Source organism: Actinoplanes regularis, from assembly GCF_900188005.1.
Classification (GTDB): Bacteria; Actinomycetota; Actinomycetes; order Mycobacteriales; family Micromonosporaceae; genus Actinoplanes; species Actinoplanes regularis.
Window position 1 is genome coordinate 230,686 of the sequence record NZ_FZNR01000008.1, and the last position, 109,108, is coordinate 339,793.

The 109,108-nt window shown below is 69.7% G+C and carries 108 protein-coding genes and 4 tRNA genes (1 of these 112 cut by a window edge); 63 read left to right on the plus strand and 49 right to left on the minus strand.

What is annotated here, in order from left to right; all coding sequences use genetic code 11:
• From CHC09_RS22435 to CHC09_RS22445, 4 genes are all read left to right on the plus strand, one after another.
• Window positions 1–1,286, plus strand: partial view of a hypothetical protein gene (locus CHC09_RS22435; RefSeq protein ID WP_143232468.1) — the 3' portion only. Its footprint begins 1,444 nt before the window's first position; only the last 1,286 of its 2,730 coding nucleotides appear in the window; its start codon lies off the left edge, out of view; its stop codon occupies window positions 1,284–1,286.
• A 279-nt stretch (window positions 1,287–1,565) separates the two neighbouring features.
• A complete protein-coding gene (locus CHC09_RS46460) occupies window positions 1,566–2,051 on the plus strand; it encodes a hypothetical protein (protein WP_179277229.1) in 486 nt (161 codons plus the stop codon).
• Between the two features lie 812 nt (window positions 2,052–2,863).
• Complete coding sequence (locus CHC09_RS45340) at window positions 2,864–3,472, plus strand: hypothetical protein (RefSeq protein ID WP_143232470.1); 609 nt, start codon at window positions 2,864–2,866, stop codon at window positions 3,470–3,472.
• A complete protein-coding gene (locus tag CHC09_RS22445; protein ID WP_203833160.1) occupies window positions 3,473–4,180 on the plus strand; it encodes a hypothetical protein in 708 nt (235 codons plus the stop codon).
• A 68-nt stretch (window positions 4,181–4,248) separates the two neighbouring features.
• Here CHC09_RS22445 and CHC09_RS22450 read toward each other — a convergent pair whose 3' ends face one another.
• From CHC09_RS22450 to CHC09_RS22470, 5 genes are all read right to left on the minus strand, one after another.
• Entirely contained in the window at window positions 4,249–4,524 is a 276-nt protein-coding gene (locus CHC09_RS22450; RefSeq protein WP_143232471.1) for a hypothetical protein, read from the minus strand.
• Between the two features lie 150 nt (window positions 4,525–4,674).
• Window positions 4,675–5,202 carry a DUF6036 family nucleotidyltransferase gene (locus CHC09_RS22455; protein WP_089295141.1) on the minus strand — a complete coding sequence of 176 codons (528 nt, stop codon included), beginning with the start codon at window positions 5,200–5,202 and terminating at the stop codon, window positions 4,675–4,677.
• The gene (locus CHC09_RS22460) at window positions 5,199–5,579 is read right to left on the minus strand and encodes a hypothetical protein (RefSeq protein WP_089295142.1); all 381 of its coding nucleotides are present in this window, start codon (window positions 5,577–5,579) and stop codon (window positions 5,199–5,201) included. The genes CHC09_RS22455 and CHC09_RS22460 overlap by 4 nt, the downstream gene beginning before the upstream one ends.
• 156 nt (window positions 5,580–5,735) lie before the next feature.
• Window positions 5,736–5,808, minus strand: a tRNA-Arg gene (locus CHC09_RS22465).
• Between the two features lie 40 nt (window positions 5,809–5,848).
• Window positions 5,849–5,939: transfer RNA gene (locus CHC09_RS22470), tRNA-Ser, on the minus strand.
• Between the two features lie 900 nt (window positions 5,940–6,839).
• Here CHC09_RS22470 and CHC09_RS22475 point away from each other — a divergent pair.
• Window positions 6,840–7,370, plus strand: coding sequence for a hypothetical protein (locus CHC09_RS22475; protein ID WP_089295143.1), 531 nt, complete (start codon window positions 6,840–6,842; stop codon window positions 7,368–7,370).
• On the opposite strand, the gene CHC09_RS22480 is transcribed toward CHC09_RS22475, so the two are convergent.
• Window positions 7,319–8,104 (minus strand): CPBP family intramembrane glutamic endopeptidase, encoded by a 786-nt coding sequence (locus CHC09_RS22480; protein WP_239138407.1) that lies wholly within the window; start codon window positions 8,102–8,104, stop codon window positions 7,319–7,321. The two genes, CHC09_RS22475 and CHC09_RS22480, sit on opposite strands and share 52 nt — an antisense overlap.
• Window positions 8,105–8,221: 117 nt before the next feature.
• Between CHC09_RS22480 and CHC09_RS22485 the strand changes: the two genes are divergently transcribed.
• Window positions 8,222–9,331 (plus strand): globin domain-containing protein, encoded by a 1,110-nt coding sequence (locus CHC09_RS22485; RefSeq protein ID WP_089295144.1) that lies wholly within the window; start codon window positions 8,222–8,224, stop codon window positions 9,329–9,331.
• Window positions 9,332–9,334: 3 nt separating this feature from the next.
• Here CHC09_RS22485 and CHC09_RS22490 read toward each other — a convergent pair whose 3' ends face one another.
• Complete coding sequence (locus CHC09_RS22490) at window positions 9,335–10,864, minus strand: peptide deformylase (RefSeq protein ID WP_089295145.1); 1,530 nt, start codon at window positions 10,862–10,864, stop codon at window positions 9,335–9,337.
• A gap of 316 nt (window positions 10,865–11,180) precedes the next feature.
• Here CHC09_RS22490 and CHC09_RS22495 point away from each other — a divergent pair, with 316 nt between their 5' ends.
• The gene (locus CHC09_RS22495; protein ID WP_179277236.1) at window positions 11,181–11,897 is read left to right on the plus strand and encodes a hypothetical protein; all 717 of its coding nucleotides are present in this window, start codon (window positions 11,181–11,183) and stop codon (window positions 11,895–11,897) included.
• Window positions 11,898–12,186: 289 nt separating this feature from the next.
• Here CHC09_RS22495 and CHC09_RS46465 read toward each other — a convergent pair whose 3' ends face one another.
• Window positions 12,187–12,651 carry a hypothetical protein gene (locus tag CHC09_RS46465; RefSeq protein ID WP_089295146.1) on the minus strand — a complete coding sequence of 155 codons (465 nt, stop codon included), beginning with the start codon at window positions 12,649–12,651 and terminating at the stop codon, window positions 12,187–12,189.
• Window positions 12,652–12,797: 146 nt separating this feature from the next.
• Window positions 12,798–14,783, minus strand: a complete 1,986-nt coding sequence (locus CHC09_RS22505) for a DUF6311 domain-containing protein (RefSeq protein WP_089295147.1) — start codon at window positions 14,781–14,783, stop codon at window positions 12,798–12,800.
• Between the two features lie 279 nt (window positions 14,784–15,062).
• On the opposite strand from CHC09_RS22505, the gene CHC09_RS22510 reads away from it, so the two are divergent.
• Window positions 15,063–15,776 carry a class I SAM-dependent methyltransferase gene (locus CHC09_RS22510; RefSeq protein WP_089295148.1) on the plus strand — a complete coding sequence of 238 codons (714 nt, stop codon included), beginning with the start codon at window positions 15,063–15,065 and terminating at the stop codon, window positions 15,774–15,776.
• A 137-nt stretch (window positions 15,777–15,913) separates the two neighbouring features.
• On the opposite strand, the gene CHC09_RS22515 is transcribed toward CHC09_RS22510, so the two are convergent.
• From CHC09_RS22515 to CHC09_RS22530, 4 genes are all read right to left on the minus strand, one after another.
• Window positions 15,914–16,444, minus strand: a complete 531-nt coding sequence (locus tag CHC09_RS22515; RefSeq protein WP_089295149.1) for a YbhB/YbcL family Raf kinase inhibitor-like protein — start codon at window positions 16,442–16,444, stop codon at window positions 15,914–15,916.
• Between the two features lie 295 nt (window positions 16,445–16,739).
• Entirely contained in the window at window positions 16,740–17,627 is an 888-nt protein-coding gene (locus CHC09_RS47740; RefSeq protein ID WP_239138404.1) for a C40 family peptidase, read from the minus strand.
• Between the two features lie 304 nt (window positions 17,628–17,931).
• On the minus strand, window positions 17,932–18,543 hold the full coding sequence (locus CHC09_RS22525; RefSeq protein ID WP_239138403.1) for a DUF4352 domain-containing protein: 612 nt from the start codon (window positions 18,541–18,543) through the stop codon (window positions 17,932–17,934).
• A gap of 147 nt (window positions 18,544–18,690) precedes the next feature.
• The gene (locus tag CHC09_RS22530; RefSeq protein ID WP_089295151.1) at window positions 18,691–19,653 is read right to left on the minus strand and encodes an NAD(P)H-quinone oxidoreductase; all 963 of its coding nucleotides are present in this window, start codon (window positions 19,651–19,653) and stop codon (window positions 18,691–18,693) included.
• Between the two features lie 76 nt (window positions 19,654–19,729).
• Between CHC09_RS22530 and CHC09_RS22535 the strand changes: the two genes are divergently transcribed.
• Window positions 19,730–19,814, plus strand: a tRNA-Ser gene (locus CHC09_RS22535).
• 132 nt (window positions 19,815–19,946) lie between these two features.
• Here CHC09_RS22535 and CHC09_RS22540 read toward each other — a convergent pair.
• Together CHC09_RS22540 and CHC09_RS22545 are read right to left on the minus strand one after the other, a co-directional pair.
• Window positions 19,947–20,561 (minus strand): tyrosine-type recombinase/integrase, encoded by a 615-nt coding sequence (locus CHC09_RS22540; RefSeq protein WP_239138402.1) that lies wholly within the window; start codon window positions 20,559–20,561, stop codon window positions 19,947–19,949.
• A gap of 283 nt (window positions 20,562–20,844) precedes the next feature.
• Window positions 20,845–21,723 carry a hypothetical protein gene (locus CHC09_RS22545; RefSeq protein WP_218827169.1) on the minus strand — a complete coding sequence of 293 codons (879 nt, stop codon included), beginning with the start codon at window positions 21,721–21,723 and terminating at the stop codon, window positions 20,845–20,847.
• Between the two features lie 479 nt (window positions 21,724–22,202).
• Between CHC09_RS22545 and CHC09_RS46470 the strand changes: the two genes are divergently transcribed.
• Window positions 22,203–22,277, plus strand: a tRNA-Ser gene (locus tag CHC09_RS46470).
• A 175-nt stretch (window positions 22,278–22,452) separates the two neighbouring features.
• Here the strand turns inward: CHC09_RS46470 and CHC09_RS22550 are convergent.
• Complete coding sequence (locus CHC09_RS22550) at window positions 22,453–24,078, minus strand: sensor histidine kinase (RefSeq protein WP_089295153.1); 1,626 nt, start codon at window positions 24,076–24,078, stop codon at window positions 22,453–22,455.
• 238 nt (window positions 24,079–24,316) lie between these two features.
• Entirely contained in the window at window positions 24,317–24,763 is a 447-nt protein-coding gene (gene soxR, locus CHC09_RS22555; protein ID WP_089295154.1) for a redox-sensitive transcriptional activator SoxR, read from the minus strand.
• Window positions 24,764–24,810: 47 nt separating this feature from the next.
• Here soxR and CHC09_RS22560 point away from each other — a divergent pair, with 47 nt between their 5' ends.
• On the plus strand, window positions 24,811–25,497 hold the full coding sequence (locus tag CHC09_RS22560) for a thiamine pyrophosphate-dependent enzyme (RefSeq protein WP_089295155.1): 687 nt from the start codon (window positions 24,811–24,813) through the stop codon (window positions 25,495–25,497).
• Window positions 25,498–25,499: 2 nt separating this feature from the next.
• On the plus strand, window positions 25,500–26,375 hold the full coding sequence (locus tag CHC09_RS22565; RefSeq protein WP_089295264.1) for a transketolase family protein: 876 nt from the start codon (window positions 25,500–25,502) through the stop codon (window positions 26,373–26,375).
• Window positions 26,376–26,392: 17 nt separating this feature from the next.
• Here the strand turns inward: CHC09_RS22565 and CHC09_RS22570 are convergent, their stop codons facing one another.
• The gene (locus CHC09_RS22570) at window positions 26,393–26,812 is read right to left on the minus strand and encodes a hypothetical protein (protein ID WP_089295156.1); all 420 of its coding nucleotides are present in this window, start codon (window positions 26,810–26,812) and stop codon (window positions 26,393–26,395) included.
• An 88-nt stretch (window positions 26,813–26,900) separates the two neighbouring features.
• Here CHC09_RS22570 and CHC09_RS22575 point away from each other — a divergent pair, with 88 nt between their 5' ends.
• Window positions 26,901–27,302, plus strand: coding sequence for a PH domain-containing protein (locus CHC09_RS22575; RefSeq protein ID WP_089295157.1), 402 nt, complete (start codon window positions 26,901–26,903; stop codon window positions 27,300–27,302).
• A 110-nt stretch (window positions 27,303–27,412) separates the two neighbouring features.
• Here the strand turns inward: CHC09_RS22575 and CHC09_RS22580 are convergent, their stop codons facing one another.
• Window positions 27,413–28,300 carry a hypothetical protein gene (locus tag CHC09_RS22580; protein ID WP_143232473.1) on the minus strand — a complete coding sequence of 296 codons (888 nt, stop codon included), beginning with the start codon at window positions 28,298–28,300 and terminating at the stop codon, window positions 27,413–27,415.
• Window positions 28,301–28,413: 113 nt separating this feature from the next.
• Between CHC09_RS22580 and CHC09_RS46475 the strand changes: the two genes are divergently transcribed.
• The gene (locus CHC09_RS46475) at window positions 28,414–28,569 is read left to right on the plus strand and encodes a hypothetical protein (RefSeq protein ID WP_179277231.1); all 156 of its coding nucleotides are present in this window, start codon (window positions 28,414–28,416) and stop codon (window positions 28,567–28,569) included.
• Window positions 28,570–28,572: 3 nt separating this feature from the next.
• Here CHC09_RS46475 and CHC09_RS22585 read toward each other — a convergent pair whose 3' ends face one another.
• Window positions 28,573–29,484, minus strand: coding sequence for a rhomboid family intramembrane serine protease (locus CHC09_RS22585; RefSeq protein ID WP_089295159.1), 912 nt, complete (start codon window positions 29,482–29,484; stop codon window positions 28,573–28,575).
• Between the two features lie 21 nt (window positions 29,485–29,505).
• On the minus strand, window positions 29,506–30,030 hold the full coding sequence (locus CHC09_RS22590) for a peptidylprolyl isomerase (RefSeq protein ID WP_089295160.1): 525 nt from the start codon (window positions 30,028–30,030) through the stop codon (window positions 29,506–29,508).
• A gap of 132 nt (window positions 30,031–30,162) precedes the next feature.
• On the opposite strand from CHC09_RS22590, the gene CHC09_RS22595 reads away from it, so the two are divergent.
• A complete protein-coding gene (locus tag CHC09_RS22595) occupies window positions 30,163–30,762 on the plus strand; it encodes a hypothetical protein (RefSeq protein WP_089295161.1) in 600 nt (199 codons plus the stop codon).
• Window positions 30,763–30,772: 10 nt separating this feature from the next.
• On the opposite strand, the gene eccB is transcribed toward CHC09_RS22595, so the two are convergent.
• The 3 genes from eccB to CHC09_RS22610 all read right to left on the minus strand — a co-directional run bounded on the left by eccB (window position 30,773) and on the right by CHC09_RS22610 (window position 34,472).
• Entirely contained in the window at window positions 30,773–32,053 is a 1,281-nt protein-coding gene (eccB, locus tag CHC09_RS22600) for a type VII secretion protein EccB (RefSeq protein ID WP_089295162.1), read from the minus strand.
• A gap of 29 nt (window positions 32,054–32,082) precedes the next feature.
• Window positions 32,083–33,210 carry a magnesium/cobalt transporter CorA gene (corA, locus tag CHC09_RS22605; RefSeq protein WP_089295163.1) on the minus strand — a complete coding sequence of 376 codons (1,128 nt, stop codon included), beginning with the start codon at window positions 33,208–33,210 and terminating at the stop codon, window positions 32,083–32,085.
• A gap of 167 nt (window positions 33,211–33,377) precedes the next feature.
• Window positions 33,378–34,472 (minus strand): aminotransferase-like domain-containing protein, encoded by a 1,095-nt coding sequence (locus CHC09_RS22610; protein ID WP_089295164.1) that lies wholly within the window; start codon window positions 34,470–34,472, stop codon window positions 33,378–33,380.
• 84 nt (window positions 34,473–34,556) lie between these two features.
• Here CHC09_RS22610 and CHC09_RS22615 point away from each other — a divergent pair, with 84 nt between their 5' ends.
• Genes CHC09_RS22615 through CHC09_RS22625 form a run of 3 tightly spaced genes read left to right on the plus strand, consistent with a single transcriptional unit; the run spans window position 34,557 to window position 37,061 of the window.
• A complete protein-coding gene (locus CHC09_RS22615; protein WP_089295165.1) occupies window positions 34,557–35,288 on the plus strand; it encodes a phosphocholine cytidylyltransferase family protein in 732 nt (243 codons plus the stop codon).
• Window positions 35,276–36,337, plus strand: coding sequence for an iron-containing alcohol dehydrogenase family protein (locus tag CHC09_RS22620; RefSeq protein ID WP_089295166.1), 1,062 nt, complete (start codon window positions 35,276–35,278; stop codon window positions 36,335–36,337). Before CHC09_RS22615 ends, CHC09_RS22620 begins: the two co-directional genes overlap by 13 nt.
• Window positions 36,312–37,061 carry a CDP-alcohol phosphatidyltransferase family protein gene (locus CHC09_RS22625; RefSeq protein WP_089295167.1) on the plus strand — a complete coding sequence of 250 codons (750 nt, stop codon included), beginning with the start codon at window positions 36,312–36,314 and terminating at the stop codon, window positions 37,059–37,061. The genes CHC09_RS22620 and CHC09_RS22625 overlap by 26 nt, the downstream gene beginning before the upstream one ends.
• Here the strand turns inward: CHC09_RS22625 and CHC09_RS22630 are convergent, their stop codons facing one another.
• A complete protein-coding gene (locus CHC09_RS22630) occupies window positions 37,062–38,246 on the minus strand; it encodes a glycosyltransferase (protein WP_089295168.1) in 1,185 nt (394 codons plus the stop codon).
• 24 nt (window positions 38,247–38,270) lie between these two features.
• On the opposite strand from CHC09_RS22630, the gene CHC09_RS22635 reads away from it, so the two are divergent.
• From CHC09_RS22635 to CHC09_RS47745, 10 genes are all read left to right on the plus strand, one after another.
• Window positions 38,271–39,134: an Fpg/Nei family DNA glycosylase gene (locus CHC09_RS22635; RefSeq protein WP_089295169.1), complete on the plus strand. Its 864-nt coding sequence runs from the start codon at window positions 38,271–38,273 to the stop codon at window positions 39,132–39,134.
• Window positions 39,135–39,312: 178 nt separating this feature from the next.
• Entirely contained in the window at window positions 39,313–40,908 is a 1,596-nt protein-coding gene (locus CHC09_RS22640) for a sugar transferase (RefSeq protein WP_089295170.1), read from the plus strand.
• A gap of 105 nt (window positions 40,909–41,013) precedes the next feature.
• On the plus strand, window positions 41,014–42,201 hold the full coding sequence (locus tag CHC09_RS22645) for a sensor histidine kinase (RefSeq protein ID WP_089295171.1): 1,188 nt from the start codon (window positions 41,014–41,016) through the stop codon (window positions 42,199–42,201).
• Window positions 42,202–42,292: 91 nt separating this feature from the next.
• Window positions 42,293–43,030 carry a LytR/AlgR family response regulator transcription factor gene (locus CHC09_RS22650; RefSeq protein ID WP_089295172.1) on the plus strand — a complete coding sequence of 246 codons (738 nt, stop codon included), beginning with the start codon at window positions 42,293–42,295 and terminating at the stop codon, window positions 43,028–43,030.
• A gap of 233 nt (window positions 43,031–43,263) precedes the next feature.
• On the plus strand, window positions 43,264–43,959 hold the full coding sequence (locus CHC09_RS22655) for a response regulator transcription factor (protein ID WP_239138401.1): 696 nt from the start codon (window positions 43,264–43,266) through the stop codon (window positions 43,957–43,959).
• Window positions 43,956–45,008 (plus strand): sensor histidine kinase, encoded by a 1,053-nt coding sequence (locus tag CHC09_RS22660; RefSeq protein ID WP_239138400.1) that lies wholly within the window; start codon window positions 43,956–43,958, stop codon window positions 45,006–45,008. Before CHC09_RS22655 ends, CHC09_RS22660 begins: the two co-directional genes overlap by 4 nt.
• Window positions 45,009–45,079: 71 nt before the next feature.
• A complete protein-coding gene (locus tag CHC09_RS22665) occupies window positions 45,080–46,603 on the plus strand; it encodes a DUF4153 domain-containing protein (RefSeq protein WP_239138399.1) in 1,524 nt (507 codons plus the stop codon).
• A gap of 31 nt (window positions 46,604–46,634) precedes the next feature.
• Window positions 46,635–47,018 carry a DUF485 domain-containing protein gene (locus CHC09_RS22670; RefSeq protein WP_089295175.1) on the plus strand — a complete coding sequence of 128 codons (384 nt, stop codon included), beginning with the start codon at window positions 46,635–46,637 and terminating at the stop codon, window positions 47,016–47,018.
• Window positions 47,015–48,640: a sodium/solute symporter gene (locus CHC09_RS22675; RefSeq protein WP_089295176.1), complete on the plus strand. Its 1,626-nt coding sequence runs from the start codon at window positions 47,015–47,017 to the stop codon at window positions 48,638–48,640. Before CHC09_RS22670 ends, CHC09_RS22675 begins: the two co-directional genes overlap by 4 nt.
• A 64-nt stretch (window positions 48,641–48,704) precedes the next feature.
• Window positions 48,705–49,415 (plus strand): RlpA-like double-psi beta-barrel domain-containing protein, encoded by a 711-nt coding sequence (locus CHC09_RS47745; protein WP_239138398.1) that lies wholly within the window; start codon window positions 48,705–48,707, stop codon window positions 49,413–49,415.
• A 62-nt stretch (window positions 49,416–49,477) separates the two neighbouring features.
• Here the strand turns inward: CHC09_RS47745 and CHC09_RS22690 are convergent, their stop codons facing one another.
• Entirely contained in the window at window positions 49,478–49,705 is a 228-nt protein-coding gene (locus CHC09_RS22690) for a hypothetical protein (protein ID WP_089295179.1), read from the minus strand.
• A 102-nt stretch (window positions 49,706–49,807) separates the two neighbouring features.
• A complete protein-coding gene (locus CHC09_RS22695) occupies window positions 49,808–50,086 on the minus strand; it encodes a hypothetical protein (protein ID WP_089295180.1) in 279 nt (92 codons plus the stop codon).
• Between the two features lie 99 nt (window positions 50,087–50,185).
• Here CHC09_RS22695 and CHC09_RS22700 point away from each other — a divergent pair, with 99 nt between their 5' ends.
• The 8 genes from CHC09_RS22700 to CHC09_RS22735 all read left to right on the plus strand — a co-directional run bounded on the left by CHC09_RS22700 (window position 50,186) and on the right by CHC09_RS22735 (window position 57,532).
• A complete protein-coding gene (locus tag CHC09_RS22700; protein ID WP_089295181.1) occupies window positions 50,186–50,689 on the plus strand; it encodes a flavin reductase family protein in 504 nt (167 codons plus the stop codon).
• Window positions 50,690–50,854: 165 nt separating this feature from the next.
• Entirely contained in the window at window positions 50,855–51,211 is a 357-nt protein-coding gene (locus tag CHC09_RS22705; RefSeq protein ID WP_089295182.1) for a DUF485 domain-containing protein, read from the plus strand.
• Complete coding sequence (locus CHC09_RS22710) at window positions 51,211–52,887, plus strand: solute symporter family protein (RefSeq protein ID WP_089295183.1); 1,677 nt, start codon at window positions 51,211–51,213, stop codon at window positions 52,885–52,887. Before CHC09_RS22705 ends, CHC09_RS22710 begins: the two co-directional genes overlap by 1 nt.
• Before the next feature lie 221 nt (window positions 52,888–53,108).
• Window positions 53,109–54,254, plus strand: a complete 1,146-nt coding sequence (locus tag CHC09_RS22715) for an LCP family protein (protein ID WP_089295184.1) — start codon at window positions 53,109–53,111, stop codon at window positions 54,252–54,254.
• A gap of 27 nt (window positions 54,255–54,281) precedes the next feature.
• Window positions 54,282–54,617 (plus strand): rhodanese-like domain-containing protein, encoded by a 336-nt coding sequence (locus CHC09_RS22720; RefSeq protein ID WP_089295185.1) that lies wholly within the window; start codon window positions 54,282–54,284, stop codon window positions 54,615–54,617.
• Complete coding sequence (locus tag CHC09_RS22725; RefSeq protein ID WP_089295186.1) at window positions 54,614–55,402, plus strand: glycerophosphodiester phosphodiesterase; 789 nt, start codon at window positions 54,614–54,616, stop codon at window positions 55,400–55,402. The genes CHC09_RS22720 and CHC09_RS22725 overlap by 4 nt, the downstream gene beginning before the upstream one ends.
• Window positions 55,403–55,451: 49 nt before the next feature.
• Window positions 55,452–56,597 carry a sensor histidine kinase gene (locus CHC09_RS22730; protein ID WP_089295187.1) on the plus strand — a complete coding sequence of 382 codons (1,146 nt, stop codon included), beginning with the start codon at window positions 55,452–55,454 and terminating at the stop codon, window positions 56,595–56,597.
• Between the two features lie 59 nt (window positions 56,598–56,656).
• The gene (locus tag CHC09_RS22735) at window positions 56,657–57,532 is read left to right on the plus strand and encodes a DUF5926 family protein (protein ID WP_089295188.1); all 876 of its coding nucleotides are present in this window, start codon (window positions 56,657–56,659) and stop codon (window positions 57,530–57,532) included.
• Window positions 57,533–57,570: 38 nt separating this feature from the next.
• On the opposite strand, the gene CHC09_RS22740 is transcribed toward CHC09_RS22735, so the two are convergent.
• Window positions 57,571–58,773: an arginine deiminase gene (locus tag CHC09_RS22740; protein WP_089295266.1), complete on the minus strand. Its 1,203-nt coding sequence runs from the start codon at window positions 58,771–58,773 to the stop codon at window positions 57,571–57,573.
• 290 nt (window positions 58,774–59,063) lie between these two features.
• On the opposite strand from CHC09_RS22740, the gene CHC09_RS22745 reads away from it, so the two are divergent.
• From CHC09_RS22745 to pheA, 5 genes are all read left to right on the plus strand, one after another.
• Entirely contained in the window at window positions 59,064–59,801 is a 738-nt protein-coding gene (locus CHC09_RS22745) for a hypothetical protein (RefSeq protein WP_089295189.1), read from the plus strand.
• 82 nt (window positions 59,802–59,883) lie between these two features.
• Window positions 59,884–60,345, plus strand: a complete 462-nt coding sequence (locus CHC09_RS22750; RefSeq protein WP_089295190.1) for a PAS domain-containing protein — start codon at window positions 59,884–59,886, stop codon at window positions 60,343–60,345.
• 83 nt (window positions 60,346–60,428) lie between these two features.
• The gene (locus CHC09_RS22755; RefSeq protein ID WP_089295191.1) at window positions 60,429–60,815 is read left to right on the plus strand and encodes an ACT domain-containing protein; all 387 of its coding nucleotides are present in this window, start codon (window positions 60,429–60,431) and stop codon (window positions 60,813–60,815) included.
• Between the two features lie 40 nt (window positions 60,816–60,855).
• A complete protein-coding gene (locus CHC09_RS22760; RefSeq protein WP_089295192.1) occupies window positions 60,856–61,446 on the plus strand; it encodes a hypothetical protein in 591 nt (196 codons plus the stop codon).
• 31 nt (window positions 61,447–61,477) lie between these two features.
• The gene (pheA, locus tag CHC09_RS22765) at window positions 61,478–62,425 is read left to right on the plus strand and encodes a prephenate dehydratase (RefSeq protein ID WP_089295193.1); all 948 of its coding nucleotides are present in this window, start codon (window positions 61,478–61,480) and stop codon (window positions 62,423–62,425) included.
• Between the two features lie 10 nt (window positions 62,426–62,435).
• Here pheA and CHC09_RS22770 read toward each other — a convergent pair whose 3' ends face one another.
• Both CHC09_RS22770 and CHC09_RS22775 read right to left on the minus strand, forming a co-directional pair.
• Window positions 62,436–62,780, minus strand: coding sequence for a metallopeptidase family protein (locus CHC09_RS22770; protein WP_179277233.1), 345 nt, complete (start codon window positions 62,778–62,780; stop codon window positions 62,436–62,438).
• 66 nt (window positions 62,781–62,846) lie between these two features.
• Window positions 62,847–63,275 (minus strand): OsmC family protein, encoded by a 429-nt coding sequence (locus tag CHC09_RS22775; RefSeq protein WP_089295194.1) that lies wholly within the window; start codon window positions 63,273–63,275, stop codon window positions 62,847–62,849.
• Between the two features lie 66 nt (window positions 63,276–63,341).
• Here CHC09_RS22775 and CHC09_RS22780 point away from each other — a divergent pair, with 66 nt between their 5' ends.
• The 4 genes from CHC09_RS22780 (at window position 63,342) to CHC09_RS22795 (ending at window position 67,099) form a co-directional block, all read left to right on the plus strand.
• Complete coding sequence (locus tag CHC09_RS22780) at window positions 63,342–64,040, plus strand: hypothetical protein (RefSeq protein ID WP_089295195.1); 699 nt, start codon at window positions 63,342–63,344, stop codon at window positions 64,038–64,040.
• Between the two features lie 52 nt (window positions 64,041–64,092).
• Window positions 64,093–65,352, plus strand: a complete 1,260-nt coding sequence (gene serS, locus CHC09_RS22785; RefSeq protein WP_089295196.1) for a serine--tRNA ligase — start codon at window positions 64,093–64,095, stop codon at window positions 65,350–65,352.
• Window positions 65,353–65,459: 107 nt separating this feature from the next.
• Entirely contained in the window at window positions 65,460–66,272 is an 813-nt protein-coding gene (locus CHC09_RS22790) for an HAD family hydrolase (RefSeq protein WP_089295197.1), read from the plus strand.
• Complete coding sequence (locus CHC09_RS22795) at window positions 66,272–67,099, plus strand: Cof-type HAD-IIB family hydrolase (RefSeq protein ID WP_089295198.1); 828 nt, start codon at window positions 66,272–66,274, stop codon at window positions 67,097–67,099. Before CHC09_RS22790 ends, CHC09_RS22795 begins: the two co-directional genes overlap by 1 nt.
• A 123-nt stretch (window positions 67,100–67,222) precedes the next feature.
• Here CHC09_RS22795 and CHC09_RS22800 read toward each other — a convergent pair whose 3' ends face one another.
• Both CHC09_RS22800 and ddaH read right to left on the minus strand, forming a co-directional pair.
• Entirely contained in the window at window positions 67,223–67,762 is a 540-nt protein-coding gene (locus CHC09_RS22800) for a bacterial proteasome activator family protein (protein WP_089295199.1), read from the minus strand.
• Between the two features lie 42 nt (window positions 67,763–67,804).
• Complete coding sequence (gene ddaH, locus CHC09_RS22805) at window positions 67,805–68,635, minus strand: dimethylargininase (protein WP_373871924.1); 831 nt, start codon at window positions 68,633–68,635, stop codon at window positions 67,805–67,807.
• 68 nt (window positions 68,636–68,703) lie between these two features.
• Between ddaH and CHC09_RS22810 the strand changes: the two genes are divergently transcribed.
• Window positions 68,704–69,156 carry an Lrp/AsnC family transcriptional regulator gene (locus CHC09_RS22810; protein WP_089295201.1) on the plus strand — a complete coding sequence of 151 codons (453 nt, stop codon included), beginning with the start codon at window positions 68,704–68,706 and terminating at the stop codon, window positions 69,154–69,156.
• On the opposite strand, the gene CHC09_RS22815 is transcribed toward CHC09_RS22810, so the two are convergent.
• From CHC09_RS22815 to mobA, 3 genes are all read right to left on the minus strand, one after another.
• Window positions 69,153–70,223 carry a T3SS (YopN, CesT) and YbjN peptide-binding chaperone 1 gene (locus CHC09_RS22815; protein ID WP_089295202.1) on the minus strand — a complete coding sequence of 357 codons (1,071 nt, stop codon included), beginning with the start codon at window positions 70,221–70,223 and terminating at the stop codon, window positions 69,153–69,155. The two genes, CHC09_RS22810 and CHC09_RS22815, sit on opposite strands and share 4 nt — an antisense overlap.
• A gap of 63 nt (window positions 70,224–70,286) precedes the next feature.
• Window positions 70,287–70,544: a DUF6457 domain-containing protein gene (locus tag CHC09_RS22820; RefSeq protein ID WP_089295268.1), complete on the minus strand. Its 258-nt coding sequence runs from the start codon at window positions 70,542–70,544 to the stop codon at window positions 70,287–70,289.
• The gene (mobA, locus tag CHC09_RS22825; protein WP_239138397.1) at window positions 70,541–71,140 is read right to left on the minus strand and encodes a molybdenum cofactor guanylyltransferase; all 600 of its coding nucleotides are present in this window, start codon (window positions 71,138–71,140) and stop codon (window positions 70,541–70,543) included. Before mobA ends, CHC09_RS22820 begins: the two co-directional genes overlap by 4 nt.
• Before the next feature lie 96 nt (window positions 71,141–71,236).
• Between mobA and fdhD the strand changes: the two genes are divergently transcribed.
• Entirely contained in the window at window positions 71,237–72,067 is an 831-nt protein-coding gene (gene fdhD, locus CHC09_RS22830) for a formate dehydrogenase accessory sulfurtransferase FdhD (protein WP_089295204.1), read from the plus strand.
• Window positions 72,068–72,072: 5 nt separating this feature from the next.
• On the opposite strand, the gene CHC09_RS22835 is transcribed toward fdhD, so the two are convergent.
• The gene (locus tag CHC09_RS22835; RefSeq protein ID WP_089295205.1) at window positions 72,073–73,074 is read right to left on the minus strand and encodes a DUF4192 domain-containing protein; all 1,002 of its coding nucleotides are present in this window, start codon (window positions 73,072–73,074) and stop codon (window positions 72,073–72,075) included.
• 81 nt (window positions 73,075–73,155) lie between these two features.
• The gene (locus tag CHC09_RS22840) at window positions 73,156–73,659 is read right to left on the minus strand and encodes a GNAT family N-acetyltransferase (protein ID WP_089295206.1); all 504 of its coding nucleotides are present in this window, start codon (window positions 73,657–73,659) and stop codon (window positions 73,156–73,158) included.
• Window positions 73,660–73,715: 56 nt separating this feature from the next.
• Between CHC09_RS22840 and CHC09_RS22845 the strand changes: the two genes are divergently transcribed.
• The 5 genes from CHC09_RS22845 to CHC09_RS22865 all read left to right on the plus strand — a co-directional run bounded on the left by CHC09_RS22845 (window position 73,716) and on the right by CHC09_RS22865 (window position 80,606).
• Window positions 73,716–74,594 carry a fructosamine kinase family protein gene (locus CHC09_RS22845; RefSeq protein WP_089295207.1) on the plus strand — a complete coding sequence of 293 codons (879 nt, stop codon included), beginning with the start codon at window positions 73,716–73,718 and terminating at the stop codon, window positions 74,592–74,594.
• 127 nt (window positions 74,595–74,721) lie between these two features.
• Complete coding sequence (gene moaA / locus CHC09_RS22850) at window positions 74,722–75,729, plus strand: GTP 3',8-cyclase MoaA (protein ID WP_373871932.1); 1,008 nt, start codon at window positions 74,722–74,724, stop codon at window positions 75,727–75,729.
• A gap of 3 nt (window positions 75,730–75,732) precedes the next feature.
• A complete protein-coding gene (locus CHC09_RS22855) occupies window positions 75,733–75,975 on the plus strand; it encodes a MoaD/ThiS family protein (RefSeq protein WP_089295208.1) in 243 nt (80 codons plus the stop codon).
• A 148-nt stretch (window positions 75,976–76,123) separates the two neighbouring features.
• A complete protein-coding gene (locus CHC09_RS22860) occupies window positions 76,124–77,416 on the plus strand; it encodes a metallophosphoesterase (RefSeq protein ID WP_239138423.1) in 1,293 nt (430 codons plus the stop codon).
• 64 nt (window positions 77,417–77,480) lie between these two features.
• Complete coding sequence (locus CHC09_RS22865; protein ID WP_089295209.1) at window positions 77,481–80,606, plus strand: UvrD-helicase domain-containing protein; 3,126 nt, start codon at window positions 77,481–77,483, stop codon at window positions 80,604–80,606.
• Here the strand turns inward: CHC09_RS22865 and CHC09_RS22870 are convergent.
• Window positions 80,593–81,054, minus strand: a complete 462-nt coding sequence (locus CHC09_RS22870) for a prepilin peptidase (protein ID WP_239138396.1) — start codon at window positions 81,052–81,054, stop codon at window positions 80,593–80,595. The genes CHC09_RS22865 and CHC09_RS22870 overlap by 14 nt on opposite strands.
• Before the next feature lie 128 nt (window positions 81,055–81,182).
• Between CHC09_RS22870 and CHC09_RS22875 the strand changes: the two genes are divergently transcribed.
• The 4 genes from CHC09_RS22875 to CHC09_RS22890 all read left to right on the plus strand — a co-directional run bounded on the left by CHC09_RS22875 (window position 81,183) and on the right by CHC09_RS22890 (window position 85,212).
• Complete coding sequence (locus tag CHC09_RS22875; RefSeq protein ID WP_089295211.1) at window positions 81,183–81,785, plus strand: LppU/SCO3897 family protein; 603 nt, start codon at window positions 81,183–81,185, stop codon at window positions 81,783–81,785.
• 107 nt (window positions 81,786–81,892) lie between these two features.
• Entirely contained in the window at window positions 81,893–83,098 is a 1,206-nt protein-coding gene (locus CHC09_RS22880; RefSeq protein WP_089295212.1) for an ATP-binding protein, read from the plus strand.
• 28 nt (window positions 83,099–83,126) lie between these two features.
• On the plus strand, window positions 83,127–83,705 hold the full coding sequence (locus CHC09_RS22885; RefSeq protein WP_089295213.1) for a DoxX family membrane protein: 579 nt from the start codon (window positions 83,127–83,129) through the stop codon (window positions 83,703–83,705).
• Window positions 83,706–84,036: 331 nt separating this feature from the next.
• On the plus strand, window positions 84,037–85,212 hold the full coding sequence (locus CHC09_RS22890; RefSeq protein ID WP_239138395.1) for a glycosyltransferase family 87 protein: 1,176 nt from the start codon (window positions 84,037–84,039) through the stop codon (window positions 85,210–85,212).
• 5 nt (window positions 85,213–85,217) lie between these two features.
• Here the strand turns inward: CHC09_RS22890 and CHC09_RS22895 are convergent, their stop codons facing one another.
• From CHC09_RS22895 to moaC, 4 genes are read right to left on the minus strand one after another with little or no spacing between them, the layout of a single operon-like run.
• Window positions 85,218–85,664, minus strand: a complete 447-nt coding sequence (locus tag CHC09_RS22895; RefSeq protein ID WP_089295215.1) for a molybdenum cofactor biosynthesis protein MoaE — start codon at window positions 85,662–85,664, stop codon at window positions 85,218–85,220.
• Complete coding sequence (locus CHC09_RS22900; protein ID WP_089295216.1) at window positions 85,661–86,887, minus strand: molybdopterin molybdotransferase MoeA; 1,227 nt, start codon at window positions 86,885–86,887, stop codon at window positions 85,661–85,663. The genes CHC09_RS22895 and CHC09_RS22900 overlap by 4 nt, the downstream gene beginning before the upstream one ends.
• A gap of 9 nt (window positions 86,888–86,896) precedes the next feature.
• Entirely contained in the window at window positions 86,897–87,394 is a 498-nt protein-coding gene (locus CHC09_RS22905) for a MogA/MoaB family molybdenum cofactor biosynthesis protein (RefSeq protein ID WP_179277234.1), read from the minus strand.
• Complete coding sequence (gene moaC, locus CHC09_RS22910) at window positions 87,367–87,858, minus strand: cyclic pyranopterin monophosphate synthase MoaC (RefSeq protein ID WP_089295218.1); 492 nt, start codon at window positions 87,856–87,858, stop codon at window positions 87,367–87,369. Before moaC ends, CHC09_RS22905 begins: the two co-directional genes overlap by 28 nt.
• 487 nt (window positions 87,859–88,345) lie before the next feature.
• On the opposite strand from moaC, the gene CHC09_RS22915 reads away from it, so the two are divergent.
• From CHC09_RS22915 to CHC09_RS22930, 4 genes are all read left to right on the plus strand, one after another.
• Complete coding sequence (locus CHC09_RS22915) at window positions 88,346–90,874, plus strand: putative bifunctional diguanylate cyclase/phosphodiesterase (RefSeq protein WP_089295219.1); 2,529 nt, start codon at window positions 88,346–88,348, stop codon at window positions 90,872–90,874.
• On the plus strand, window positions 90,871–92,130 hold the full coding sequence (locus CHC09_RS22920; protein WP_239138394.1) for a glycosyltransferase 87 family protein: 1,260 nt from the start codon (window positions 90,871–90,873) through the stop codon (window positions 92,128–92,130). Before CHC09_RS22915 ends, CHC09_RS22920 begins: the two co-directional genes overlap by 4 nt.
• A gap of 23 nt (window positions 92,131–92,153) precedes the next feature.
• Window positions 92,154–92,534 carry a TFIIB-type zinc ribbon-containing protein gene (locus CHC09_RS22925; protein WP_089295220.1) on the plus strand — a complete coding sequence of 127 codons (381 nt, stop codon included), beginning with the start codon at window positions 92,154–92,156 and terminating at the stop codon, window positions 92,532–92,534.
• 593 nt (window positions 92,535–93,127) lie between these two features.
• Complete coding sequence (locus CHC09_RS22930) at window positions 93,128–93,469, plus strand: YbaB/EbfC family nucleoid-associated protein (protein WP_089295221.1); 342 nt, start codon at window positions 93,128–93,130, stop codon at window positions 93,467–93,469.
• A 286-nt stretch (window positions 93,470–93,755) separates the two neighbouring features.
• Here CHC09_RS22930 and dnaB read toward each other — a convergent pair whose 3' ends face one another.
• Window positions 93,756–95,189 carry a replicative DNA helicase gene (dnaB, locus tag CHC09_RS22935; RefSeq protein WP_089295222.1) on the minus strand — a complete coding sequence of 478 codons (1,434 nt, stop codon included), beginning with the start codon at window positions 95,187–95,189 and terminating at the stop codon, window positions 93,756–93,758.
• A 508-nt stretch (window positions 95,190–95,697) separates the two neighbouring features.
• On the opposite strand from dnaB, the gene CHC09_RS45355 reads away from it, so the two are divergent.
• On the plus strand, window positions 95,698–100,356 hold the full coding sequence (locus CHC09_RS45355; RefSeq protein WP_143232474.1) for a hypothetical protein: 4,659 nt from the start codon (window positions 95,698–95,700) through the stop codon (window positions 100,354–100,356).
• Between the two features lie 343 nt (window positions 100,357–100,699).
• Here the strand turns inward: CHC09_RS45355 and CHC09_RS22965 are convergent, their stop codons facing one another.
• The 6 genes from CHC09_RS22965 to CHC09_RS22990 all read right to left on the minus strand — a co-directional run bounded on the left by CHC09_RS22965 (window position 100,700) and on the right by CHC09_RS22990 (window position 106,296).
• A complete protein-coding gene (locus tag CHC09_RS22965) occupies window positions 100,700–102,775 on the minus strand; it encodes an ATP-binding protein (RefSeq protein WP_089295272.1) in 2,076 nt (691 codons plus the stop codon).
• 562 nt (window positions 102,776–103,337) lie between these two features.
• Entirely contained in the window at window positions 103,338–103,787 is a 450-nt protein-coding gene (gene rplI / locus CHC09_RS22970) for a 50S ribosomal protein L9 (protein ID WP_089295228.1), read from the minus strand.
• A gap of 14 nt (window positions 103,788–103,801) precedes the next feature.
• Window positions 103,802–104,041, minus strand: a complete 240-nt coding sequence (gene rpsR, locus CHC09_RS22975; RefSeq protein ID WP_007073789.1) for a 30S ribosomal protein S18 — start codon at window positions 104,039–104,041, stop codon at window positions 103,802–103,804.
• A gap of 35 nt (window positions 104,042–104,076) precedes the next feature.
• Window positions 104,077–104,631 carry a single-stranded DNA-binding protein gene (locus CHC09_RS22980; RefSeq protein ID WP_089295229.1) on the minus strand — a complete coding sequence of 185 codons (555 nt, stop codon included), beginning with the start codon at window positions 104,629–104,631 and terminating at the stop codon, window positions 104,077–104,079.
• A gap of 65 nt (window positions 104,632–104,696) precedes the next feature.
• On the minus strand, window positions 104,697–104,987 hold the full coding sequence (gene rpsF, locus CHC09_RS22985) for a 30S ribosomal protein S6 (RefSeq protein ID WP_014448192.1): 291 nt from the start codon (window positions 104,985–104,987) through the stop codon (window positions 104,697–104,699).
• Window positions 104,988–105,306: 319 nt separating this feature from the next.
• Window positions 105,307–106,296 carry a hypothetical protein gene (locus tag CHC09_RS22990; protein WP_143232475.1) on the minus strand — a complete coding sequence of 330 codons (990 nt, stop codon included), beginning with the start codon at window positions 106,294–106,296 and terminating at the stop codon, window positions 105,307–105,309.
• Between the two features lie 130 nt (window positions 106,297–106,426).
• Here CHC09_RS22990 and CHC09_RS22995 point away from each other — a divergent pair, with 130 nt between their 5' ends.
• Window positions 106,427–107,203, plus strand: a complete 777-nt coding sequence (locus CHC09_RS22995) for a deoxyribonuclease IV (RefSeq protein WP_089295231.1) — start codon at window positions 106,427–106,429, stop codon at window positions 107,201–107,203.
• 21 nt (window positions 107,204–107,224) lie between these two features.
• Window positions 107,225–109,108 (plus strand): LapA family protein (locus CHC09_RS46485; protein ID WP_483398208.1); only part of this gene is annotated, 1,884 nt, incomplete at its 3' end.

The following is a 109,108-nucleotide window of genomic DNA, read 5'->3' on the forward strand; positions in this document are numbered from 1 at the left end:
CGGTCCTGAACAACGACGCCACGACCAAGCAGGTCGTCCCCGCGGCCGCGGACGGCACCGCGACATTCCAGTTCACCATGACCAAGGCGCAATACACATCAGTCACCGTGATCGCGCGCAACGCCGCCGGCGTGCACACCGACCAGGGCAGCACCTCCTGGTCGGTCACCGACGGGCCGGCGATCACGTCGACCGACTTCCCGACGCGCGGCTCCGGCCACATCAAACCCGGCACGTTCACGCTGAAGTCCCAGCAGACCGGGGCGACCAAGTTCATCTACTCGATCGACGGCACCGATCGCTACAACGTCGAGGCTCCGATCGCTTCCGACGGCACGGCCACCGTGACGTGGACACCGACGACCTCGGGATACTTCAACCTGCACGCGACGAGCAAGACCGCGAGCGGCGTTCGCTCGTCCGAGACGTACTACAGCTTCTACATCGAAGCCGACCCCGTGACCGTCACCTCGGTGTCGCCCAGCACGGTGCAGACCGGCGGCGTCCGCACGATCACCATCACCGGGTCGGGCTTCAACACGGGCAACTATGTCTACGTCTACCCGTCCGACGGCAGCTACGCGAACGGCACGATCACCGGCGTGTCCGCCGACCGCCTGACCCTCACAGCCACGGTCGACCTGACCGGGGCTGCGGCCGGCCCAGCTTCGGTGGCCGTCCAGCCTGACGGCTACCACTCCGCGGTCCGGCTCGACAACGCCTTCACGATCGTCACCCAGCCGACGCTCAACGTGGTCACCAAGCCTGCCATCACCGGCGTGGCGGCGGTCGGCTCCCAACTCAAGGCATCGACCGGCACGTGGAACCCGACGGGGACGACCTTCACGTACCAGTGGGCGGCGGGCAGCACCCCGATCCGCGGTGCGACCGGAGCGACTTATCGGGTCCAGGCCGCCGATCTCGGCAAGAAGCTGTCCGTCTCGGTGACGGCGACCGAGCCCGGCTACCCGGCGGCTACCGCCAAGTCGACCGCGACGTCACCCGTCGCCAAGGGCGCCGCCCCGAAGGCCACCGTGCTACCGAAGATCACCGGCAAGGCCAAGGCAGGCAAAACAGTCAAAGCCACCACGGGTACGTGGAATCCGAGCGCCAGCTCGTACCGCTACGAGTGGCGGGCGAACGGCAAGCTCCTGAGCACCACGTCGGCGTCGCTCAAGCTGACCACCGCGATGGCCGGGAAGAAGATCACCGTCACGGTGACCTCGGCGAAGCCGGGATACAACAGCGGTCGCGCAACGAGCAAACCGGTCACCGTCCAGAAGTAGGCACGCATGCGGCCGCCTCGGCTTCCCGAGGCGGCCGCGATACGCAATCCTTCGTCACTGTCGCCCTCGATCACTTGGCTCGACTGCGCCGTCGAGGCTGATCATGCTCGTGGCACCACTGCCGATATAAACAGCAGTTGATCAACTCGTAAATCGTGCTAGCGCATCCATCGACAAAGACCTCACACCATGGCAAGACTGCGTCGCGATAACCGCCGGCAACGTGACCACCACGTCGACGCGTACCTGGTACCGCCGCTGAGCTAAAACGCCAGCGGCATGGTTCTCGCCCTCGGCGGGACCAGGCCGCTCGCCGCGCTACGCAGGCTTCTCTGCGGCCTGCGGTGGGCGGCCGTCGACCTCGACCGCGAGCTGTTGTTCGTCGAACGCCAACCCACCACCGCCGGCTACACCGTCGTCAAAGGCGAACCCAAAACCGCCGCCGGCCGCCGGGCCGTCGCCCTCGACAAGCACACCGTCCAGGTCCTGCGGGCACACCGCAGCCGCCAGCTCGCCCATCGCGACAAACGGCACGGCAACGGCCAGGTGTGGATCGACTCCGGCTACGTCTTCACTCGCAAGGACGGCGAACCGATCAACCCGAGCTACGCCACCACCCGATTCCGGATCCTCACCAACCGCTGGCCTCCCCCGCGGCAGAGCCAACCTGCTCAACGCCATCCGCAACCGGGCGACCTCGACCTGGCCACACGCCAGCGCATCGCAAAGCGCGCCGTGTCCGCGCCGGTGCACGTCGGACAGTGACAGCTCGGGCAGCGAGATCACCGGCCCGTCCGCGTACAACATCGCTTCGGTCAACTCGAACAAGCTGTCCGCGTCCGGCGCACTGATCATTACGGCCCTTGAGTGGTTGCCATGTTGGCTTTGGTCGAGAACTTGATCACTCAAGGGCCACCTTCATGATCGACTAGGGTCGATATCAGCCGACGACAGGTTAGAGATCAAGCTAAGAGCGATCGACAATAGGTTCAAGATCTAATCAGGCAGGCACTCGAAGACAGCAAACAGGCACGGGTCCATCAATTGCCGGGATTCTCTACGCTTCAAAACCGATGGCGCCCCTGCCTGCGCTGCCACCATCGTTGCTCGAACCCATCTGGGACCAGTTCGCCTCGCTGCGGTCTGAGCAACCCGAGTTCGACCCGACCGATCCGTTGGCTGCCACCGGTGCAGAATCCCGGACCGGGCGGTGTTCGAGCACTTCATCGCCGCTTGATGCACGGTTCCAGCCATGAACACGACGCGTCGGATGCCGGTTCGGACCGGACGATCCGCCGCCGGTTGCGGGGCTGGGCCGAAGCTGGTCTCGGCGAACAGGTCCACGAACCGACCCTTGATGCCTACGGGGCGTACCCGCCCCAGTCCAAATCGGTAAGCACTGGGCGTTCGAACGCTCGAACAGTGCGGTGACCGAAACCCGACCTATGTCATACCCCACTATTTAGATCTTGCTCAATGGACGTAGATAGATGATCTTTAAGCTTCAAGGCAATCGAGAGATCTGACTCCGAACCTGCCGAAGCATCGCTCTTGTCCATCGAGCAAGGAGCCCCGTTATGAGCCCGCGTAAGCGTACCCAATTACTTGCAGCAGCCTCGGCCGCTGCAGCGGCAAGCGCGCTCGCCTTCGCTGCTCCCGCCCAGGCCGACACCGCTTCCACCGAGGCCGTCATCGTCTGCGACGCCAACGAAACCGCAATGGTGTTCTCCGGAAGATCCACCACGCCGACCATCACTCACGTTCTGGCCGTTACCGTCCCGGCCGGCGGCAGCGCTTCCCGAACCTATTCGACCAGGAAGGTCACCACGATCACGGCGAGCATCACCGTCACCGCAACGACGACGGCGACCGTGAAGGCTGCCGTCATGGGAGAGATGAGCGAGGAATTCGGCGTCACCCTCGCGGCGGCCGGAGAACGCACCAAAGAGACCAGCGAATCGGTCACGGTTACCGTTCCCGGAGGTGATTACGCCTTCTACCACGGCGAGAAGAAGTACAACGCCAGCTGGGCCGCCCACAAGTGCAACAGCAACGGCACCGCGACCTCTAATGCAGGCAAGGGAACGGCCGTGTCCTGGGCTGTCCCGGGCGAGGGTGCGGCAAGTTGCAGTGCGTCGTACAGCACCAATAGCTTCGCATACTATGCAAAGAGGATCGGCTGCTAGATGGCGCTAAGCAGAGCTGCAGGACTCGCGCTGGCCAGCACCCTCGGACTTGCCGCCACTCTCGGGATCGCCGGATGCACCAACACCCCGGGACCGCAGCCATCACCGTCACTGTCACAGGCGACAGCCCTCTGCGCTCAAACCAAGGACACAACCAGCGACGGCATGCTGGAAATGGCAAAGGTGTGGCCGAAGAGCACCAGCGACATGCACGGGTATCAGCTGACAACGTTCGATCAGGCGGCCTGTTCAGCCGACGCCAATCTGACCCGTCCTGCTCCCGCTGACTGCGACGGTTACTTCCCCTGGATCGCCAGCACCCCCCAACAGGTTCAGGCAATCCTTGGTAGCAACGGCGTATCCGCCATGTACCAGGCGGTCGTCAGCGGGGACGACCCGGTCCCTACGGGGCAGACCATCAATCCACAGGAGATCCGCGAGGTGGTTCTGACGATGCGTGGCTCCCACGCCATCGCCGGCCATCCAGTGGCGAAAGCGGGCCAGTTCTGCGGAACGTCGGTAGACGGGCTCGCCTACCCTGCCTATCGATTGACGGTCCATAGCGCCGATACCGGCTCGGACATCACCGGCCTCATGATCATAGCGAAGAGCACTCTCATCTGGCTGGAGTTCGACCAGCCGGGCTGGACGGATCAAGCCCGACTAAGGGCAGCAAAACTCGCCATCGCCGCTCGGCCATTTCTGTAGAACCAGTAACGCCCGGCTCGGCGGGAGCCACAAGGGAGATCCCCGCAGAGCCGGGCGGTTCACGGAGCCTAAAGATAGTCCGGTTCGAGCTCGCTCGTGGCGATGCTGAGTAGTTCCGTAGCCATCGTGCTCCCGTCCACCTTTTCGAGCCAGGCGACGAGTTGGTCACGTGCCTGTGTCACCGTGGCGGCGAGCGCTTTCTCGTTAGTCACGTCGGCGGGCGCGATGACTCGCCGCAGTTCCTCAGATTCGATGGCGGCACCGGTGAGTTTCTGGCCGATCCAGAATCCGGAACGTTCCCGCACGACGAAAGTCAGGTGCACGCTCTCTTCGGTCTGGTTCAACGCGTGGGGATTGTCTCGCCCCGGGTTTGATGGAGACACGCCAACAGCCGCGGCGGACCCGGACGACCCGCGGATTGGTACGGTTCCTGGAACGTAGACCATCCGAGCCAAAGGTCTGCCGCAGTCGCCACTTGCGACGCGGCGCCCTGTTCAATCGGCCCCGAACAGGTCTTCCAGCATCGCCTGTGATCGCGGCGGCAGCGACTCAGTGGGAAAGAACCGATCGCACAGCTTTCGGGCTTCGTCGATCTTTGTGATGCCGATGATCCGCGCAAGGGTACGGAGGTCTTCCTCGTCGCGGGTGCGGGCTGCGAAGGCTTTCATCGCGAACACGTGCTCGGGGGAGGCTGCCAGCACCCGGATGCCGGGATGGTCGAAGACCTCCCGTTTCCCGGTGTCTTGCTGGGTGGAGACATAAGTGCTGGCCTGCTCGTTGAGCCACCACGGCGGCAATCCCAGCGCGGCGGCGACGTTGCGCGCCTCTTCAAGAACCACGCCGTGCGGCACGAAAACAGCGTCGACATCGCGGGTCACCCGCTGCGCGTCGTAGGCCAACGCCATCGCGGCACCACCAACGATGAACAGGTCAGCCGTCACCCGCCGACGGACCAGCCGGTCACCGAGCGCAGTGAAGGCACGCTCCAACTCGGCCCGGCCGAGCAGGCCGTCGTCGCTCACGCCGCCTCGAGATCTCGCGCGGACAGATAAATCCCGTGTTTACGGAACGCGGCCGGCGCAGACACCAGAGCTTCCATCCGCTTGGACGGTAGCGACGACGGGAACCAAGGGGTCGCCAGTACCCGATCTCGCGACCACGACGGCGGAGCAAGATCAAGTCTGGCGGTCAAGTGTTCGGCCATGGCGGCCAGAAGAACGTCCCACTGCCGGTCACCGGTCAACGACGGCTCATCCGCGAGCAACGACGGCTGTTCCTCGACCGGAGCCCACCGGAATTCCTCGAAGAACTCCCACACGTGCTTCCAGCGGACCTTCACGTCGGCCTCACGTGCCAGACGGTCGGCCAGAACTGCCATGGTCATCGGCTGGTAGGTCATGCCCGAGAGCGCATTTCCACTATGGATCGACATCCGAATGGCACGCGATCACCCACCGATCACCCAGCTCCCACAGAGTGGGATTTCATGAGCCGAAAACGGGAAACGAAAAGGCCGTGACCGCTATTTTAGCTGGTCACGGCCTTGATCGTTCTGTGCGCCCGAAGGGACTCGAACCCCTAACCTTCTGATCCGTAGTCAGATGCTCTATCCATTGAGCTACGGGCGCTCTCTCAGTGCTCAGCCAGCATACACACCCGGCTTTCGCGCGGAGACTCCGGGATTCGAACCCGGGAGGGGCTATAAAACCCCAACCGCATTAGCAGTGCGGCGCCATAGACCAGACTAGGCGAAGTCTCCCCGGTGACCTGTGTAAGTCACCGAGGATTGAGGATACCGGACCGCCTCGGCGCTGCACAAAGAGGTCGGCCCGAAACCTTACGAAGATCTGCCACGAACGCTACGAACAGGCGAAACGTTGCGCTTACGACTACGCTGCGCAGGATGGAGGAGAAGCAGACGCCTCGTGCCCGGGATCCCCGTGCGGCCTTCAGCGTGCCGGAGTCAAAGCAGCCGTCCGCGCGGCCATCACGCCGCGGAGCGCCACCCGCGGTGACTTTTCAGCCGCCGCGCCCGGGGGTGAGTGCCGAAGGTCACCCTTCGAAACCTCCTTCGGGTACGACGGATGAGCCCGCCCCCGCGCCGACTCCGCCCACCGACACCCCCGAAAGTGTGGCCGGCACGACAGTGAAGGCCAAGAAGGCCCCGGCGAGGAAGGTCGCCCCGCGCGCCCGTGCAGCCGAGAAGAGCGCTCCCGCGAAGGCAGTGATCTCTCCGACCGACGACGAGCCGGCGAACCCAACCGACGACAAGCCCGCGAACCCACCTGGCGACAAGCCGGCGAAGGCCACCCCTGCCAAACGTGCCCGCAAGGCCGCACCGCTCAAAGCTGTCCCGAAACCCGCCGAACCGGAAACCCGCGCGGCCGAGACAGCACCGGGGAAGGCGGCCGGGACAGCACCGGTGACGGCGGCCGGGACAGCACCGGTGAAAACGGAAGCGGCAAAGGCCGAAGCGGTGGAGACAGCCGCAGTGAAAACCGAAGCAGTAAAGACAGCCGCGGTGAAGACCGACGCGGTCGAGGCAGCCGCAGTGAAGACCGAAGCGGTAGAGACCGAAGCAGTAGAGGTAGAAGCAGTAGAGGTAAAGGTAGGCAGTACAGCGGCGGGCAGGACCACCCCAGCCCTGGACCAGCTGACCTTGGACCTCCTACCCCACCTACTCTCCAACCCCCGCAACGCCCCGAAACTCCTCGCCCGGACCGCTGTCGAGACCCTCGGCCCCCGAGCCGCCGCCTGGGCCGCCCATACCCGGGCCACCTACCCCTCGGCCACCCCGAAGGCCCTGGCCCGGCTGGCCACCGCCCACTTCACCCGCGTCGCAGAACAACGTGGCCTGCTCAGCGCGCTCTCCGGCCCGTACGCCCCGATCGCTCTTGTCGCAACCGCGGCGCTCACGCACGCGGAGCTGGTGTTGCACCTCGCCGCGGCCTACGGTCTCGATCCCAGCGACCCGGAGCGGGCCGCGGAGATCCTGGTCCTGCTGCCGGGCTATCGCGGTGGCGCGGCCTGGGCCGCGCTGCGGCTGGCCGATCGCGTTCTGCCGGGCGCCAGCCTGCTCGGCGCGGTCCTCGGCGGTCGTAACGCGGCCGAGTCGGTGGCCGTGCGGGCGGAGCGGCGTTACGGCTGGTATTTCAGCCAGTCCAGCCAGGAGTCGGGCAGCAGCTCGTAACCGACGAACGCGGTGATGTCGAGCAGGCTGTGCGCGACGATCAGCGGCATCACCCGCTTCGTCTTCAGGTAGAACAGCGCGAAGACGACGCCCATCACGAAGTTCCCGACGAAGCCGCCGAAGCCCTGGTAGAGGTGGTAGGACCCGCGCAGCACGGCGGAGCAGACGATGATCCACGGCATGGAGAGCCGCCCGATCTGCTGGAGCCGGGTGATCAGGTAGCCGACCACCAGCACTTCTTCCAGGATCGCGTTCTGGATCGCGGACATGATCAGCACCGGTACGGTCCACCAGTACGCGTTCAGCCCGGAGGGCACGATCTGGGCGCTCAGTCCGAGCTGAAGCGCGGCGTACACCAGGAGCAGGCCGGGCAGGCCGATGGCGGCCGCCAGACCGGCGCCCCAGCCCAGGTCGAAGCCGGGGCGGCGGTGGTCGATGCCGAGTTCGCGGCCGGGCTGGAGGCCGTCGCGGCGCAGCAGGTACCACGCGAGCAGCACCGGCATCAGGTCGAAGAGGATGCTCAGCACCTGGTTGGTCAGGTCCAGGTACGGCCGGGCGGAGGTGGTGGGGTTCAGTGTGGCGGTCTGGCTGGCCAGTGGCTTCTCGGCGGTGAGTTTGGCGGTCAGCGACACCATCGACCAGATCGCGGACTGCCCGAGGGAGAGCAGCAGAACGATGGCTATCTCGGCCGGGTACGCCGATCGGGTGGACGACTGCTGTCTCTCGAGGGTCACGGGCACAACTTTACGAGGGCACAAAGTCGGTCATTTTGCCTAGCGACACGCGGTAGACCGTGACGGGTCGCACTTTTGGTGCGTCGTGTTCCTGACTGTGCTGACCACCCTGAATGCATGGGAGACCTCGCACGCTTGCTCAAGGAGAGCTGGAGCCTCGTCGAGGAGCATCAGGACAAGGTGGCCGGATACTTCTACGCCCGCATCTTCCTGTCGCACCCGGAAGTGCGTGACCTGTTCCCGGTGCAGATGGACGTGCAGCGTGCCCGGCTGCTGAACGCGGTGGTGACCGCGGTACAGACCCTGGAGGACCCCGAGCGGTTCGACGAATATCTGCGCGCACTCGGCCGGGACCACCGGAAGTTCCACGTGGTGCCGGAACACTACGAGGTGGTGGGCGGGGCTTTGATCGCGTCGATGCGGGCGTTCGCGGGCGAGCAGTGGGGCATCGAGTACGACCAGGCGTGGGCCGACGCGTACGCAGTGATCGCCGCCAAGATGCTGGCCGGCGCGGACGCCGATCAGAACCCGCCGTACTGGTACGGCGAGGTCGTCGCGCACGAGCGCCGGTCCCGGGACATCGCGGTCTTCACCGTGCGGCCGCTGCAGCCTCTGGATTACCGCGCCGGGCAGTACCTGAGCCTGGAGGCCACCGGGTACCAGCCGCGGCTGTGGCGCACCTATTCACCGGCGAACGCTCCGCGCCGGGACAACACGCTGGATTTCCACGTCCGGGCGCTCGGGGCCGGCTGGGTGTCCAGTGCCCTGGTCCGCAGGCTGCAGGTGGGCGACATGATCAAACTGGCCGCTCCGATGGGCTCGATGACGCTGGATCGAAGATCGACCCGGGACGCCGTGTTCGTGGCCGGCGGCACCGGTCTGGCTCCGATCAAGTCTCTGCTGGAGGAGCTGACCCGGTACAACCGGACCCGCTGGGTGCACGTCTTCTTCGGCGCGCGGACCCGCGAGGATCTGTACGACCTGGCCGACCTGAACCGCCTGGCCGCCCGTTACCCGTGGTTGTCGGTGGTGACCGCGTGCAGCGCCGACCCCACGTTCCCCGGCGAGCAGGGGCACATCTCCGATGTCGTCGCCCGTTACGGCCCGTGGAACGAGCACGACTTCTTCGTCTCCGGCTCGGGCGCCATGGTGAAGAGCACCCTGCGGACCCTCGCTGAGCTGCAGGTTCCGTCGGTCCGGATCAAGTACGACGCGTTCAACGAGTGATTCTCAGTAGTCCCAGGGCCGGCCGGCCTGCTGGTACTGCGTGACCGGGACCAGCTTGGCGTCCGGCTCCATCCGATCCACGTACAACCGGCCCTCGAGGTGGTCTATCTCGTGACTGATCAGCCGGGCCAGGGCCCGCTCGAAGACGGTGACCACCCGGGCGCCGTCGAATCGGGCGTGCTCCACCTCGATCCGCAGTGGCCGGGCGACCAGGCCGCGGTAGTCGAAGAAGGAGAGGCACCCCTCGTACTGCTCGTCGCACTCCGGCGATTCGCCGACGACCCGTGGGTTGAGCAGGACCACCGGATCTGTCTGCCGTTCCGGCGGGCGGACCACGGCGGCCGCCACCGGCAGCCCGACCTGTGGCGCGGCCAGGCCCAGCCCTTTGCTGAACTCGTGCAGGTCCTCGAGCTGGGCGAGCGAGGTGAGCAGGCGGGTGACCGTGTCCTGGGCGGCCGGCGACTCGCGGGGCAGCTGGAAGTGCCGGGACCGCTGGCGGAGCAGGTCGGAGCCGCGCTGGACGATGCCGATGCCGCGCATCCGGTGCGAGGCGCGCGGCAGGGTCGGCTCGGACGGCGCGAGTTCGTCGTAGGTCGGCGCGTCAGCGCCCCGGAACCGCCATTCCAGGCGGTACCGCGCGTTCAACAGTGGCTGGTCAGTGGACCATTCAAAAATGGCGCGACCTCCCTCGTGCCGGCGTTCCAGCGGCGTGCGCACCGGGACCTCCGCGTTCAGGGAGACCTCGACGCCCCAGACCTGGGGCTCGAAGCGCTCCGGGAAGTCCAGGCGCACGGTGAGCGAACGTGTGGGCAGCCGGACGGCACGCTGGAACCACTGGCCCCATTTCTCCTCGCCGACCGTGTAGGCGTACTCGATCGTGGTTCGCTCGCCGGGGTAGAGCGGGAACTGGCCACGCTCGTTGGCGAAGAGCAGCCAGAGCTCCTTCGCGGCGTCCCGGTCCAGCTTGATCCGCCACTGCATGGGCTCGGCGGCGTCGCTCTCGCCGGCCATCGCGTGGACTTCCATCTCCTCGAACGTCAGCGGGTTCTCCCGGTGGTGCCGGTTGGAGCCGGTCGGGTCGTTCGGGTACCGGTCGACGGCGATCTTCACGAGGTAGCGGGTGACCGCTTCGACTCCGGCGTTGTAGAGCGATCGGACCACCCGGCAGCGGTAGGTCCCGCCGACGTACGCCAGCTCGGCGATCTCCCGCTCGACCACCAGGCCGGTGCCCGGCGGCAGCCACTGGGCCGGCACCGGCGGGTCCCGGTGCGGCGCCGAGCCGCGGGCGTGCCGGAGCTCGTCGTACTCCCGGAAGCGCTGCCAGATGACGCCTCCGGCGCCGAGCACCGCCTCGGCCCGGCGGGCGAAGTCCTCGGTCGGCTTGTGACGGCGTCCTTCGACGTGGCTGACGTAGGACGGATCGAAGCCCATGCGCGCGGCGAGCTGCTTCTTCGTCATGCCGCGCTCGACCCGCCATTGCGCAAGCGCCGTAACGAACTGATCTGCGGCCCGTTCAATGGGCGAGGTGGTCATCACGGATGTCCCCTTCGCGACGGCAACCTCAGTGTCACCGGCGTCGGGTGTTCGGACGGGGCTAGTAGCGCCTTGCCGACAGGTACCTTGACAAAACCGGCAGCTTCGCCACGCTACGTTAGGTAATCATTGCAGAGGGTATTCGCCCGAAAGATCCCAGTGGAATGTTGGTTAGGCTAGCCTTAACCGGGTACTCTCGGTCGCCTTGGAGCGCCACAGAACGCGGTGAGGTGGAGAAGCTGGTGAGCCGTTGACCATCACGCTGGAACTCGCCGACTCCCGCCCCCTGGCCCCGGTGACCGCCACCCTCCGAGCCATGTTCGGTGGCGGTGAGGCGCCCGCGCTCTTCCCCGGGCTGACCGTCACCGACCAGGCCGGATGGACCCCCGCCACGGATCTGACCGGGCCCGGCCTCAACGCCCTGCTGGAGTCCGCGGGCCGCCGGTGGAACGCGCAGCCGCACGCCGCCGCCGCGCTCGCCTGGAAGTCCTACACCTATTGGCTGGCCCTGCCCGCGGTCCTCGGCTGGGCCTCCGCCCGCCGAGTGCCGTTGATCACCGCCCGTAACGTGGTGACCAGATTCGACAATGCGGGCACGCTGGTCACGATCGGAGTGCTCCCGGGCACCCCGGTCGCGGTCCTGCCGACCGACCCGCTCGCGCTCAGCCACCACCCGGACGCCGTCGTCGTCCCCGACGAGGAGGCGCTGCTCGCCGCGTTCCGCGGGGCCCTCCTCGACGAGCACCTGGCGCCACTGCTGGACACCGTTCACAACCGGGTCCGCCTCGGGAGACGGCCGCTGCTCGGCTCGCTCGCCTCCGGCGTCGCCTACGGCGTCGTCCGTTCCGCCGACGCCGTCCCCGGCTCCTCGGCCGAGTCCATCGACCGCCTGCTCGGCGCGCTGCAGGTCCGCGATCTGATCGACCTGGCCCCCACCGCGAACGGCAAGCTGGACGTCCAGCGCAAGACCTGCTGCCTGGCCTTCACCCTGCCGGCCCCCAAGCTCTGCCCCGGCTGCTGCATCAAACCCTGATCCCGGTCCGGCCCCGACCCCCGATTCGCGATTATCGGATTACCGCCGCGACCGTCCACAATCCGGCATTCCCCAGGGCGCCGCTTCCAGCGAGGGTCCGGACCGCCCGGCCACCGGGCTGACGACGTACCCCCAAAAGACCGACGGCCGCAAGGCCCCCGGGCACCTTGCGGCCGTCGCACATCGCGATTACCAAGATTCAAAATTCGGAGGTACGACCTACGGGTCGCGTCCGAGGGCCTCTCGGCCGAGCACCCTGGCACGCGGCCGGGTCACCGAGTGAGCCGGATCAGCAGTGCAGGTGCGAACGGACGTCGGCGGGAACCCCGGTCTTGCAGTAGTCGCCGGTGCCACCGTCGAGCACCTTCCAGGCTCCACCGGTGAAGTGGTAGACCACGTGGGGGCGCTCGATGTCCGATTTCGGGTTGGTCCGCGCGATCGCGTAGTCCTGGTAGCAGACGATGTCGCTCAGGGTCTCCGTCGGCAGCAGGGCCTTGGCGGTGTCGCTGCCACGGAACGCCTTCAGCAGCGTCGCCTCCGACACCGGGCAGCCCTTGTCCGCCGCTGCCGGCTTGACCGCCGAGGTGGCCTCGCTCGCGACCGGCGTGGCGGAAGCTTCCGCGGTTGCGGCCGCAGTCGTCGGCGTCGCGGCAGCGGCGGTGGTGGGCGCGGCGGTGGTGCTGGTGCTCGAGCACCCGGCGACGGCGAAAGCGGCGGCTGCGGCGGCGAGGACGAGAGAGGTACGGGCGTTCACGATCTGGCTCCTTCGGCGGTGACGCGCATCCCGTGCCGTGATGCGCTGACAGGAGCCAGATTGCCGAACCAGCGATCTTCATGAATCACGGATACGTGCCAATGGATCAATGGCCGGCCGGGAAGCCGGCGCCGCCGGAGCTCGGGTCAGCTGTCGCCGGCGGTGGTGATGACCGCGTCCGGGTCGTCGACCAGGTTGCGGACGTCCCACATCCAGACGCCGCCGGTCCAGGTCGGGCGGAAGCCCAGCAGCTCGGACATGGCGCGCAGCATCTCGATGTCCCGGGTCTGCGGGGTCAGCACCACCACCCCGGCCTTCCAGTACCGCAGGTCGGCGAGGGTCATCTCATGCCGCGCCTCGGTCACCGCGGGACTCGGATTGCCCTGCCGGACCGACGTGATCAGGCCGCTGGTCGGGCGCCACGGCGGCTGGAACGCCGCGGTGCGGTCGGCCGGGTCCAGCGGGTTCTGCGTGGGGAGCAGCGCGTACGCCCCGGCGATCCGCATGTCCTGCCCGGTGTAGGCGCTCCAGCGCAGCGGGTCCGGGTAGCTGCTGTCCGGCAGCGGCAGGGTGACCACGGTGTGGTCGTCGTCGACGTACTGCCGCCAGGCGCCGGAGGTGACGAACTCCGGCACCGGCTTCATCGGGACGGTCGAGAGGTGGATCGGCACGAGCGGCACCAGGGCCATCGCCACGGCGGTGATCATCGCAACGCGGATCGGCCCGCGGGTGTGCGGCTGGGTGCGGACCAGGTCGGCGGCGCGCTGGCAGCCGAGGGCCAGGACGATGCCGACGACCGGGGCGATCGCCATCGCCCACCGGGTCGGCACGGCCGAGTTCAGCACCGGAAGGTGGTGCAGGAAGGCCCAGATGCCCGGCACGCCGGTGTCCACCCCGTTCAGGGTGATGCGCGTTCCCAGCGACATCGCCGCGAACAGCAGCGCCAGGCCGCCCAGGGTCAGCACCGCCGCGCTGCGCCGCAGCCAGAGGACCAGCCCGAAGAAGAGGATCACCAGGCCCCAGCCGAAGAACGCGTTCTGCTCGGACGGGTTCTGCGCCAGGGTGAGGGGGGTGTCGGCACCGGCCACCGAGTGCGACGAGTACGCGGTGAACGACCCGAGATCGGTGCCGAAGCTCCGAACATATTCGGACAGCCCCTGGTACGACTGCGGGCCGAAGAACTGCACGGCGAGCGGGTAGGCCAGCACCGCCACGGCGATCGACGCGGCCACGCTCAGCCCGCGCAGGAAGGCCGGCGCCTCGCCGCGGTGCCGCTTGCGCCGGACCAGCGCCAGCACCACGCAGAAGACGCCGAGGCCGACGGCGGTCATGAAGAGGATCTCGAGGTTGATGAACGCCTGCCAGATCAGCAGGCCGCCGAGGACCAGACCGTTACGGACGGCCCGTCCCGGCACCCGCAGGTCGAGGGTCCGCCAAATGATCAACGGGACCAGGAACTGCGAGACGATGTTCGGGTGCCCGCCGGCGTGCGAGACCATGCTCGGCGCGAAGGTGCAGAAGAGCGCGCCCACCCAGGCGGCGAGCCGCGAGGTCACCAGGCGGCGCGACAGCACCAAATACCACGACGCACCTGTTAATGCCAATGCGGCGGTGAGAAATACGTTGAACGCCACATGCGGACCGAACAGAAGAGTGACCGGCGTCAGTGGCAACGAAACGGCCAACGCCGAGGTGTTGGCCATCATGTTCACCCCATCGGGGTAATTCATGCGATCGGAGAAGAACGGATATACGCCATCCGTGAGCACGCGGGCACCGTGCGCCAACATCCACTCGAAGAAAGCCTGATCCTGCGGATCGTCGCGCAACTCATGATCAAGATTGAGCCACAACGGGGCTGTGACCAAGAACGCAACAACCAGGAAACCGGCTATGACGAGAACGTCCTGCCAGGCCGGCACGCGCCACAGGGGACGGCCCCGGACAGGCTCCGTGGCCTGCTCATCGGCCTTTTCCCTGGCGGGTGCGGGTGAGGTCGGCGCGGTCGCCGCTATGCCGTCCTCAAGCGCGCGCAGCTCGGCGTCCAGGTCCTCGGCAGCGGTCGCTTGGCGGGGCGGCAGAACGTTCTCACCGGCCGTCTGGCCCGTCGACTCAAAACCCGTAATCGTCATAGCATCGGCGAGCCTAACCGAGGCAGCGAAGAGTTCCGCGTTGTGCGCCCGCAGCGTGATAGAGACGATATGTACGCGTGTTTTCCGCGTGTCCTTGGATCAACCTTCGTGCGACCGCGGAGCCTCGGGTAAGCCATCGACATACCCGGCCCGGCTATGTCTCAATCAGGCAAAAAAATCGCCGTGGCCCCGCCGCCAACTTTCGGATAGCGGCGGCAGATGGTTAACTTCTCCGGTCCCGCTGTCAGCTCAGATCGGCAAGATGAGGGAACCTCACCTATGGCAGACATCACTGGAGACCAGCGGATCCAGTCCGAAGTGCTCGAAGGCCTCGCCACGGCTGTGAACCACCGCCGGTGGTTCGTCGAGCTCGCTCTCCCATACCTCGGGGACAACCCCATCGAGATCGGCAGCGGCCTCGGGGACTACGCCGTCGAGTGGGCCGAGCACCTCCCGCGGTTCACCGCGACGGAGGCCGACCCCGACCGACTGGTTCTGCTCAAGGAACGGATGGCCGACCATCCGAACATCGACGTGCGGCAGATGCTGCTGCCCGCGCAGGACGCCGCCGGGGAGTACAGCGCGGCCGTCTCCTACAACGTGCTCGAGCACATCGAGGACCACGTGGGCGCGCTGCGCAGCATGAGCGAACTGGTCCGCCCGGGCGGCCGAGTGATCATCATCGTGCCGGCGTTCATGTTCGCGATGAGCCAGGTCGACATCGCCACCGGCCACATCCGGCGGTACACGAAGAAGACCCTGGGCGCCGCCTTCGCCGAGGCCGGCCTGCAGATGGAGCGGCTCCACTACGCGAACGCCCTGGGCCTGATCGGCTACTACGCCGCGACCAGCATCTTCAAGCTGGCTCCGAAGGAGGGGCCGATGGTGAAGGTGTACGACAGCCTGGTGCTGCCGGTCACCAAGGCTGCGGAGCGGATCGTCCGGCCGCCGTTCGGGCAGTCGGTCTTCGCGGTGGCACGTACGCCCCGCTGACCCACCGAAGCAGATCGAGGCGACGGCCGTTCGGCTGTCGCCTCGCCGCTTTTCAGCTCGTTCAGCTGTTCTCGATCGCCCCCGTGGCCCTCCGGCTCACAACGCTGCTTCCGCTTCGCTGCTTTCGGGTCGCGGGGTCAGCCGTGGACCTGGAAGGTCGGCCGCAAGGTCGCCCGGGCCAGGGTGTGGAAGGCGAGATTGAACCCGACATACGCCGGGGTGGCGTCCGGGGTGACGGCGAGCGCGTCCACGTCGATCGCGTGCACGGCGAACACGTAGCGGTGAGCCCGGTCACCGGGTGGCGGGGCGGAACCACCGTAACCGCGGTCGCCATAGTCGTTGCGGACACAGAAGGCACCACCCGGCAGCGGGTCGGCACCCCGATCGAGAGCGGTCACCGAGACCGGCAGGTTCACCAGCACCCAGTGCCAGAAGCCGCTACCGGTGGGGGCGTCCGGGTCGAAGCAGGTGATCACGAACCCCCGGGTCTCCTCGGGAAACCCCGACCAGGACAACTGGGGCGAGAGGTTCTTCCCGCCGACGCTGGTGTGCGCGTACAACTCGTCGAGCGGCTGCCCGTCCGTCACATCCGTGCTGGTCACCGTGAACTTCGGCACCTGCGGCAGGAGATCGTACGGATCGGGGGCCAGAGCTCGGTCAAGACTCATGAAGTCCTCCAGCGTGGTCGCATAACTGGTCTGGCTTTCCCACGATGAGCCGAGAGTAACCGCCGCAGGTATCGCCCGCCTTTCGCGAGTGTTGCGCGCCGCAGTACCTCGTACGGGTAAACGCACAGGTGGTGCGCACCCTCATCGCGATGGTCGGCGATGCTTCTGTCAGACATCCGACCGGGTACGTACGGCAGAGATCCCCGTGCCCAGTTGCGATCGGTACGCGACAGCGGCCAAGCAAGCCGGCACCCGTCACCACGGCGGGTGTCGGCTGCTGTCGGTGGACAGCAGCTCAGGGACCCGGGATCCGTTTCACCTGCAGACCCCCGTAGAGCTTCCGGTAGACCACCCCCGTATGACGGTTCCCCGCGTCGATCATCATCCCGCGGCCCATGTAGATGCCCACGTGCCCCTGTCCGACCACGAGGTCGCCCGGTCGGGCCTGCCAGCGCGGGATCGTGCGGGCCCGCGCGGCCTGCGCGCTGGACGAGTGCGGCAACCGCATCCCGGCCCGGGCGTACGCCTGCCGGGTCAGTCCCGAGCAGTCGAAACCGGCCCGGCCCTCGCCGCCGGCGACGTACCGCCTGCCGACCTGTGATCGGGCGTACGCGAGAACCGCACCGATCCGTCTGCCGGACGACACCCGTTGCGACCGCACGGCGGTCCGCCTCGCCGTCTTGCGCACCATTCCCCGGTGCGACACGGTGGTCCGCCGCTGGGCGACCGTCACCCGGCGCTGAGACGCCCGCACCGCCATCCGCTGCTGGGACGCCTGAACCGCCGTCCGGCGCTGGGACGCCCGCACCGCCTTCCGAGCCGGCTGAGCCCGGGCCATGCCGCGTTCGAAGCGCGGCTCCCCCGCCCTGGCGAGTGAACGCCGCGCCGACGGCACCGAACGGTGAAGTAGCGGCGCCACAGCCGGGCGGACCTGCAGCGGCACGAGTGAAGCGGGCCGGACCGTTCGGCGTTGCATCGCCCGGGTGGCCCGGGTGGCAGCCGACTGGCGCTCCCGGTACAGGTCTTCGTCGAAGCCGCCCGGGGCAGCGAGGGCGGCAGCCGGCTCACCCTCCCGGTCCAGATCTTCGGCAAGGCTGCCCGGGGCGGCGAGGCTCTCCGCAACGGCCGGAGCCGAGGACTCCGGGATCGCCGGCTGGGCCGGAAGCGCTTGGACAGCCTCCACGGCGTGCTCGGCGGAATCTAGGGCCGGTGCCAGGACGGCCAGCGCAAGAGCGCCCGCGGTCAGCACACGGCGGGTGGACGTACCGTGCAGGGTTGCCTCCGAAATCGGCCCGGGGCACTCACGCGAATCCCATCCACAGCGCGGCCGATAGTGCCTGCCGCCCTATTGCCGCCGGTGAAGGAGCGCAATGGGAACCCGGACAACTCTATGCATTCCGTGAACCATGGCAACACACCTTGAATTGCGGCGTGGGTAAGTTCAGATTATTTTCCCCCCGGATCACCAGAACATAAAGCGGACATCGTCACCGAGCGGACGGCAGCCGCATCCGCACTCCCGGCGCGGACCCGGATACCCGGAACGAGACCTCGCTGAGCTGGGAGTCCTTGGGGACGTCGAACGGCAGGACACCGTTCACCGAGGCGCCCGGGCGGATTTCGTCGAGCAGCGTCGGACTGCCGTCGTTGAGAAATACCTCCGCATCGTCGGCGACCGCGTAGACTCCGCCCTCGGTGTCGTAGACACGCTGTACGGAGCTGTCGAACAGATCCGGCTCCTGACCGTTATTGGTGACCCGCACATCGAGCAGACAGAATTGCCCGTGCGCCCGCTGTTCCAACGCCTCCGGGCCGATCCTGGAGAAACCGCACCGCACGCCCTTGACCCGGAGCCCGAACCCGCCGGGCTCCGCCTCGGTGGCACCGGCCGGCGCCAGCCCGCTGATCACCACCGGCCCGCCGGCCTGACTGTCGGCGGTCGCCACCGCCCAGATCCCGAACATGATCAGGACCAGGACGGCGAGCACGCCACCGCCCACCCAGATCCGGGTGCGCCAGAGCAGCGTCCACTCGTCCAGACCCTCGTCGTCAGGGTCGACCACCCGAACGCGTGGCGCACGGTGTGATGTGTAGGCCACAGGCTCTCCCAGCGAACGGGGCGCGCCCGGGAGTCGGACACGCTGTCCGTCCATGCTGGGTTCGCCACGGCCGCTCACCATCACGACTCGCCGCAAAACCGACTTTATCTGCCATAAGGTCGAAGTGATGTTCCCCTGATCGAGTGGTCAGCGCAGCAGGACGAGCTTTCCAAGGTGATCGCTGGACTCCAGCACACGCTGCGCCTCGGCCGCCTCGGACAGCGGGAAGGTGGCGTGGATGACGGGTTTCACCACACCCGCGGCGACCAGCGGCCACACCTGATCGCGGACCCCGCTCACGATCCTGGCCTTCTCCGCCGGTGGGCGAGCCCGCAGCGAAGTGGACGAGACGCTGCCCCGCTTGGCCATCAGCGCGCCCAGGTCCAGCTCGGTCCGGGTACCGCCCTGGAATCCGATCACCGAGATCCGGCCGTTGGGCGCGAGCGCCTCGATGTTGCGGGCCAGGTACTTCGCGCCGATGATGTCGAGCACCACGTCGGCGCCACGGCCGCCGGTGACGTCGTGCACCACCCGTACGAAATCCTGCTCCTGATAATCGATCGTCACGTCGGCGCCGAGCGCACGCAGCCGCTCATGCTTCGCCGCCCGCGCGGTCACCAGCACCGTCGCCCCCAGCGCCTTGCCCAACTGGACCGCGAACGTGCCGATCCCGCTGCCACCGCCGTGCACCAGGAACGTCTCCCCGGAACGCAACCGGTCGTGGGCCACCACGTTGGACCAGACCGTGCAGGCCACCTCGGGCAGCGCGGTGGCCTCGACCAGCGACAGCCCGACCGGCACCGGCAGCAACTGGCCCACCGGCACCGCGACACGCTCCGCATAGCCCCCACCGGCCAGCAGCGCGCACACCCGCTCACCCACGTGATGCCCGCCGACTCCCGGACCGACCGCGCTGATCACACCGGAGCACTCCAGCCCCGGATAGACCGGAGCACCCGGCGGAGGTGGATAGTGCCCCTGCCGTTGCAGCAGGTCAGCACGGTTGACCGCGGCGGCGGTGACGTCGACGACCACCTCACCCTCACCCGGCTCCGGATCCGGAACCTCGGCCCATCGCAGCTGCTTGTCCTCGATCACGATCGCGCGCATGGAGCCGACTCTGCCCTACGGGTACGACACGAACACAGCGCCGAGCGGGCGTCTGGCAGACTGGAGCCGCAACGCGGGAGGGCTCGCCTAGTGGCCGATGGCGCCGGTCTTGAAAACCGGTATGGGGAAACTCATCGTGGGTTCGAATCCCACGCCCTCCGCTCTCACGAGCAGCAAAAACCGCCGCTGACCAGGGGTAACCCAGGTCAGCGGCGGTCATCGTAGATCACCGGCCGGTCTCGCTCGATCTCGCCGAATCTCACTCGTCGCGGCAAATACGCGGCAACGGAACCTCAGCGTTCGTGCTGGTCACCGTCCAGTTTCAGGGCATCCTCGATCCGGCGACGGGCCGCCGTCCCCTGCCCCTCGATGCACTTCGCGTAGACCCGCAAGACCACTTGCACGCCGTGTCCGGCCCACTCCGCGACCTGCGTCGCCGGTACGCCCGCGTTGAGTTGCAGGGACACGCACGCGTGCCGCAGGTCGTACGGCCGTCCGGCCAGCGGCGATCGGTGCTGTGCCGGGGTGAGCGCGGCCTTCCGTGCCGCGCGCCAGGTCCGCGAGTAGGTCTCTCGGGACAGCGGGCCACCGCCGTGCCGGCGTGGAGCGACGAACAGCCGGCCGTCCGGAGCGCACCCGAATACGGCGATGTGCCATCGCAGGATCCGCACGAGCGGCGGCGACGCGGGCACCGGCCGGACTGCGTTCTTGGCCCGGTGCTTCAACTCTCGGTCTTCCTTGGTGGCGGTCGCGTCGTCGCCCCAACCTTCCCCCACGTGCAGGCTCGATCCCGTGAGGCGTAGTTCGCCCCATCCGTCGTCGTCGGGCACGTCGCAGTCCGTGTCCCGTAGGTGCACCGCCTCGGCGGGTCGCAGGCCGGCGAAGTAGAGGCAGACGAAGAACGCCACGAGCCGCGGCGCGATGTCGCCAGACGCCGAGCAGCTCGCCGGTGCGGTGCGCGAGGGGCTCGCGATACTCCTCAGCGCCGGGGTCGGTCAGCGTGCCGAAGTAGCCGAAGATCACCGCGCGCATGGCCCACACACGGACGCGCCGGAGACCCCCCGTGGTGCGAGGGCCTCCGGCGAGGCGGTTCCGTGCGGTGGATCAGGATCCGCGAAGGATCAGGTTGCCGTTGTCCGCGGCGCCGCTTGTTTCGCTGGCGCGTTTTGCGGCGCCGCATTCCCCGCGGCTTTATCCCGCTGGCGTTTCGTTCAAGCCCAAACCACGCAGGATGTTATCGCGGTTCGCGTTTCCGCGCAGCGCGGTCAAGGAATTCAAGCGGCCCAGCAAAGTCGTGGAAGATGCGGGGCATTTCAAGTCTTGAATCGCCGACAAGGTCTTTTCAAAACGTTGGATGCGGCTTTCGAGGTCCGTTCCACTCGGAAGGTTCGCATTCTTGAGCGCTACCTGCGCGTTCACTTGGGCTTGAGTGGGCGGGCAGCGACCGGGAACGTTTACCCCGGTAGGGCCAACGCGGTCGGCCGTCGCGTTCGGATTGCCCGGGCTGAAACCCAGCGCCGGCACCAAAGCGTTAATGTTACCGGAGCTGGCTCCGGCGTTCCCCGTCGCTCCACTCGCGGCCCCGTCACCGGATCCTGTGGCGGCGGCTTTGTCCGCTGGCGTTTCGTTCAAACCCAAACCACGCAGGATGTTATCGCGGTTCGCGTTTCCGCGCAGCGCGGTCAAGGAATTCAAGCGGCCCAGCAAAGTCGTGGAAGATGCGGGGCATTTCAAGTCTTGAATCGCCGACAAGGTCTTTTCAAAACGTTGGATGCGGCTTTCGAGGTCCGTTCCACTCGGAAGGTTCGCATTCTTGAGCGCTACCTGCGCGTTCACTTGGGCTTGAGTGGGCGGGCAGCGACCGGGAACGTTTACCCCGGTAGGGCCAACGCGGTCGGCCGTCGCGTTCGGATTGCCCGGGCTGAAACCCAGCGCCGGCACCAAAGCGTTGATGTTACCGGAGCTGGCTCCGGCGTTCCCCGTCGCTCCACTCTGGTTCGTGGCGGCGTTGCTCATGCCGGTGCTGACGGCGAACGCGGTGCCGGCCAGAGCCGCAGCGGCAAGTCCCATGGCGATCTTGCGGTTGCGCCCGGTGAGTCCACTGCCCGGCCGCCGGTACGCACTGCTGCGTGATCTCCTCATGCCCGTGTTTACGTGGCTCGTCTTCGAGCGGACGGGGTTCGTACCTTAAATATCCTTAAATGCTTCAACCCCACAGTGACTCGGGTGCGTGCAGGCGCAACATCGTGGTGCCCACGTCGGCGGGCACGCGACCCGCGGTGCACAGGGAGACGCCCACCATGACGACGAACGCCAACGAAACGGTCCAGGCGGCAGGCTGACCGACGAGCACCGCCGAGGAGATCCACGAGACACGGCCTAGGCGGACGTTGCATGAAAGCGGCTTGCCCGCCAGAAACTACTTTTAACGGGCAATCGCGCCATGGCTCCATCACGGCACGCCGCTCCGCTGGAACGCCAAGAGGACTGAAACAGAAGGAGCGGCGGCAACCGGGCGGCAACGCGCGCCCTTGTCTTACTGTTTCAGCAGGTCAGAGACATGCGACCGCCGGTCTTGAAAACCGGTATGGGGTAACTCATCGTGGGTTCGAATCCCACGCCCTCCGCTTCATTGAACAGCAATACCCCCGCTGACCTGCGCGAACGCAGGACAACGGGGGTTCTCTGTGTTAGATCCTCAGTCTCACTCGACCTCACTCCGGACCGCTTGATCTCGCTCGCCGCGATCAATACGCGACAATGAACTGGTCCCGCTGGTCTTGTCGCAGGTGGCGTTGATCAGCGTGCGGTGCGCTGTGGTTCGGCGGCCGGGCTGGTGACCGGCAGGGTGAGGGTGAAGGTCGCCCCTTTGGGTTGGTGTGGCTGGTAGCCGATTTGCAGGTTGCTGGCGGTGGCGAGTCGGTGGGCGAGGTACAGGCCGAGTCCGGTGCCGGGTTTGGTGGTGGCGACACCGGTGTCGGCGCGGGCGAAGCGGTCGAACAGGCGGTCGACGAATTGTGGTGGGACGCCTTCGCCGTGGTCGCTGACCTGGATGTTCAGGTTCTCGTCCGTGCGGGCGACGGTGATGTCGATCGGGGGGCTGCCGTATTTGACGGCGTTGCCGATCAGGTTGCCGAGGATGAGCTGGAGGAAGGCGGGGTCGGCGTAGGCAGTGGCTTCGTCGTCGGTCGCGGTGATGGTGATGCCATGGCCGGGTTCGAGGCCGAGGCCCTCGACTGCTTGCCGGATGGCCCGGTTGATGTTCAGCAGTGCTGGATGCGCGGTGATGGCGCCCGCGTCGAGTCGGGACAGGGTGAGGATCTCCTCGACGATGCGGTCGGCGCGGTGCCCGCCGTTGGTGATGCGCCGGATGTAGCGATGTTTTTCTTTCTCGTCCAGATCGGTCCATTCGTCGAGCAGGATCTCGCCGTAGGAGACGATGGAGCTCAGTGGCTGGCGCACATCGTGGCTGAGCATGGTGATGAAGTCGCCCAGCTGCGTGTTCGCCCGATGCAGGTCCTGGCGGCTGCGTCGCGTACGGGCAACCGCGGCGACCAATAGCAATCCGATGCCAGCAGCGATGGTGACGGCTACGTGGAGACCGATTTCGGCGCCGGCCATCGGTGCGAACAAATAGTCTTCGGTGGCGCTCGCGATGAGCCGCCACGGGGTGTCGCGGATGTCCACGGTGGTGTAGCGCCACCATTGGCCGCCCTGCCGTACCCGGCCTTGTTGATCCACTTGCCGTGTTGCGGCCAGCTCTGCGTCGAGTCGGGTCGACTCGAGCACGCCGGTGCTCTGATTGGCGGCGACGATCGTGCCTGTGTCGTCGACCAAGTTGAGGTGCACCTCCGAGCGGGGAATCACGGCGGACAGGAACCCCGCCAGCGAACCCTTGCCGATCGCGACCGATCCGGCGAACACCCGCCGACCAGTTGCGGCATCGAAGGGCACTGCGATGTTCGCCACCGGCGGACGGTCCGAAGCGAATACGATCGCGGAGGATACGATTGGCTGACCCTGGCGTACCGCAACGTCCAGATGTGGGTACCCCTCGGTCAGATCCTGCCCGAGGGGAAGTGCGCCGGCGGGGGCCACATGCAGCACCCGTCCCTGGGCGTCAAGCAGGACCGCTCCCGACAGGCTCAACCCATCGACCGCCCGCCTGAAGTCGCGTTCCGCGACGACGGAGTCGCCGAGGAACGTCTCCGCCTGCTGGCGCTGCCGGTTGATCTGATCATCGACGAAGCCGGTGATGAAGTTCGCCAACAGCTCGATTCGCTGGTTGAACCGCCGCACCAATCCGTCCTGGCTGGAGTGTTGCAGCGCGGCGACACTACCCACTGCTGCGACGGTCAGAATCAGCCACACAGTCAGCGGCAGCGCAGCGCCACGCCATAGGGTAGAAGACCGCAAAAGACGCATATAGCGCAGAGTAACTAAGATCGGGCTTGTGCCTGGTCCAGAACGGTGGATCGTCGAGCCCGTCTACGGCACTCGGATGCTGCACCGCCTACCAGCGGATCCTCACCGCCTGGGCACCCGCAGGCAGCAAGGCGCGCCCGATCCACGGGCGGCCGGTCTCGAAAACCGGCATGGGGAACTCATCGGGGGTTCGAATCCCACGCCCTCCGCTCCAGACCGACCAGGTGAAACGTTCGGCTCACTCGGGGGCCGGCGGGTTGATTATCATCTGCGGGCCGGTGCCGCGCGCGGCCAGCCGGTCCCGCGGGTTGATCAGGGTGCACCGCTGCAGTGACAGGCACCCGCAGCCGATGCAGCCGGTGAGCTGGTCCCGCAGCCGCACCATCACGGCGATCCGTTCCTCCAGCCGGTGCCGCCAGTGACTGGAGAGCCGGGACCAGTCGGCCTTGGTCGGTGTCCGGTTCTCCGGCAGCTCGGCGAGCGCCTCCCGGATCTCGTCGAGGGAGATCCCGACCTGCTGGGCGATCTTTATGAAGGCGATCCGGCGCAGGTCGGCTCGCTCGTAGCGCCGCTGATTGCCGCCGGTCCGTGCGGCGTGCAGCAGGCCTTCCCGCTCGTAGTAGCGCAGCGCCGAGGCCGCGACACCGCTGCGGGCCGCCATCTCGCCGATGGTGAGGGTCTCCACCCGGTCCCCTTGAATTGAAGTTAACTTCAACTTGCAGTCTAGCCGACATGACCGTCACGACGCTGCGCCGGCTGACCGGCGACGAGAAGCACGCCCCGAGCGCGCACTCCACACTCGATGTTCTCCGGGTGCTTTACGAGCGGGTCCTCCGAGTCACGCCGGAGACCGCCGACGAACCGGACCGGGATCGCTTCCTGCTCTCCAAGGGGCATGGGCCGGCCGCGTACTACGCGGTACTGGCCGACCGGGGGTTCATCCCCGAGGAGTGGCTGGACCGGATGGGGCAGTGGCACAGCCCACTCGGCACCCACCCGGACCGGGTGCTGATCCCCGGCGTGGAGATCGGCACCGGCTCGCTCGGGCACGGCCTGGGCCTGGCCGTCGGGACGGCGCTCGGCCTGCGGGCCCAGGGCCTCGTGCACAGCCGCATGTTCGTGCTGCTCGGCGACGCGGAGCTGGACGAGGGGTCGAACCACGAGGCGATCGCGTACGCCGCGGCGGTCCAATTGCCGATCACCGCGATCGTCATCGACAACCAGTCGGCCACGCACGGCTGGCCGAGCTATCAGCCCGAGACGCTCGCCGGATCCTCGGCGGGGATCCCGGCACGGTTCCCGGGCTGGACGGTCTCCGTGGTCGACGGGCACGACCACGACGAGATCGAGCGCGGGCTGCTGGTCCGCACCGAGCGGCCGCACCTGGTGGTCGCCACCGTCGAAGCCAAGTGGAGCTGAGCATGCGCGAGACCTTCGTCGCCACGACCACGGCCCTGCTCGACGAGGACCCGCGGACCGCGCTGGTGCTCGCCGACATCTCGGCCGACGTGTTCCGCCCGGCGCTGCGCCGGCACCCGGACCGCGCGCTCAACGTGGGCATCCGGGAGCAGCTGATGGTCGGCGTGGGCGGTGGGCTCGCGCTCACCGGGATGCGGCCCTACCTGCACTCGTACGCCCCGTTCCTGATCGACCGGGCGTACGAGCAGATCAAGCTCGACCTCGGGCACCAGGACGCGGGCGCGGTGCTGGTCAGCATCGGCGGCTCGTACGACGCGGCCGCCGCCGGCTACACCCACCAGTCCCCCGGCGACGTGGCGCTCCTCGACACCCTGGACGGCTGGACCGTGCAGGTGCCCGGGCACCGCGACGAGGTGCCCGCCATGCTGCGCGAGGCGGCCCGGCACGACGACCGGGTGTATATCCGGCTCGGCGCGCAGGAGAACACGCGGGCGTACCCGGACGGCGCGAAGCTGCGGGTGCTCAAGCGGGGCGGGCCGCTGGTGCTGGCGGTCGGGCCGATGCTCGACCCGGTGCTGGCGGCGACCCGCGACCTGGATGTCACCGTGGCGTACACCAACACCCCGCGACCGCTGGACACCGAGGGGGTACGGCTGCTCGCCGAGGCCGAGGTGATCGTGGTGGAGCCGTACCTGGCCGGTACGTCGGCCCGCCTGGTCAGCGAGGCGCTGAGCGGGCTGCCGCACCGAGCGCTGCACCTCGGCGTCGCTCGGGCCGAGGTGCGCGACTACGGGACCTGGCAGGACCACGCCCGGGCACACGGCCTGGACGAGGCGGGGCTGCGCCGCTCGCTCGAGAAGTTCCTGGGCGACGCGTAGGAGCGTTGAAGAAGCCCTCAGGCGGTACGCAGGAACACGTCGCGCAGAACCGACTCGAAGCGCCACACCGACTCGGTGTCGGAGAACTTCATCCGGAACCGCTCGCGCACTCCGTCCACCGCTGTCGCGGCGAGTTCCAGTGCCGGGCGGCTCAGGTCGGGGCGCCAGCTGACGTTGCTCAGGTGCCGCAGGTTCACGTTCAGGTGCAGGCGCAGCCGGTGCAGCACCGGCGTCTCCCGGATCACCACGAGCCTGCGGCGGGTGAGCAGGAACAGGTAGTCACCGGCGAGCGGGGCCTCCGGCCGCGTGCAGCGGGTGATCAGTACGGCGTCGTCATCGGCATCGACACAACGCTCCACGATCGGGAGGTGCCGGCTGGGGATGGCCACGCCGGCATCGGTGACGGCGGGGTGGAACGTACGCGAGATCACGTCCATGACATGTTTAACGGACTGTGAACTGGGGAGGCAGCGGCCTTGGCTGCTGAATAAGGAATTACAGCGCATCGGCTGCCATAGTGTCCTCATGCAATGGCGAGTCAAGCCGGTCCTGCCGGTCACCAAGCTGATGGGTGCGGTCGCTCTGATCGTGCTGACCGTCGCGTTCTCCAGCGGCGATTCGATCCGTTGGGCGCTCGCCGCGCTGGTCGGCTGCGGCCTGGTGGTCTGGGCCCTACGCGACCTGCTGGTCCCGGTGCGCCTGGCGGCGGACGCGGATGGCATCACGGTGGTCACCGGATTCGCCGGCCGGCGGCGGTTGCGCTGGTCCGATGTGGAGAGCGTGCGGGTGGAGCAGACCGTGCGCCGGGGCCTGCGCAGCGAATATCTCGAGATCGACACCGGCGACGCGATCTACCTGTTCAGCGCGCACGAGCTGGGCGCCCTGCCGGAGGACGTCGTGACAGAACTGTCCGACCTGCGGGTGTAGGGCGTGCTTCAGGACCGGCACCGTCGTTTGTTGCCAGCGGCCCTGTGATCCTGGCCGGCTGGGCACCCGTCTGAAACACGCCCCGGTAACACCGCTGAAGGTGCTGAGGCCTACTCGGTGAACACCTTCACGGTGTCGGCAAGGCCGTCGTTCCGGTTGATGCCGACGAAGAAGTCGCTCCCGACGTGCGTGATGTCTTCGATTTCGTCGACCAGGCTGTTGCTCGGAATTCCGATGTCACCCTCGACATCGCCTCCGGACCAGTTGTACTGGTAGACCCAGTTCCACCCGGTTTCGGGCGTCGAGTCGTTGATTGACTTGGTGTTCCAGATGTAGTTCGCAGAGCAGTCGATGCCCTGGTCGGAACGATTATCGTGACTCGTCAGGCTGCTGTCCGCCAGCGTCCATCCGCTCGAAAGCGAACCGCTACTGGAATGGGTCCACAGGCTGCCCAGCCGTCGGGCAGCGTATTTGCCGGCGCCATCGGCCGCCGTCGCGCTGTAGCAGAGGCCGCTGATGTTCATCGGCAGGTCGACTTCCTCAGCCGCGCCGATAGCTCCGCTGGAGCTCAGGTGCACGATCGTCACATCGTCGCTCAAGAACGACGACTGACTTCCTTGAGTGGCGATCAGGGCCGGGCCCTGGCCCAGATAGTCCGGGTTGTAGGCGAGGTCGTTACCGTGTTCGAGGGTGGGCATGGAAACCGGTGCCCCGGAGCAGGTCCAGCTGGCGCCGTCCCAGGTCGAGCCGTCGCGCGACCACCTGGACAGGACAGGCTCCGCGCCGGCCGCCTTCGTGAAAACGATGTAGAGCTGGCCGCCCGGCCCCGCCACCATGCCCTGCATGACCGTGCGACCCGCCTTGCACGCACTGTTGTTCGGGATGTTCAGCCGTTCCGCCCCGCTCCTGTCCGTAGCAGCGGAAGCGGCTGCCGCCGGGGCAACAGCAACGCCGATCGAGAGTGCAAGCACGGACGCGACACTTGACAGTTTCTTCACTTCGGTGTCTCTCCTCGGGGATTAAGGAACCGGCAGCGTATCAAGAGGCGTCTACTCCCCTATTGCCGCCTATAAATACGTCGCGCTTCACGCACTGCTCAGCAGCTGACCAAATGTCCGCTGTCGTCCGCCTCGAACCCAGCAACGACTACACCGTGTTTCATAAATGGTCGCCGGGTGTGATGAAAAAATCCAGCGTGACGGTGTTGGATGGAAGAACGCTCTCCGGCAATTCGGTCAGCAACCAAGCAAACCGAAGAATTGCCTGAGCGCTAGCCGAGGATCTGCGCGGTCCGCCAGACAGCGAGCGCGACCAGCACGGCGAAGAGCAGCGCGCAGCCGACCACCTGCTTGATCGTGCGGTGCGGCAGCCGGGCGTGGACCAGGACGACCGCGGCCACCGCGCCGACCGCGAGCCCGCCGAGGTGTCCCGCGATCGAGATCTGCGGAATCGTAAAGGTGAAGATCAAGTTGGTGATCAGCAGCGGCATCAGCGAACTGGTGTCGAGCATCAGCCGCCGGTTCATGATGATGATCCCGATGATCAGGCCGAACGTGGCCGTGGAGGCGCCGGCCGAGGGCTGGTTGGGAGCCTGCACCAGGTAGCACGCGACGTTGCCGCCGAAGCCGGCCAGGAAATAGAGCGCCAGGAACCGGAGCGGGCCGAGGCGGCCCTCCAGGTAGGTCCCGATCTGCAGCAGCAACGACATGTTGAGCAGCAGGTGCACCACGCCGTAGTGCAGGAACATCGCGGTGACCAGCCGGTACCACTCGCCGTGGGCGATGCCGTGCACGGCGCCGTCCGGGTAGATCGCCAGGCCGATCACCTCACCGGCGTCGGTGACCGGGGTGCCCGCGCCGAGCAGGTTGAGGAAACCGCCGGCGCCGGCGATCGCCTTGGGGCCGCCGAGGATCGCCGAAGCGATCATGACCAGCACGTTGATCGCGATCAGCCCTCGGACGGCGTAAGCGGCGCGACCAGCGGCCAGACTCCCGCCGAACGCGGTGAGAGCCCGCCGCTGGTTACGCCGTCCGTCCTTGACGCAGTCGGGGCAGTGGTGGCCGACCACCGCGTCGTTCATGCACGACGTGCAGATCGGCTTGTCACAACGACTGCAGCGGAGCAAGGTCTCCCGCGACGGGTGTCGATAGCACACCGGTGACGTGGAAGGTGCCTCACTCATCCGCCAACGGTACCCCGGAGGTCAGGCGCGCTCGATCTCCACCCGCTCGATCACGACGTCCTCCCGCGGCCGGTCCTGCGGACCGGTCGGGGTGTTCGCGATCGAGTCCACGACCTTCGCCGACTGCTCGTCCGCGACCTGGCCGAAGATGGTGTGCCGGCGGTTCAGGTGCGGGGTCGGGGTGACCGTGATGAAGAACTGCGAGCCGTTGGTGCCCGGGCCGGCGTTCGCCATGGCCAGCAGGTACGGCCGGTCGAAGGAGAGCTCCGGGTGGAACTCGTCGGCGAACTTGTAGCCCGCGTCGCCGCGGCCCGTGCCGGTCCGGTCACCCATCTGGATCATGAATCCGGCGATGACCCGGTGCGAGATGGTGCCGTCGTAGAACGGCCCGCTGCCCGGCTGACCGGTGCGCGGGTCGGTGTACGCCTTGGTGCCCTCGGCCAGTTCCACGAAGTTCCGGACGGTCGCCGGGGCGTGGTCCGGGAACAGCTGAAGCCGGATCGGACCGTGGTTGGTGTGCAGGGTGGCGTAAATCGTCTCGGCCACGGGTACTCCCGTCTGCGTTGAATTGGAACAGTCTCGTCAAGTCGGATCCTCCCCCATGTGTCTGATCCGGCCGCGCGGGGGTACCCGAGAAGGCAACATGAGCTGGGAGAAAACCACAGGAGGTGGGCACTGGTGTTCGCAACGATGCGCCGTAAGCGCCGGAGCGCGCGGATGCGGAACGAGCTCGGTCAGAGCATGGATCACTTCAAGCGGGCCGCTTCGATCGCTGCTCAGGAGACCAGCGCGACCGTCGGTCCCCGGCTCAACGCCGCGGTCGAACGCGTCCACCCGGCCGCCGAGAAGGCCAAGGACGCGGCGACGCAGGGCTGGGACAGCGCGCTCGCGACGCTGACTCCGCTGGTCACCGCCGCGACCGACAACGTCCGGCAGGCCGGGAAGAAGGGTAAGAAGGTCTCCAGACGCCAGCTCGCGATCCAGCGCAAGCAGGCCGAGAAGCTGCGTCGCAGGGCCGACAAGGCGCTCGGCCGCAAGCGGCGCGGCCGGGCCGGCAAGCTGGCCGGGTACGCCATGCTCGGCGCCGCCCTCGGGATCGGTGCCGCCTGGTACACCCGGCGCCGCAACCTGGCGCAGTGGGAGGAGTACGACGCAGCGCCCAACCCGTCGACGCTCGACGGCGCGGACGACGCGGCGTTCGAACCGCTGGAGCCGAACGTCTACACCACGTCCAACGGCATCCCGAACGAGAAGGCCGGGAAGGCGAAGCCGGCGTAGCAACAGCCGCTCACTGCCGGCCGGCCCGCTCCGGATCCAGGAGCGGGCCGGCCGGCAGCAGCGCGAGCAGCTCGGCCGGCACCGTGACCGGCCGCACTCGCGGGTAGCCGAGCTTGGTCAGCAGGTCCCGGCTCGCCAGCGCGGAGCCGCGGCCGTCGTCGGTCACCACCTGGACCACCCCGCTCGGGGACGTCACCACGGCGCCTCTTCCGCGGGCCACGTGCACCGCGTCGATCCGGGCCGCACCGGCCGGGGCGTTGCCGGCCGGAACCACCGGATCCAGTCGTACGATCGCCGGCTTGTCCGCCGGACGGGTGACACAGGTCCGTACCGCGAAATCGGCTATCTCGGGCATCGCGGACGGTAGGCCGTCCGCCCAACCCGGTCCGGAGGCCGCCGGCGGCAGCCGGAGGAATTCCGCGCCCAGCGGCCGCGCCGGCGCGAGCAACCTCGCCTGCAACTCGGTGATCGCGGCGATCCCGTCCCCGAGTACCACCGCGAACTGCGTGCCGGAGTCGGTGACCACCTCACCCACCCGGTGGCCGGGCACCGCCGACACGGCGCCCGCGCCGGGCACCGCGGGCGCGACGAGATCCGGACCGGCCGGCACCGCGTCGATCCAGGCCGCGGCCACCGGCGACGGGGTACGCCCGTACCAGCCGAGCGCGCGCAGCGTCGCGTCGACCCGGTCCGCGGGAAGCTGGAACCGGCGGCCGTCACCCACCAGGAACGTGCGGTCCAGCGGGTCGCGGACCAGCAGCGCCCGTCCGCTGACCGGCGCACCGGCCGGGGTCACCCCGACCAGCAGCGTGCTGCGCGGTGTCCCGGCGCCGCGCTCGGTGCAGACCGTCCAGGCCTCGCCGAGCAGGCTCGCCGCGGGCGGCAGAGCGTCCGGCGCGTCCGGGATGCCGAGCGTCGCGCCGAGCGGCACCGCGGCCAGTCGCCCGGCCGGCACCACCTTGACCTCGGGGCTCTCCCCGGTCGCCAGCAGCAGGCCGGACGTGTAGTTGAGCACCGGATGCAGCCGGCGGTCGGCCTCCAGGTAGACGTACCGGGCGCCGGAGCGCTTGTCGAGCAGGATCGCGGAGGGGTCGGTGGGCTCGGTCAGCGTGGCGCCGGTGAGCATCCCGTAGCCGGCCAGGCCGCCGGCCGCGAGAGCGGCGAGCAGCACGCCGGTCAGCACCACCGAGCCGGCCCGGCGCAGCGGCGGGCGCCGGGGGTCCGCGTCGTGCGCGATCAGGGCGCCGATCAGCCGCTCGACCGCGAATCGCTGTGACTGGAGTTCGCGCACCCCGCCACTTTATAGTCGTGAATCGATTTCTAGAGCCAGCCGTTGCGGCGGAACGCCCGGTAGAGGACCACGGTGACCAGCGCGAGCACGGCCATCAGGCCGGAATAGCCGTACCGCCAATGCAGCTCCGGCATGTATTCGAAGTTCATGCCGTAGATGCCGGCCGCGGCGGTCCACGCGGTGGCGATACCGGCCCAGGCCGCGATCTTCCGCATGTCGTTGTTCTGGTCCACCGTCACCTGGGCCAGGCGGGCCTGCAGGATCGAGTTGAGCAGGTCGTCATAGGAGGAGACCTGCTCGACGGTACGGGTCAGGTGGTCCTGCACGTCCCGGAAGTACCGCCGGATCTCCTTGGGCACGACGCCCTGACTGGCGATGATCCCGGCGAGCGGCCGCTGCAACGGCACCACCGCCCGGCGGAACTCCACCAGCTCCCGCTTGAGCTGGTAGACCTCCTGGATCGGGGCGCTGCGATCGCGGGAGAACACGCCCTCCTCGATCATGTCCAGATCCGCCTCGACCTGCTCGGCCACCTCGAGGTAGCTGTCGACCACCCGGTCGGTCACCGCGTACGCCACCGCCCACGGGCCCTGTTCCAGCAGCGCCGCCCGCTGCTTCTCCAGGTCGGCCCGGACCGGGGACATCTCGGAGGCCTCGCCGTGCCGGACGGTGATCACGAACCGGTCGCCGATGAAGATCATCATCTGGCCGGTCTCGACCACCTGGGAGTTCTCGGTCAGCTCCTGATGCGGCACATAGCGAGTGGTCCGCAGGACCAGGAAGTGCACGTCGCCGAACTGCTCCAACTTGGGCCGTTGCTCGGCCTTGACCGCGTCCTCCACGGTCAGTTCGTGCAGGCCGTAGATGCGCGCGATCGCGGTCATCTCCCGCTCGGACGGCTGGTGCAGGCCGAGCCAGACGAAGGCGTCGTCGCGCCGGTGAACCTCGGCGAGCGCCTGGTCCGGGGTGAACGTGCCGGGAATCCGCTCACCGGCCACGTAGACACCGCAGTCGACCACGGCGGTGTCCTCCCCGCCGGACTCGCCGGCGCCCTGCTCCGCGTCGGTGGAACCAAGGAAGCGATTCATCGCGCGGGCCGCCCAGGCTTTGGACAGTGGCCGGTTACGGCCCCACGAACCGTTATCGCGCTCGCCCATGCCACAACCTCCCCCGGTGACCCGACAAACCAATCGAGGCTACTTCGTCGCCTCATGGAGAGGTATCGCCGGGCGGGCCGCCGCGACTCGGCGGGGGGTCGGACCCACGGGGCCCACCCGGACCGGCCTACTGGTTCCCCGGCCGGCCCGGGTGGAAACCCGTCGGCTCAGCCGCGCACTTCCTCGATGGCTTCGGCGATCCGCCGGACACCCTCGTCGATCTGGTCGACGGTGACCGCGGAGTACGCCAGGCGCACCGAGTTGCGACCGCCCTCGAGCAGGAAGTCGCTGCCCTTGACGATGGCGACGCCCTTCTTCATGGCCGCCGGGAAGAGCTTGTCGACGTCGACGTCGGCGGGCAGGTCGACCCAGAGGAAGTAGCCGCCGTCCGGCTCGGTGAAGGTGGCGCCGGGGATGCGCGCGCGGATCGACTCCGCCAGTACCCGGGCCCGCTCGCCCAGCGCCTCGCTGACCTTCTGGACCGACTTCTCGATGTCGCCGGAGACACAGAACTGGTGGACGATCGCCTCGGAGACCATGCCCGGGGAGATGTAGAGGTTGGTCGCCTTCTTCGCGATCGCGTCGATCAGCGCGGCCGGGCCGACCAGGTAACCGACGCGGACGCCGGGGCAGACCGTCTTGGTGAAGCTGGAGGCGTGCACGACCAGGTTGTTCGTGTCCATCGAGAGCATCGACGGGAGCGGCTCGCCGCGGAACCGGATGTCCACGTACGGGTCGTCCTCGAAGATGATGAACTCGTACTGCTCGGCGAGGGCGAGCAGCGCCCGCCGCTTCTCCTCGGAGAGCGTGAGGCCGGCCGGGTTCTGGTAGTTCGGGATGATGTGCGCCAGCTTCGGGCGGACGCCCGACTCCAGCAGGGTGCGCAGCTCGTCGATGTCGAGGCCGTCCGGCCGCAGCGTCACCTGGTGCACCTTGGCGCCCAGGTTCTGCAGGTTGAGCAGGGTGCGGTCGTAGGTCGGCTTCTCCACGACCACGTCGTCACCGGGCTGCACCAGGTGGCCGAAGAGGAACGCGTCGGCCTGCAGCGAGCCGTTGGTCACGATGACCTGGTCCGGCGAGACACCGTGCTTGTCGGCGATCCACTTGCGCAGCGGCAGGTAACCGACGGACGTGCCGTAGGCGGTGACACCGGCCGGATCGGCGTCGAAGGCGCGGGCGGCGGCGGCCTTCAGGCCCTCAACGTCGACGATGTCCAGCGAGGGAGCGCCACGGGCAAAGGAGATGAGCTGCTCAGCGGTCATGGTGCCAAGCTTAGAAGCAGGCGTCGCACGATTTTTCGGTGTCCCACTGACCGCCCGATCGAATTTCACAGGAGGAGTCTTCCCATGATCGGTCTCGTGCTCGCGGCAGGCGCCGGACGTCGGCTGCGCCCGTACACCGACACCCTGCCCAAGGCGCTGGTCCCGGTCGACGGCGAGATCACGATCATGGATATCGCGCTGCGGAATCTCGCCGCGGCCGGGATCGGTGAGGTGACGATCGTCGTCGGCTACCGCGCCGACACGGTCGAGGAACGCAAGAAGAGCTTCGAGCAGAGGTACGGCGTCGACATCTCCCTGGTCCACAACGACCGTGCCGAGGAGTGGAACAACGCGTACTCGTTGTGGCTGGCCCGGGACCACTTCGCGCGGGGCGCCCTGATGGTCAACGGGGACACCGTGCACCCGGTCAGCGTCGAGAAAACCCTTCTCGCCAACCGCGGTCCCAGCATCCTGCTCGCCGTCGACGCCGTTAAGCAGTTGGCCGACGAGGAGATGAAGGCGGTCTTCGACGCGGACGGCCGGCTCGCGAAGATCACGAAGTTGATGGATCCGGCCGAGGCCCACGGCGAGTACATCGGTGCCGTGCTGATCGAGGCTGCCGCCGCGCCCGCACTGGCGGACGCTCTGAGAACGACCTGGGAACGGAGCACCGAGCTCTACTACGAAGACGGCTTCCAGGAGTACGCGAACCGCGGCGGCGAGATCCGCGCCGCCGAGATCGGCCAGGTCGACTGGGTCGAAGTGGACGACCACGACGACCTGGCCAAGGCCAGAAAGATCGCATGCCGCTATTAGCCCGGAGCGTCCAGACTCCACTGCACATCGAGGTCCGGCGGGGCGCCGTCGCGGACCTCGCCCGGATCCTCGCCGACGGACGGATCTCCGCCGGCGGCGAGGTGGCGGTGGTGGTCGGCCCCGGCCTCGGCGAGCGGATCGCCGAGCTGCTGCGGCCCTCGCTGCGGTCGGCGACGATCTACGTCACCGGGGGCGGCACCCTGGACGCCGCTCTGGAGCTGGCCGACAAGCTGCGGGCCGGCCACTACGACGCGGTGGTCGGCATCGGTGGCGGCAGGACGGTGGACACCGCGAAGTACGCGGCCAGCCGCTGGGGCCTGCCGATGGTCTCGGTCGCCACCAGCCTGGCCAACGACGGCATCGCGTCACCGGTGGCCAGCCTGGTCAATGACGGGATCAAGGGGTCGTACGGGGTGCACATCCCGTTCGGAGTGATCGTCGACCTGGACTTCGTCGAGACCGGGCCGGACCGGATCAACCGGGCCGGCATCGGTGACGTGCTCAGCAACATCAGCGCGCTGGCCGACTGGGAGCTGGCCCGGATGATCCGCGGCGAGCCGGTCGACGGTCTCGCCGCCTCCCTGGCCCGGATGGGCGCCGAGGCGATGCTGACCATGCCGGGCGACATGGGCGACGACGCGTTCGTCACGGTGCTGGCCGAGTCACTGATCTCCAGCGGCCTGGCGATGGCGATCTGCGGCAGCAGCCGCCCGTCCAGCGGCGGCTGTCACGAGATCATGCACGCCATCGACTCGCTCTTCCCGGACACCGCCTCCCACGGCGAGCTGGCCGGGCTGGGGGCGTTGTTCTGCACGTTCCTGCGGGGCGACGACCGGCGCTTCGGTCAGATGGCCGACTGCCTCGAACGGCACCAGCTTCCCCGGACACCGTCCGACGTTGGACTGGACGCTGACCAGTTCATCAGGGCGGTCGAGTTCGCCCCACGGACCCGGCCCGACCGCTACACCATCATCGAACATCTGGCGATGACGCCGGAGGAGACCCGCCGAAGGCTGGCCGAGTATGAGAACGCCCTCGCTACCCGCTGAAGCGGGCCAGAAACCCACCGTGGCCGACTATTACGCGGTCAACCGTGGCGGTGGGCTGTTCAGCGAGGCGGTCAGCCAGCGGATCGGCTCCCGGGTCGCGGTCTTCGCGCACCGGCACGGTCTCAGCCCGACCGTGGTCACCATGTTCAACCTGACCCTCGGCTGCCTCACCTCCTTCGTGGTGATCGCGGCCGCGGGACCGGTGGCCGACGGCCGGGCGTGGGGCTGGCCGGTCGGTCTGCTCGCGCTGGCCGGCTGGCAGCTGGCGTACGCGCTCGACTGCACCGACGGCCAGCTGGCGCGCGCCACCGGCCAGAGCACCGCGGCCGGCGGCCGTCTCGACGTGCTCTGCGACGTGGCCGTCCAGTCCACCCTGGTGGCCGCCGTGTCGGCGACCGCCAAGGCGCAGCAGCCGGACACCCCGGCGTGGCTGCTCGCCGCGTTCGCGGCCACCTGGATGGTCAACCTGGTCACGTCGGTGATGCAGAGCAGCGGCCAGGAGACGAGCATGGTCACCAACCGCTCGCTGCCGGTCCGGGTGGTGAAGCTGGTCCGCGACTACGGCGCGGTGATCGCCCTGGCCGGGGTGCTGCTCACCGCGGCTCCGCAGTGGGCGGTCTGGTTCGTCGCGCTGTTCACTCTGGTGAACGGCGGCTTCCTGGCGGCCAGCATCGCCTTCACCGGGCGTACCGCGCTGCGGAGCCAGACCGGGACCGGGCGATGACTACCGCGCCGCGCGCGGTGAATCCGAGATCACGCTCGCGTAGATCTCGATCAGGCGCTTGGTGAGCACGTCCGGGTGAAAGTGCCGCAGATAGCGATCACGAGCGGCGATCGCCGCGGCCGCCGCGCCGCTCCGCGCCACCGGCAGGGCCGCGGCCAGCGCCGCCGGATCCGGCTGGGCCAGCCAGCCGGCCGCCTCCGGGCCGCTCCCGATCAGGTACGGCACCCCGCCGACCGCCGTGCCGAGCACCGGCCGCCCGGACGCCATCGCCTCGAGGATCACCGTGGGTAACACGTCTTCCCAGGTCGGCACGGCGACGACGACCGCCGCCGCGCGCCGGGCCGCGGTCATCCCGGCCCGGTCCAGGGGACCCAGATAGGTGACGTCGGCACGCTCGGCGGCGGCCTGCTCGGCGAGGTGACGCAACTCCCCGTCACCGGCGATGCGCAGCGGGCCCAGCGATCCGTCCGGGTGCTGTCGCCAAGCGTCGAGCAGCAGGCCCAGGCCCTTCTCGGCGGAGAGCCGGGCCGCGTACAGGAAGCCCTCGCCGAGCGGTTCCGGCTGCCCCGGGTCGGGCAGGCCGTTCGGCTTGATCACGACGTGGTCGGCCGGGATGCCGTAGTCGGCCAGGTGCGCGGCGATCTTGTCGGTGAGCGCGATGTAGCGGTCCACCGAGCGCCAGGTCGGGCGGTGCACGGCCAGTGTGGTCGCCATGATCGCGCTCTGCGCGGCCGAACCGCGGTAGCACCTGTTCTTGATCGCCGGCCAGCCGAGCAGCTTGCCACGGCAATCGTGGCAGTTGTGCCCGTCCCGGAAGTACAGCCCCGAGGAGCAGACCTGGCGGTAGTTGTGCACGGTCTGCACCACCGGGACACCGTGCGCGTGCGCGGTCCGGATCACCCGCGGGGAGAGCAGCGGATACGGGTTGTGCAGGTGCAGCACGTCCGGTTTCTCCGCCTCGATCAGCGCGGCGAGGTCGCGCTGGGCGGAGAGCCCGAGCATCGGCGCGACCGGTAGCAGCGCCTTCTGCCCCGGCGAGAGCGAGCCGATCGAGTCGGAGCTGCGCTGAAACGACACCACTTCCAGCCCCGCCGCCCGCAGCTGCGAGATCTCGGTGTCGACGATGACGTTCTCCCCAGAGGGGATCGCCTCGCGATACCGGTTGTGTGCGACCACCACCTTCACGGGTGAGAACGCTACCGTGGACCTGTGCCCGAACTCCCCGAGGTCGAGGCGCTCGCTGCCTACCTGCGTGAGCGTGCGGTCGGCCACACCGTGCAGCGCCTCGAGGTCGCCTCGTTCAGCGCGCTGAAAACGTACGATCCGGCGCCCTCCGCCCTCACCGGCCTGCCGATCAGCTCCGCCGGCCGGCACGGCAAGTTCCTGGACATCGGGGTCGGCCCGGAGGTGCACCTGGTGGTCCACCTGGCCCGGGCCGGCTGGCTGCACTACCGCGACTCGTTCAAGTCACCGGCCCCGCTCAAGCCGGGAAGCGGTCCGATCGCGATCCGCATGCGGCTCGACGACGGCTCCGGCTTCGACCTGACCGAGGCGGGGACACAGAAGTCGCTCGCGGCGTACCTGGTCCGCGACCCGCTGACCGAGGTGCCGGGCGTGTCCCGGCTCGGTCCGGACGCGCTCGCGATCGGCCGCGACGAGTTCGCCACCGTGATCAGATCCCGGAACGGCCAGGTCAAGGGCGTGCTCACCGACCAGGAGGTGCTGGCCGGGATCGGCAACGCCTACTCCGACGAGATCCTGCACGTGGCGAAGATGTCGCCCTTCGCGCTCACCGGAAAACTCACCGACGAGCAGATCACCACGTTGTACGAGGCGATGCGTGAAGTGGAGACCGACGCCGTGCGCCGCTCGGTCGGGCAGAAGGCGGCCGAACTCAAGGGCGAGAAGCGAGCCGGTATGCGGGTGCACGCCCGGACCGGTCTGCCCTGCCCGGTTTGCGGAGACACCGTGCGGGAGGTCTCCTTCGCGGACAAGAGCCTGCAATATTGCGCTACGTGTCAGACCGGCGGAAAACCACTCGCCGACCGTCGCTTGTCCAAGTTGGTCCGGTGAACACCGCCATCACTCGGTTACGGTCCGTACGGGTAAGGATTGCTACCACAACGTCACCTTCTCTCCGGCCGATCCATCGGTATAGTGGCCCGGTCCCTGGACACCGTTGTGACGCGAACGGGTATCGGCGGGACCGCCGGCCGTCCCGAGGTGGTGGCGGTGCGTAATCTTTTTCCGGATGCGGGAGGACGTAGGCGAAGTGACGACTAGCCTGCATCGCCCAACGACCGACAGCAGCCGGAGTAAGCCCGTGCGGTACGAAAGCTTCGAGTGGCCGCAGCAAGAACAACAGCCACCGAGCAACGGAGTCCCGCGTTCAGCGTGGTCCCGGCAACCCCGCCGGCTCTCCCGCTGGCACCGGCCGTACACCGCCGTCCTGATCGTTCTGGACCTGCTCTCCACGCTCGCGGCCAGCAAGATCGCCGACGTGTTCCTGGAGAAGTCCCGGAGCGGTTTCCAGGACAAGAGCTGGGGCATGTTCGTCGGCGAGGACCTGTTCTCGCTCTTCGCCTACATCGTGCTCCCGCTCGGCTGGCTGCTCCTGCTCTGGACCAACGGCACCTACGACCGCCGCTACCTGGGCCTGGGCAGCGAAGAGTTCAAGCGGATCGTGCGCACCTCGGTCACCGTGGTGGCCGCCGTGTCACTGCTCGCCTTCGCCACCAAGACCGGCCTGTCCCGTGGCACGGTCGCCGCGGTGTCGCTGAGCGCCCTCGCGTTCATCCTGATCGGCCGGGTCACCGCCCGGCAGATCCTGCACATCGCCCGAAGCCGCACCGGCCACGGCGCGCACCGGATGATCCTGGTCGGCACGCTGCCCGAGGCGCTCGAGGTCTACACCGCGGTCACCCGCAGCCCGGCCGCCGGCCTGATCCCGGTCGCCATCCACATCACCGACGGCTACGCGGCCACCCGCGGCATCGAGACTCCGGTCCCGGTCTACGCCGGCCGTGACGTGCTCTCGCTGGTCCGTGAGGTCGGCGCCGACACCATCGCGGTCTGCGGCTCGGCCAGCGCCGAGCCCGGTGAGCTGCGCCGCCTGGCCTGGCAGCTCGAGGGCACCGGCGTCGACCTGGTGGTCGCGCCGCAGCTCACCGACATCGCCGGCCCGCGCGTGCACATCCGCCCGATCGAGGGTCTGCCGCTGCTGCACGTCGAGGAGCCCACCCTCTCCGGCCCCGGCTGGCTGGTGAAGAACCTGCTCGACCGGGTCGCCGCCGGCCTCGGCCTGCTGCTGATCAGCCCGATCCTGCTGTTCATCGCGGCCGGAATCCGGCTCTCCGACCCCGGTCCGGTCTTCTTCCGGCAGACCCGGGTCGGCCACGACGGCCGCACGTTCCGCGTCTGGAAGTTCCGGACGATGTATGTGGACGCCGAGGAGCGCAAGGCCACGCTGGAGGAGCTCAACGAGTCCGACGGCATGCTCTTCAAGATGAAGCACGACCCGCGCATCTTCCCCTTCGGTCAGAAGCTGCGGGCCACTTCGCTGGACGAGCTGCCCCAGCTGGTCAATGTGCTCAAGGGCGAGATGTCGCTGGTCGGGCCGCGCCCGCTGCCCGCCGACGACGGCGACTACCTGGGCGACGTCCGCCGGCGCCTGCTGGTCCGGCCGGGCATCACCGGCCTCTGGCAGGTCTCGGGTCGCTCCGACCTGTCGTGGGACGAGGCGGTCCGGCTCGACCTCTACTACGTCGACAACTGGTCACTGACCTACGACCTGAGCATCCTGTGGCGCACCATCTGGGTCGTCCTCCGGCGCAAGGGCGCCTACTGAGCGTTCCACCGTCCACATCCGGCCCGCGATCCGATCGCGGGCCGTTTGCTTTACCGCCCTCTTTCGACATCGACGCAAAGAGGTCGGGCGGTTAGGTTCAGTGCCGTGGCGGGGCAGATCGGGAGCGTGCTGGCGGTCATCGCCGTGCTGGCGGCGCTGGCCGCCGCCGTCGTCGCAGTGCTGCGCCTGCGGGCCCGGCGCGGCATCGCCACGACCATGCAGCGGGCCACCTGGGAGGTGCTGCACACCGCGTCGCTGGCCGCCGAGCCGCTGCGGGCCGGGCTCACGCCCGCCACCGCTGCCAAGGCCGCCCGGCATTTGCGCACCCTGGTCGGGGCGGTGGGGCTGAGCATCGCGGACGGCGAGCGGTGCCTGGCGTTCGACGGCCGCGGCGGCCACCACACCGGCCAGCTGACCGCCGCCGCCCAGCGGGCCCTGAGCACCCACCGGTCGATCGTGCTCACCACCGCCGAGCTGCCGTGCGACCGGGTCGACTGTGTGGTCCGCGGTGCGGTGGTGGCCCCCCTGCCCGGGCCGGGCGGCGCCGCCGCCCTGATCGCGATCGCCGACGGCCCGCCGGCTCCGGGCCTGGTCCAGGCGACCCTGGAGGCGGCCCGATGGGCCGGGTCGCAGCTGGCCCTGGCCGAGCTCGACTCGTCCCGGGAGCGGCTGGCCCGGGCCGAGGTGCGGGCCCTGCGGGCGCAGATCAGCCCGCACTTCATCTACAACGCGCTGACCGCGATCGCCTCGTTCGTACGCACCGATCCGGAGCGGGCGCGCGAGCTGATCCTGGAGTTCGCCGAGTTCACGCGCTACTCGTTCCGCGCGCACGGCGAGTTCACCACGCTGGCCGAGGAGCTGCGCTCGATCGATCGCTACCTGACCATCGAGCGTGCCCGGTTCGGTGAACGCCTGCTGGTCCGGTTGCAGATCGCACCCGAGGTGCTGCCGGTCGGGCTGCCGTTCCTCTGTCTGCAGCCGCTGGTGGAGAACGCTGTCCGGCACGGCCTCTCCCGTAAGCCCGGCGTCGGTATGGTGAGCATCGAAGCACGTGACGCCGGTGCGGAGTGCCACATCACCGTCGAGGACGACGGTGTCGGCATGGACCCGTCGGTGTTCGGCCACGACGGCGCGGAGGGCGAGGACGGCCAGCATGTCGGCCTGGTCAATGTGGACGAGCGGCTCCGGTCGGTGTTCGGCGATCATCACGGCCTGATCGTCGAGACCGCACCCGGCGCGGGGACGAAAGTGAGCATGCGAGTGCCGAAATTCCATCCTCAGGTACGGGCATGAGCGACTTTGCGAGCGAATCGGTTGGCTCATGCCGGCGCCGGAGTGAAGCGGAGGTGACGGCATGAGCGAGCTTGCGAGCGGCGGAGGTGGCATGAGCCTTGTGGTGCTGGCTGTGGATGACGAGCCGCCGGCCCTCGACGAGTTGGCCTATCTGCTGAACGCCGACGGGCGGGTCGCCCACGTGCACCGGGCCGGTGACGCCACCGAGGCGCTGCGGGTGCTGCGCGACACCGAGGTCGACGCGGTCTTCCTGGACATCCGGATGCCCGGCCTGGACGGCATGGAGCTGGCCCGGATCCTGCGCCGTTTCGCACATCCGCCGGCGATCGTCTTCGTCACCGCCTACGACGACGGCGCCGTGGACGCCTTCGACCTCGGCGTCACCGACTACGTGCGCAAACCGGTACGGGCGGAGCGTCTCGGCGAGTCCCTGCGCCGGGTCGCCGGACTGCGCTCCACGCCGGCACCCGCGGTCGCATCGGACGAGCCGGCCATCCCGGTCGAGTTGGCCGGCACCACCCGGATGCTGCCGCGTTCCTCGGTCCGCTGGGTGGAGGCACAGGGCGATTACGCCCGCCTGCACACCGCGGACGCCTCCCACCTGGTCCGGGTCTCGCTGGCGACCCTTGCCGAACGCTGGGCGAACGCCGGCTTCGTCCGCATCCACCGCTCGTACCTGGTGCAGTTGCGCCTGGTCACCGAGCTGCGTCTGACGGGTTCCGGCTATGTGGTCGCGGTCGACGGTGTGGAGTTGCCGGTCAGCCGCCGGCACACCCGTGAGCTGAAGGATCGCCTGATCCGCGCCGCCAAGCACGACTGGATCCGCTAATCCACACGCTTATCCACAACCCCCCGGGTTTTCCCACAGAGTTATCCACAGGCTTTCGGGGGATAACCACAGCCCGGTCTTAAGTGCGGGAATCTCATCTCCACAGTTCGTTCACAACTCCATCGCCAGCCCTCCGCGACCCGTCAATAAGCTGCTGCCCACACGACGCGGCCGGTGAGCCACGGGGGCGCACCGGCCCGCGTCGCCGAAGAACGGTGTGAGGGGTGGCGGGCGTGGAGACGACGACCGAACGGCGAGTCCTCGTCGTCGAGGACGAGCAGGCCATCGCGAACGCGGTGGCGGCCCGGCTGCGCGCCGAGGGGTTCCTGGTGCAGATCGCCGGGGACGGGCCGAGCGCGGTCGAGGCCGCCCGGCGCAACCCACCGGACGTGATCGTCCTGGACGTGATGCTGCCCGGCTTCGACGGTCTCGAGGTCTGCCGCCGCATCCAGGCGGAGCGCCCGGTCCCGGTCCTGATGCTGACCGCCCGCGGCGAGGAGACCGACCTGCTGGTCGGCCTCGCGGTCGGCGCCGACGACTACATGGCCAAGCCGTTCTCGATGCGGGAGCTGGCCGCCCGGGTGCACGCCCTGCTGCGCCGGGCCGGCAAGGTCGCGGCGGCCCCGAAAGCCGGCCCGCCCACCCTCCGGCTCGGCGACCTGGAGATCAACGAGGCCGAGCGCCGGGTGCTCCGCGACGGTACGGAGAAGCACCTCACCCCCACCGAGTTCGACCTGCTCGTGCACCTGGCCCGGACACCCCGCACGGTGCTGCCCCGGGAACGGCTGCTGGCCGAGGTTTGGGGCTGGGCCGACGTCTCCGGCACCCGCACCGTCGACAGCCACATCAAGGGTCTGCGCCGCAAGCTCGGCGCCGATCTGATCCGCACGGTGCACGGCGTCGGGTACGCCCTCGAGGTGGACCGATGACCGCCCGCCTGATGCAGCTCGTGCACGACGTGGCGGCCCGCCTCTTCCGCTGGCTGCCCCGGCCACTCGACCCGGTGCGCTCGATCAAGGCGAAGCTCTCCCTGGCGCTCGGCTTCGCCGGCGGGATCGGCCTGCTGGTCTTCCTGTGGAGCATCGACTTCTACCGGGTGGACGTGCTCTGGATCGGCATCGCGGCCGCTCTGGGCCTGGTCACGCTGCAGGTGATGGCGCACGGCGCGACGATTCCGCTGCGCGAGATGACCGTCGCCGCCCGGGCGATGGCCCGTGGCGACTACACCCGCCGGATCCGCACCCGTTCCCAGGACGAGGTCGGCGAGCTCGCCGAGGCGTTCAACCAGATGGCCGCGGATCTGGCCTCCGCGGACCGGCAGCGGAGGGAGCTGATCGCGAACGTCTCGCACGAGCTGCGTACGCCGATCACCGCCCTCCGTGGCCTGCTGGAGAACATCGTCGACGGGGTGGCCGACACCGACCCGGAGACCATGCACACCGCCCTGGCCCAGACCGAGCGGCTCAGCCGGCTGGTCGGCGACCTGCTCGACCTGTCCCGGTTGGACGCGGGCGTGGTGCCGATGCGCCGGGATCTGGTCGACGTGCCACGGTTCCTGGAGGACGTCGTCCGGGAGGCGAAGGTGAACGCCGACGGCATCGGGCGGGACGTCCGGTTCGAGGTCTCCGCCCCGGCCCTGGTGGTGCCCGGGGACCGGGAGCGGCTGCACCAGGTCTTCGCCAACCTCCTGGACAACGCCACCCGGCACAGCCCACCCGGCGGCCTGGTCACGCTGCGCGCCGAGCGCCACGACGAGCAGGTGCTGTTCGCGGTCACCGACCAGGGTGACGGCATCCCGGTGGCGGACCGGGAGCGGGTCTTCGAGCGCTTCACCCGCGGTGAGCGGCCGACCGGTGGCGGCACCGGACTGGGCCTGGCCATCGCCCGCTGGGTGGTGCAGCTCCACAACGGAACGATCGCCGTGGTCGAGCCGACCGAACGGCGCGGCTGCCACATCCACGTACGCCTCCCTCTGTAACGAAGGCGAGAAACGCCATGTACACGGCACCTCCAGCTCCGCAGAAGGAACAATTCATCCTAAATAGGCCGTTGCACGGGCCCTGGCCGGACGTCCGGCTCTGGGGCCGCCGCCTGCCCGGACCGGCCTTTCCCGCCTCGTCGAACACGATCGTCGCGATCGCGGCCGGCGTCCTGGTCGCCGCGATCAGCCTCCCGCTGGACACCCCCGGCGTGGGCTGGCTGATCACCGCAGTGGCCGTCGCGATCGCCCTGCTGGTGGCCCGCCCCGCCGCGAGCCCGATCCCACCGCTGGTGACCCGGCCGGCCAAGCGGCCCGGCTGGGATCAACTGGCCTGGGGCGTGGCCACGATCGCGCTGGTCGGGGTGGGCACGTTCCGCGCGGCCGGCTGGCTCTTCGCGCTCTGCCTGGTCACCGCGACGCTGACGTTCGCGTTGGCGATCGGGGCGGGCCGGTCGATGCGGGCGGTGGTCACGACGTACCTGATAGCTCCGGTCGCCGTCCTGCGCGCCCTGCCCTGGCTGGTTCGCGGCCTGGCGCGGATGCGCCGGACCGGCACCGGCCGCCCGGCACCGATCCGGATCGCCGCCACCGCCGCCGTCTCGATCGCCCTCCTGGCGATCTTCGGCGCGCTCTTCGCCTCGGCCGACCCGGACTTCGCGAACGTGCTCGGCGCCCTGCTGCCGGACATCACGGTGAGCGGCACCTTCCGCTGGATCTTCATCTGCGGTCTCACCGCCCCGGTGCTGAGCGGCGCCGCCTACCTGCGGGTCGCACCGCCGCGCCTGGCCGACCTCGACCGCACCGAGGGCCACAAGGTTCGGCGGCTGGAGTGGGCGGTGCCGCTCACTCTGCTCACCCTGCTCTTCGGCGCGTTCATCAGCGTGCAGCTGACGACGGTGCTCTTCGGCGGCGAGCGGCACGTGCTGACCACGGCGGGCCTGACCTACGCCGGATACGCCCGCGGCGGCTTCTGGCAGCTCAGCATCGTCACCGGGCTGACCCTGGTGGTGCTGGCCGGCGCTGCCCGTTGGGCGCCCCGGGAGGCGCCCGGCGACCGGGCCACGTTCCGCGCCGTGCTGGGCACGCTGACCCTGCTCACGCTGCTGATCGTCGCGTCGGCGCTGGTCCGGATGCAGGTGTACATCGACACGTACGGCCTGACCCGCCTGCGGCTGCTGGTCGCCTGCTGCGAGCTGTGGTTCGGGGTGATCCTGCTGCTGGTGCTGGTGGCGGGCATCCGGATCCGGGCGCCGTGGCTGCCCAGGGTGGCGATCGCGGTCGGAGTGCTGACCCTGATCGGCCTGGCCGTGGCGAACCCGGACCTGCGGATCGCCCAGAACCAGCTGAACCGCGCGGCCGACCGGATCGACCCGTACTACCTCGCCACCCTGTCCCCGGACGCGGTGCCGGCCCTGACAAGGATGGCCGATCCGGCGGATCGCGCCTGCGTGCTCCACCAGATCGGCCTCGGCCTGGACGAGCACGAGTGGCGCGAGTGGAATCTGGGCCGGGCCGCGGCCCGCGAGTTGATCGGCGAAAGCCCTCGCCCGGCCGACTCGGAGCGATGCGTCGAGAAGCGCTACGGCTATTGACATTCCACCGGAGGCGGTGAGACTGCCGGACATGGCCGACAATCCGCCGCCTCCGCGAACGCGGGTGGTGCTGGGCGACGCCGCGGCCCGGCGCCGTCCGGCCGACCCGGCCCGCACCGACCTCGCCGAGCAGACCCCGGTCGGCGAGGCGCTGGTGAAGGGCCTGGTCCGGGCCCAGCTGGCACTCGCGCTGCGACTGTCGCTGGTGGTCGTGGCCGGGCTGGGCGCACTGCCACTGCTGTTCGCCGTGGCGCCCGCGGTCGGCCGGCTGAAGGTCTTCGGGGCACAACTGCCGTGGCTGCTGCTCGGCGTGCTCTCGTTCCCGTTCCTGATGCTGGTCGGCGTCGCGTACGTGCACTGGGCGGAGCGCAACGAGCAGGACTTCACCGCCGTGGTCCGTAGACCCGAGCGATGAATCCGTACCTGCTCCCCAGCCTGATCGTGGTCATCCTGGTGACCGTGGCGATCGGTGCGTACGGCCTCCGCTTCGCCCGCACCACCTCGGACTTCCTGGTCGCCTCGCGCAGCGTCAGCCCGTCCTGGAACGCGGCCGCGATCAGCGGCGAATACCTCTCCGCCGCCTCCTTCCTCGGCGTGGCCGGCCTGATCCTGCGCTACGGCGCCGAGGTGCTCTGGTACCCGGTCGGCTTCGCCGCCGGATACCTCGCCCTGCTGCTCTTCGTGGCCGCGCCGCTGCGCCGCTCGGGCGCGTTCACCCTGCCGGACTTCTGCGAGGTACGGCTGCGGTCCACCCGATTGCGCCGGCTGGCCACCGCGTTCGTGCTCTTCATCGGCTGCCTCTACCTGCTGCCCCAGTTGCAGGGCGCGGGCCTGACCTTCGCCACCGTCACCGGCGGTTCCTACGCCTGGGGAGCGCTTCTGATCGGCGTGGTGGTGACCGGCAACGTGGCGTTCGGCGGAATGCGCGCGATCACGTTCGTGCAGGCCTTCCAGTACTGGCTGAAGCTGACCGCGCTGGCCGTGCCGATCATGTTCCTGATCTTTCAGTGGCAGGCCGACGGCCGCCCGGCGGTGACGCCGCCGGCCGGCGCGGTCTTTCCCGTCGCGACCAGCGTGGTGATCGAACGCGACGCGGTGCTGGACGGGGTCGGCCCGGTGACCGCCGGCGAAACCCTGCACTTCGCGGCGGGCGCCCCGGTGCCACGGGTGGACACCGTCGACGCGAAGTTCGGCGTGGACTGGCTGCAGCCCGGCAGCGAATCCGGCCTGTTCAGCACGTATTCGCTGATCCTGGCGACGTTCCTGGGCACAATGGGGCTCCCGCACGTACTGGTGCGGTTCTACACGAATCCGGACGGTGCCTCGGCCCGGCGCACCACCCTCGTCGTACTGGCCATGGTCGGCCTCTTCTACCTGTTGCCGACGCTCTACGGGGTCCTCGGCCGGGTCTACACGCCGCAACTGCTGATGACCGGGCGCACCGACGCGGTGGTGCTGCTGCTCCCGGAGGCCGCGCTGGGCGGCGGGCACCTGGGGCGGCTGCTCGGCGCGCTGGTCACCGCGGGTGCGCTCGCCGCGTTCCTGTCCACCTCTTCGGGCCTGCTGACCAGCGTCGCCGGGGTGATCTTCACGGACGTGCTGCGGCCCGGGCGGTCCGGGTCGGTGCGCGACTTCCGGCTGGCGACGCTGCTGGCCGCGGTCGTACCGATAGTTCTGGCGATGTTCGTGTCCGACATGGACGTCTCGCGGGTGGTCGGGCTGGCGTTCGCGGTGGCCGCGTCGAGCTTCTGCCCGCTGCTGGTGCTGGGGATCTGGTGGCGGGGGCTGACCGCTGCCGGTGCGACCGCCGGAATCCTGGTCGGCGGCGGGTCCGCGGTGGTGGCGGTGCTGGTCACCGTGCTCGGGGCGGAGCTGCCGAGCGGTCTCGCCGAGTTCATCGGGCAGCCTGCGGCCTGGACCGTACCGCTGGCGTTCCTGGTAATGGTCGTGGTGTCACTGCTGACCAGCCGCCGGGTGCCGGCCGACGTGGGCGCCACGATGTTGCGCCTGCACGCACCCGAGTCACTGCGGGGTTGAAGCATTTAAGGATCTTTAAGGTACGAACCCCGTCCGCTCGCGAACGAGGCACGTAAACACGGGCATGAGGAGATCACGCAGCAGTGCATACCGGCGGCCGGGCAGTGGACTCACCGGGCGCAACCGCAAGATCGCCATCGGACTCGCCGTCGCAACCCTGGCCGGCGGCGCGTTCGCCGTCAGCACGGGCATGAGCAACGCCGCCACCAACTGCTCCGGCCTGGACCAGTCGCTGCGTGACACTCTCGCCTTCATGGCCGAGCAGCGTGCAAACCCCAACGCGCAGACCGACGCCGTGCTGGCGAACCGCCAGGCCGTCGTCGACCTGATCAAGGTGCAGCGCCAGCAGGCGGGCTGCAACGCGAACATCGCCGCGCCGCCGGCCGCCCCCACGAAGGCTCCCACCAAGGCCCCCACCAAGGCGCCCACCACGGCTCCCACCGCCGCGCCCACGAAGGCGCCCACGAAGGCGCCGACGACCGCGCCGACCCAGGCCGCGGGCGGAGCCGGGAACGGGACCGGGGCCGGGGAGGTCGTCTGCAAGGGCTCGACCGTGACCCTCTCCGGCGAGGCCGGCGCGCCGTTCGCCTCGAGCGGGACGTTCCCGATCGGCACCCGCCTCAAGGTCACGAACCTGGACAACAACAAGAGCACCACGGTGACCGTGCAGAGCGTCTCCGGCAGCTGCGTTCTCCTCAACAACGCGGCCTTCGAGCAGGTTCGCGAGCCGGGCAAGTTCCTGATCCGGCGCGCGGTGATCGAACGCGTCGGCTGATCGGATCCGGGTGTTCCGCGGCTCCCCTTTCGCCGCCGCGGAACACCCGGGCACCGCGATGGTCATCGCAATTTCCGAAGCCCATCCCGCCGTACGAAAATGACCCGCCGTTCCGTCGCGTCACCGGACGGCCCCAGCACATATCCGTCGATCCACAGCCAGCCGGCATAGGTGAGGCGCTGGTCGACCCGAATCACCCGGAACGTCAATGCCCGATCGCCCGCGAACTGAACGCTCGCCGCGCCGCCGACGTGAAACACGTCCCCGGCGCGCGGCAGATCGTCGGCCATTGCTGCACCCCCGGCACGACATTACACAGAATGCGTAATGCGCCGACCTCGTCCACTTTCGAGGGACGGTGCGACTTTCGCCGGTCGGGGATCGCTCGATGATCAGGGTCGGCCGGCGATTCGAGATCCGTTCCGCGGCGCCGACGGCCGGCTGCTCCGGATCGGGCGCAACCCGTCCTGCCGGACGAAGATCCGCCGCCGCTGCAACGCATTCCCGGCCGGGCCGACGACGTAGCCGTCCAGCCAGATCCAGCCGTCGTAGGTGACCCGCGGGTCGAGCCGGATGATCCGGAGGGTCAGGGCCCGATCGCCGGAGAACTGGACACTCGCCTCGGCCCCGACGTGAACGACGTCGCCCGGCCGTAACACCACCTGAGGCATGCGCCGTCCCCTCCCGCCAAAGGTCCCCAGAGAAAAATAGCTGGTGATCAATTAAATCCGGTAGCGGCATGCGCGATCTGTAATCGCGACAATGATCGGATGACCATTCATTCCACCGACCCGTTCGCGGTGCCCGACGGCGACAAGTCGCCGATACGTCGTCTGCGCGGCAGGCTGGCCTCGCCGGTCACGCTCTGGACGGCACCCGGCCCGGCCGGGCTGACCGTCTCCTCGACACTGGTCGCGGACGGCGAGCCGGGCCGGATGCTCGGCCTGATCGACGAGGAGAGCGACTTCTGGGACGCCGCCTTCCGGGCCGGCCGGTTCGCGGTGACCCCGTTGACCCCGGCGGATCGCCAGCTCGCGGACAGATTCGCCGGGCTGATGCCGGCGCCGGGCGGGTTGTTCGCCACCGGGGAGTGGCGGGAGACGCCGTACGGTCCGGTGCCGGCCCACGCCGGGACCTGGGCCGGCTGCCTGCTGGTGAGCTCGCGGCCGTGCGGGTGGGCGCTACTGGCCGAGGCGACCATCGAGACGACCTCCTTTCCCACGGCGAGCGCGCCGCTGGTGCATTTCCGCGGCAGGTACGCCGAACTCGCCTGACGACTTCGGTGCCGGATCCGGCTCGGTAACCGCCGATCCGGCTCGGCGACCGCTGAGCGCAGTCAAACCGCCACTCAGCGCAGGCGCGAACCGGCAACCCGGGACCGGGGGCATTCCTTCGTACGGTGCCGGAAAGTCCGCCCCGCCAATGAAGGTGGTGAAACCGTGCCGGCCACCCCCGAGAGATATCTCGAGGTGCAGAACTCCGACGAATTCGGTCGACTGCGCCGAACCCTTCGCAACTTCATCTTCCCGACGACGATCGCGTTCATCCTCTGGTACGCCCTGTACGTCCTGCTCTCCGCGTACGCGCGGGATTTCATGGCCATCAAGCTGGTCGGCAACATCAACATCGCCCTGGTCCTCGGCCTGCTCCAGTTCGTCTCGACGTTCGTGATCGCCTGGTACTACTCGCGGTTCGCCGCGCAGAAGATCGACCCGCTCGCGGACGACATCTACAACGAGATCGAGGGTGACCGCCGCCCGGCCGACACCGCCTCGACGGACGGGGGCGTCCTCTGATGCCGGTAAACCTGCTCGCGGCCGAGTCCTCGGCCAGCACCTCGCGCACGCTGACCATCACGCTCTTCCTGGTCTTCGTGGCCATCACGCTGGGCATCACCATCTGGGCGAGCCGGCAGACGAAGACCGCCACCGACTTCTACGCCGGTGGCCGGCAGTTCTCCGGCTTCCAGAACGGCATGGCGATCGGCGGCGACTACATGTCCGCCGCCTCGTTCCTCGGCATCGCCGGCCTGATCGCGCTCTACGGCTACGACGGCTTCCTCTACTCGATCGGCTTCCTGGTCGCCTGGCTGGTGGCGCTGCTGCTGGTCGCCGAGTTCCTGCGCAACTCCGGCCGCTACACGATGGCCGACGTGCTCGCTTTCCGGATGCGTCAGCGTCCGGTGCGGATGGCTGCCTCGGTCTCCACCGTGGTGGTCTCGATCTTCTACCTGATCGCCCAGATGGTCGGCGCCGGCGCGCTGGTCTCGCTCCTGCTCGGGATCACCGCGGACCAGACGTTCCTGGGCATGGACGCGGACACCGCCAAGGTCTTCACGATCATCCTGGTCGGTGCGCTGATGATCGTGTACGTCGTGGTCGGCGGCATGAAGGGCACCACCTACGTGCAGATCGTCAAGGCGTTCATGCTGATGACCGGCGCCCTGGTGATGACCCTGATGGTGCTGGCGCACTACAAGTTCAACCTGTCGACGTTGCTGGGTGACGCCGCCGCGCAGTCCGGCAAGGGGGCCGCGTTCCTCGAACCGGGTCTCCGGTACGGCGTGGAGACCGCCGGCGACGCGACGAAGACCTTCTACAGCAAGATGGACCTGCTCTCGCTGGGTCTCGCGCTGGTCCTCGGCACGGCCGGCCTGCCGCACATCCTGACCCGGTTCTACACCGTGCCGACGGCCCGGATCGCCCGCAAGAGCGTGCTCTGGGCGATCGGCATCATCGGCACCTTCTACCTGTTCACCCTGGCCCTCGGCTTCGGTGCGGCGGCCCTGGTGGGCGGCAAGGCGATCACCGCGCAGGACAAGGCCGGCAACACCGCCGCGCCGCAGCTGGCACAGAAGCTCGGCATCGACTACCTGGGCGGCGACACCGGCGGCTCGATCCTGCTGGCGATCATCGCGGCGGTCGCCTTCGCCACCATCCTGGCCGTGGTGGCCGGTCTGACCCTGGCGTCCTCGTCCAGCACCGCGCACGACTTCTACGCCAACGTGATCAAGCGGGGCAACGCGTCCGAGCGGGACGAGGTCCGGGTCGCCCGGTTCGCCGCCCTGGTGATCGGCGCGATCGCGATCGGGCTGTCGATCTTCGCGCAGAGCCTGAACGTGGCGTTCCTCGTGGCGCTCGCGTTCGCGGTGGCCGCGTCGGCGAACCTGCCGGCGATCCTCTACAGCCTCTTCTGGCGCCGGTTCAACACCTCGGGCGCGGTCTGGGGTATCTACGGTGGCCTGCTGAGCGCGGTGGTCCTGGTGTTCTTCTCGCCGGTGGTGTCCGGTTCGGCCACCGCGATGTTCCCGGCGCACGACTGGCACTGGTTCCCGCTCTCCAACCCGGGCATCATCTCGATCCCGCTGGGCTTCTTCTTCGGCTGGCTGGGCACCGTGCTCAGCTCGGAGAAGGACGTCGAGAAATACGCCGAGCTGGAGGTCCGGTCGCTGACCGGGCACGGCGCGCACTGATCCTTACCGCACCGCCCGGGCCGGCGTCGTCGCCGCGCCGGTCCGGGCCCGGCCTCGTCGCACGTCATGCCCCGTCCGGTACCGGGTCATCGCACGTCATACCCCGTCCGGTACCGGGTCATCGCCCGGCCCGCCCCGTCCGGTACCGGAGAAGCTCCCACGTTCGTGCCGAACCGGGTCGCACACCCGGATCGCTGGTCTTTTCGACCTAATGTGGTCTCATGTCTGCGACCACCTCTCCCAGCGGCAATCCCTCCGGACGGGCCTCCGTCCCGCCGTACGGGTCGGCTTCCGGCCGCCCCGCGGGACGCCCGGTGTCCCCGGGTGGTCCGGGTGAACGAGGGCACTCCTACAAGGGCGGCCGCCCGCGGATCCGTCCGCGCTGGGGCCGCATCGCTCTGATCGCCGGCGGCGTGGTGCTGATCCTCGCCCTGGCCGGCGGCTTCTTCGCGGTCAACTACGTCAACGGGATCGACGACGATCTCAAGCGCACCAACGCCTTCTCCGGCCTCTCCGAGGACCGGCCGGCCAAGACGGTGAAGGGCGCGTTCAACATCCTGCTGGTCGGCAGCGACTCCCGGGATCCGGACACCAAGGACGACGAGGCCAACGCCTGGCGCGCGGACACGCTGATGATCATGCATGTGCCCGCCGACCACAAGAACGCGCAGATCGTCTCGATCCCGCGCGACCTGTGGGTGGTCGTGCCGAGCAGCAACGACGCGCCCTGCAGCTCCGGTTCCCGCGCCAAGATCAACGCATCGTTCGCCTTCGGTGGCCTGCCCCGCGCGGTCCACACCGTCGAGTGCCTGACCGACGTGCACATCGACCACGTGATGGCGGTCGACTTCGGCGGCTTCAAAGAGGTCACCGACGCCTTGGGCGGTGTCGACCTGAAGGTCGACCAGAGCATCACGTCGATCCACCCGCCGCACCGCGTGTTCAAAAAGGGCATGATGCACATGGACGGCGCCCAGGCCCTGGACTGGGTGCGTCAGCGCAAGCAGTTCCCCCGCGGCGACTTCGCCCGGATGCAGCACCAGCAGGAGTTCCTCAAGGCGCTGATGGACAAGGCGGCCAGCAGCGGCACCCTGACCAGCCCGGGCAAGCTCGACGACTTCCTCGACGCGGTGGCCAAGGCGGTCACCGTCGACCAGGACTTCTCGCTCAAGGACATGGTTCTGCAGTTCCGTAACCTGCGCGGCGACAACCTGACGTTCCTGACCAGCCCGAACAAGGGCAGCGAGACGATCGCCGGGCAGTCCGTGGTGGTCTCCGACCGGGAGAAGGCGCTGGCGCTCTACGAGGCGATGGCCGCCGACAAGATGAACGAGTGGATGGCGGCGAACCCGGTCAAGAAATCCTAGGACGGCACCGCGCCGTACGCTGGAGGCGTGTTCGGACCTCAGGTACCCAGCGTGACCCCGGATCAGGTCGATCCCGCCGCCTACCTCCTCGACGTGCGTGAGCCGGACGAGTGGACCGCCGGCCACGCGCCCGGCGCTCACCACGTGCCGATGATGGAGGTGCCGGCCCGGATGGCCGAGGTGCCCACCGACGGCGAGGTCGTGGTGATCTGCCGGGCCGGCGGCCGCTCCGGCCAGGTGGTGGCCTATCTGTTGAACAACGGCTGGGACAACGTGCGCAACCTCGACGGCGGGATGAAGTCCTGGGCGGCGGCCGGCCGGGACGTGGTCAGCGAGGACGGGCAACCGGCCCGGGTGTTGTGAACGGCTATCGACCCCTCGTCTTCGCCCATCGTGGGGGCGCGGACGCGCTGCCCGAGCACACGCTCGGGGCGTACCTGCGCGCTCTGGAGGAGGGTGTCGACGGCCTGGAGTGCGACGTCCGGCTGACCCGCGACGGGCACCTAGTCTGCTTCCACGACCGCAAGCTGAGTCGTACCAGCAACGGCAAGGGCCTGGTCAGCCGGCGCACCCTGGCCGAGCTCGACGAGTTCAACTACGGCTCCTGGCACCCCCGCTACCCGGCGGACGAGGAGCTGCCCGACCTGAGCCGGCTGCTCACGCTGGAACGGCTGCTGGAGGCGGTCCGGGACTGCGGCCGCCCGGTCCGGCTGCTGGTCGAGACGAAGCATCCCTCCCGGCACGGCGCCGAGGTGGAGCGCCGGCTGGTCCGGATGCTGCGCCGGTTCGGGCTGGCCGAGCCGAAGCCGGACGACCTCGTACAGGTGACCGTGATGTCCTTCGCGGCGCTCGCGCTGCGCCGGATCCGCGCGCAGGCACCCGGCGTGCCCACCGCCTACCTGATGGATCTCCTGCCGCCCATGGCCGGCAAGGGCCGGCTGCCGTTCGGAGCCCGAATCGCCGGGCCCGGCGTCGAACTGGTCCGTAACCGGCCCGGCTTGCTGCCCGCGATGCGGGCGGCCGGCCATCAGACGTACGTCTGGACCGTCAACGAGCCGGACGACCTGGAACTGGTGCTTCAGCACCAGGTGGACGGCGTGATCAGCGACCGGCCCAAGTTCGTCCTGGACCGCCTGGCACAGATGTGACTGCGGACACATCTGCCCAAAACGTGAGCGGCGAGGCAGACTCGCAGGCATGCCGGACCGTCCCGACTACCCAGCACTGACCCGGGGTCAGCTCGCGGTTCTCGACCGCGTCAACGCCGGCGAGTCCGGCCTGCCCGTATTGCAGCGACTGGTCCGCCTGGCCCAAGACGTGCTCGGCGCCGACGGGGCCGGTTTCGCGGAGTACGTGGCCGGCCAGGGCCGGATCATCGCGGCCACCGGGGTGTGCGAGCCGGCCGTCGGCCGTCGCCTCTCGCTTGCTCCGCTGGAGTCGGTGGACGACGAGTTCGCCCGGCTGGTCGAGGGCGGCGACCCGGGGCACATGTCGGGTGCCCGGTGCGTGGCCGGGGACACGGTCGCCGGCTCGCTGCACGTCTACTTCGGGGGCGCCGGTGAGCCCGGGACGGAGCATCACGCCGTACTGGAGCTGCTGGCCGGCGAGATCGGCCGCCTCTATCGCCTCGGCACCGGGCTGCCGGTGCATCCGGCGGCGACGGAGCAGGCCGATCGCGACCTCTGGGTGGCGGTCACCAGCCACGAGCTGCGCACTCCGGTCACGGTGATCAAGGGGTACGCGGACACCCTCACCAACCACTGGGAGACGCTCGGCGATCCGGGACGCAGGGAGGCGGTCCGGGTGATCGGCAACCGGGCGGGCGAGCTGGCCCGGCTGGTCGACCGGCTGCTCGCCGCGGCCAGTGACGGGGTGCTCCGCTCGTCCCCGGCGGGACCGTTCGACCTGGTCGAGGCGCTGCGCGAGGCGGCCGATGAACTGCCGGCCGACCTGCGGCGCCGGTTGCGGCTCGTCCAGCTGCCGGAGGGCCTGCCGAAGGCGTACGGAAACCGCGATTCGATCGCCACCATCCTCACCGAGCTGACCACGAACGCCGAGAAGTACTCGCCGGCGGAGAGCACGGTCGAGCTGTGCGTGGGGGTGCAGGACGACACGCTGCGGTTCCGGGTCTCGGATCGGGGCACTGGCATCGCACCCGAGCACGTCGAGCTCGCCTTCGAGCGGTACTGGCAGGCCGAGGGCGGCGACCGGCACCACCATCCCGGCGCCGGCCTGGGCCTCTACCTGGTCCGGCAGATGGTGGAACGCCAGCACGGGTGGGTGTCGCTGCGTCCGAGGGAGGGCGGCGGGACGGTGGCCGAGGTGCGCCTGCGCCGTGCGTGACACCGACACGGTGGCCCGCGTCACCGCTTTCCGGGTGACACCCCCTAGGCTGGTCCCTCGTGAGCAAGCGTCGTAAATCCCGCGAATCTGAGCCGAAGACCAAGGTGCGCGACATCTTCGTCGCCCGCCCGTTCGAGGGTCTGGCCGACGAGCCCGAATGGATCGCGCTGCGCGAGCTGGTCCCGGCCGCCTCCGCGCCGCTGACCCTGAAGCCGGAGATCATCGCGGAGTACGGCGACCGCCCGGTCACCCTCTCGACGGTCCTGCCGATGGCCTGGCCGGCCATGTCGCGCCGGGACGGCGAGGTCTTCATCGGTCTGCAGCGGCACGTGCAGTCCGGTGACGTCTCCCGTGACCTGGCGGTGGCGATCCTCGCCGGGCTGCAGACCACCCCCGGCGAGCCGGTCTCGGTGCCGGGGCTGCCCGGCGAGGGCCCGCGCCTGCAGGACATCCTGGCGGACGGCCCGCTCGAGATCACCATGCGGGACGGCTTCGAGTACTGGCTCGACAACGACCAGCTGCAGGACGCCAATGTCAAGGCGTCGCTGGAGCGAGCGAACGCCTCGATCTACCCGACCGTGCGCCTGACCTCGGCGAAGGCCGCGTACTGGTGCCGGATCGCACCGGACAAGGGCCACGTCCGCTGGGTGCTCGGCGAGGACGAGGACCGGGCGCTGGACACGCTTGCCCGGCTCTCCGCCGCCGGCGAGCTGCTGCTGCGCGAGGAGACCAAGTTCGCCGGCATGTTCCGGGCGCACGGGCTGCTGGTCCCGGTCTGGGACATCCCCGGCGAACCCGAGGCGGGCGACTGGGAGGCGCCGCTGGCCGATTTCGCCAAGCGGTACCAGGACACCCTCGCGATCACCGAGCCCCTCGACGCCGCCGCCCGGCGCGCCCGGCAGGGCCTGATCGGCCGCCAGCTGACGCTCCGCTGAGCGCTCTGACGCCGGCCCCGGTCCTCTGACACCCGCTGTCAGCGAGCCGGGGCCAGCGGAGCCCGTTCGATCGGGCAGCTCATACAGCGCGGGCCGCCGCGGCCGCTGCCCAGCTCCGAGCCCTGGATCCGGACCACCTCGATGCCGGCGCGCTCCAACTGCGCGTTCGTCTCCACGTTGCGCTCGTAGGCGACGCAGAGCCGGGGTGCGATGGCCAGGGTGTTGTTGCCGTCGTCCCACTGCTCCCGCTCGGCGGTCACCGGGTCGAGCCCGGTGTCGATGACACGCAGGTGGTCGATGCCCATCGCCTCGGCGGCCGCCTCCAGGAACGGGCGCGGCGGGCGGACCGTCAGCTCGTTCTCCGGTCCCGCGGTGATGGTCCACGCCTGCAGGGTGTCGGCGACGTTGGGGTACATCACCACGGCGTCCGCGTCCACCATGGTGCAGACGGTGTCCAGGTGCATGGTGGCCCGTTCCTGTGCGATCGGCACGGCGAGCACGGTGTGCGCCAGGCCGGCCGTCAGCACCCGGCGGGCCAGCCGCTCGGCGCCGGCCGGGGTGGTGCGCTCGCCGACCCCGATCGCCAGCACTTCGGGCGCCAGCACCAGCACGTCACCGCCCTCGACGTGCTCCAGAGCCGGCTCGTAGAGCAGTTCCGCCCCGGCGAAGCGCGGGTGGTACCGGTACACCGCGTGGGTGAGCGTGGTCTCCCGGCGCCGGGCCGGCATCGCCAGGCTGGTCACCGCGACCCGGTCGCGCACCCAGACCGAGGAGTCCCGGGTGAAGAGCAGGTTGGGCAGCGGGTCGATGACGAAGTCGTTGCGTTGCAGCATCTCGTAGACCAGGCTGCCGCCGCCCGGTTTGACCTCCTCGTGGGCGAGGCCCGCGATGAGCACCTCGGCCAGCCGCCGCGGGTCCTGGTCGGCCAGGTAGCCGGCGATCCCGGCGCGCAGGCCGTCACCCAGCCGCGGGTCGGCCAGAACGCCGGCGGTCAGCTCGGCGCGGGCCTCCGGGACGGCGAGCGTCTCGGCGAGCAGCCGGTCGAGGTGGAGCACCTCGACGCCGCGGGAACGCAGCGCCTCAGCGAACTGATCATGCTCGTCCTGGGCTCTGCCGACCCACGGGATGCCATCGAAGAGCAGCGAGCCACTGTTCCGCGGCGTGAGCCTGGCCAGCTCTTTTCCGGGTCGGTGGAGCAGGACGGTGCGCAAACGGCTGACTTCACTGTCGACGTACACCATGCCGACGTTAGCCTGCACCGAACGCTACCGCCCGGTCACGTTGCGATCTAGATCCTGGGACAGGCATGCGCCGGACGGGCGACGGCGATAACTTGGCAGGGTGCGACGAAGCCGCGATGCGCAGGTGTCGAGATGCACCATCCGCAAGAAGAGGTTGTCCGTGAATGCGGTATTCATCCACACTTCTTTCTCTTTCTTTCCCCTCCGTCACCCTTCTCCGTGAAGGCTCGAGCACGTACGGTAGTTGGAAATAGAGAGCCAGCCCGATAGACCTTTTGCCGGAGGTCGCAGTGACTGTCTTCCCCGCCCGCCCTGCCCTGCCCGTACCGTCCGCCAACCGAGCACTGACACCGGCGGGCCGTGCGACACCCTCCCCTGCTCTGGAACCACGACTCACTCCGGTCGAGTGGGCCCGGCGCCGTCGCGCCGAGCGTGAGGCCCGCCGCATGGAGGCGGCCGGCGCCCGCGCCCTGACCCGGCTGGACCGACTCGGTTCCGCCTGGCACATCGTGGACTGGCCGCGGACCGACCTGTCCCAGTCGTACTACGAGCCCGACCCCGCCGACGAGCGGGCCGGCTTCCTCGCGATCGGCCCCGGTGGCGTCTACGCGGTGACCGTCGCCGACCACGGCCGCTCCCGCGTCCTCATCGCCGGTGACGTGGTCCAGATCAACGGCAAGCGCCCGCAGTACATCGCGGAAGCGCGTCGTGACGCCCGGCGGGCCGCCAAGGCCCTCTCCGCCGCGGTCGGTCTGAACGTGCCGGTCACTCCCGTGCTGACGTTCGTCGGCTCCGGCGTGATCAGCGTGCACGGCCTGCCGAAGGACTGTCTGGTCGCCACCGACAAAGAGCTCGACCGGCTGCTGCTCGCCGGCGGGGCTCGGATCTCCGCGGCTACGGCGAGCAAACTCTCCGAAGTCGCCAGCAACCCTGGTACCTGGTCGAACGCGCCCTATCGTCCGACTGGCGACTACCGTTGGTACAGCAACGGGCAGACGGCCGCTGACAAGCGGCCGACCCGCCGGTAACGTTCCTTGCAACGTCGCCGACGGCGGCGCCCGGGTTCGCCGGGGCGCCGCCGGTCGGCGCGACGAAAGCGAGGAGGAGCGGGTGGCGCATGTTGAGCTCTCCCTCTCGGGAGCGTTCGTCCCCCAGGCACGCACACCGGCCGAGGCCGAATTCGTCACCAGCGTCGAGCGCTGGGCGGGCACCGTGGCATCGGCCGCCGAGCCCTGCATGGTCATCGACGCCGGCGGCATGATCCTGGCCGTCTCACCGTCGTGCAGCGAGTTGCTCGGGTTGGGCAAGCCGGCCGAGGCGATCGGCAAGCGGCTGGCCGCGACCCTCGAGCTGATCGATTTCACGGCCGGCGCCGGCCCGCTGGAGGGCCCCGAGGCGGACAAGATCCCGCCGCTGCTGGCGGTCCGCAGTGAGCGCCTGGCCCGGGGCCTGATGCGGGTGGCGGCGGGTGCCGAGCGGCCGCCGCTGACGGTCGACGCGATCTCGACACCGCTGCTGTCGGGCGAACGAGTGGCCGGATCGCTGACCTTTCTCTCCCCGGTGAACTATTGATGTCTGGTTTGTCCGTGGCGGTGTGGTGTTCGACGCATCCGACAACCATTGGGTGTTACCGATCCGTAACGTAGTCTGCCGTCATGCTCGATCTAGACCTGTTACCAGGGGAATACGCGGTGTGCCGCCTGCCGGCCGGCTCGACCCTGCCCTCCTCCTTGACCACGGGTCCGGACGACAAAAGCGTCATCTCCGTGACCTGGGGCCTCGATGAGATCTCGATCATCTGCCGGTCCGACCGGGTGCCCGAGGGCGCCGAGGCCGACACGGCGTGGCGCTGTCTACGCGTGGCCGGGCTCGACCTGACGATGACCGGGGTGCTCGCCTCGCTGGTCGGGCCGCTTGCCGACGCCCGGGTCAACATCGTCACGTTCTCCACCTACGACACCGACTATCTGCTGGTGCCGACGGTGCGGCTGACCGAGGCGGTCAACACGCTGACCGTGGCCGGGCATCGAATAGCCGGCTGACGATCTGGCATGGTCCGGCCCGGGCTCCTACCATGAGCCGGTGTCACCGCACACTCGCTACATCCCCCTGACCGTGGGCGCGCTGCTGCTGACGGCGGCCTGCGCGTCGCGGACCGAGCAGCCCCTGCCCGCCGCGAGCGCCTCGCTGCCGGCGGCCGGCGCAGTGCCCTCGATGGCCCTGCCGCCACCCTCCTACGCGCCGATGTCACCCGGCATCGGCTGGCCAACGGCGACGTATGCGTATCCCACGCAGACGTACGCGTACCCCACGGCCACGACGACCGCGCCCACCGCGGCGCCGCTGACCAAGTCGCCGACGCCGACCCCGACGCACGCCGCGAAATGCACCGGGCAGCCGAAGGGCGCGGAGATCCTCACGGTCATCAAGGGTGAGGACGGCATCCCGGACAAGACGTTCCAGGTGAAGGACGGGCCGTTCTGCTCGGGGACGTGGGCGTTCACCACGGTGAAGCTCGCCGGGTCGGACGCGGGCGACCAGGAGCCGCTGATGGTCGTGACCATCGGCAAGGGCAACACCTTGACGGTGGTCGCGGCCGGGTCGGACGTCTGCAACGCGCAGGTGCAGTCCAGCGCCCCGGCCGGGATCCGGGTGCTCGCCTGTGGCTTCTGAACGCGCCGCCGACGAGCCTTAGACTGACGAGATGCCCGGAACGCCGCCCACCCGTTTCACCTACCTCGGCCCGGAAGGCACCTTCACGGAGGCTGCCCTGCGGACCATCCCGGCCGCCGAACACGGGCTGCGCACCCCGGCCCGCAGCGTGCCCGAGGCGCTCGAGGCGGTCCGTTCCGGCGAGGCCGACGCCGCGCTGGTCCCGCTGGAGAATTCGGTCGGCGGAGCCATCCCGGTCACCCTGGACGAGTTGGTCACCGGCATGCCGCTGATGATCACCCGGGAGGTGCTGCTGCCGGTCGAGTTCGTCCTGGCCGCAGACGTGTTGAAGCCGCTCGCCGGGCTGCGGACCATCGCGGCCCACCCGCAGGCCTCCGCACAGTGCCGGCACTGGTTGCAGGCGAACGTGCCGGACGCGGTGGTGGTCGACGTGCTCTCCAACGCCACCGCGGCGCTCAACGCGGCCGCCGGGGAGTACGACGCGGCGCTCTGCGCCCCGATCGGCGTGCCCCGTAACCGGCTCACCGTGCTGGCCGAGAAGGTCGCCGACCGGACCGAGGCGGTCACCCGCTTCGCGCTGCTCACCCGGCCCGCGCCGCCCCCGCCGCCGACCGGCGACGACGTCACCTCGCTGGCCGTCTCGATCCGGCACGACCAGGTGGGGGCGCTGCTCGCGGTGCTCACCGAACTGGCGGTGCGCGGGGTCAACCTGTCCCGGATCGAGTCGCGGCCGACCGGGGAGCAGCTCGGGACGTACTTCTTCTTCCTTGACTGCACCGGGCACGTCGCCGAGGCCCGCCTGGGCGAGGCGCTCCAGGGTCTGCGCCGAATCTGCGCGGAGGTGCGCTTCCTGGGCAGTTACGCCCGCCACCGGCTGCATCCGGAGCCGCCGGTCCAGGCCCCCGCCGGCCTCTCCGACAGCGACTTCGCCGACTCCGCCGCCTGGCTCTCCCGCCTCCGCGACGGCGAGGTCTTCTAGGTTCCTCGCCTCACGCCCAGCCCAGCTCGTGGAGGCGATGGTCGTCGATGCCGAAGTGGTGGGCGATCTCGTGGACCACGGTGATCGCCACCTCCTCCACCACGTCGTCCTCGGTGTTGCAGACGCGCAGGGTCGGCAGGCGATAGATGGTGATCCGATCGGGCAGGACGCCGGCGTAGTCCCAACCACGGTTGGTCAGCGCTGTGCCCTCATAGAGGCCGAGCAGGTCGTCGCCGTCCGGTGAAGCATCCTCCACCAGGAACACCACATTGTTCATCAGGGACAACAGCTCGGCCGGCACCTCGTCGAGAGCCTCACCGACAAGTTCCTCGAAGCGTTCCCGACTCATCTCCACCGGCACACCGCCCATTGTGCGCCAGCGCGGCCCGTCACAGGACACGCCGGCGCACCGGACGGGACGTCAGGCCAGCCTGGCCGTGAGGCTGATCGTCGCGCCCGGGCTGAGCAGGCGGGAGATCGGGCAGTTCTCCTTGGCGGCCTCCGCGAGCTTCTGGAACGTGGCGTCGTCGATGTTCGGCACGACGCCGACCGTCTCCAGCTCGATCCGGGAGACGCCGACTCCGGCGTCGGTCTTGTCCAGGTGCACCTTGGCGACCGTGTCCACCGAGGTGGGCGTGAAGCCCGCGTCGGCGAGACCCTTCGAGAACGCCATCGAGAAGCAGCCGGAGTGCGCGGCGGCGATCAGCTCCTCGGGGTTGGTCCCCTCGCCCTCCTCGAAGCGGGACTTGAAGGAGTAACTCCCCTGGAGGCCGCCCTTACCGGTCTTGATCGTGCCGGAACCCTCGGTGAGGTTCCCTTCCCAACGGGCCGTAGCAGAACGAATAGGCATGGACAGAACGCTAGCGGATCCGGGGGCCCGTGGAAGCCCGACGCGACATGGCCCATGATGGATCACATGTCGGAAACCGGGCCCGAGATGGTAATCGAATTCGGCCAGCCGGAGCCGCCCGAGTCGCCCCGTAGCTTTCTCCGTGAGCTCGGGACCGACCGCCGGCTCGCCCCGCTTGTCGCCGGGCTGGGTGGTGTCGCCGCATTCGCCTCACTGGTCTCCGAGTGGCAGGTGACCACGGTGGACGGCCTCGTGTACGGGGCCGACGAGGTGGGCGCGACCAAGATGTTGCCGGCCGACCTGTTCGACCTCGGGGGCCTCGCCTCGGCGTACGTCGGCGGTCTTCTGCTCCTGGTGATCGCGGTGCTGCTGACGCTGCTCGGACCCGTGGCCGGGCGGCGCTACGCCTACCTGGCCGGCCTGGGCTCCGGCGGAGTGCTGCTCGCGCTGCTGCTGGCCATGGTGCGGCTGCTCGGTGACCAGAGCCGGCTGATCTCCCGCTTCTACACGATCGAGTTGGACTCCGAGCATCTGAAGGTGGTCTACGGGCGCGGCCTGTGGTGCGCGCTGGCCGCAGTCGGCGCGGGCATGATCGCGCTGTGGCTCGCCGGCCGGGAGGCCCGGATGTCCGACGGGGAGCCTCGCCCGCGCCGGCTGGAGCGCGTCGAACCGGAGTTCGAGGAACCGCTGGAGCTGAGCATCGAGCCGGCCGAGCCGTTCGTCACCCGGGCCGCCGACCTCGACCGGCCACACCATTCCGGATGACGAGGGATATCCGGGTGATGATCGGACTCGTCCGCCGGTAGGCTCGACAACCGTGATTGACCTGCGCCTGCTTCGTGAAGACCCGGAACTGATCCGCGCGAGCCAGCGGCTGCGCGGTGAGTCCACCCAGCCGGTGGACGACCTGCTGCGCGCCGACGAGGAGCGTCGGGCCGCCACCCAGCGGTTCGAGACGGTCCGGGCCGAGCAGCGGTCCATCGGCAAGGAGGTCGCCAAGGCCTCCGGTGACGAGCGGGCCGCCCTGCTCGTCCGCACCAAGGAGCTCGCCGCCGAGGTGAAGGCGGCCGAGGCCGCGGCGACCGAGGCCGAGCAGGCGCTGAAGCGAGCCCACCTGGCCGTGCCGAACGTGGTCGCGGGCGCCCCGCCCGGCGGCGAGGACGACTTCGTGGTGCTCCGCGAGGTCGGCACGATCCCGGAGATCGCCGCGCCGAAGGACCACCTGGAGATCGGCGAGGCGCTGCGCGCGATCGACACCGAGCGGGGCGCCAAGGTGTCCGGCTCGCGGTTCTACTTCCTCACCGGCGTGGGTGCGCTGCTCCAGCTCGGCATGCTGCAGCTGGCGATCCAGCAGGCGGTCGAGCACGGCTTTGTCCCGTCGATCACGCCGTCCCTGGTCCGGCCCGAGTCGATGGAGGGCACCGGCTTCCTCGGCTCGCACGCCGGCGAGGTCTACCGGCTGGAGGCCGACGACCTCTACCTGGTCGGCACCTCGGAAGTGGCGCTCGCGGCCTACCACTCGAACGAGATCATCGACCTGAACAACGGGCCGTCGCGGTTCGCCGGCTGGTCGAGCTGTTACCGGCGGGAGGCCGGCTCGCACGGTAAGGACGTGCGCGGCATCCTGCGGGTCCACCAGTTCGACAAGGTGGAGATGTTCTCCTTCTGCAAGCCGGAGGACGCGCTCGCCGAGCACGAGCGCCTGCTCGCGATGGAGGAGGAGATGCTGGCCAAGGTCGAGATCCCGTACCGGGTGATCGACGTGGCCGCCGGTGACCTGGGCTCCAGCGCGGTCCGGAAGTTCGACTGCGAGGCCTGGGTGCCGTCGCAGGGGCGGTACCGCGAGGTCACCTCGACGTCGAACTGCACGACCTTCCAGGCCCGTCGGCTGAACATCCGCTACCGGGACGAGAACGGCAAGCCGCAGACCGCGGCGACGTTGAACGGCACGCTCGCCACGACCCGTTGGCTGATCCCGATCCTGGAGAACCATCAGCAGCCGGACGGCTCGGTGCGGGTGCCGAAGGCGCTCCAGCCGTTCCTCGGCGGCCGGGAAGTGCTCGAACCCAGTCGATAACGATCTCGACATCGGCCGGTCACCAGTTGTCATGGCCGCTGGTGGCCGCGCCGGTGTACCGTTCTCCTTCCGCCCTCCGCGGGGGTTTAGCACCCTCGGAGGTACCGATGCTCAAGCCCGGGCTCCCCAAGCTGATCGCCACGGACCTCGATGGCACGCTGGTCCGCAGCGACGACACGGTTTCCGCATACACGCACTCGGTCCTGGACCGGGTCCGGGCGGCCGGCATCCGGATCGTCGCCGCCACCGGCCGGGGCCCTCGCCTCACTTCATTGACCCGCAACGACATCCGGGTCGCCGACTATCTGGTGCTCGCCCAGGGCGGCTGGGTGCTGGACCAGGCCGAATCCCGCTACCTGCGCCAGGCGCGGCTGTCCGGCTGGGCGCTGGCCGACGTGCTGGCCCGGCTGGAGTCGGTGGCCGGCCCGCTCTCGGTGATGTTCGAGGCGTTGGAGCACGACGACTCTCCGCTCTGGGGCGACTTCGACCCGACCTGGCGCTACCCGGTCACCGTCGAGGCGCGCACCCGGGCCGAATGCCTCGAAGGCGACGTGATCAAAGCGTTCGCCCGCTCCCTCGAGCTCGACGTGGACGCGCTGCTGGCGATCGCGAGGCGGATCATCCCATCGGACATGGCCACGGTGACCCAGGCCGGCCTCGACTACGTGGAGATCTGCCCGGCGCACGTGGACAAAGGCACCGGCCTGGCGGTGGTCGCCGAAACGATCGGCGTCGATCCGGCGGATGTGCTGGTCTTCGGCGACATGCCCAACGATCTGCCGATGTTCGACTGGGCCGGATGGGGCCGGATCGCCGTCGCGAACGCGCACCCGGAGCTGCTGGCGGTCGCCGACGAGGTGACGCTCACCAATGACGAGGACGGGGTCGCCGTGTTCTTGGACCGGCTATTGTCCCGGTGATGGCTGACTTCACCCGTGCCGGAGAACCCGGGCAGAAACACGATTTTCGGCTGGTCGCGACGGACATCGACGGCACGCTGATCAACAGCGAGCGGCTGCTCAGCCAGCGGACCATAAGCGTGCTGGGCGCGGTCCCGGTGCCGGTGGTCCTGGTCACCGGGCGGCCGCTGCGCTGGCTCGAGCAGCTCAACGAGCAGTTGCCCGCGCCGCTGCCGGCGATCTGCGCCAACGGTGCGGTGATCTACGACCCGCACACCGACGAGGTGCTGCGGACCGAGACGCTCTCGCGTGAGGTGCTGGTCGACGTCGTCCGCCGGCTGCGCGACGCGGTGCCGGACGTCTCGCTCGCGGTGGAGGTCGAGGACGGCCGGTCCTTCCTGCACGAATCGACCTGGCCACGGCTCTGGGTCGACCAGCGGGTCCGGGTGATCGCCACTCCCGACGAGCTGACCTCGGTCCCGGCGGTGAAATTGCTGGCCCGCTCGATGACGGCCGATCCCGACGACTTCCTCGAGCTGGTCAGCAAGATCCTGGGCGACACCGCCGAGGCGACCCGATCGTCGTCGTCCGCGCTGGTGGAGATCTCCGCGACCGGGGTGACGAAGGCGGCCGGGCTGGCCTGGTTCTGCGAACGGGAGGGCATCGACGCGGAACAGGTGGTGGCGTTCGGCGACATGCCCAACGACATCCCGATGCTGGCCTGGGCCGGCCACTCGGTCGCGATGGGCAATGCCCATCCCGCGGTACGGGCGGTCGCTGACGAGTGCACGGCCACCAACAATGACGACGGCGTGGCTCTCTACCTGGAGAAATCCTTCAACCTCTAGCCCCGGTCCGCGGCCTGAGGCGCGCGGCCGCGGCACGGCGTCAGGCGGACTCCGCGCGAGTGAGCCACGGGACTCGGCCGAGAGGCCTGCGGACGGGGGGCGTAGGTCGTACCGGAAAGGGATTTAGAGGTATTGGCCTGTGGGGCTGTCGGTCTTGCCCGGGATGCCCATCGGGAGCGCCGGGCGGCCCTGGCCACCGCGGATCTGCTCGAGCTGGAGGCGGGCGGCCATCTGCTGAGCGACCAGCGCGGCCTGGATTCCGTGGAAGAGCCCTTCCAGCCAGCCGACCAGCTGGGCCTGGGCGATGCGCAGCTCACCCTCGCTGGGTGGGGTGTCGCCCTCGAACGGCAGGGACAGACGCTCCAGCTCCTCGCGCAGCTCGGGGGCCAGACCGTCCTCCAGCTCCTTGATCGAACGCTGGTGGATCTCCCGCAGCCGGCCGCGGCTGGCCTCGTCGAGCGGAGCGGCCCGCACCTCCTCGAGCAGCTGCTTGATCATGCTGCCGATGCGCATGACCTTCGCAGGCTGCTCGATGAGGTTGCCCGGCTCCTCCGGGCTCATCGTGCCGTCCTCCTCGATGGTGCCCATCGGGCGGCCGTCGGGGCCTACGACGATGACGGAGCCGTCTTCCTTGTGCTCAGTAGTGCGGGTGTCCTCGGTCATGCGCCCCATCTTCGCGCACCGGATCCAAGGGCGCCCGCGAGGTCAGGGCCGAAGTTCCGCCACGGCACACTTGACGCTGCCGCCGCCACGCTTCAGCTCGGAGAGATCCACGTGAACGGGCTGATAACCGGCCGCGCGGACCTTGTGCCCCATGTCGACCGCGTCAGTGTTCAGGATCACGTGGCGGCCATCGCTGACCAGGTTCAGGCCGAACGCCTCGGCGTCGGCCCGGTCGGCGAGGACGGCGTCCGGGAAGAGTTGGGCGAGCACCTGCTGGGAGGCCGGCGAGAAAGCCTCCGGGTAGTACGTGACGTGCCGGTCGTCGAGCGCGGCCAGCGCCGTGTCCAGGTGGTAGAAGGACGGGTCGACCAGCCGGAGTGAGATCACCGGGCGGCCCAGCACCTCCTGCGCCTCGGCGTGGGCGGCCGGTTCGGTGCGGAAGCCGTAGCCGGCCAGGACGATGCCGCCGTACGCCGCGGGGAGGTACGCGAAGTCGCCCTCACCCTCGTTGACGTGCTCGGGAGCGACGAACTTCCAGGCGTCCGCGGCGTCGTAGAACGTCCGGTGGGCGGCCGCCTCGTCAGCGCGCTGCGGGTAGCGGAACCGGGCGCCGTAGACGGTGCCGTCCACCGAGAACGCGCCGTTCGCCGAGTAGACCATGTCCGGCAGGCCCGGGCGGGCGTCCAGGACGTGCACCACGTGACCGAGATCGATCAGGGTGGTACGAAGCGACTCCCACTGCTTCAGAGCCAGACCGGCGTCCACCGCGACGGTCGTGTCCATCCACGGGTTGATCGCGTACTCGACCGTGAAATGCTCCGGGGGGCACATTAAGTATGTCCGCTTTCGCGGCAATCGCTCCAGGTGGCTCATGAACATTTAGCGTAGGTAGGCTGCGGTGCGGCAAACAGCTCGAAATCTTGCTCCTCGGAGGCGAATCGTTGCAGATGGACGCCGTCGACCAGCGAATCATTGCGTTGCTCGTCGCGGACGCCCGCGCCTCGTACGCGGAAGTCGGCGCGAAGGTCTCGCTGTCCGCCCCGGCGGTGAAACGCCGGGTGGATCGCTTGCGCACGGCCGGGGTGATCAAAGGATTCACCGCGGTCATCGAACCGACCGCGGTCGGATGGACCACCGAGGCGTTCGTCGAGCTGTTCTGCACCGGGCGGACCACGCCGGCACAGATCACCGTGGCGACCCGCCGGCATCCCGAAGTGGTCGGGGCCTACACGGTCTCCGGCCAGGCGGACGCCCTGGTGCACCTGCGTGCGGCCGACATCGGTCACCTGGAGCAGGCGCTGGAACGGCTGCGCGCCGAGCCGTTCGTGACCTCGACGCGCAGCATGGTCGTGCTGTCCCGGCTGGTGGAGACGCCGACCGCGATGCCGATCTAGAGGTACATCCCGGTCCGGTGCTCGCCCTCGCTCCGCGGCGGGGTCGGCTTGTCGCCCTCGCCGAAGAAGCGCTTGCCGCCGAACTCGCCGTGCAACCGGTCGTCGAGCTCGTCGGCGAGGCCGGTCATCACCTGCACCGCCAGCATCAGGTGGACCGCCTGGAAGTTCCGGCCGAAGACCGGGATCGACGCCCACACGGTGTCCTGAGCGCAGTACAGCCGGCCGATCGGCATGCGGTTGGTGAGCTCGGACAGCTTCACGTAGAGCTGCTCGGTCGGCTCGACCTCGGTGAGGATCGGTGAGAAGACGTCGACCAGCGGCGGGTTGTCCCGGACCCGGACGAAGACCATCGCGGAGCCGGCCCGGATGCCGATGTCACCGTCCGCGTCGACCTGCAACTGGTCGACGGTGGTCTTGGACATGGTGGCGACCACCGTGCGGACCCGCTCGTCGAGCGGCACCTCGTCGACCACCACCTCGGCCATGAGCTGATCCTCGCTCAGCTCGACGCGACCGGTCCCGATCTCCAGTCCGGGCTCGGGCCGCGCGGTGCCGAGCGGACCGGCGTCGATCGGCTCGTCCTCCTCGTCGTGCACCAGGTAGACCAGGAAGGCGGGGTGCGGGGCACCGTAGACGTCACGCAGGGTGCGGGAGACGACGGCGGCCAGGGCGGTCGATCTGGCCTGCTCGGATCGCAGACCGAAGGCGTCCCCGGAGCCGGCCAGCACACCCGGCGGCGACCAGCCGAGCGCGACCATGTCGGCGACGGCGGCCCGGTTCATCCGGAACTCCGGCGGCAGCGCCGCATTGCCCACCGCGAGCGCCTCGACCACACCGGCCGACAGGACCCGCATGCTGACCGAGTAGACGGCGGTGCCGGTGCCGGACGCCGTCGGGTCCAGGGTGACGTCGACCTGGGCGCCGGACGGCAGGCCGGAGAGCAGGTCGGCCAGGGCGCCCGCGAACTCGCGCCAGGCCTCGGTGACCTTGGCCCGCAGGTCGGCCGTGGTCGGTTCGTCGAGCAACACGCTCTCGGGCGTGTCGCCCGCCGGGCTCTCTGCCGTCATGATCGCACCTCCGTCCCCGTCACCCTATCGAGCGTCGCCGTGCTGTAAACGCCCGTCTCGGGTTCAGTTCCCGGTGGCCTCGTCCCGGCCCTGATCTGCCCAGGACAGGGCCAGGGTGGTGATCCGCTCGGCGAGGTCGGCGGGGTCCGCGCCGCGCGCGGCGGCCAGCCCCATGAGGTACGCCGTGACCGGCGCTCCGGGCCGCACCACGTTGTGCGCGACCTCCCGGGCCACGTCCAGGATCGCCTCGACGGGCACGTCCTGCGGGGACACGCCCAGCTCCGCACCGGCCGCGGCGACCCACCTGTCCAGGTCGCTCATCTCGCCCACTCCTCCGCAGCCCGCAGATCGTCATCGGTGTCGCAGTCGAACCAGGGCGGCGGCCCGGGCCGGCGCCAGGACACCTCGGCGACTCGAAGCTCGGCGATCAGGTCACGGACCGGCGCACCGTGCAGGCCACCCCGCTTGGTGGCGAGCCGGTCGATGGCGGCGCGCAGCGCCGCCGTCTTCCACACCCCGCAGAGGATCTGCAGCCGCCCATCGGTGTCCCGGTAGACCGCGCCCTCCATCGCCGCCGACTCCAAGGTCAGACGGAGCACGTCGATCGCCTCACCGGTCAGGAACGGGAGGTCGGCGGCGAGCAGCGCGGTGTACGCGATGGTCTCGGGCACCAGCGCGAGCCCGGCCGCGGCGGCCGCGACCGGACCGCCGCCGGGTGGCTCCTCGCGCGTCACATGCACCGGAACCGGCAGGTCGGCGGGCACCCGGCCGACCACCACGCGCGGATCGGCGCCGTGCACCGCGGCGAGGACCCGGGTCAGCATCGGCTGGCCGGCGACCGCCAGAGTCGGCTTGTCCGCACCGCCCATCCGCCGCGCCGCACCACCGGCCAGGACCACTGCCGCAAATCCCCCCACGTGAGTACCGTATCCCGACCGGATGTCGGGCGTGTTGTTGCCAGGTCCCCGGCTTCGGCCGCGAGGTTTCGCCGTGACGCGCCGTAAGCTCCGGCCATGGGGAGGAGCACGACGCGCCGGCCGGTGGTCCGCATCGATCTCAACGGGCCGGCAGGCAGCAGCAGTCGGCGGCCCGACGAGCTCGCCGCCGAGGAGCCGCTGGAGATCCGGGTGCGCAAGCAGCCGCTCGCGGTCACCATGCGCACCCCGGGACACGACATCGACCTGGCGATGGGTTTCCTGCTCAGCGAGGGCCTGATCGCCGAGGCAGGGGATGTGAGCACGGCCCAGCTGTGCGCCGGGACGGACACGCCGAACACCTACAACGTGGTCGACATCGTGCTCGGTGATCACGTGCCGCCGGTGGTCACCGACCTGAGCCGCAACTTCTACACCACCAGCTCGTGCGGGGTCTGCGGGAAGGCCAGCATCGACGCGGTGCGGACCCGGTCGCGGTTCGACGTGGCCGGCGACCCGCTGCGCGTGCCGGCGACCACCCTGGCCGAACTGCCCGGCCGGCTGCGAGCCGCGCAACGCACCTTCGACCGGACCGGGGGCCTGCACGCGGCCGGGCTGTTCACCGCGGCCGGGGAGTTGCTGGTGCTGCGGGAGGACGTGGGCCGGCACAACGCGGTGGACAAGGTGCTCGGCTGGGCGCTTCGGGAGGGCCGGTTGCCGCTGGCCGGGCAGGTGCTGATGGTCTCCGGGCGGGCCAGTTTCGAACTCGTCCAGAAGGCGTGGATGGCCGGCCTCCCGATGCTGGCCGCGGTCTCCGCACCGAGCACGCTCGCGGCCGACCTCGCCGAGGAGGCCGGGCTGACCCTGGTCGGCTTCCTCCGGGGGGCGACCATGAATGTCTACACCGGAGTGGATCGCGTCACAGTCTGACGTCTTCATCGGCGCCGCCGGGCGGCCGGCATCAGGTGCGGCGGCAGCCCGAACCCCAGCACGCTGTGCAGCATCCCGGCCAGCCGGTGCCGCGGCTCCTCGGCCAGGGCCCGATCAACGGCGACCCGGGCCAGCGCGCCCTTCCCGACCCGCCAGGCGGTCAGGCCGAGCAGGCAGGCCGGCGGCGCCACATACGCCGGCTCGACCTGCCGCAGCACATCGGTCCAGAGCCGGATCCGCCACTCGTTCCCGCCGACGGCCCGGTCCAGGGCGTAGTCCTCCACGGACCGGTCCACCAGCAGCACCCCGAGCCAGGCGATCTCGTCCGGGCTGAGCGCGCCGCCGGACCGGTAGCACTTCTCCGCCGCCCGCACCGCGGCCTTCCCGTTCTGCCGGACCAGCCGCCCGTACTGTTCCGCGGTCAGGTCACCGGCGAGCAGATCGGTGAAGCGGCGCCGCGCCCGCTCGGTGGCCCGGGTCATCTCGGCACGCCGCGCGCCGCTCACGGCGGCCACCTGCGCGGTCAGCTCCCTGCGGCTGGGCAGCGCCACCTGGCCGCGGAACGTCGCCTCGGCGGCGATCACGCTGTCCCCGGGCAGGCAGGGTGTGCCCGCCGCGGGACAGCAGCTCTTGTCGGAGCAGAAGTACGACCACCATCGGCCGTCACTGACCCGGATGGCGTCGAGCACCTCCAGACCACGGGTCCGCACGGCCTGAGCGCTGCGCAGCACCGCCGGGGTGACCCGGGCCGACGACCCGTAGCCGATGACGGCCACCAGCCTCGACTCCTGGCGGGCGACCGCGTCGGCGACCGCGCCGGCCGCCTCGTCGGCGTCCGCCTCGGTCCAGTCCGGCGGGGGCAGGTCGTGGCAGGCGGCGAACTCCACCCGGGCGCCGGCGAGCCCGATCATGGCCACGCAGTCGTTCGGGTGGTAGCCCATCACGAACGGGACGACCGCGACGAGCTCGGCGGGGTTGCGGATGACGAGGGTGCAATCGGCTGACATGCGGGGCAGCTTGGCCCGCTCGGCGCCCCCGCCGAGTACCGATCCCGGGTGCTGTGGACGACTCGTCCACAGCGGCCGGCGCTAGCTGCGGAAGGGCAGACCCTGCAGCTCCAACCCCTCCTGCTGCCAGGCGTGGGCGTGCCGATCCAGGTCCATGGTCAGCTCGATCGAGGAGACCACGTCGTAGCCGGCCGCGTGCAGGCTGCGGATCGCCTCCACGTTCCGCGACGACGGCGAGATGGTCAGCGAGATCATGTTCCGCTTCTTGGCCTCGCCCGCGACGTGCTGCAGCAGCTTGCGGCCGACGCCCTTGTGCCGGTGGGTGACCGTGACGACGACCGGCTCCACCTCGCCGGCCCGGGCCCGCATGATCAGCCCCACCATGCCGATCACCCCGTCGTCGGCGTGGTCGGCGACCCACAGACCACTCAGATCCAGCCGGGTCAGGTACTCCTCGAAGCCCGCGCCGCCGTCATCGACGGGCTCGTCGTACATCTCGTGCTGCTGGCGGGTCAGCTCAGCCCACAGCCGCCGACCCGCGGAGTGGTCACTCGGCCGGTACGAACGCACTGCGACAGGGGCCATGCCGACATTTTGCCTCTGAATTGGGACGTCCGTCACCAGAAGCGGAAGATGACTACGTGGACCTGGCGTACCTGCGCGCGCACCCCCAGCACCTACCGACATTTCTCACTCACCAGCGGATCCGGGAGACCCCGGTACATCGTGGGGTGAGCTCCGCGTCCCGGCTGACGCTCGACGACGGGACGTCGTTGTTCGCGAAGTCGTGGCCGGGCGGGGAGGCGCCGGAGGGACTGTTCGCGGCGGAGGTCGCCGGGTCGCGGTGGCTGCGGGAGGCGGGGGCGGTGGCCGTACCGGAGATCTTCGTCGCCCTTCCGGACCTGATCGCGATGGAGTGGGTCGAACCGGGCGACGCCGGCCGTCAGGCCGCGGAGGCTTTCGGGCGCGGCCTCGCCGCGCTGCACCGCAGCGGCGCGGAGCACTTCGGGGCGCCCTGGCCGGGGTGGATCGGGCCCCTGCCGCTCGACAACACGCCGTCCGACGGGTCGTGGAGCACCTGGTTCGCCGACCGCCGACTGCTTCCCTACCTGCGGATCTCAGCGGATCGCGGTGCGCTCTCCGGCGCCGACGTCGCGGTGGTCGAGCAGGTCGTCAAGAACATCGGCCGGTACGGGGTGGAGGAGCCGCCCGCACGGATCCACGGGGACCTGTGGCCGGGGAATCTGCTGTGGGGTGCGGACGGGCGTGGTTGGCTGGTCGACCCCGCGGCGCACGGCGGTCACCGGGAGACCGACCTGGCGACGTTGTCACTGTTCGGCGGCGTCCCTCACCTGGACGTGATCCTCGGGGCCTACCGCGCGGAGTGGCCACCGGCACCGGGATGGGAGAGCCGGGTACCGCTGCACCAGTTGCACCTTCTCCTCGTGCACACCGCGGCCTTCGGGTCGGGTTTCCGCGGTGCCGTGCGCGCGGCCGCCGACGCCGTGCTGCGGAGCTGACCGGCACGCCTCCTCCCGCGTCGTTGTCCACAGGGCGATATCGCTTACGGCAACTCGCCCGCCGAGCGGCTAGATTCGATGCCGTGAGCGAGATGTGGAGAGCAACCGAGCGGGCCGGGTGGCGGCCTTGATCACGCTCGCCGATCGCTTCGGCCGCGTCGCGACCGACCTGCGGGTCTCCCTCACCGATCGCTGCAATCTGCGGTGCACCTACTGCATGCCCGCGGAGGGTCTGGCCTGGATGCCCCAGCCCGACCAGCTCACCGACGACGAGGTGATCCGGCTGGTCCGGATCGCGGTCGAGCGTCTCGGCGTCACCGAGGTCCGGTTCACCGGCGGGGAGCCACTGATCCGGCGGGGTCTGGTCGGCATCGTCGCTGAGGCGGCCCGGTTGAGTCCGCGGCCCAAGCTCTCGGTCACCACCAACGGCATCGGGTTGGACCGGCTCGCCCCGTCCCTCCGGGAGGCCGGGCTCGATCGGGTCAACGTCTCGCTCGACACTCTCGATCCCGGCCGATTCGAGGCGCTGACCCGGCGCGATCGGCATGCCGATGTGCTGCACGGCCTGCGCGCCGCGGCGGAGGCCGGGCTGACTCCCGTCAAGATCAATACGGTCCTGATGCGCGGGGTCAACGATGACGAGGCCCCGGCGCTGCTGCGGTTCGCCCTGGAGCACGGATACCAACTGCGGTTCATCGAGCAGATGCCGCTCGACGCCCAGCACCAGTGGGACCGGCACACCATGGTCACCGCCGAGGAGATCCTGACGGCGCTGGCACCCTTCGATCTACGACCTGACGTTGTTTCACGTGGAACGGCTCCGGCCGAGACCTGGCTGGTCCCCGGCTATACCGACGCGGCCGGGGAGCCGGCTCGGGTCGGCGTCATCGCCAGCGTGACCCGCCCGTTCTGCGGGGACTGTGACCGGACCAGGCTGACCGCCGACGGCCAGGTGCGGAACTGTCTGTTCGCCACCGAGGAGAGCGACCTGCGCAAGCTCCTGCGGGATGGTGCACCGGACGTTGAGATCGCTGAGGGCTGGCGAGTCGCCATGTGGGGCAAGCGCGCTGGTCACGGCATCGACGATCCGGCTTTCCTGCAGCCTGCCCGGCCCATGTCCGCTATCGGAGGCTGACCGTTGCTGACCATCCGTTACTTCGCCGGGGCCCGCGCCGCGGCGGGGGGTGTCTCGACCGAAGAGATCTCCGCCGGGTCGCTGGCGGAGCTCGTCCAGATCCTGACCGACCGGCACGGTGAGCAGCTCAGCCTGGTCCTGAAGGTGGCCAGCTTCCTGGTCGACGGGCTCACCTGCCACGACCGGCGGGCAGCCCTTCCGACGGATGCGACCGTCGACATCCTGCCGCCCTTCGCCGGGGGCTGAGTCACCGATTTTTGTCATACCCCTGCGGCAGGATCAGCCGTGGATCCGGGATGGCCGAACAGGAGACGGCCGGGTGGCCTTGTGAGAGGGCTCCAGGGGATCAGGGAGACTTGTCGGACGGGCCGCACTCGGGGAGGAGTCGCAGGTGGTGTTGGCGTTCGTGGCGGTGATCCTGCTGGTCATCGGCTTGACCTATGCCTACCTGTGGAAGCGGCTGGTGTTGGACACGCTGCGCCCCGGGCGGGCACGGCGGGTCAGCGCGGGGATCGCGGTCGTGCTCGGTCTGCTGGCGCCGGCGACGCTGTTCGGGGTGCGCAGCGGGTACCTCAAGTGGCTCGCATGGCCCGGGTACCTGTGGATCGCGCTGATGTTCTACCTGCTGGTCAGCCTGATCGCGCTGGAGATTCCGCGGCTGGCGCTGCGGCTGCTCTGGGTCGACCGGAGGCGCACCGGGAAAGCCGTCGAAACAGCGCCTGACACCGCCGACAGTGAGCCGGTGCTCGCGTCGGTCGCGGCCACGGCCGGCGGCAGCGGAGTGAGTGAGGCCGCGGACGACAGCACGCCGGAGACCGTCACCGCCGGCACCGCTGGTGAAAGTGGGGCGGCCACCGAGGATGGCGGGATCGATCGACGGTTGCTGCTCGCACGTGGGGCGGCGATCTTCGCCGGGCTCACCGCGGCGAGCGTCACCGGTTACGGCATCCGGACCGCGACCAGCGCGCCGAGAATCGACCGTGTGCGGATCCCGATCGCGAAGCTGCCACGGGCCATGGACGGCACCCGGCTCGCCGTGGTCTCCGACATCCACCTCGGCCCGCTGACCGGCATCGGGCACACCGAGCGCATCACCCGCGTGATCAACTCGGTGGACGCGGACCTGGTGTGTGTTGTCGGTGACCTTGTCGACGGCACTGTCGCGGAGTTGGGGCGGCTCGCCGAGCCGCTGCGCGGGATCGAGTCACGGAGAGGCGCCTACTTCGTGACCGGGAACCATGAGTACTACTCCGGCTTCCAGCCATGGATCGACGAGGTCGCCGAACTCGGCATGCGCCCGCTGCGCAACGAGCGGGTGGAGATCGACGGACTGGATCTGGCCGGGGTCAACGACCTGGGCGGGGAGCAGTTCGGCGATCCAGCCGATTTCCGTAGGGCTCTCGGTGACCGGGACACCAGCCGGCCGGTCGTACTGATGGCGCATCAACCGCTGGCCGCCAGGGACGCCGCGCCTTACGGCGTGGATCTGCAGGTCTCCGGGCACACCCACGGCGGCCAGATGGCGCCGTTCAACCTCCTCGTGAAGTTGCAGCAACCGGTAGTCTCCGGCCTCGGACGGGTGGACGGCGTGCCGGTTTACGTGACCAATGGCGCGGGCTTCTGGGGGCCACCGGTCCGCGTGGGGGCGCCGCCGCAGGTCACAGTGATCGAACTCCGCGTGGCGTAACTCATCAAGATCGGTAAGTGTGTTGAGCGTGGCGATTCGTGGCGGTACCGACGGCCGTGACAGGATGCGAGACGTGGAGGTCAGCCCGGAGACATACGTCGCCGACCTGCACATCCACTCGCGATATTCACGAGCTTGCAGCCGAGATCTGACCCTGCCCAACCTGGCCTGGTGGGCCCGGCGCAAGGGCATCGCGCTGCTGGGCACCGGTGACTTCACCCATCCGGCGTGGTTCGAGCACCTCAAGGAGAGCCTGGATCCGGCCGAGCCCGGCCTCTACCGGCTGAACGACGAGGATCCGGTCACCAAGCGGCTGCCCGGATCGCTGAAGGGCACCACCCCGGCCCGGTTCATGCTGAGCGTGGAGATCTCCACGATCTACAAGCGGGACGACCGCACCCGAAAGGTGCACCACCTGCTCTACGCGCCCGACTTCGAGACGGCCGGAAAGATCAACACTGCGCTGGGCCGGATCGGCAACCTGACCGCGGACGGTCGCCCGATCCTCGGGCTGGACTCCCGCGACCTGCTGGAGATCACCCTGGAAGCCGGTGGCTACCTGATCCCGGCGCACATCTGGACGCCGTGGTTCTCCGCGCTCGGCTCGAAGTCCGGCTTCGACGCGATCGCCGACTGCTACGCCGACCTCGCCGACCACATCACCGCGGTGGAGACCGGCCTCTCCTCCGACCCGGCGATGAACTGGCGGGTCTCCAGCCTCGACCGCTATCGCCTGGTCTCGAACTCGGACGCGCACTCGCCGGGCGCCCTGGCCCGCGAGGCCACCCTGTTCACCGGCGTTCCGGACTACTTCGCGGTCCGGGACGGCGTCGGCCTGGCCGGCACCCTCGAGTTCTTCCCGGAAGAGGGCAAGTACCACGCCGACGGGCACCGCGCCTGCGGCGTCAACTGGGAACCGGAACGCACCCGTGAGGCCGGCGGTCGCTGCCCCGAGTGCAGTCGTCCGCTGACCGTCGGCGTGCTGAGCCGGGTCGAGGACCTCGCCGACCGCCCGGAGGGCTTCGCCAAGGACACCCACGTCGAACACCTGATCCAGCTGCACGAGATCCTCGGCGAGATCCACGGCGTCGGCCCCAAGTCCAAGACGGTCGGGGCGCAACTCAACCACCTGGTCGCGACGCTCGGCGCGGAGCTCGACATCCTGCGGAAGGTGCCGGTCGAGGAGATCGGCAAGGCGGGCGGCGACGAGCTGCGCGAGGCCATCACCCGGCTGCGGCGCGGCGACGTGCGGCGGGTCCCGGGCTACGACGGCGAGTACGGCGTGATCACCCTCTTCGAGCCGGGCGAGCTGCGCAATCGTGCGAGCGCTCCGCAGGTGGAGACGCTCTTCGACGTACTGCCGGTGGAGAAGCCGAAGGCCCCGCTCCTTCAGGAGAAGCCGAAGCCCAAGGCGAAGGTGCTCAAGGAGAAACCGGCTCCCCCGCCGCTGGCTCCGCCGCCCAGCCCGCACGAGCCGTTCGAGCCGATGCTGGCCGGCATGGAGGAGGTCGGCACCGGTTTGCTGGACCGGCTGGACGCCATGCAACGAGTGGCCGCGTCCGCGCCGGGCGGACCGCTGCTGATCGTGGCGGGCCCGGGCACCGGCAAGACCCGGACGCTCACCCACCGGATCGCGTACCTCTGCGCCGAGTTGGGCGTCTTCCCGGAACGTTGTCTGGCGATCACGTTCACCCGGCGGGCCGCGGCCGAGCTGCGCGAACGGTTGGAGAGCCTGCTCGGCGACGTGGCCGAGGACGTCACCGTGGGCACGTTCCACTCGCTGGGCCTGACCATCGTGAAGGAGAACGCCAAGGCGGCCGGGCTCAGCGTCGGCTGGCGGATCGCCGAGGAGGCGGAGCGCAAGCAGGCCCGGGACGAGGCCGGCGACGACGACGCGGCCTACCGGAAGCTGCTGCGCCAGCAGGATCTGATCGACCTGGACGACCTGATCAGCGTGCCGGTCACGCTGCTGCGGGAGGATCCGGCGCTCGTCGAGAAGTACCGCAGGCGCTGGCAGTGGATCTTCGTCGACGAGTACCAGGACGTCGACGAGCTCCAGTACGAGTTGCTGCGCCTGCTCTCCCCGGCGGACGGCAACCTGTGCGCGATCGGCGACCCGGACCAGGCCATCTATTCGTTCCGTGGCGCCGACGTGCGCTACTTCCTCCGCTTCAACCAGGACTTCGTGGACGCCCGCCTGGTCCGGCTGACCCGCAACTACCGCTCGTCGGCGCCGATCCTGGCCGCCGCGGTGCAGGCCATCGCGCCGTCGTCGCTGGTCAGCGGTCGCCGGCTGGACCCGGCGCGGCTGGACCCGGAGGCCTCGCTGGTCGGCCGCTACCCGGCACGCAGCGTCGCGGACGAGGCCGATTTCGTGGTCCGCACGATCGACGAGCTGGTCGGCGGCCTCTCGCACCGGTCGCTCGACTCGGGCCGGGTGGACTCCCGCTCCGCCACCGCCGGTTCGCTGTCGTTCTCCGACATCGCGGTGCTCTACCGCACCGACGCGCAGTCCGGCCCGATTCTCGAAGCCCTGTCGCGGGCCGGTGTGCCGGTGCAGAAGCGCTCGCACAATCGGCTGCGGGACCGTCCCGGTGTCGAGGTGATCGCCCGCGAGCTGCGGCACGCCGACGGCCAGGGTGCGACGCTCGCCGCCCGGGTCCGGCTGGCCGCGCAGTCCCTGGCCCAGCGGTACGCGGCGCCGACTCTGGACGGTGGCCAGCTCGCGCCGGAGGACATCTGGACGGCGGCCGACCTGCTCACCCCGCTGGCCCAGCGGGTCGGGGACGACCTGCCGCAGTTCCTGCAGCAGTTGGAGACGGGCGCCGAGGTGGACGCGCTGGACCCGCGCGCCGAGGCGGTGAACCTGCTGACCCTGCACGCGGCCAAGGGTCTGGAGTTCCCGGTCGTGTTCCTGGTCGGCTGTGAGGACGGGCTGTTGCCGCTGCGCTGGCCCGGTTCGACACCGTCCGAGGAGGAGGTCGCCGAGGAGCGGCGGCTCTTCTTCGTCGGGCTGACCCGGGCGCAGGACCGGCTCTACGTGAGCCATGCGGGGAAGCGGTCGCGGCACGGCAGCGAGCGGGAGCAGCAGCCGACGCCGTTCCTGGACGTGATCGACTCCGGGTTGTTCGAGCGGCTGGGCGAAACCACGCCGGCCAGGCCGAAGGACCGGCAGCTCAGGCTGCTGTGACGAGGGCTGCCCCGGCGAGACCGGCCAGGGCGCCCAGCAGCAGCGCCGGGCCGAACGGGAAGACCCTGCGGCGCCGGGTGGCCAGGAGGAAGACGGCCACCCCGGCGCCGATCACGTGCGCCGCGACGAACCCGGCGGCCACCGCCGGCCACCCGCCCGCGAGCCCGAGCAGCAGGGCCAGCACAGCGCCGAGCTTGACGTCGCCGAGCCCGAGTCCGCGCCCGGGAAGCAACGCGATCAGCAGATAACCGGCCCCGACCAGTACGGCCGCGAGCACCGCCGAGCCGATCCGCTGCGGCGCGAGCAGGGCCAGCGGGATCCCGGCGCCGAACGCCAACGCCGCGACCAGCGGGTCCGGCAGCCGCAGTTCGCGCAGATCGACCAGCGCGAGCAGGACGGCCGCCGTGCCCCCGAACACGCCCGCCAGGGCCATGAGTAGTGACGACACGACCCGGAAAGGTAACGGCCGCGGCGAGCACCCGCAGGTCGGGTTGTGGACAGCGGGACGAGGCGGGCCGGTGGGAGCGGCGCACGCTACCGTGACATGCGGCATTCAAGCCGAGGAGGATCCCACCGATGTCGCACACCGGCCCGTACTCCGGCCAGCCCTGGTCCGGCGGGCGGCCCGAGGAGCCGTACGCGGAGCCCTCCGATCCGTGGGGGGAGAGCCGGAGCGGCCCGGCCTGGGAGGAAATCCCGCAGGTCTCGTCCTGGCCGGAGAGGTTCCAGCCGACACCGACACCACCGCCGAAGGCATCGAGCCGGCGCGGGTTCACGATCGCCGCCCTGATCGCGGTGCTCAGCGTGGTGGTCGGCGGTGGCTTGGCGACCACGGTCTGGTTCCTGCTCGCCCGCAAGAACGGGGCGGAGACGCCGTCCGCCTCCGCCTCCACCGCGGGGAACGTGCCACGCCCGCAGACCAGTTCCGACGCGCGGTTCGCCGCCAAGGGGCAGTGCGTCCGGAACGAGGGCACGAACACCCAGCCGGATCTGCGCATCGTGGCGTGCGCGGCGAACACCTTCGAGGTGCTGAGGCGGTTCGACGGCCGCGCTACGGGCGAGCGGGACGCCGTGGCGAAATGCGGCAAGGTGCCGGGTTATACCAAGTGGTACTACTACGACACCGAATATGACGACGTGGACTACGTGCTCTGCCTTCGGGAGTACCAGTCCGAGTGACTATGGAGCGCTCTAGCCAAATCTAGCCATAATGCTAGACAGCTTTAGAGCGACATATCGAGCCGACTCTAGCGTTCGTCCTAGATGGCCCGATACGGTGCTACGTCATGGATCCGGTACGGAACCCGTATGCTCCCGGCGCCGGCCAACGCCCACCCGAGCTGGCCGGGCGCAGCCGCGAACTGGACGCCTTCGACGTAGTCCTGGAACGCGTCGCCCGTGGCCGCCCGGAACGCAGCCTGGTCCTCACCGGCCTGCGCGGCGTCGGTAAGACGGTGCTCCTCAACACCCTGCGCTCGGCGGCGATCGGCCGCCTCTGGGGCACCGGCAAGATCGAGGCCAGGCCGGACCAGTCGCTGCGCCGCCCGGTCTCCGGCGCACTGCACATGGCGATCCGGGAGCTGGCCCCGCACCACCGCGACCCGGAGCGGGTGGACGAGGTGCTCGGCGTGCTCAAGGCGTTCGCGCTGCGGGCCAACGACGCCAACGCGCGGCTGCGGGACCGCTGGACCCCGGGCATCGACGTGCCACCCGCCCGTGGCCGCGCCGACTCCGGCGACATCGAGATCGACCTGGTCGAGCTCTTCACCGACGCCGCCTCGCTGGCGACCGACGTCGGCACCGGGATCGCCCTGTTCATCGACGAGATGCAGGATCTGAGCAGCACCGACGTGTCCGCGCTCTGCGCCGCCTGCCATGAGCTGTCCCAGCTCGGCGCGCCGTTGATCGTGGTCGGCGCGGGACTGCCGCACCTGCCCGCGGTGCTCTCCGCCGCCAAGTCGTACTCCGAGCGGCTCTTCCGCTACCAGCGGATCGACCGTCTCGACCGGGACGCGGCCGATCTGGCGCTCGGGGTGCCGGCCGAGCGGGAGGGCGTGGACTACGACCAGGAGGCGCTCGACCTGCTCTACGAGAAGTCGGGGGGATATCCGTACTTCGTGCAGGCGTACGGGAAGGCGACCTGGGATCACGCGCCGCAGTCACCGATCACCGTGGACGACGTGGCGGTGGCCGCGCCGGAGGCGGAGAGCGAGCTGGCGGTCGGCTTCTTCGGCTCCCGGTTCGAGCGGGCCACCCCGGCCGAACGGGAGTACATGCGAGCGATGGCGGCGCTCTCCAGCGATCCCGGCAACGACATGGACGCCGCCGTGCCGACCTCGGACATCGCCACGTCGCTGGGGCGCAAGCCGGCCAGCCTCTCGCCGGCCCGGGACGCCCTGATCAAGAAGGGACTCATCTACTCCGGCGAGCGCGGCACGGTCGCGTTCACCGTTCCGCACTTCGGCAGGTACCTGCGAACGCAGCCGGTGTGATTGCCCGGGGCGGGGTATAACGAAATTCATGAAGCCCGTCCGCACCGCTGCCCGAGCCATGCTCGCCTCGATCTTCGTGATCAGTGGGATCCGCGTGCTGATCAATCCCGGTGAGAGCCGTATCCAGGCCGCCCGCCGGGTCACCGACCGCTTCGCCCCGCTCCTGGAGAAGGCCGACCCGCGCCTGCCCACCGATCCGGCGACCCTGGTCCGGCTGAAGGCCGGGAGCGATCTGATCGCCGGGCTGGCCCTCGCGACCGGACATCTCACCCGCCCGGCCGCCGCGGTGCTGGCCGCCGGACTGGTCCCGACCACGCTCGCCGGCCACCCGTTCTGGACCATGGCCAAGGAGGAGCGCGCGAGCGAGCAGATCCACTTCCTGAAGAACCTCGGCCTGCTCGGCGGCCTCCTGCTGGCCGCGGTCGACACCGAGGGCCAGCCGGGGCTGCGCTACCGCACCACGCACGCGGTGGACCGGGGCCAGCGGTCGCTGAGCCACGCGGTCGGCCGGTCGCAGCGGGAGGTGCGGCGTGCCGTGCGCACCGCGAAGCGGGAGGCGAAGATCGCCGCGCTCTCCGCGAGTGCCGCCCGAAGGCTGCCGGGATGAGTCGACGCACGCACTGTGCGCAGCCGTAATGCACTAATTGTCCCGATAACAACCTTACAGCGGCCTTTGCGTTAAAGCGGACGAGGGGCCGCACGGACGGTCTGCGCTCTCTAAGCTCGCTTCCGCCGGCAACAGACCTGCCACAGCACCCGTGCTGACGGCAGGCCGTGCCGTGCCCGGAGGACGAGACGGGGGTCGCGCCATGCCGGTCATTCACAGACGCGCGCTTCGCGCTGCGCAAACCAGGTCCACGTTGGTCGCGCTCGGCGCTCTGGGCACCCTTGCGCTGATCTCCATCGCCCTTTCGCGGTACGGCTTGAGCACCCTCGCCGTGACCCAAGCGGCCGTGCGCGACTGGCTCGGCGGGGCGGAGCTGTATTCGTACCGGGAACCGGTGACGCAGACCGGCGCCGCCCTGCCTCCCGCCCTCGCCATCCTCCTCACGCCCCTCGTCCTGCTGCCGCTGAAAGCGGCCGGCTGGCTGCTCGCCCTCGCCGGCGTCGCGGCCCTGCTGCTCTCCACGGTGGTGCTGGCCGGCCCGATCGCCCGGCGATACGGTCGCCGCCGTACCCCGCTGGTCCTCACCGTCGCCACGCTCGCCCTGCTCACCGAACCGGTCCGGGCCACGCTCGGCGAGGGCGACCCCGACCTGCTGCTGTTCGGCCTGGTCGTGGCCGACCTGGTAGCGCTGCGCCGGGCCCGCCGGGCCATCTGGTGGCACACCGATCAACCCGCCCCGCTCCGGGACCGGCTACGCCAGATCTGGTCGGACGGCTCCTGGGCCGGCATCGGCACCGGCCTCGCCGTCGCCTTCGCGGTGACGCCGGTGTTCTTCCTGGCCGGGCTCTTCGTGCTACGCCAGCGCCGGGCCGCCCGGACCGCCCTGACCACCGCCGTCACCGCGACGCTCGCCGGGCTGGTGTTCGCCCCACGCGAGACGCTGACCTGGTTCGGCGACACGCTCTGGGAACCGAACCGGAGCGAATCGCTCAGCACCGCCGGCAATCAGGCGCTCGCGGGTGTCCTGGCCCGGCTCTACGGCTTCCCGGCACCGCCCGTACTGGTCTGGCTCTCGTTCGGGGTCCTGCTGCTGGCGGTCGGACTGATCCGGGCCCGATCCGCGAACGCCGCCGGCGACGAGGTCGCGGCGTTCACCCTGATCGGCCTCGCCGCCGCGGCCTTCGGCCCGATGACCACACCGGCCGAGGCGATCTGGCTGGTCCCGGCCTTGCTGGTGCTCGCCGACGGCGCGCTGCGCCGCCGGGCTCACGCCCGCCGTTCCCGTTCGGACCGGTTCACCGAGAAGCTCACCGGAGGCACAGCCCTTCTCGGGTACGTCCTGCTGGCCGCCGCCCCGACCGCCCTACTCGCCTGGGACGGGTATGCCTTCGCCCTGATCCTGCTGGTCAGCGTGCTCCCCTGGCGTCCCGCGCCGCAGACGGTCGAGGAGCTCCGTCCTCGCCCGCGGACCGCCGCCATCCCGGTGCCCCGCGGCTCCGGTCGCTGACCCCGTCAGGGGCAGTTCACCCACTCCTCCTGGCCGTCGGTGAAGACCTGACGCTTCCAGATCGGAAGGCGGGCCTTGGCCTCGTCGACCAGGCGGGCGCAGGCCTCGAACGCCGCCGCCCGGTGAGCCGTGCTGACCGAGGCGACCAGGGCGACATCGCCGATCCGCAGCGTGCCGACGCGGTGCGAGACGGCGACCGCGTAGACCGCGGGATCGGCGGCGATCTCCTCGGCCACCTCCCGCAGCACCTTGGCCGCGGACGGATGGCCTTCGTACTCGAGCAGGGTGACACCGCGGCCGTGATCGTGGTCGCGGACGACACCCTGGAAGGAGACGACCGCGCCGGCTCGCCGGTCGGCCACCGCGGCCTCGTGCGCGGCCAGGTCCAGTGGTGCGTCCAGCACCTCGGCGACGGCGACCACGCCGGTGCGGGAACCTTCTTCGCTGGTCATGGACGCTCCCCGGAGAGCAATGGAAGGGGCAGGAAGGGCACCGTGTCGCCGGCCGCGACCTCGGCACCGGGCCGGACGACCACGAAGCCGTGGGCGTTGGCCAGGCCACGCAGCATCGCCGAGCCGACATGGCCGACCGGTGTCGCGACCCGGCCGGTGGGATCCAGGGCGGCCAGGGCCAGATGCGTGTCGCGACCCCGGCCGGGCACCGGCGTGGCCGCCTCGACCAGCGGCTGCTCCGCGCGGAACGGGCGGCCGGAAAGCCCGGCGAGCAGCGGCGCCACGAGGCTGACCAGGGCGATCACCGCGGACTGCGGGTTGCCGGGCAGGCCGGCCAGGAAACGTGGCCGGCCGTCCGGGTGCGGCACCCGGGCCAGGAGCATCGGGAAGCCGGGACGGACGCCAACCGTGTTGACGATGTACTCCGCGCCCAGCTCGGCCAGCGACGGGTGCAGGTGGTCGACCGGGCCGTGCATGGTGCCGCCGGTCGTACAGACCAGGTCAGCGGTATCCAGCGCGGCACGGATCGCGTCCACGTGCGCGTCCAGAGTGTCCTTGACCGGGCCGGTGACCGAGGTGACCGTGCCGCCGCAGCGGCGCAGCCAGGACGGAACCTGCGGGCCGAGGGAGTCACGGACCCGGCCGGCGCCGGGCGGGCCGGAGGTGAGCAGCTCGTCACCGAAGACGAGCAGGGCGACGCGCGGCGCCGGACGTACGGTCAGGAACTCATGACCGCAGGTGGCCGCGACGCCGATGACCGCCGGGTCGACGGCGGTGCCGGCCGGCAACAGCTCCTCGCCGAGCTCCGCCTCCTCGCCCGGCAGGCGCCACTCGGGGGCCGGCCGGGGGACACCGGTGACCCGGCCGTCCGCTCCGGTGGCCGACGCCTCGATCCGGATCAGCGCGGCCGCACCGTCGGGCACCATGGCGCCGGTGGCGATCTCGACACAGGTGCCGTCCTCGGTGAGCGGGGGCGGCGTGCCGCCGGCCAGCACCCGGCCCACGGGCCGCCACGGGCCCTCGCCGCGGACCGCCCAGCCGTCGATGCTCGAGGTCGGGAACGCCGGCAGCGCGGTCAGGGCGCGCAACGGCTCGGCGAGAGTGCGGCCGTCGCCCTCCGCCAGGGGGATCCGCTCGGTGCCGGCCGAGGCGGCGAGACCGGCCTGATAGGCCAGCTCGCGGGCTCTGTCCCAGCCGACCGGGGTGTTCTCGTCAGCGCTCACCGGTCGAGCCTAATGGTCGCCCCCGCGGATCTGGTCGATCGTGTGGGCGAGGAGCGGGCCGAGCACGGCGAGGCCGTCCTTGGCGCCGCCGGTCGAGCCGGGCAGGTTCACGATCAGCGTGCGACCGGCCACCCCGGCTAGGCCACGGGAGAGGGCAGCGGCCGCCACCTTGTCGCGGCTGTGGGCGCGGATCGCCTCGGCGATTCCGGGGATCTCGAAATCGAGCAGCCCACGGGTCGCCTCCGGGGTCCGGTCGGTCGGGGTGACACCGGTTCCCCCACTGGTCAGGACCACGTCCACGCCGTCGGCGAGCGCGGTGCGGAGCGCCTCGGCGACCGGCTCGCCGTCCGGGACCACGACGGGTCCGTCCACTTCGCACCCCAGGTCGCGGAGGCCGGCCACGAGACGGGGGCCGCTGGTGTCGGCGTAGACGCCGGCCGCCGCCCGGTTCGACGCGACGATCACTCGGGCGCGGATCGTCACGGACGGTCCTCCGGTCGTACCCAATCGCCGGTCTTTCCGCCCTCTTTCCGCAGCACCCGGACCCTTTCCAGGCTCGCCGCCGGATCCACCGCCTTGATCATGTCGATCATCGCGAGGCCCGCCGTCGCCACCGCGGTGAGCGCCTCCATCTCGACGCCGGTGCGGTCCGCGGTCTTGGTGATCGCGGTGATCTCCACCGCGTCCGGGCCCAGCACCAACTCGACCTTGACCCCGTGCAGCCCGATCGGGTGGCAGAGCGGAATCAGGTCGGGTGTGCGCTTGGCGCCCATGATCCCGGCGAGCCGGGCGACCGCCAGGGCGTCACCCTTCGGCAGGTTGTCACCCCGGAGAAGCTCGATCACCTCGGGCGTGGTGTGGACCGTGCCCGCCGCGACGGCGCGGCGGTCGCTCACCGCTTTGGCGGACACGTCGACCATCCGGGCGGCGCCGGTCTCGTCGACATGCGTCAGATGCGTTTCCTGGGGCATACCGGGAGCTTATAGAGCTATCGGGGAGACCGTGTTCGCATCCGAGCCCGATCGGCTTCACACTTTGTCCACACCGGCTCAGTAGGTTCCGAGCACTGGCCACGGCCACCGTGATGACAATGAAATTGCATTCGGGCAACACATTCCCATTGCATTCGGTTGCCATTCGGAGACTATCCGTAACCGCGTTCCAGGCTCTTTCCGCATTATGCTCATAACGACACGATCCGCTGGAAAACGGAATCCTCGCAGCCTAACGTTCTGCCCTGTCGCGACAAGACCCCTTCAAACGTCGTTAGTGGACGTGAACGTGTCAGACCGGCGGAGGCCGAACGGATCCCGCCTTTGATGCACCGACCGATGAGGAGAAGTGCCATGCGCGGCAGCACCGACTGGAGCTGAAAAAGACGGGGATGCGCGAAACGGCGCATTTGAATAGCCTTGAACCCTGAGCTACGGCTCAGTTGCGTTCGGCGACGAGGACACCATGTCTGAGACCGGCATCAACGACGACGCGACCGATCGACGGCTTCGGCTGCTCATCGGTCTCGTCGTCGTGCTGGGGCTGAGCGTCTCCTCGATCTGGACGCTGTACGCGGTCCGTGATCCCCAGCCGCCGCCTCCGTTGACCCTGCTGGCGGTGCTCTGCGCCACGGTGATCGTCGCCCAGCGATGGCGGGTCTCGGTCCGGATCAAGTCCAGTCTCCTGGGCAGCGCCTGGGGCGAGGTTCCGGTGCTCGTCGGCCTGGCTCTGCTGCCGGCCCCGTGGGTGCTGCTGTGCGCCGTGACCGGCCAGGGCCTACTGAAGATCGCCACCCGTTCCGGCGTACGGAAGACCGCGTTCGCGATGGCCAAGGAGGCCCTCACGGTCAGCGCCGCGGCGGCCGTCATCCTCGCCTTCGGGATCCATCCCGACCTGGAGAACCCCGACCTGCCGGTGCGCGTGCTCGTCGCCGCCCTGGCCGCTTTCGCCGTGACCGACCAGTTGGTCTTCCTGCCGATCGTGGCGACCGACACGGGCAGCAGCATCGGCCAGGCCGCCCGGCAGAACTGGACCGGCACGGTCATCGGCCACCTCGGCCAGCTCCTCGCCTGCCTGATCGCGCTCTGGGTGCTCGCCACCCACGCGAACGTGCTGCTCCTGCTGGTGGTCCCGCTCGTTGTGGCTTGCATGCACCTCTGGCAGTCGCGCACCACCCGGACGAGGCAGGAGCGCGAGGCGTGGCAACGACTGGCCAAGGCCACCGACGAGCTCAACGCGGTCGACCTCACCCAGGTCCTGCACTCCGCGACCACTCGCGCGGCACAGATCTTCTCCGCCGCCGAGGCCGCGATCGACCTCACCGCCGGCGGCGCGGACCGGACGGTGCGCGCCGATGGCCAGCACGTGCTCTCCGACAGCCCGCTCGCCGGTGAACCGGCTCTGCCCGGGGAGACCACGGTGGACCTGGTCGCGCACGACGGCGGGGTGCGGGTCGGCGTGCTGCGACTGCGCTTCGGCGGGACGGTCCGGCTCACCGAGGTGGAGCAGTACAAACTGCGTACCTTCGCCTCGGCCGTCTGCACCGCGATCCGCAACGCGCAGGCGTACGCCGAACTCGCCCGGATCGCCGCGGAGAACGCGCACGCCGCCACCCACGACCCGCTCACCGGCCTGCCCAACCGCCGCCAGCTGTACGACCAGGCCGCTCGCCTCTTCACCGACACCGGTCAAAACGGCCTGTCCGCCCTGCTGCTCATCGACCTGAACCACTTCAAAGAGGTGAACGACACGCTCGGGCACGCGGCCGGCGACGACGTCCTGCGCGAGGTGGCCCGCCGGCTGAGCGAGTCGGCCGAGCCCGGTGACCTGGTCGCCCGGCTCGGCGGTGACGAGTTCGCGGTGCTGCTCACCGGTCTGCCCACCCCCGCCCTCGCCAGCCATCGGGCCGCCGCGATGCTCGGCGCGCTGGAGCCCGGCATCGATGTCGAAGGCATGCGGATCACCGTCGAGGCGGCCGGCGGCATCGCGCTGGCCGCCGGCACGGGCGGTGTCGAGGAGCTGATGCGGCGCGCCGACATCGCCATGTACCAGGCGAAACGCGCCGGCGAACCGACCACGATCTACGCGCACGCCCGGGACACCGCGGATGTCGAGCGGCTGATCCTCACCGGCGAGCTGCGCCGGGCGGTCAGCGAGCACGAGTTCACCGTGGACTTTCAGCCGATCGTCGACCTCGGCAGCGGCGAGGTGCTCTCGGCCGAGGCGCTCGCCCGGTGGAAGCACCCGGGCCAGGGCGATCTCACCCCGGTCCAGCTCCTGGAGGCGGTGGAACGCTCCGGGCAACTGCCGGCCTTCGCCGACGCGGTGCTGGAGCAGTCGCTGCTGGCCATGCAGACCTGGCGGGAGGCGGGCTTCGACCTGCCGGTGGCGGTCAACGTGTCGCCCCGCAGCCTGCTCGACCCGAACTTCCCGGGCACCGTGCTGGCCCGGCTGGAGCGGCACGGCGTGTCACCCGGACAGCTGGTTCTGGAGCTCGCCGAGACGCTCACCATCAGCCAGATCGACGTGGTCGAGCGCACCCTGGCCGAGCTGCGCAACGCCGGCGTCCGGCTGGCCGTCGACGACTTCGGGACCGGGGTCTCCTCGCTCTCCGTGCTCTCCCGCATCCCGGTGCACGAACTCAAGATCGATCGCGAGTTCGTGGCCACGGTCGAGACCTCGGCGGAGGCTGCCGCGGTCATCCGGACCACGGTTGACCTGGCACGCAACCTGCATCTGACGGTGGTGGCCGAGGGGGTGGAGAGCGAGCCGCAGCGGCGTGCGCTCTGGGAGCTGGGCTGCCTGGCCGGTCAGGGGCGCCTCTTCGCGCGGCCGCTCTCGGCGGCACGGTTCCTCGGCACGCTGCAGCGCGGTTCCGCGGGACGACCTGGAGTCCTGGCATCGCCGCTGCACGACGCCGGCGCCGTGGTGCGGATGCCGGTGCGACGACCGGCCGGAACGCAAAGATCGTCTCTGCCACACTTGCCGGCGTGACGAAACCCGTCGGCGGACTGCTCGGGCGCATCGACCGGGCGGCCGGTGGACTCGCGGCCGATCTCGGGCTGTATCTGATCTCCGCAGTGTTCGCGCTGGTCACGGCGTTGACCTCGACCCTGTTGCCGCATCGGGCCTGGGGGTCGATCGCCGCCTGGGGATATCTCGCGGCCACCCTCCTGGTCCTCACCCAGCTTCTGCTGCGACGTGGTCCGCTCGCCACGGACCGGTTCCGGGCCGGGCTCGCCTGGCTGACCTGGGCCGCCGTGGCACTGCTCCCGCTAGTCGTCGAGGCGGTGCAGCGGGCCGGTGGTCGCACCGATCGCGCCCAGGAGGAGGTCCTGGTCGTCGAGGCGATGGGGAAGTCGTTGCTGGAGCACGGCACGCCGTATCTGAGCCGAGCCGACATCGCCGCATTGCCGATCGACGAGCAACTGATGGGCTACCGCCCGTACCAGCCCGGCATGGCGATCTTCGGGCTGCCGCGGGCGCTGGCCGGTGACCACTGGTGGACCGACGCCCGGATCTGGTTCGCGATCACCGCGGTGGCCACGCTGAGCATCGCGGTTGCGATTCTGCGTCCTTCCCACCCCTTTCCGGTACGGGCGATCCAGGCCGCCACCGTCCTTCCCGTGACCGCGTTGACCCTGGCCACGGGTGGTGACGACATCCCGGTGCTGACGCTCTGCCTGCTCGCCCTGGCCCTCGCCGCCACCGACCGGTTCGGCTGGGCCGGCGTGGCGGCGGGAGTCGCCGCGGCCGCGAAGCTCTTCGCCTTCCCGGTCGTCGCCGTGCTCGCCGTCCTCGCGCTGGTCGCCGGGCGGGGCCGCCGGATGCTGCCGTTCGCCGTCGGTCTGCCGGTCCTCGCACTGGTCCCGCCGCTGCTGGTGAACGCCGACTCGCTGGTCGAGAACGTGCTGCGGTTCCCGCTCGGGCACGGCCTGGTCACCAGTCCGGCGCAGTCCCCGTTCCCCGGCTACCTGATCGCCCAGAACCTGCCGGGCGGCCGCATCCTGGCAGCTGCCCTGCTGGTCGGTGCGGCCTTGGCGATCGGCTGGCAGCTGCTGCGCCGGCCGCCCCGGGATGCCGGGACGGCGGCGCTGTTCTGCGGGTGGGGGCTGCTCGCCGCGATCCTGCTGATGCCCACCACCCGGTTCGGGTACCTGCTCTATCCGGTGGCCTTCCTGCTGTGGATTCCGGCATTGCGGCCAGCAGTCGCTCAGCAGACACACAGGTTCTTCCGCCCCACGGCATGACAGGGCCTTGTACCGTCAGTGAGATGCAGATGACCTGTCCCAAGTGCCACGGCGAGATGCGGGTCTACGAGCGCAGCGGTGTCACGATCGACCAGTGCACGGAGTGCCGCGGCATCTTCCTGGACCGCGGTGAGCTGGAGAAACTCTTCTCGGTCGAGGCCAACTACAACCGTTCCGCGCCGCCGCCCGGCCCCGCCACCCATATGCCGCCGCCGCCCGCCCCGCACGGCGGACACGGATATGTTCCGCCGCCGCCACCGCCGCCCGCCTACGGTGCCCCGGCCCCGCACTACCAGCCGGCCGCGCACTACCCGCCGGCCGCGCCACGCTACGGGCACCACGGCCACTACCGGCAACACGGCCACTACCGTCGCCGCGGCTTCCTGCACGATCTCTTCGACTGACAGTTCGCCTTTTACGGTGATCCCGCCGTTGGCTCTGCCTGACGGCTCGCTCATTTGCTGATGATCAGCGGCGCCTGTCCCGGCCGGTCCATCCGGCCGGGGCGGGCCACCGCTTTGCCCGCGCCCGTTCTGGCCTATTTCACCGATCTGAGCCGGGCGCCGAACTGGGCCTGATCGGCGGCTGAAATCAGCCGATTCGACGATGGACGAGGCGCCCTCGGTCCGTCTCCGCGATGCCTGTTCGCCGTAATTTTGGGACGGTCGCAAGACACTACTGAAACGCATCGCTCGCGAGATGTTGACCGAGAGCGATCAATCGGCGCATGGCGATCGGGCCGCCACCCTCCCTCATTGAGGGTCGCTAGCAGCGGCAACTGATGGATCGGGACCCGCGATCGCACGCCCGACGGTCCGCCCACAATGGCGTTGATCACACTCCGTGACCACAAACCGGAGCCGATCCGTCACGTTAAAGAGAACAATATCGATAATCCTCTCCTTTCGTTTGCGTTGTGAAGTCACAGGAATACGCAACGTCGCCGATCTTGGGTATTGTCACCTCGCCCCCTGTCGCGGCGAACGGAGGAAAGACCGTGACTGAAACTGAAGATCACACAGCGGACCAAGCGCTGCACAACGATCTGAAAGACGTTTATGGTCAGTATGAGGAGCTACGTTCCGGAGTGGACGAATTGCAACGCAGCCTGGCCACCATGGAGGTGCACGCCGAGTCCCCGGACGGCGTCGTGCATGCCACGGTGAACTCCGACGGTGAGCTCGTCGGCCTTCGCCTCGACGAGCGAGCCTGTCGTGAATGGAACGTCGACACCCTGGCCGGCCTGATCGTCGAGACGGTCCGGCGCGCGTCCGCCGTCAAACTCCGCCAGGTCGAGCAGCTGGTGACCACGCACCTGTCGCCGGACGAGACCGCCTGACCCGCCACCACGAGCCGCTCCCGCAGCAGCTTCGCCGGACCGACGCCCGCACGTCGGGTTGGGGGCCGCAGCCATCGCGCGGCGACCCGGCGCGTTGGCGTCACCGGCGACCGCCGCACCACGCATGCCCGGCCGCGACCGTTTCACCGCAATTGTCATGCCCGCCGCGAATTTCCTGCGGCCCGGCTTCGCGCCGAGAATCTGATCCGTCCTGCGAAGGTCCTCTGCAAAAGATCAATCCGGAACCGCTCGGAAGCAACGGCCCGGACAAACCGCAGCTAAGCCTTTAAATCGCCATATCGACAAAGCGCGACAGGTGCAGCTGTGCCGCCACCGTGATCGTGTCGGTCGGACCGTTACGGTGCTTGGCGACGATGAAATCCGCCTCGCCCGCCCGCGGCGACTCCTTGTCGTAGTAGTCGTCACGGTGCAGAAGGATCACCACGTCCGCGTCCTGCTCGATCGAGCCGGACTCACGCAGGTCGGACAGCTGGGGCCGCTTGTCCGTGCGCTGTTCGGGGCCACGGTTCAGCTGGCTGACGCCGATCACCGGGCACTCGATCTCCTTGGCCAGCAGCTTCAGGCCACGCGACAGTTCGGAGACCTCCTGCTGCCGGCTCTCGGTCTTCTTCGGCGAGGACATCAGCTGGAGATAGTCGATGACCAGGAGCTTGAGGTTGTGCCGCTGCTTGAGCCGGCGAGCCTTGGCCCGGATCTCCATCAGGTTCATGTTGGGGGTGTCGTCAACGAAGATCGGCGCCTCGCTGATCTCGCCCATCCGCCGCGCGAGCTTGGTCCAGTCGTCATCGGAGAGCTGGCCGGACCGGAGAGTGTGCAGCGGCACCCGCGCCTCGGCGGAGAGCAGCCGCATCACCATCTCGATCTTGCTCATTTCCAGCGAGAAGATGGCGCTGGCGCAGCCGTGCCGGATCGCCGCGTTACGGGCGAAGTCCATGCTCGCGGTCGACTTACCCAGACCGGGACGGCCGGCGACGATGATGAGCTGGCCCGGGTGCAGACCGTTGAGCAGCCGGTCCAGGTCGGCGAAGCCGGTCGGGACGCCGGTCATCACGCCGCCCGAAGCGCCGACCGCCTCGATCTCGTCGAGCGTCGGCTGCAGCATGTCGCCGAGCGCGGCGAAGTCCTCGCTGACCCGCTTCTCGGTCACGTCGTAGATGGCCTGCTGGGCGAGGTCGACGATGTCATCGACATCGCGCCCACCGTTGCCGCCCGTGCCGTAGCCCAGCTGCACGATCTTGGTGCCGGCCTCGACCAGGCGCCGCAGGATCGCCCGCTCGGAGACGATCCGGGCGTAGTAGGAGGCGTTGGCCGCGGTCGGCACGCTCTCGATCAGCGTGTGCAGATAGGGCACACCGCCGACCCGCTGCAGGTCACCGCTGTCGGCCAGGGCCGCCGCCACGGTCAGTGCGTCGGCCGGCTCGCCCCGCCCGTAGAGGTCGAGGATGACGTCGTAGACGGTGGCGTGCACCGGCCGGTAGAAGTCGTTGCTCTTGAGGATCTCGACCACGTCCGCGATCGCGTCCTTGGAGAGCAGCATGCCGCCCAGCACGCCCTGCTCGGCCGCGACGTCCTGCGGGGGCGCCTTGTCGAACTGGCCGCCGTTCGGCGACTCGGCGCGGGCGAAACCGCCGCCTTGGGGTCCCCCGGTCGGCTGAGATGGAGGACGCGGATCCGGCCGTGCGTCGTCAGTGATCGACACCGGGACATCCCCCCTCGAGACCATGCCACCATCACGATCGAACAAACCTCGGACGACTCGTTCGGCCGTCCCGGCGGGAACTTCAGCAGAACTTGTCGATCAGAGGGCTGGACCACTGTACGAACCCCGCCGCCACCAGCCCAACTGCCTCGGTGGACGAGCCTCGGGACAAGCTGTGGACAGGTGGCTGATACCTGTGGGCAGGCCTGTGCACAGCATGTGGACAACTTCTGGGGAAAAAGCCTCAGCAGCACTTTTCCGCGTCCTTCCTGTGGAAGGCAGAAAAGCTGATGGATCTGCCGAAATACCGGGTCGGGTGAGCAAGCCGTCGCTGTGAGGCGTTGCGATTCCGCCTCCGGCGCGTCACCCTTTCCAGGTGGACCAACGGGAGTGGGACTACGGCGCCCGCATGTCGCGCGACAGGCGCGCTGCGGAGGCTTGGCCCGTTCCAGAAACAGAGATCAGAGAATCCGAGCCGCGGTGGGCCTCGCTGACCGACACCGGCAGCATGACCCCGAGCCCGGAAGCCCTCACCTGGCAGGCCCGTGCGGACGCCTGGGCACAGCAATCCGACCTCGAGCCTTACTCGGGCGGTGGCGGCCAGGCCATCGAGCCGGCGAACCGCTGGACGGACGTGACCTCCACCGGGCGCCCCGCGTTCCCGGCAGACGGCGTCGGCTGGCGCAGCCAGACCGCGGAGTGGCGGGCCACCGGCGCGCGCTGGCGGCAGACCACCGAGTGGCGCTCGTCCACCGGCTCGCACGTCTGGCGTTCGACCACCGAGGCGTGGCAGGACGGCGAAGAGGGCACCGAGACGCCCGGCCGCCCGACCATCTCCGGCACCGCCTGGGCCACGTCGGAACTGGAGTCCGGCCGGGAGAGCACCCGGGACATCTCGTCGACCTGGTCCGAGACCCCGTCCTGGCAGCGCGACGCGGATCCGGGCCGGGCCGCGACCACCCCGGTCGAGCAGACCTGGGGCAGTCCCAGCACGCCGTCGTGGCAGCAGCCGTCCGCGCAGACCCCGTCCTGGCAACAACCGGATCAGACTCCGTCCTGGCAGCAGCCCAGCCAGACTCCCTCCTGGCAGCAGCCGTCCGCGCAGACCCCGTCCTGGCAACAACCGGATCAGAGCCCGTCCTGGCAGCAGCCCAGTCAGACCTCGTCCTGGCAGCAGCCTGGTCAGAGTTCCTCGTGGCAGCAGTCCGCTCAGGCCCCCTCCTGGCAGCAGTCGTCGTCGCCGACGCCGCCCCGGCAGCGGGCCGCCGACTCGTGGTCACCGTCCGCCCCGGCCGGCGGTTACCGGGCCGCTGAGAGCGCCGCACCGTCGTCCGCCTGGGACAGCGGCCGCCTCTCCCCCGGGGAGAACACCACCGACGTCACCGGCTGGGACCGTTCCGGGGGTCCGGGCTGGCAGGCCGGGCCGCGCGACGACGGCCGGCACTTCGTCCGGGAGGACGACCGCGCCGCCTGGCAGCGCGCGGACGACGAGTGGTCCACGCGACGCGGCCGGCGGCGCGCCCCGGAGCCGGACGGCCAGCAGCCCTCCGGCGGCACCGGCTGGTCCGGCACCGCCGACACGGACAACTGGGCCGGCCACGCCGACACCGGCAGCATTCAGCTCTCCCCGGGCTCGCCGATCGCCGACCCGGGGCCGCCCGCGCCGTCCTGGGGCAGCCGCTCCGCCCGGCGGAACTACGAGGCCGAGCAGGGTTACGACGACCGTTCCGGCCGCGGCTACGCCGCGGAACAGGGCGGCGCCTACGGTGAGCGCGGCGGCCAGACCCCTATTCAGTACGGCGTACGCCCCGACTCCGCCCGCCGAGCCGCGCCCGAGGACACCCCGGCCGGCGCGAGCGGCCGGATCGAGAACGCCGCCGCCTCCAACGGCCTGCCCGGACGCCAGCGCGGCGACGACCGGCGCGCCGCCCAGGGCCCGCAGCGCTACAACGCGAATCCGACGAACTGGCGCGAGGACACCGCGTCCTGGGACCCGGAGAAGGACGACACCAGCAACTGGACCCGCGACCCGGACACCGGCCAGTGGAGCCGTGCCGAGGAGGACCCGCGGGTGCTCGCCTGGCGCGCCGAGGCGGCCCGCCGCGAGCAGATGAAGCAGGAGGACGCCGAGGCGCCCGCCCAGCCCACCGGACCATCCGGCGGTGACGGTCGGCGCGGCCGACGTGACGACGGGCCCACCGGGCCGGTCGGCGGTGTCCAGGACGGTCCCCGCCCCCGCAGTGCCATGCCCAGCGGTGGTTGGTCGAACGGTGAGATGCCCGGCCCGGCCACCCCCCGCAGCGGCATGCCCGGCGGCACCCCGTGGAACGGCGCCGACCAGCCGGAACCCACCGTCTCCGGCCGCTTCCGCACCGGCCAGCCCGAGCCTTCCAGCTCGGGACGGTTCCGCATGGACCAGCCCGAGCCGACCGTCTCCGGCCGCTTCTACACCGGCCAGCCCGAGCCGTCCGCTTCCGGCCGGTTCCGGGCCGACCAGCCTGAGCCGGGTCCCTACCCCACCCAGCGCGTTTCTCCGGACGCGTACGGGAGCGACAGCAGTCGTCGGCGCGCTCCGGAGGACGACTATCCCGCCGAGAGCTGGCGGCAGGGTCCGATGCCACCGCGTCAGAACCCGCCACGCGAGCTGCCCGCCGGCCGTTCCGGTTGGTCCCAGGCCGGGCCCGGCGCCCAGCGTGAGCTGCCCGCCGGCCCGTCGCGCTGGTCCGAGTCCGGTGCCCAGCCCGAACCGCCCGGCCGTTCGTCCTGGCAGGAGGAGCGCGCCCCGCGGCAGCCCGGCTACGGCGCCGCTGGGCCTGAGTCCTGGCAGGAGCGGGACCCGCGACAGTCCGGCTACGGTGCCGCCGACGCTTACGGGGCTCGTGATTCACGCGGTGCCGGCGATCCAAGAGATGCACGCGAGCCTTACGGGGCTCGTGACCCACGCGGTGCCGGCGACCCGAGAGATGCACGCGAGCCTTACGGGGCTCGTGACCCACGCGGTGTCGGCGACCCGAGAGATGCACGCGAGCCTTACGGGGCTCGTGACCCACGCGGTGCCGGCGACCCGAGGGACACACGGGAGCCCTACGGTTCCCGCCAGCCTTACGGCGACGAGGCGGAGTCCGGTCGGGCCGCACGCCGAGCCGGTGGACCTGCCTACGGCGGTCCGGAGGACAACGGCCAATCCTGGCCCGACACCCGCCGGGCCAGCACCGCCCGCGAGTTGCCGGCCGGCAGTTCCTCTCGCGAGCCGTCCTACGGCATGCGGGAACTGCCCGCCGCCCCGCAGCGGCGGGACGACGAATACGGCGAGCCGGCGCGGCGTGAGCCTCGTAAACCGGCTTATGGCGGACAGCGCGCACTGCCCAGCGGGCCCTACCGGCCCGAGCAGGAGAATCCCGGTTTCGAGACCGACCGCTACGGCAATCCACGGCGCCCGGACGACGAGGACGACCCGCCCTACGGCGGCGGAGGGCGTGGTCCGGGTGACTGGCGTGGTCCTGGCCCTGGCCCCGGCCCTTCCCGAGGCGGCGGCGGAGCGGCTGCCGGCTGGAACGACTCCGACTCGGGTAACGGTGGCTACCGCGGCGGCGGCCCGGATGGCCCTGGTTACCGCGGCGGCCCAGATGGCTCCGGTTACCGTGGCGGCCCGGATGGCTCTGGCTACCGCGGTGGTGCACCGGGTGGTGGGGGCTTCCGGGGCAGCATGGACGGTCCACCTTCAGGGAAGCCGGTAGATCCGAGCGGTCCCTGGCGTGCCGACGCGAACGGAGCGTCCGCACCGGTCAACGGCACCGTGACCGGAGCCGTCGCACCGTCCGGCGGCGCTGTGAGCGGTGCCGTCGTACCGCCCGGCGGCGACTGGCGCGCTGAGTTCAACGGCGGCGGAACCGCGGTCAGTACCGCTCCGGTCTCCGGCGCCGCAGGCTACCGCACCGCCGCGGCTCCGAACAGCGACTGGCGCGCCGACATGAACGGCGGCGGTGGCAGTGCCGCTCCGGTCTCTGGCTATCGTGCCGCCGCGGCCCCCAGCAACGACTGGCGCGCCGACATGAGCGCAGCGCCGACCGCGGCCCCGGTCTCCGGCGCTGCCAGCTACCGTGCCGCCGCGACCACCACGAGTGCAGCCCCCGTCTCCGGCGCCGCTGGCTACCGCGCCGCCGCAACAGCCACTACGAGTGCGGCCCCGGTCTCCGGCGCTGCCGGTTACCGCGCCGCCGCAACAGCCACCACGAGTGTGGCCCCGGTTTCCGGCGCTGCCGGCTACCGCGCCGCCGCGACCACCACCACGACCGCCGCCCCGGCCACCGACGACTGGCGCCGCGAACTCGCCCGCGACTCCGGTCCGGCCGACGGCGAGCCCCAACGCTTCAGCACCTCCGATTTCCCACCCTTTCGGCCCAGCGGCTCAGCCGCGGTCTCGGGAGAGACGAACCTGGCGCTGAGCGCTACCTCGGTGATCTCGGTGCCCCCGGCGGCCGCTCCGGCCGCCGCCCCGGAGGAAGACACCACGTGGCCGCCGCGCCGCGCTGCCAACGGCGCCGTAGCCCCGCAAGAGGACACCTCCTGGCCGCCGCGCGGGGCTGTCAACGGCGCCGCGGCCCTGCAGGAGGACACTTCTTGGCCGCCACGGCGCGCTGGGAACGGCGCCGCAGATCTGCAGGAGGACACCACCTGGCCGCCGCGGCGCGCTGGGGACGGCGCCACAGACCTGCAGGAGGACACCACCTGGCCGCCGCGCCGCGCGGTGAGCGGCGCTCTCTTCGAGAACAGCGGCTCCTACGAGCGGCGCCCGGTCAGCAACGGCCTGCTCTCCGGCAGCCAGAACGACCTCCTCAACGCGGACGACGAGGACGAGGCGGAGACGTCCAACAGTCCGCTCGCCGCCGTCGGCTACACCGTCGTCTGGTACGGCGTTCCGGCCGTCCTCTTCATCGTGGGTATCTTCCTGCTCAACAGCGGCCAGCGTTCCCACGCCCTGCAGACCCTCGCCGATGCCGCCCCCGAGTTCGGCATCTCTCTGACGCTGAGCATCATGGTCGCCTTCGGCCTGCGCTTCGCCACCACCGCCTGGAAGTCCGCCAGCGTGGGCCTCGCCGCCGCGGTCGTCGGCGGTGGCCTGGCCACGGTCCTGAGCTCCGCCATCACCGGCAACAGCCTCAGCTGACCCACAACCGGCCGCTCAAAGCGCCGGAACCACCCACAGCCCGGTCAAGGCCCTCAGAAGCTGGCCATTCATGGGTCCTTGGACGCTCACCAGCACGATCATCGCGGGGTCGGTGCGCGGCCACATCATGAACCGGTCAGGGCCCTCAGAAACCGGCCCACTCACAAACCCGGTCAGGCCCCCAGCTGACGGCGCCCACCAACCGATCAAGGCTCTCGGAAGCTGACCGGCCACGGCTCTCGGAAGCTGACCCGCTAACGAACCCGGCCAAGCATCCGACAACCGACCCCACCCACCAGCCGATCAAGGCTCTAGGAGGGACTGTAAGAAAAATTTACAGTCCCTACAGTCCCGATAGTCCCGCCGCGGGCAGGGTGAACGTGAAGCAGGAACCGCCGCCGGGGTTGTCCGATGCGGTGATGGTGCCTCCGTGGCGTTCCACGATCCGTTTGCAGATGGCCAGGCCGAGGCCGGTGCCGTGGTATCCGCTGTCCGGATGCGCGCGATGGAAGTTTTCGAAGATCGAGTTGTGTTGCCCTGGAGGTATCCCGATGCCGTTGTCGGCGATACAGATCGTCACGGTGTCGCCGGTGCGGGCCGCGGTGATGGTCAGGGCCGGGGTGACGCCCGGACCGGTGTATTTGATCGCGTTCCCGATCAAGTTGTCCATCAGTTGGCGCAGTAGGACCGGGTCGGCCTGCACTGCCGGCAGGACACCGATCGTGAACCGGGGTTCCTGCTGGCCGGCCGCCGCCGCCGAGTCGGACCGGGCGACGGCGATGTCGGCGGTGAGCGCGGTCAGGTCCACCGGGACCGCGGAGACCTCGGCCTTGCGGGCGGTGGTGTACGCGAGCAGACCGTCGATGAGCCCGCGCATGCGCGCGGCGGCCCGGTCGGCGCGGGTCAGATCGTCGAGGGCCTGGTCGAGGATGGTGTGCGGCGGTAGGTCGGACAGCAGGTCGCGGGCTGCGGCGGTCCAGCCGCCGAGGCAGGCGAGAGGGTTGAGCAGGTCGTGCGCGACGACGCCGGCGAAGTTGGTCAGCTCGTCGCGGTGCCGGCGTTCGGCGGTCACGTCGTGGACGAGGATGACCGCGCTACTGGTTCCGTCGGGGCGTGGCAGGGGGGAGGCGTTGACCCGGACGATGTGTCCCGGGCCGGTGCCCGGCGGTTGGATCAGGATGTCCTCGCCGCGGACGTTCTCGCCACCCATGGCCCGCATGGAAGGGCGTTCGTGGATTGCGTACGGGGTGCCGTCGAGGTGGAGGTGCCGGTACCCGGTGTTGCGGATGTCGCGGAAGGGTCCCAGGAGCTCGGTGGCGGCAGGGTTGCGCAGCGACACGTGACCGTCGGGTTCGACCACCACGAGCCCGCCGGCCACCGTGTCGATGATCGCGGCGAGCAGAGCGGAGTGCGCGGCGGCGCGCTCCTGCTGGGTGACGAGTTCGGCCTTCTCCCTGGCGAGCGCGACGACCAGCGCGGCGCGTTCATCGCGGCCCAGCGCCAGCGCGAGCCCGACCACGGTGACCAGGGCGAGGAAGAGCTGGACGATGGCGGCCCGGACGATGGGCTCGGTGACGTGCGCGAACGGCCCGGACTCGTCGAGGGTGTACCGCACCGCGATGACGGTGACCACGCAGTTGTGCAGCAGCAGGAACGGCGTGCAAAGCCGGGTGGCCACCAGGACGGTTCCGCCGAGCAGCGCGAACGACAGCGGCAGGCGGTCGGTGTACCCGAAACCGGCCAGGTAGACGGCGGTCGTCCCGGCGAGGATCACCACGTACTCGGCGCGGCGCCACCGCGAGGTGGCAGCCAGCCGTGCCCTGCCATGCCGCAGCCACCCGGCCGCCGAGCCGAAGCGGGCGGTGACCGTGGTGAGGGCCGCCCCGGCGAATACACCGACCGAACCGATGATCATGATGCCGGTCGTGCGCTGGGTCAGGTACAGGCCGAGGTGCGTCCATGGCAGGCGTCCAGTGGTCAGCCATTCACCGGTGACCGCGGCAACCGAACCGCAGGCGCTCGCCCCGATCGCAGCGCCGAGCATCCCCCAGAGATCACGTGGGGCACGCATCGGTGCGATGCCGCCCGCTCCCCACAGCGACGGCCGCCAACGGGCCAGCAGCAGGGCGAAAACGGTACCCTGCAGGACCCCGCCGATCCCGAAGAGCAGCGCGGCGAGGAGTGTCGGAGTTTTCGTCACCAGCGTTGTCGCGGCGAGGACCAGCGGCAGCGCCACGGCGTCCGCCCAGCGGGCGCGGGCGTGCCGCTGGGCGCAAAACCAGATCGCCGTCACGCCGGCGGCCGGCCACACCAGGGCGATCCCGGCCGCATCGGTCGCGGTGCGCCATCCCAGCAGCACCGCGGCGCCGTACACGATGGCGAACAGCGCGGTCCGGGCAAGCGAGCGCGGGTAGGTCATCGTCACCGCGACCTTCACGTGGAGTCCGACATACGCCCTATCGGCCAGTTCCTCTAGGCGCTGAGTCCCGCCAACCTCAGACCGTTTCGCCGCTTACCGTTCGGCGGCCCGCCGCGGCCAGGTCGGCCGGCGAACCTCGACCATCAGTGAAACCTGGCCATGATCTTGGACCCGAACACGTTAGTGGGCTATAAGTGCGCTTTAGGTAGGTTTCGGGTTTGAGTTGGAGTCAGGGCCGCTGGTGGGAGGCGGTTCGGCTGGCTAGGAAGCTGACCGGCCACGGCTCTCGGAAGCCGACCCGCTAACGAACCCAGCCAGGCACCCGACAACCGACCCACCCACCAACTGGTCAGGGTCTCGAAGCTGACCCGCCTACGAACCGGTCAGGCCCGAGGCCGGCCCACTGGCCCGGTCAGAACCGTGGAAGGCCGTCCCGGTCGGGACCGGTGCGGGCAAAACCCGCTCGGATGCTGGGGCTGCTGCGGGTCGTTCTCGGGTGAAAGCACGAAACGGCATGCCGAGCCAGAGCCCGGCATGCCGTTTCGCGATGGTGCGAGAAGCCTTACTTGGCGGCGACCACGTTCACCGGGAACGTGGCGGTCACCTCGGGGTGCAGCTTGACCTGGACGTTGTACGAGCCCGTGGTCTTGATCTGACCCGGCAGCTCGAGACGACGCCGGTCCAGCGCCGGACCGCCGGCGGCCTTGACGGCCTCGACGATCTCGGTCGGGGTGATCGAGCCGAACAGGCGGCCGGCGTTGCCGGAACGCGCGCTCAGCGTGACCTTGAGGCCGGACAGCTGGGCCTTGACCTCGTTCGCCTGGCCCAGGTCCCGGATCTCGCGCGCCTCACGGGCCCGCTTGATGACCACGACCTGCTTCTCGGCGCCCTTGCTCCACTGGATGGCGAAGCCCTGCGGAAGCAGGTAGTTACGGCCGTAGCCGTTCTTCACCTCGACGATGTCGCCGGGAGTACCGAGGCCCGAAACCTCCTGAGTGAGGATGATCTTCATTTGCGTCATCCCTCTCAGCGCGCCGTCGCCGTGTACGGCAGGAGCGCCATCTCACGGGCGTTCTTGACCGCGCGGGCGATCTGCCGCTGCTGCTGCGAAGTCACACCGGTGACGCGGCGGGCACGGATCTTGCCGCGGTCAGAGATGAACTTCCGCAGGAGCGCGGTGTCCTTGTAGTCGATGTAGGTGATCCCGTCCTTGTCGAGCGGGTTCACCTTCTTCTTCGGCTTGCGAAGCGCCGCAGCCTTAGCCATTGCTCTTACTCCTGAACTCAAGAAAGCCCGAGGGCTTAGAAGGGAGGCTCGTCGTCGAACGAGGAGTTGCCACCGCCGGAACGGTTGCTGGAGGCGGGTGCAGCCGTCGCCCACGGGTCGTCGTAGTCGTTGTTGCTCCGACCACCGCCGCCACCGTTGAACTGCTGCCGGTTCCCACCGCCGCCACCACTGGAGGCGCCGAAGCCACCCCCACCGCCGCCGGACCGGCTCGTCTTCTGCACCTTCGCCGTGGCGTAGCGCAGGGACGGGCCGATCTCGTCGACCTCGAGCTCTACGACGGTGCGCTTCTCTCCCTCTTTGGTGTCGTACGTGCGCTGACGCAGCCGGCCCTGCACGATCACCCGAGCGCCGCGCTGCAGCGACTCGGAAACGTGCTCGGCGGCGTCACGCCAGACGCTGCACGACAGGAAGAGTGGCTCGCCGTCCTTCCACTCGTTCGACTGCCGGTCCAAAGTCCGCGGGGTGGAAGCGATACGGAATGAACAGACCGCCGCTCCCGAATTGGTGAAGCGCAGCTCAGGGTCGTTGACCAGGTTGCCAACAACCGTGATTACGGTTTCTCCAGCCATGAAACTTCTCCTCGCCGCTCAAGTCGTTGACGCAAAGGGTCTCAGGACCCTCTGACAAAAACGCCTCAGCGGGTCTCGGGACGGATGACCTTGGTCCGCAGGATGGACTCGTTGAGGCGGAGCTGACGATCCAGCTCGGCCACGGCCTCGGGCGTCGCCTGCAGGTCGACGACCGCGTAGATGCCTTCGGCCTTCTTGTTGATCTCGAACGAGAGCCGGCGACGGCCCCAGACGTCGAGCTTCTCCACCGAGCCACCCGCGGTCCTGATGACGTTCAGGTACTGGTCGAGCGACGGGGCAACGGTGCGTTCCTCGAGCGAAGGATCGAGGATCACCATGAGTTCGTAATGACGCAAGACATTCACCTCCTATGGGCTTTGCGGCCACGGTCTCTCCGTGGCAGGAGGTCTTGTGTCGAACGCAGAAGAACGCCGTGGAAAACAGTGCCTGCTAGAGACTCACTAGAGGCGACCCACGGCGATGCGGTCTGCGAACCGAGCCAGCATACCCAGGTGGGGCGCCGTGTCCCAAAACGAAGGCCCCGTCCGGTGGACGGGGCCTTCGTCATGCAGAGCCGCGGGGCGTCCGGCCCAGTTCGTTGGGTGGGACCTGGGGAGGAACGACCACACCGATGAGGTGGGCGCGGTCGCCCCGCGGAGCCTTACAAGGGAAAGCTTACGCCAGATTTGACCGAGATGCACGTTGCGACACGATTGCCCGAATAGCCGCCGCCAGTACGCCCAGGGCGCAAACGATCGCGACCAGACCGAGCAGGCCGATCGGGCGGCCGGTGCGCAGCGGCTCGATCGCGGCGACCTCCTCCACCGCGGGCGCGGCGACCGGCTCGTCCGACTGACCGGCAAGAGGTCCGGCGGAGACGGGTGCGGCCAGGTCCGTGGCGGTCAGCCCGGCCAGCGCCCGGTCGGCGGGGAGGAGCGCCTTCCCGTCACCCGGCGGCATCCCGGCGAACGTCGGGTCACCGGCTTCCGACGTACCCGCAATCATGCTTTTGATCTGCTGATCGGCGTCGCCGAGCGGCGCGGCCGGGGCGCCGCCGACGGTCTTTGCTCGCGCCGCCTGCGACTCGGCGTCGGGCTTCTGGAGGCCCACCTGGGAGGTGGCCTGCGTGGGACGCGCCGGACGCGAATCCGGCGAGCTGGTGTCCGGTAGAGCCGAGCCCGAGGCCGGCGCCTGCTTGGACGAGCCGGATGCCGCCGGCGTCCGGCTCGTGGCATCCGAATCGCTGGGCGTCGGCTTCGTGAGCGTCGCCGCGGTGGACGGTACGGCGGTGACCAGCATCGGCACCGGGTCGCTGGGGCTCGCGCAGGTCGGGGTGAGCCGCACCGGGGTCGTGCCGCGGCGGAACAGGACCTCGGTCGCACCGTCGGCCGGAATGACACCCTTCGGCTCGCCGCCCACCTCCAGCCGCGCGTCGTGGCCGGTGCGATTGACCACTTGTACGGCGCTCTCCTCGGGCACCGTCATCTTCTCGACCCTGGGTTTGGAACCACAGGTCAGCCCGAGCACGCCGCCGTCGAAGGTCGCCCGCCGACTGCTCGGCTCGGCCGGGTCTGCGCTGGCCGCACCCGGGATGAGCAGCGGAACGCCGAAGATCAGGCCGCCGGCCACCAGCGCCGTCATCCGGTATCGGAACCGCCGCGTCATGCACATCTCCCCAGTTCGCCGCCGGTCACGACCGGCAATCGGTCAAACGTGATCGATGGGACTAACGAGACGAGTCGAAGGCCGGTGACGCTCGCCGGAGAGTGTCGGACCGGCGTCGTAGGCTCGTCTCATGCGCATCGGAGCCCATGTCGATCCCGCCGACCCGCTGGCCGAGGCCGCCGCCCGCGGCGCCGAGGCGGTGCAGTTCTTCTTGACCGACCCGCAGAGTTCCAAGACCCCAGAACCCCGCGAGGACGTGGAGCGGCTACGCGCCTCCGAGGTAGACATCTACATCCACGCGCCGTATCGGATCAACGTCGCCTCACCGAACAACAGGATCCGCATCCCGAGCCGCAAACTGCTGCTGACGCATGCCCGGGCCGCGGCCGAGGTCGGCGCGAAGGGCCTGATCGTGCACGGCGGGCATGTCGGTGGCGGCGCCGACCTCGCCGACGGGTTCGTGAGCTGGCGGAAGGTCTTCGAGTACGCCGAGAGCGAGGGCGGCTTCCCGCTGCCGATCCTGATCGAGAACACGGCCGGCGGGGACAACGCGTGCGCCCGGCGCTTCGACGATGTGGCCCGGCTGTGGGACGAGGTCGGACGGTTCGGCGCCGGGTTCTGCCTGGACACCTGTCACGCCTTCGCCGGCGGGGAGGACCTGGTCGGCATCGTCGACCGAGTGAAGGCGATCACCGGACGAATCGACCTTATTCACGCGAATGACTCCAAGGGGGGTTTCGACTCGGGTCAGGACCGGCACGACAACCTGGGGAGTGGAAAGATCGACCCCGAGTTGGTGGTCGCCGCCATCCGTGCCTCCGGGGCTCCAGCCATTGTGGAGACCCCCGGTGGAGTGGAGGGGCAGAGTGCCGACATCGCCCTGCTGCGGCAGCGGTCGGGCGCCTGACGTACTGGTCCGGGGAGAGTCATGACCGAGCAGCCGCAACAGCTCTCGACCAAGTCCGCCAGTGACGGCACGGATCTGCCGGAGCGGCGGGAGCCGAGAAAGAAGCGGCTGTTCGGGATCTTCGGATCCAGGCGGGCGGAGAAGAGGGCCGGTTCGGGGTCCTCGGAGGTCGCCGGTCCTGCCGGAGCTTCTGACCGGTCGGACATGTCGGGCGGTAAGACGTCGACGGCCGAAGGCGGGAAGCCTGACGCTGCGACACCTGACAAACCAGCGTCGGACCGAGCCGTGGCCGACAAGGCCGTGACCGATGAAACCAAGGTCGACAAGGCCGCGGCTGACGACACCAAGGCTGACGAGCCGAGCGTAGGCAAAGCCGAACCCTCGGTGGACAAATCCCCGACGGGACCCAGCGGTTCGGAGACGTCTGGGGACGAAAAGGCTGCAAAGACCGCGGTCGAGGTCGCCCTCGACGAGGACGCAAAGGACGCGGCAAAGGCTTCCGCCGACGAAGATGCAAAGGACGCGCCGGAGGTCTCCGCCGGCGAGGATGCGAAGGGGACGGAGGAAGGCGGGAAGGCGAAGCGGAAGCGTACGAAGCTGCCGGAGACCCGACCTCCTGGAGTACCGCCAGACCCCTGGAGCGCCTTCACCGCCATCGCGCCGGAGAGGCCTCCTGGCCGGATCCGGCGTGGGCTCCGAGCGATCGGGCGACGGTTCGTTCACGAATACGCCTTGACCATCTACCTCTCAGTGATCTTCGCGGCCGGGCTGTCCTGGCCGACGCTGCGCGATCCCCTGCACACCCTGCCGCAGGACCTCGGTGACCCGACCCGCCAGGCGTGGCAGGTCTCCTGGCTGGGCCACGTCCTGCAAACCAATCCGATCAAGATCTGGCAGACGAACGCCTACTTCCCGACCACGGACACCCTGGCGTACGGCGACAGCCTGCTCGGCTACGCGCCCGCCGGCCTGCTCGGCACCGGCCCGGAAGCGGCGGTGCTGCGGTACAACATCCTGTTCGTGCTGGCCCATGCCCTGCTGCTGTTCGGCGCCTACGCTCTGGTGCGCCAGCTCGGTGCCCGGCCCATCGGTGCCGCGGTGGCGGCTGCCGCCTTCGCGTACGCCCCCTGGCGGCTCGCTCAGGAGGGGCACCTCAACATCGTCTCGGCCGGTGCGATCCCGCTCGCCCTGGCGTTGCTCGCCCGGGGCCACGGCTGGTCCCTCCGCTACCGGTTCCGGCCCACGCGTCGCCACTCCGGATGGGCCGCACTCGGCTGGCTGGTTGCGACCTGGCAGCTCAGTCTGGGCTTCGCGCTCGGCGTCGCGTTCGCGTACGTACTCGGCGCTGTGCTGGTCTTTCTGCTGTTTGCTGTGCCGATTCGGCGGCTCGTGCAGCGCCGCGGGGAGAAGCGACGTCTGGCCGCGCAGCGCAAGGCAGCGCCTGAAGCCAAGACCGACGCTGAGCCCAAGGCAGAACCTGAAGCCAAGGCAGAACCTGAAACCAAAACCGACCCCGAAGCCAAGGTCGGCCCTGAAGCCAAGGCCGCCGGCCCTGAAGCCAAGGCGGAGCCTGAATCCAAAACCGATGCTGAAGCCGAGGCCGGCCCTGAGGCCAAGGCGGAGCCTGGGGCCAAGACCAAACAAGACAAGGCAGAGCAGGGCAGGGCGGAGCAGGGCAAGGTAGCGCCTGGAATCAAGGCAGAGCCTGCGACCAAAGCCGACCCGGACGAGCCGGAGCAGGACAAAGCAGAGCAGGACAAGGAAGCGCCTGACGCCAAGGCAGAACCTGCGACCAAGACCGACCCAGACAAGCCGGAGCAGGACAAAGCAGAGCAGGACAAGGAAGCGCCTGACGCCAAGGCAGAACCTGCGACCAAGACCGACCCAGACAAGCCGGAGCAGGAC

Bases quoted from the DNA above. Each gene is read 5' to 3' on its own strand.
- CHC09_RS45355 (WP_143232474.1), top strand. From the start codon at position 95,698: ATGACCCCGAGCCCGGAAGCCCTCACCTGGCAGGCCCGTGCGGACGCC.
- CHC09_RS22505 (WP_089295147.1), bottom strand. From the start codon at position 14,783: ATGACGATTACGGGTTTTGAGTCGACGGGCCAGACGGCCGGTGAGAAC.
- CHC09_RS22865 (WP_089295209.1), top strand. From the start codon at position 77,481: ATGCGAGACGTGGAGGTCAGCCCGGAGACATACGTCGCCGACCTGCAC.
- CHC09_RS22780 (WP_089295195.1), top strand. From the start codon at position 63,342: ATGTCGGAAACCGGGCCCGAGATGGTAATCGAATTCGGCCAGCCGGAG.
- CHC09_RS22835 (WP_089295205.1), bottom strand. From the start codon at position 73,074: ATGTCAGCCGATTGCACCCTCGTCATCCGCAACCCCGCCGAGCTCGTC.
- CHC09_RS22715 (WP_089295184.1), top strand. From the start codon at position 53,109: ATGTCTGCGACCACCTCTCCCAGCGGCAATCCCTCCGGACGGGCCTCC.
- CHC09_RS22775 (WP_089295194.1), bottom strand. From the start codon at position 63,275: ATGCCTATTCGTTCTGCTACGGCCCGTTGGGAAGGGAACCTCACCGAG.
- CHC09_RS22575 (WP_089295157.1), top strand. From the start codon at position 26,901: ATGCAATGGCGAGTCAAGCCGGTCCTGCCGGTCACCAAGCTGATGGGT.
- CHC09_RS22515 (WP_089295149.1), bottom strand. From the start codon at position 16,444: ATGAGTCTTGACCGAGCTCTGGCCCCCGATCCGTACGATCTCCTGCCG.
- CHC09_RS22670 (WP_089295175.1), top strand. From the start codon at position 46,635: ATGGCCGACAATCCGCCGCCTCCGCGAACGCGGGTGGTGCTGGGCGAC.
- CHC09_RS22570 (WP_089295156.1), bottom strand. From the start codon at position 26,812: ATGGACGTGATCTCGCGTACGTTCCACCCCGCCGTCACCGATGCCGGC.
- CHC09_RS22690 (WP_089295179.1), bottom strand. From the start codon at position 49,705: ATGGCCGACGATCTGCCGCGCGCCGGGGACGTGTTTCACGTCGGCGGC.
- CHC09_RS22965 (WP_089295272.1), bottom strand. From the start codon at position 102,775: ATGACCTACCCGCGCTCGCTTGCCCGGACCGCGCTGTTCGCCATCGTG.
- CHC09_RS22875 (WP_089295211.1), top strand. From the start codon at position 81,183: ATGTCGCACACCGGCCCGTACTCCGGCCAGCCCTGGTCCGGCGGGCGG.
- CHC09_RS22840 (WP_089295206.1), bottom strand. From the start codon at position 73,659: ATGGCCCCTGTCGCAGTGCGTTCGTACCGGCCGAGTGACCACTCCGCG.
- CHC09_RS22885 (WP_089295213.1), top strand. From the start codon at position 83,127: ATGAAGCCCGTCCGCACCGCTGCCCGAGCCATGCTCGCCTCGATCTTC.
- CHC09_RS22585 (WP_089295159.1), bottom strand. From the start codon at position 29,484: ATGAGTGAGGCACCTTCCACGTCACCGGTGTGCTATCGACACCCGTCG.
- CHC09_RS22925 (WP_089295220.1), top strand. From the start codon at position 92,154: ATGCAGATGACCTGTCCCAAGTGCCACGGCGAGATGCGGGTCTACGAG.
- CHC09_RS22565 (WP_089295264.1), top strand. From the start codon at position 25,500: ATGCGCGAGACCTTCGTCGCCACGACCACGGCCCTGCTCGACGAGGAC.
- CHC09_RS22675 (WP_089295176.1), top strand. From the start codon at position 47,015: ATGAATCCGTACCTGCTCCCCAGCCTGATCGTGGTCATCCTGGTGACC.
- CHC09_RS22990 (WP_143232475.1), bottom strand. From the start codon at position 106,296: ATGACGCGGCGGTTCCGATACCGGATGACGGCGCTGGTGGCCGGCGGC.
- CHC09_RS47745 (WP_239138398.1), top strand. From the start codon at position 48,705: ATGAGGAGATCACGCAGCAGTGCATACCGGCGGCCGGGCAGTGGACTC.
- CHC09_RS22755 (WP_089295191.1), top strand. From the start codon at position 60,429: ATGCTCGATCTAGACCTGTTACCAGGGGAATACGCGGTGTGCCGCCTG.
- ddaH (WP_373871924.1), bottom strand. From the start codon at position 68,635: ATGAGCCACCTGGAGCGATTGCCGCGAAAGCGGACATACTTAATGTGC.
- CHC09_RS22640 (WP_089295170.1), top strand. From the start codon at position 39,313: ATGCGGGAGGACGTAGGCGAAGTGACGACTAGCCTGCATCGCCCAACG.
- CHC09_RS22650 (WP_089295172.1), top strand. From the start codon at position 42,293: ATGAGCCTTGTGGTGCTGGCTGTGGATGACGAGCCGCCGGCCCTCGAC.
- CHC09_RS22700 (WP_089295181.1), top strand. From the start codon at position 50,186: ATGACCATTCATTCCACCGACCCGTTCGCGGTGCCCGACGGCGACAAG.
- CHC09_RS22560 (WP_089295155.1), top strand. From the start codon at position 24,811: ATGACCGTCACGACGCTGCGCCGGCTGACCGGCGACGAGAAGCACGCC.
- CHC09_RS22740 (WP_089295266.1), bottom strand. From the start codon at position 58,773: ATGGTGTACGTCGACAGTGAAGTCAGCCGTTTGCGCACCGTCCTGCTC.
- CHC09_RS22790 (WP_089295197.1), top strand. From the start codon at position 65,460: ATGCTCAAGCCCGGGCTCCCCAAGCTGATCGCCACGGACCTCGATGGC.
- CHC09_RS22530 (WP_089295151.1), bottom strand. From the start codon at position 19,653: ATGCGCGCGATCGTGATCGAGGACAAGCAGCTGCGATGGGCCGAGGTT.
- CHC09_RS46475 (WP_179277231.1), top strand. From the start codon at position 28,414: ATGTCCGCTGTCGTCCGCCTCGAACCCAGCAACGACTACACCGTGTTT.
- fdhD (WP_089295204.1), top strand. From the start codon at position 71,237: ATGGGGAGGAGCACGACGCGCCGGCCGGTGGTCCGCATCGATCTCAAC.
- CHC09_RS22510 (WP_089295148.1), top strand. From the start codon at position 15,063: ATGGCAGACATCACTGGAGACCAGCGGATCCAGTCCGAAGTGCTCGAA.
- CHC09_RS22610 (WP_089295164.1), bottom strand. From the start codon at position 34,472: ATGACCGCTGAGCAGCTCATCTCCTTTGCCCGTGGCGCTCCCTCGCTG.
- moaC (WP_089295218.1), bottom strand. From the start codon at position 87,858: ATGCCCCAGGAAACGCATCTGACGCATGTCGACGAGACCGGCGCCGCC.
- CHC09_RS22800 (WP_089295199.1), bottom strand. From the start codon at position 67,762: ATGACCGAGGACACCCGCACTACTGAGCACAAGGAAGACGGCTCCGTC.
- rplI (WP_089295228.1), bottom strand. From the start codon at position 103,787: ATGAAGATCATCCTCACTCAGGAGGTTTCGGGCCTCGGTACTCCCGGC.
- CHC09_RS22995 (WP_089295231.1), top strand. From the start codon at position 106,427: ATGCGCATCGGAGCCCATGTCGATCCCGCCGACCCGCTGGCCGAGGCC.
- CHC09_RS22615 (WP_089295165.1), top strand. From the start codon at position 34,557: ATGATCGGTCTCGTGCTCGCGGCAGGCGCCGGACGTCGGCTGCGCCCG.
- CHC09_RS45340 (WP_143232470.1), top strand. From the start codon at position 2,864: ATGAGCCCGCGTAAGCGTACCCAATTACTTGCAGCAGCCTCGGCCGCT.
- CHC09_RS22815 (WP_089295202.1), bottom strand. From the start codon at position 70,223: ATGACGGCAGAGAGCCCGGCGGGCGACACGCCCGAGAGCGTGTTGCTC.
- CHC09_RS22550 (WP_089295153.1), bottom strand. From the start codon at position 24,078: ATGCGTCTTTTGCGGTCTTCTACCCTATGGCGTGGCGCTGCGCTGCCG.
- pheA (WP_089295193.1), top strand. From the start codon at position 61,478: ATGCCCGGAACGCCGCCCACCCGTTTCACCTACCTCGGCCCGGAAGGC.
- CHC09_RS46460 (WP_179277229.1), top strand. From the start codon at position 1,566: ATGGTTCTCGCCCTCGGCGGGACCAGGCCGCTCGCCGCGCTACGCAGG.
- CHC09_RS22445 (WP_203833160.1), top strand. From the start codon at position 3,473: ATGGCGCTAAGCAGAGCTGCAGGACTCGCGCTGGCCAGCACCCTCGGA.
- CHC09_RS22710 (WP_089295183.1), top strand. From the start codon at position 51,211: ATGCCGGTAAACCTGCTCGCGGCCGAGTCCTCGGCCAGCACCTCGCGC.
- CHC09_RS22895 (WP_089295215.1), bottom strand. From the start codon at position 85,664: ATGACCAGCGAAGAAGGTTCCCGCACCGGCGTGGTCGCCGTCGCCGAG.
- CHC09_RS22485 (WP_089295144.1), top strand. From the start codon at position 8,222: ATGGGAGACCTCGCACGCTTGCTCAAGGAGAGCTGGAGCCTCGTCGAG.
- CHC09_RS22880 (WP_089295212.1), top strand. From the start codon at position 81,893: ATGGATCCGGTACGGAACCCGTATGCTCCCGGCGCCGGCCAACGCCCA.
- CHC09_RS22980 (WP_089295229.1), bottom strand. From the start codon at position 104,631: ATGGCTGGAGAAACCGTAATCACGGTTGTTGGCAACCTGGTCAACGAC.
- CHC09_RS22695 (WP_089295180.1), bottom strand. From the start codon at position 50,086: ATGCCTCAGGTGGTGTTACGGCCGGGCGACGTCGTTCACGTCGGGGCC.
- rpsR (WP_007073789.1), bottom strand. From the start codon at position 104,041: ATGGCTAAGGCTGCGGCGCTTCGCAAGCCGAAGAAGAAGGTGAACCCG.
- CHC09_RS22625 (WP_089295167.1), top strand. From the start codon at position 36,312: ATGAGAACGCCCTCGCTACCCGCTGAAGCGGGCCAGAAACCCACCGTG.
- CHC09_RS22660 (WP_239138400.1), top strand. From the start codon at position 43,956: ATGACCGCCCGCCTGATGCAGCTCGTGCACGACGTGGCGGCCCGCCTC.
- CHC09_RS22795 (WP_089295198.1), top strand. From the start codon at position 66,272: ATGGCTGACTTCACCCGTGCCGGAGAACCCGGGCAGAAACACGATTTT.
- CHC09_RS22820 (WP_089295268.1), bottom strand. From the start codon at position 70,544: ATGAGCGACCTGGACAGGTGGGTCGCCGCGGCCGGTGCGGAGCTGGGC.
- CHC09_RS22730 (WP_089295187.1), top strand. From the start codon at position 55,452: ATGCCGGACCGTCCCGACTACCCAGCACTGACCCGGGGTCAGCTCGCG.
- CHC09_RS22490 (WP_089295145.1), bottom strand. From the start codon at position 10,864: ATGACCACCTCGCCCATTGAACGGGCCGCAGATCAGTTCGTTACGGCG.
- CHC09_RS22620 (WP_089295166.1), top strand. From the start codon at position 35,276: ATGCCGCTATTAGCCCGGAGCGTCCAGACTCCACTGCACATCGAGGTC.
- CHC09_RS22915 (WP_089295219.1), top strand. From the start codon at position 88,346: ATGTCTGAGACCGGCATCAACGACGACGCGACCGATCGACGGCTTCGG.
- corA (WP_089295163.1), bottom strand. From the start codon at position 33,210: ATGGGCGAGCGCGATAACGGTTCGTGGGGCCGTAACCGGCCACTGTCC.
- CHC09_RS22545 (WP_218827169.1), bottom strand. From the start codon at position 21,723: ATGGGACTTGCCGCTGCGGCTCTGGCCGGCACCGCGTTCGCCGTCAGC.
- CHC09_RS22460 (WP_089295142.1), bottom strand. From the start codon at position 5,579: ATGACCTACCAGCCGATGACCATGGCAGTTCTGGCCGACCGTCTGGCA.
- CHC09_RS22495 (WP_179277236.1), top strand. From the start codon at position 11,181: ATGTTCGGTGGCGGTGAGGCGCCCGCGCTCTTCCCCGGGCTGACCGTC.